This is a genomic window from Pandoraea sp. LA3 (assembly GCF_022696215.1).
GTDB classification, from domain to species: Bacteria; Pseudomonadota; Gammaproteobacteria; order Burkholderiales; family Burkholderiaceae; genus Pandoraea; species Pandoraea capi.
Genome location: NZ_PTPY01000041.1, coordinates 284,375 through 399,717 on the forward strand (window position 1 = coordinate 284,375; position 115,343 = coordinate 399,717).

At 64.1% G+C, this 115,343-nt stretch carries 85 protein-coding genes and 1 pseudogene; 40 read left to right on the top strand and 46 right to left on the bottom strand.

Going from position 1 to position 115,343, the window contains the following annotated elements; genetic code table 11:
* Positions 1–53: 53 nt before the first annotated feature.
* Both C5N93_RS27825 and C5N93_RS27830 read right to left on the bottom strand, forming a co-directional pair.
* On the bottom strand, positions 54–1,043 hold the full coding sequence (locus tag C5N93_RS27825; RefSeq protein WP_242561816.1) for a 4,5-dihydroxyphthalate decarboxylase: 990 nt from the start codon (positions 1,041–1,043) through the stop codon (positions 54–56).
* A 27-nt stretch (positions 1,044–1,070) separates the two neighbouring features.
* Entirely contained in the window at positions 1,071–2,435 is a 1,365-nt protein-coding gene (locus tag C5N93_RS27830) for an MFS transporter (protein WP_150722183.1), read from the bottom strand.
* A gap of 224 nt (positions 2,436–2,659) precedes the next feature.
* Here C5N93_RS27830 and C5N93_RS27835 point away from each other — a divergent pair, with 224 nt between their 5' ends.
* The 6 genes from C5N93_RS27835 (at position 2,660) to C5N93_RS27860 (ending at position 20,167) form a co-directional block, all read left to right on the top strand.
* A complete protein-coding gene (locus C5N93_RS27835) occupies positions 2,660–3,985 on the top strand; it encodes a citrate synthase (RefSeq protein WP_242561817.1) in 1,326 nt (441 codons plus the stop codon).
* 180 nt (positions 3,986–4,165) lie between these two features.
* Positions 4,166–4,996 carry a secretin and TonB N-terminal domain-containing protein gene (locus C5N93_RS27840; protein WP_242561818.1) on the top strand — a complete coding sequence of 277 codons (831 nt, stop codon included), beginning with the start codon at positions 4,166–4,168 and terminating at the stop codon, positions 4,994–4,996.
* Positions 4,986–5,534, top strand: coding sequence for an RNA polymerase sigma factor (locus C5N93_RS27845; RefSeq protein ID WP_242561819.1), 549 nt, complete (start codon positions 4,986–4,988; stop codon positions 5,532–5,534). Before C5N93_RS27840 ends, C5N93_RS27845 begins: the two co-directional genes overlap by 11 nt.
* A gap of 245 nt (positions 5,535–5,779) precedes the next feature.
* Positions 5,780–6,820 (top strand): FecR domain-containing protein, encoded by a 1,041-nt coding sequence (locus C5N93_RS27850; protein ID WP_242561820.1) that lies wholly within the window; start codon positions 5,780–5,782, stop codon positions 6,818–6,820.
* Positions 6,821–6,973: 153 nt separating this feature from the next.
* Entirely contained in the window at positions 6,974–19,345 is a 12,372-nt protein-coding gene (locus C5N93_RS27855) for a filamentous haemagglutinin family protein (RefSeq protein WP_242561821.1), read from the top strand.
* Between the two features lie 183 nt (positions 19,346–19,528).
* Complete coding sequence (locus C5N93_RS27860; RefSeq protein WP_242561822.1) at positions 19,529–20,167, top strand: RNA polymerase sigma factor; 639 nt, start codon at positions 19,529–19,531, stop codon at positions 20,165–20,167.
* Between the two features lie 92 nt (positions 20,168–20,259).
* Here the strand turns inward: C5N93_RS27860 and C5N93_RS27865 are convergent, their stop codons facing one another.
* On the bottom strand, positions 20,260–20,895 hold the full coding sequence (locus tag C5N93_RS27865; RefSeq protein WP_069343630.1) for a trimeric intracellular cation channel family protein: 636 nt from the start codon (positions 20,893–20,895) through the stop codon (positions 20,260–20,262).
* A 320-nt stretch (positions 20,896–21,215) separates the two neighbouring features.
* Here C5N93_RS27865 and macA point away from each other — a divergent pair, with 320 nt between their 5' ends.
* The 4 genes from macA to C5N93_RS27885 all read left to right on the top strand — a co-directional run bounded on the left by macA (position 21,216) and on the right by C5N93_RS27885 (position 27,062).
* Positions 21,216–22,418: a macrolide transporter subunit MacA gene (macA, locus tag C5N93_RS27870; RefSeq protein WP_242561823.1), complete on the top strand. Its 1,203-nt coding sequence runs from the start codon at positions 21,216–21,218 to the stop codon at positions 22,416–22,418.
* A 24-nt stretch (positions 22,419–22,442) separates the two neighbouring features.
* Complete coding sequence (locus C5N93_RS27875) at positions 22,443–24,539, top strand: MacB family efflux pump subunit (protein ID WP_242561824.1); 2,097 nt, start codon at positions 22,443–22,445, stop codon at positions 24,537–24,539.
* A 20-nt stretch (positions 24,540–24,559) separates the two neighbouring features.
* On the top strand, positions 24,560–26,050 hold the full coding sequence (locus C5N93_RS27880; RefSeq protein ID WP_242561825.1) for an efflux transporter outer membrane subunit: 1,491 nt from the start codon (positions 24,560–24,562) through the stop codon (positions 26,048–26,050).
* Positions 26,051–26,207: 157 nt separating this feature from the next.
* Complete coding sequence (locus C5N93_RS27885; RefSeq protein WP_242561826.1) at positions 26,208–27,062, top strand: EamA family transporter; 855 nt, start codon at positions 26,208–26,210, stop codon at positions 27,060–27,062.
* 9 nt (positions 27,063–27,071) lie between these two features.
* Here the strand turns inward: C5N93_RS27885 and C5N93_RS27890 are convergent, their stop codons facing one another.
* From C5N93_RS27890 to C5N93_RS27910, 5 genes are read right to left on the bottom strand one after another with little or no spacing between them, the layout of a single operon-like run.
* Positions 27,072–27,575 carry an Lrp/AsnC family transcriptional regulator gene (locus C5N93_RS27890; protein WP_242561827.1) on the bottom strand — a complete coding sequence of 168 codons (504 nt, stop codon included), beginning with the start codon at positions 27,573–27,575 and terminating at the stop codon, positions 27,072–27,074.
* A 56-nt stretch (positions 27,576–27,631) separates the two neighbouring features.
* Positions 27,632–28,363 (bottom strand): ABC transporter permease subunit, encoded by a 732-nt coding sequence (locus tag C5N93_RS27895; protein WP_069343625.1) that lies wholly within the window; start codon positions 28,361–28,363, stop codon positions 27,632–27,634.
* A 20-nt stretch (positions 28,364–28,383) separates the two neighbouring features.
* On the bottom strand, positions 28,384–29,148 hold the full coding sequence (locus tag C5N93_RS27900; RefSeq protein ID WP_242561828.1) for an ABC transporter permease: 765 nt from the start codon (positions 29,146–29,148) through the stop codon (positions 28,384–28,386).
* A gap of 22 nt (positions 29,149–29,170) precedes the next feature.
* Positions 29,171–30,049, bottom strand: a complete 879-nt coding sequence (locus C5N93_RS27905) for an ABC transporter ATP-binding protein (RefSeq protein ID WP_242561829.1) — start codon at positions 30,047–30,049, stop codon at positions 29,171–29,173.
* Positions 30,046–31,053, bottom strand: a complete 1,008-nt coding sequence (locus tag C5N93_RS27910) for an ABC transporter substrate-binding protein (protein WP_240493633.1) — start codon at positions 31,051–31,053, stop codon at positions 30,046–30,048. Before C5N93_RS27910 ends, C5N93_RS27905 begins: the two co-directional genes overlap by 4 nt.
* 437 nt (positions 31,054–31,490) lie before the next feature.
* Between C5N93_RS27910 and C5N93_RS27915 the strand changes: the two genes are divergently transcribed.
* Complete coding sequence (locus C5N93_RS27915) at positions 31,491–31,946, top strand: MarR family winged helix-turn-helix transcriptional regulator (protein ID WP_069343622.1); 456 nt, start codon at positions 31,491–31,493, stop codon at positions 31,944–31,946.
* 90 nt (positions 31,947–32,036) lie between these two features.
* Here the strand turns inward: C5N93_RS27915 and C5N93_RS27920 are convergent, their stop codons facing one another.
* From C5N93_RS27920 to C5N93_RS27940, 5 genes are all read right to left on the bottom strand, one after another.
* Positions 32,037–34,325: a molybdopterin cofactor-binding domain-containing protein gene (locus C5N93_RS27920; RefSeq protein ID WP_242561830.1), complete on the bottom strand. Its 2,289-nt coding sequence runs from the start codon at positions 34,323–34,325 to the stop codon at positions 32,037–32,039.
* Positions 34,326–34,500: 175 nt separating this feature from the next.
* Positions 34,501–35,154, bottom strand: coding sequence for an isochorismatase family protein (locus tag C5N93_RS27925; RefSeq protein WP_242561831.1), 654 nt, complete (start codon positions 35,152–35,154; stop codon positions 34,501–34,503).
* A gap of 55 nt (positions 35,155–35,209) precedes the next feature.
* Positions 35,210–36,244: a 2,5-dihydroxypyridine 5,6-dioxygenase gene (locus C5N93_RS27930; RefSeq protein WP_242561832.1), complete on the bottom strand. Its 1,035-nt coding sequence runs from the start codon at positions 36,242–36,244 to the stop codon at positions 35,210–35,212.
* Between the two features lie 70 nt (positions 36,245–36,314).
* Positions 36,315–37,157, bottom strand: a complete 843-nt coding sequence (locus C5N93_RS27935) for an alpha/beta hydrolase (RefSeq protein WP_242561833.1) — start codon at positions 37,155–37,157, stop codon at positions 36,315–36,317.
* Between the two features lie 52 nt (positions 37,158–37,209).
* Positions 37,210–37,962 carry an Asp/Glu racemase gene (locus C5N93_RS27940; protein WP_242561834.1) on the bottom strand — a complete coding sequence of 251 codons (753 nt, stop codon included), beginning with the start codon at positions 37,960–37,962 and terminating at the stop codon, positions 37,210–37,212.
* Positions 37,963–38,288: 326 nt separating this feature from the next.
* On the opposite strand from C5N93_RS27940, the gene C5N93_RS27945 reads away from it, so the two are divergent.
* The 4 genes from C5N93_RS27945 (at position 38,289) to C5N93_RS27960 (ending at position 43,529) form a co-directional block, all read left to right on the top strand.
* Complete coding sequence (locus C5N93_RS27945) at positions 38,289–39,458, top strand: FAD-dependent monooxygenase (protein WP_069343616.1); 1,170 nt, start codon at positions 38,289–38,291, stop codon at positions 39,456–39,458.
* A gap of 87 nt (positions 39,459–39,545) precedes the next feature.
* The gene (locus C5N93_RS27950; RefSeq protein ID WP_242561835.1) at positions 39,546–40,049 is read left to right on the top strand and encodes a (2Fe-2S)-binding protein; all 504 of its coding nucleotides are present in this window, start codon (positions 39,546–39,548) and stop codon (positions 40,047–40,049) included.
* The gene (locus C5N93_RS27955) at positions 40,033–42,504 is read left to right on the top strand and encodes a c-type cytochrome (protein WP_242561836.1); all 2,472 of its coding nucleotides are present in this window, start codon (positions 40,033–40,035) and stop codon (positions 42,502–42,504) included. The genes C5N93_RS27950 and C5N93_RS27955 overlap by 17 nt, the downstream gene beginning before the upstream one ends.
* A gap of 26 nt (positions 42,505–42,530) precedes the next feature.
* Complete coding sequence (locus C5N93_RS27960; RefSeq protein ID WP_242561837.1) at positions 42,531–43,529, top strand: XdhC family protein; 999 nt, start codon at positions 42,531–42,533, stop codon at positions 43,527–43,529.
* A gap of 78 nt (positions 43,530–43,607) precedes the next feature.
* Here the strand turns inward: C5N93_RS27960 and C5N93_RS27965 are convergent, their stop codons facing one another.
* Complete coding sequence (locus C5N93_RS27965; RefSeq protein WP_242561838.1) at positions 43,608–44,924, bottom strand: MFS transporter; 1,317 nt, start codon at positions 44,922–44,924, stop codon at positions 43,608–43,610.
* Positions 44,925–45,230: 306 nt separating this feature from the next.
* Here C5N93_RS27965 and nadC point away from each other — a divergent pair, with 306 nt between their 5' ends.
* Together nadC and phnN are read left to right on the top strand one after the other, a co-directional pair.
* A complete protein-coding gene (nadC, locus tag C5N93_RS27970) occupies positions 45,231–46,064 on the top strand; it encodes a carboxylating nicotinate-nucleotide diphosphorylase (RefSeq protein WP_242561839.1) in 834 nt (277 codons plus the stop codon).
* 45 nt (positions 46,065–46,109) lie between these two features.
* Positions 46,110–47,888 (top strand): phosphonate metabolism protein/1,5-bisphosphokinase (PRPP-forming) PhnN, encoded by a 1,779-nt coding sequence (phnN, locus tag C5N93_RS27975; RefSeq protein ID WP_242561840.1) that lies wholly within the window; start codon positions 46,110–46,112, stop codon positions 47,886–47,888.
* A 113-nt stretch (positions 47,889–48,001) separates the two neighbouring features.
* On the opposite strand, the gene C5N93_RS27980 is transcribed toward phnN, so the two are convergent.
* From C5N93_RS27980 to C5N93_RS28000, 5 genes are all read right to left on the bottom strand, one after another.
* Positions 48,002–49,105, bottom strand: coding sequence for a protein kinase (locus C5N93_RS27980; RefSeq protein WP_242561841.1), 1,104 nt, complete (start codon positions 49,103–49,105; stop codon positions 48,002–48,004).
* Between the two features lie 6 nt (positions 49,106–49,111).
* Positions 49,112–49,603, bottom strand: a complete 492-nt coding sequence (locus C5N93_RS27985) for a hypothetical protein (RefSeq protein WP_242561842.1) — start codon at positions 49,601–49,603, stop codon at positions 49,112–49,114.
* A 208-nt stretch (positions 49,604–49,811) separates the two neighbouring features.
* Complete coding sequence (locus C5N93_RS27990) at positions 49,812–51,449, bottom strand: DUF2130 domain-containing protein (RefSeq protein ID WP_242561843.1); 1,638 nt, start codon at positions 51,447–51,449, stop codon at positions 49,812–49,814.
* A 146-nt stretch (positions 51,450–51,595) separates the two neighbouring features.
* The gene (locus C5N93_RS27995; protein WP_277990497.1) at positions 51,596–53,191 is read right to left on the bottom strand and encodes an ATP-binding protein; all 1,596 of its coding nucleotides are present in this window, start codon (positions 53,189–53,191) and stop codon (positions 51,596–51,598) included.
* Between the two features lie 36 nt (positions 53,192–53,227).
* Positions 53,228–53,830, bottom strand: a complete 603-nt coding sequence (locus C5N93_RS28000; protein ID WP_242561845.1) for a response regulator transcription factor — start codon at positions 53,828–53,830, stop codon at positions 53,228–53,230.
* Between the two features lie 932 nt (positions 53,831–54,762).
* Here C5N93_RS28000 and C5N93_RS28005 point away from each other — a divergent pair.
* From C5N93_RS28005 to C5N93_RS28030, 6 genes are all read left to right on the top strand, one after another.
* Complete coding sequence (locus C5N93_RS28005) at positions 54,763–58,128, top strand: autotransporter outer membrane beta-barrel domain-containing protein (RefSeq protein WP_242561846.1); 3,366 nt, start codon at positions 54,763–54,765, stop codon at positions 58,126–58,128.
* 320 nt (positions 58,129–58,448) lie between these two features.
* Positions 58,449–59,429, top strand: coding sequence for a ubiquinol oxidase subunit II (gene cyoA / locus C5N93_RS28010; RefSeq protein ID WP_301232539.1), 981 nt, complete (start codon positions 58,449–58,451; stop codon positions 59,427–59,429).
* Positions 59,430–59,432: 3 nt separating this feature from the next.
* On the top strand, positions 59,433–61,439 hold the full coding sequence (gene cyoB / locus C5N93_RS28015; RefSeq protein ID WP_242561848.1) for a cytochrome o ubiquinol oxidase subunit I: 2,007 nt from the start codon (positions 59,433–59,435) through the stop codon (positions 61,437–61,439).
* Positions 61,439–62,074: a cytochrome o ubiquinol oxidase subunit III gene (gene cyoC, locus C5N93_RS28020; protein WP_242561849.1), complete on the top strand. Its 636-nt coding sequence runs from the start codon at positions 61,439–61,441 to the stop codon at positions 62,072–62,074. The genes cyoB and cyoC overlap by 1 nt, the downstream gene beginning before the upstream one ends.
* Positions 62,071–62,442 (top strand): cytochrome o ubiquinol oxidase subunit IV, encoded by a 372-nt coding sequence (gene cyoD, locus C5N93_RS28025; RefSeq protein ID WP_069343599.1) that lies wholly within the window; start codon positions 62,071–62,073, stop codon positions 62,440–62,442. Before cyoC ends, cyoD begins: the two co-directional genes overlap by 4 nt.
* A gap of 2 nt (positions 62,443–62,444) precedes the next feature.
* Complete coding sequence (locus C5N93_RS28030) at positions 62,445–63,410, top strand: LysR substrate-binding domain-containing protein (RefSeq protein ID WP_242561850.1); 966 nt, start codon at positions 62,445–62,447, stop codon at positions 63,408–63,410.
* 658 nt (positions 63,411–64,068) lie between these two features.
* Here the strand turns inward: C5N93_RS28030 and C5N93_RS28035 are convergent.
* From C5N93_RS28035 to hpnC, 3 genes are all read right to left on the bottom strand, one after another.
* Positions 64,069–65,370 carry a nitronate monooxygenase family protein gene (locus C5N93_RS28035; RefSeq protein ID WP_242561851.1) on the bottom strand — a complete coding sequence of 434 codons (1,302 nt, stop codon included), beginning with the start codon at positions 65,368–65,370 and terminating at the stop codon, positions 64,069–64,071.
* A gap of 120 nt (positions 65,371–65,490) precedes the next feature.
* On the bottom strand, positions 65,491–66,441 hold the full coding sequence (locus C5N93_RS28040) for a DMT family transporter (RefSeq protein WP_242561852.1): 951 nt from the start codon (positions 66,439–66,441) through the stop codon (positions 65,491–65,493).
* A gap of 189 nt (positions 66,442–66,630) precedes the next feature.
* Positions 66,631–67,485, bottom strand: coding sequence for a squalene synthase HpnC (hpnC, locus tag C5N93_RS28045; RefSeq protein WP_242561891.1), 855 nt, complete (start codon positions 67,483–67,485; stop codon positions 66,631–66,633).
* 259 nt (positions 67,486–67,744) lie between these two features.
* Here hpnC and hpnD point away from each other — a divergent pair, with 259 nt between their 5' ends.
* The 6 genes from hpnD (at position 67,745) to C5N93_RS28075 (ending at position 75,806) form a co-directional block, all read left to right on the top strand.
* Positions 67,745–68,593, top strand: coding sequence for a presqualene diphosphate synthase HpnD (gene hpnD / locus C5N93_RS28050; RefSeq protein ID WP_083254095.1), 849 nt, complete (start codon positions 67,745–67,747; stop codon positions 68,591–68,593).
* Entirely contained in the window at positions 68,593–69,846 is a 1,254-nt protein-coding gene (gene hpnE / locus C5N93_RS28055; protein WP_242561853.1) for a hydroxysqualene dehydroxylase HpnE, read from the top strand. Before hpnD ends, hpnE begins: the two co-directional genes overlap by 1 nt.
* Before the next feature lie 247 nt (positions 69,847–70,093).
* Positions 70,094–72,058 carry a squalene--hopene cyclase gene (shc, locus tag C5N93_RS28060; RefSeq protein ID WP_242561892.1) on the top strand — a complete coding sequence of 655 codons (1,965 nt, stop codon included), beginning with the start codon at positions 70,094–70,096 and terminating at the stop codon, positions 72,056–72,058.
* Between the two features lie 131 nt (positions 72,059–72,189).
* A complete protein-coding gene (locus tag C5N93_RS28065; protein WP_242561854.1) occupies positions 72,190–72,885 on the top strand; it encodes a phosphorylase in 696 nt (231 codons plus the stop codon).
* Positions 72,886–73,036: 151 nt separating this feature from the next.
* Positions 73,037–74,164 carry a ricin-type beta-trefoil lectin domain protein gene (locus C5N93_RS28070; protein ID WP_242561855.1) on the top strand — a complete coding sequence of 376 codons (1,128 nt, stop codon included), beginning with the start codon at positions 73,037–73,039 and terminating at the stop codon, positions 74,162–74,164.
* A 382-nt stretch (positions 74,165–74,546) separates the two neighbouring features.
* Positions 74,547–75,806: a hypothetical protein gene (locus tag C5N93_RS28075; RefSeq protein ID WP_242561856.1), complete on the top strand. Its 1,260-nt coding sequence runs from the start codon at positions 74,547–74,549 to the stop codon at positions 75,804–75,806.
* Positions 75,807–75,853: 47 nt separating this feature from the next.
* Here the strand turns inward: C5N93_RS28075 and C5N93_RS28080 are convergent, their stop codons facing one another.
* The 5 genes from C5N93_RS28080 to C5N93_RS28100 form a co-directional block, all read right to left on the bottom strand.
* Positions 75,854–77,056, bottom strand: a complete 1,203-nt coding sequence (locus tag C5N93_RS28080; protein ID WP_242561857.1) for a glycosyltransferase — start codon at positions 77,054–77,056, stop codon at positions 75,854–75,856.
* Entirely contained in the window at positions 77,053–78,048 is a 996-nt protein-coding gene (gene hpnA / locus C5N93_RS28085) for a hopanoid-associated sugar epimerase (protein ID WP_242561858.1), read from the bottom strand. The genes C5N93_RS28080 and hpnA overlap by 4 nt, the downstream gene beginning before the upstream one ends.
* Positions 78,049–79,170, bottom strand: a complete 1,122-nt coding sequence (hpnH, locus tag C5N93_RS28090; RefSeq protein WP_242561859.1) for an adenosyl-hopene transferase HpnH — start codon at positions 79,168–79,170, stop codon at positions 78,049–78,051.
* A 23-nt stretch (positions 79,171–79,193) separates the two neighbouring features.
* On the bottom strand, positions 79,194–80,153 hold the full coding sequence (ispH, locus tag C5N93_RS28095) for a 4-hydroxy-3-methylbut-2-enyl diphosphate reductase (RefSeq protein WP_069343590.1): 960 nt from the start codon (positions 80,151–80,153) through the stop codon (positions 79,194–79,196).
* 358 nt (positions 80,154–80,511) lie between these two features.
* The gene (locus C5N93_RS28100) at positions 80,512–81,153 is read right to left on the bottom strand and encodes an ABC transporter substrate-binding protein (RefSeq protein WP_242561860.1); all 642 of its coding nucleotides are present in this window, start codon (positions 81,151–81,153) and stop codon (positions 80,512–80,514) included.
* A 253-nt stretch (positions 81,154–81,406) separates the two neighbouring features.
* On the opposite strand from C5N93_RS28100, the gene C5N93_RS28105 reads away from it, so the two are divergent.
* Positions 81,407–84,052 carry an MMPL family transporter gene (locus C5N93_RS28105; RefSeq protein ID WP_242561861.1) on the top strand — a complete coding sequence of 882 codons (2,646 nt, stop codon included), beginning with the start codon at positions 81,407–81,409 and terminating at the stop codon, positions 84,050–84,052.
* 80 nt (positions 84,053–84,132) lie between these two features.
* On the opposite strand, the gene dxs is transcribed toward C5N93_RS28105, so the two are convergent.
* From dxs to C5N93_RS28515, 8 genes and pseudogenes are all read right to left on the bottom strand, one after another.
* Entirely contained in the window at positions 84,133–86,037 is a 1,905-nt protein-coding gene (gene dxs / locus C5N93_RS28110; RefSeq protein WP_242561862.1) for a 1-deoxy-D-xylulose-5-phosphate synthase, read from the bottom strand.
* A gap of 31 nt (positions 86,038–86,068) precedes the next feature.
* The gene (locus C5N93_RS28115; protein WP_242561863.1) at positions 86,069–87,142 is read right to left on the bottom strand and encodes a 2-aminoethylphosphonate aminotransferase; all 1,074 of its coding nucleotides are present in this window, start codon (positions 87,140–87,142) and stop codon (positions 86,069–86,071) included.
* Between the two features lie 82 nt (positions 87,143–87,224).
* Positions 87,225–88,412 carry a phosphonopyruvate decarboxylase gene (gene aepY, locus C5N93_RS28120; protein WP_069343585.1) on the bottom strand — a complete coding sequence of 396 codons (1,188 nt, stop codon included), beginning with the start codon at positions 88,410–88,412 and terminating at the stop codon, positions 87,225–87,227.
* Positions 88,405–90,108 (bottom strand): phosphoenolpyruvate mutase, encoded by a 1,704-nt coding sequence (aepX, locus tag C5N93_RS28125; RefSeq protein ID WP_242561864.1) that lies wholly within the window; start codon positions 90,106–90,108, stop codon positions 88,405–88,407. Before aepX ends, aepY begins: the two co-directional genes overlap by 8 nt.
* Positions 90,105–90,869 carry a phosphocholine cytidylyltransferase family protein gene (locus C5N93_RS28130; protein WP_069343583.1) on the bottom strand — a complete coding sequence of 255 codons (765 nt, stop codon included), beginning with the start codon at positions 90,867–90,869 and terminating at the stop codon, positions 90,105–90,107. Before C5N93_RS28130 ends, aepX begins: the two co-directional genes overlap by 4 nt.
* A 15-nt stretch (positions 90,870–90,884) precedes the next feature.
* Positions 90,885–91,907: a flippase-like domain-containing protein gene (locus C5N93_RS28135; protein ID WP_069343582.1), complete on the bottom strand. Its 1,023-nt coding sequence runs from the start codon at positions 91,905–91,907 to the stop codon at positions 90,885–90,887.
* A complete protein-coding gene (locus C5N93_RS28140) occupies positions 91,908–92,612 on the bottom strand; it encodes a 2OG-Fe(II) oxygenase (RefSeq protein ID WP_150722319.1) in 705 nt (234 codons plus the stop codon). It abuts the gene before it with no gap.
* Positions 92,613–92,834: 222 nt separating this feature from the next.
* A pseudogene (locus tag C5N93_RS28515) lies at positions 92,835–93,443 on the bottom strand (CDP-alcohol phosphatidyltransferase family protein); the annotation flags it as partial.
* Between the two features lie 401 nt (positions 93,444–93,844).
* Between C5N93_RS28515 and C5N93_RS28150 the strand changes: the two are divergent.
* Complete coding sequence (locus C5N93_RS28150; protein ID WP_150722147.1) at positions 93,845–94,600, top strand: SDR family oxidoreductase; 756 nt, start codon at positions 93,845–93,847, stop codon at positions 94,598–94,600.
* A gap of 111 nt (positions 94,601–94,711) precedes the next feature.
* On the opposite strand, the gene C5N93_RS28155 is transcribed toward C5N93_RS28150, so the two are convergent.
* From C5N93_RS28155 to C5N93_RS28170, 4 genes are all read right to left on the bottom strand, one after another.
* On the bottom strand, positions 94,712–95,059 hold the full coding sequence (locus C5N93_RS28155; RefSeq protein WP_039409540.1) for a hypothetical protein: 348 nt from the start codon (positions 95,057–95,059) through the stop codon (positions 94,712–94,714).
* Between the two features lie 176 nt (positions 95,060–95,235).
* Positions 95,236–95,586 carry a cupin domain-containing protein gene (locus C5N93_RS28160; RefSeq protein ID WP_242561865.1) on the bottom strand — a complete coding sequence of 117 codons (351 nt, stop codon included), beginning with the start codon at positions 95,584–95,586 and terminating at the stop codon, positions 95,236–95,238.
* Positions 95,587–95,646: 60 nt separating this feature from the next.
* Complete coding sequence (locus tag C5N93_RS28165; RefSeq protein ID WP_242561866.1) at positions 95,647–96,486, bottom strand: siderophore-interacting protein; 840 nt, start codon at positions 96,484–96,486, stop codon at positions 95,647–95,649.
* A complete protein-coding gene (locus C5N93_RS28170; RefSeq protein ID WP_242561867.1) occupies positions 96,486–96,914 on the bottom strand; it encodes a PadR family transcriptional regulator in 429 nt (142 codons plus the stop codon). Before C5N93_RS28170 ends, C5N93_RS28165 begins: the two co-directional genes overlap by 1 nt.
* Between C5N93_RS28170 and C5N93_RS28175 the strand changes: the two genes are divergently transcribed.
* A complete protein-coding gene (locus tag C5N93_RS28175) occupies positions 96,903–97,133 on the top strand; it encodes a hypothetical protein (protein ID WP_242561868.1) in 231 nt (76 codons plus the stop codon). The two genes, C5N93_RS28170 and C5N93_RS28175, sit on opposite strands and share 12 nt — an antisense overlap.
* A gap of 314 nt (positions 97,134–97,447) precedes the next feature.
* On the opposite strand, the gene C5N93_RS28180 is transcribed toward C5N93_RS28175, so the two are convergent.
* The 3 genes from C5N93_RS28180 to C5N93_RS28190 all read right to left on the bottom strand — a co-directional run bounded on the left by C5N93_RS28180 (position 97,448) and on the right by C5N93_RS28190 (position 100,748).
* The gene (locus C5N93_RS28180) at positions 97,448–98,245 is read right to left on the bottom strand and encodes a transporter substrate-binding domain-containing protein (protein WP_242561893.1); all 798 of its coding nucleotides are present in this window, start codon (positions 98,243–98,245) and stop codon (positions 97,448–97,450) included.
* Between the two features lie 544 nt (positions 98,246–98,789).
* Positions 98,790–99,245, bottom strand: coding sequence for an HU family DNA-binding protein (locus C5N93_RS28185; protein WP_069343577.1), 456 nt, complete (start codon positions 99,243–99,245; stop codon positions 98,790–98,792).
* 381 nt (positions 99,246–99,626) lie between these two features.
* Complete coding sequence (locus C5N93_RS28190) at positions 99,627–100,748, bottom strand: hypothetical protein (protein WP_242561869.1); 1,122 nt, start codon at positions 100,746–100,748, stop codon at positions 99,627–99,629.
* 404 nt (positions 100,749–101,152) lie between these two features.
* Here C5N93_RS28190 and C5N93_RS28195 point away from each other — a divergent pair, with 404 nt between their 5' ends.
* Complete coding sequence (locus C5N93_RS28195; RefSeq protein WP_242561870.1) at positions 101,153–102,436, top strand: sugar MFS transporter; 1,284 nt, start codon at positions 101,153–101,155, stop codon at positions 102,434–102,436.
* Here C5N93_RS28195 and pagP read toward each other — a convergent pair.
* A complete protein-coding gene (gene pagP / locus C5N93_RS28200; RefSeq protein ID WP_174981216.1) occupies positions 102,412–103,065 on the bottom strand; it encodes a lipid IV(A) palmitoyltransferase PagP in 654 nt (217 codons plus the stop codon). The two genes, C5N93_RS28195 and pagP, sit on opposite strands and share 25 nt — an antisense overlap.
* 790 nt (positions 103,066–103,855) lie before the next feature.
* Between pagP and C5N93_RS28205 the strand changes: the two genes are divergently transcribed.
* Positions 103,856–104,800: an acetaldehyde dehydrogenase (acetylating) gene (locus C5N93_RS28205; RefSeq protein WP_039403844.1), complete on the top strand. Its 945-nt coding sequence runs from the start codon at positions 103,856–103,858 to the stop codon at positions 104,798–104,800.
* A 34-nt stretch (positions 104,801–104,834) separates the two neighbouring features.
* Entirely contained in the window at positions 104,835–105,854 is a 1,020-nt protein-coding gene (gene dmpG, locus C5N93_RS28210; protein ID WP_069343574.1) for a 4-hydroxy-2-oxovalerate aldolase, read from the top strand.
* Between the two features lie 191 nt (positions 105,855–106,045).
* Here the strand turns inward: dmpG and C5N93_RS28215 are convergent, their stop codons facing one another.
* Both C5N93_RS28215 and C5N93_RS28220 read right to left on the bottom strand, forming a co-directional pair.
* Positions 106,046–106,840, bottom strand: coding sequence for an IclR family transcriptional regulator (locus C5N93_RS28215; protein WP_069343573.1), 795 nt, complete (start codon positions 106,838–106,840; stop codon positions 106,046–106,048).
* Positions 106,840–107,793 (bottom strand): flagellar brake protein, encoded by a 954-nt coding sequence (locus C5N93_RS28220; RefSeq protein ID WP_242561871.1) that lies wholly within the window; start codon positions 107,791–107,793, stop codon positions 106,840–106,842. Before C5N93_RS28220 ends, C5N93_RS28215 begins: the two co-directional genes overlap by 1 nt.
* A 290-nt stretch (positions 107,794–108,083) precedes the next feature.
* Between C5N93_RS28220 and C5N93_RS28225 the strand changes: the two genes are divergently transcribed.
* Entirely contained in the window at positions 108,084–109,721 is a 1,638-nt protein-coding gene (locus tag C5N93_RS28225) for a hypothetical protein (RefSeq protein ID WP_242561872.1), read from the top strand.
* Positions 109,722–109,758: 37 nt separating this feature from the next.
* On the opposite strand, the gene C5N93_RS28230 is transcribed toward C5N93_RS28225, so the two are convergent.
* A complete protein-coding gene (locus C5N93_RS28230) occupies positions 109,759–110,961 on the bottom strand; it encodes an ammonium transporter (RefSeq protein ID WP_242561873.1) in 1,203 nt (400 codons plus the stop codon).
* A gap of 456 nt (positions 110,962–111,417) precedes the next feature.
* Here C5N93_RS28230 and C5N93_RS28235 point away from each other — a divergent pair, with 456 nt between their 5' ends.
* From C5N93_RS28235 to C5N93_RS28250, 4 genes are all read left to right on the top strand, one after another.
* Positions 111,418–111,717: an antibiotic biosynthesis monooxygenase family protein gene (locus tag C5N93_RS28235; RefSeq protein ID WP_069343718.1), complete on the top strand. Its 300-nt coding sequence runs from the start codon at positions 111,418–111,420 to the stop codon at positions 111,715–111,717.
* 225 nt (positions 111,718–111,942) lie between these two features.
* A complete protein-coding gene (locus C5N93_RS28240) occupies positions 111,943–112,674 on the top strand; it encodes a FadR/GntR family transcriptional regulator (protein WP_242561874.1) in 732 nt (243 codons plus the stop codon).
* Positions 112,675–112,751: 77 nt separating this feature from the next.
* Positions 112,752–114,164, top strand: coding sequence for an FAD-binding oxidoreductase (locus tag C5N93_RS28245; protein ID WP_150723551.1), 1,413 nt, complete (start codon positions 112,752–112,754; stop codon positions 114,162–114,164).
* Between the two features lie 146 nt (positions 114,165–114,310).
* On the top strand, positions 114,311–115,201 hold the full coding sequence (locus C5N93_RS28250) for an amidohydrolase family protein (protein ID WP_242561875.1): 891 nt from the start codon (positions 114,311–114,313) through the stop codon (positions 115,199–115,201).
* Positions 115,202–115,343: the final 142 nt, after the last annotated feature.

A 115,343-nucleotide genomic window follows, 5' to 3' on the forward strand; every position in this document is an offset into this window, starting at 1 on the left:
AGGTGGGGTTAGAAGTATGGAAAGTCCGGGAGCGAAGGGGGCGCCGCGCGGGATCAAACCCGCACGGCCGCCGAGACTTCGGGCGGAAACAGGTCGCCGGCCTGCATCTCGCGGTGGCACACACCCTGTTCGAAGGCGAAGCGCAGGAAGGCGTCGAGCGTGACCCGATTGGGTGCGACGCCGTACGGCCACGGATCGCCGCCGAACATTTCGCGGGCTTGTGCTGCGCGCTGGCTCATCCACGGCAACGGAAAGTGCGAACAGGTGATGTCTTCGAGTCGCGCAATGCTGGCGTCCTTCGCCTGCGTGAACGCCTTGACGAGGTTGTTCGCGATCCATCGATTCGCGGTGAAGATGTCGCGTCGCATCACGATCAGATGCATGATCGGGAAGATGCCCGTTCGCGAGAAATAGGCCCGCTCGGCGGTCTCGAAGTCGGGCAATAGCCGGACGACTTCCCGCTCGCGCCCCGGGGGCGGCGCTGGCGGACGCGCGCTGAGGATCGCGTCGATCTCGCCGTCGAGCAGCAGGGCGGTGAGCGACTTCTCGGGCGACGGGCGATAACGCACGCCCTCCGGCACGCGCACCGCGACCTTCTCCCGGCGTCCCGCCTGATTCACGCCGCCTTGCACCCACTCGACATCGGCGAGCGCCACGCCTTGATCCTGCGCCAGCCAGCCGCGCGAGTACACCGAGGCCGTCTGTGCCCACTCGGGCACGCCGATCCGCTTGCCGCGCAAGTCGGTCGGCGAGGACACGCTGCCGTCTGCGCGCACATAGAGCGACGACAAGCGAAACACGCGCGACGGAAACACGGGCAAGCCGATCAGCCGGTCGTCGCCCTGCGAGCGCAGCGACGCATATTTGGCGAGCGACATCTCCGAGAGATCCCACTCCTGAAAATGCGTCGTGCGATAGAAGATTTCTTCGACGGGCAACACGGACGGCACAAGGTCGATGCCTTGGGCCGAGACACGACCGTCGAGCAGATCGCGCACGTGGTCGTAGTCGTTGACGGCGAGCGAAAGGGTCAGTCTGTTCATGAAGCGTTCCGATGCAGACGTAAGGAGTCAATGACCGAAGGCCGGGGCCTTCGGCAGGTTTTCCGGGCGTGCGACGAGGAAGACGAGCATCGCGGCGGTGACGAGTGCTGCGCCGAGCACGAAGAACATCGTTCCCGCGCCGCCCGTTGCCTGTTGCAGCACGCCGGCGATGGCCGGGCCGCACATCGCGCCGACCCGGGCAATGCCGAGATAGAGGCCGACGCCGGTGCTGCGGATCTCCGTCGGATAGCTCACGGCGACGAGGTTGTTGAGCACGGTCTGCGTGCCGATGACGAACATGCCCGCCACCACGATGCCCACGAACGTGACCGAGCCGCCGGTGATCGTGGCGAGCACGCCGATGGCCGCCGCGCCGCACAACCACGCCAGCGACATCGCCAGACGGCGGTTGCCGATGCGGTCGGCCACCACACCGGTGAGCAGACTGCCGAACGCGGAGGCAAAGACCAGCAGCGACCCGTAGGCGAAACTCGTCGACAGGTTCTCGCCGCGCGCCAGCATGATGGTGGGCAGCCAGCCCGATAGACCATACGACGAGAAGAGCGACAACGCGCCCATCGACCACAGGCAAATCGTCTGACGGCGAAACTCACCGGAGAAGAGCGCGGCGACCGAACCGGCTTTCACGCCGGCGTCGGGGGAGGTGAACGTCGCGGTGGCGAACTCGGCCGCACGCGCGGGCCACAGCCGGGTGAGCTGCGCACGCACCGCTTCCTGATGACCGCGACTGGCGAGGAACGAGACCGACTCCGGCAGCACGAACTGAAGCGCCAGCGCCAGCACGACCGACAGCGCGCCCACGTAATACATGCTCTGCCATCCGTACTGCGGGATGAGCCATGCGGCGATGAAGCCTGACGCCGTTGCGCCACCGATCCATCCGCACGAGAAGAACACGATGGTGAAGACGTTGGCGCTGCGCTTGGGCGCGATTTCGTTGATGTAGGTGACCGCGACCGGCATGAGCAGGCCCAGCGAGATCCCCATCACGAAGCGAAGTCCGATGAAGGTGCGCAGATCGTGGGCAAACAGCCCGATGGCAAGACTCATCACCCCCGACAGCCAGATGCCGGTGAGCAAGACGCGACGGCGGCCGATGCGGTCGCTGAACGGCCCCGAGACGGCCGAGCCGGCGGCGAATCCGGCCAGTCCGCACGACAGCAGCACGCCGATCTGGCTCGGTGTCAGATGCCAGAGGCGGGTGACGTCGTGAACGATGTAAGCGGCGTTGTACAGATCGAAGCCGTCGAACAGCAGGATCAGCGCGAGCAGTGTCGCGAGCCGGTAGTGAAAGGCCCCTAACGGGGCGGATTGCAGGGCGTCGCGAACGTCGATGCGTTCGCCTGCCCGCGAGGGTAGGTCCAGGGCCATGCGTTGTCTCCGAATGGGCGACCTGTCGACGCTCGGACGAAGCCGGCTCGCAGTGTCTTTGTTGTCTTGCCATGACTTTGCTGTGCACGCGGAGACGACTTTACTGACCGAATTTTTGTTTATCAATATTGATTTTTAAAGTCAATATGAATGTGGCATGATGTGCCGCAAAGCCGTCGCAGCGAGGCGACGGCGTGCGTGGCGAGACCATTCAGAGGGAGACGATGACGCAGCAAACCGACCTGATGACGCGTGAAGACGTATTGGCGATGCTCGATATCAAGCCGGCCACGCTCTATGCCTATGTGAGCCGGGGATTGATCCGTGCGCGGCCGCATGAGGACGGCCGCAAGAGCCTTTACCTGCGTCGCGACGTCGAGCGTCTGGCGACCCGCAAGCGGGGACGGGCCCCGACCGGCGCCGTGGCGGAATCGACGATGCGCTTCGGCGACCCGGTGCTGCACTCGGCCATCACGCAGATCACGCCGCACGGTCCGCGCTATCGCAACCGGCTGGCGATTGATCTGGCGAGCGGCGGGGCGTCGTTCGAATCGGTCGTGCATTTGTTGATGACGGGGATCTGGCAGGACAGCATCGCCGATTGGCCGATGCAGGAGACGCCGCCCGACGTGCTGCGCTTTCTGTCGACCTACGACTTTGAGGTGGCGAGCGCAGACATCGGCAACCTGCTGGGCATGGTGCCGTTCGCGCTGGCCATGCACGGGCGCGGCGCGCGTGAACTGGCCGACGGCACCGCCGTGCAGGCGGCCCGCGCGATGCTGCATTGCATGGTCGGATGCGTGGGCTTTCTCGGGCCGCAGCGACGCTTCGTGGCGCGCGAGCCCGACGAGAGTGTTGCGGCGCAACTGCTGCGTGCAGCCGGCAGTGCTGTTACACCTGCGAGGCTGCGCGCCATGAACGCGGCACTCGTCGTGCTGGCGGACAACGAACTCGCCCCGGCGACGTTCTCCGCGCGCGTGGCGGCGTCCACCAACGCCGATCTGTTCGGCTGTGTGGCGGCAGCCATCGGTTCACACATCGGCTTTACCACCGGCACCAGCACCGAGAAGATCGAGACGTTGTTGCTGTGCGAGCCGTTCGATGCGCTGGACACGCGTGTTCAGCGTGTTCGCGAATATGGCGCGAGTCTGCTTGGCTTCAACCATCCGCTGTATCCGGGTGGCGACGCGCGCGCCGATCTGATGATGCAGATCGCGGGTGAGCTGATGAACGAGACGGATGACGTCGCCATCGACGATGCGCTGCGCAGGAATACCCGGCTGACGCTCGACTTTCTGGAGCGTATGCGCACCGAGGCGAACGCCCACGCCGGTCTGGCGACGGGACTGGTGGCGCTCGCACGGGCGCTGGGATTGCCCGACGGTACGTCGACCGCCATGTGGATCATCGGGCGTTCGGCGGGCTGGGTGGCCCATGTCATGGAGCAACGCACGCAGGCGTTCATGCTGCGCCCACGCGCCAAATACGGCTATGGCGGCCCGGTCGTGGCGGAAACATTCGAGTCGTTCGAAGTGCCGTCGACTCGGTAATGCCGCTCGCCATGTCGGACTTCCGGACATGGCGCTGTCAGACGGTTCGGTCTCATAACAAATTGAGGGTGTAACAAAAAATTCACATCGGACTGCTAGCCTGCGCGCAGATTTCCATTCCGCACGCGTGCGATCCGTCCCCCACCGAACCGGGTCCGCAGTGCGCCAAGTAGCGCGGACATGCTCAGAACCAAAGCGAAAAGCACGCCGCAGCCGATATTGATACTGTGCATCGCGATGATCTGCTCCTGCGCTTGCTCTGCCCGTGTCTGGGCGACGGATGTCACGCCCGGCAGCGGCGCGTCCGGCGCGAATACAGGGCAGTCAGCCTCAGTGGCATTGGCCGCATCTGCCGATGTCGGCACCGCGCCCGCACCGCTGTTGCGTTTCGACATCCCCTCCGCGCCGTTGCAGTCCGCGCTCGAAGCCTACGGCGCGTTCACCGACATCTCCCTGCTGTATGACAGTTCTCTGACGGCTGGCCGTGTCTCGGTGCCGGTGCAGGGCGAGATGTCCGCGCGCGCCGCGCTCGCGCGCCTGCTCGAAGGCAGTGGTCTCGCCGCGCGTTACACCAGCGATAAGACGGTGGCGCTCGTGCCGTTGCGGCGCGACACGTCCGATCCTGTCGACGATGCGTCCGCCGAGACAGGCGCGGGCCGTCGCTATTTCGGCCTCGTCCAGACACGCGTGCACGATGCCTTTTGCGCGCAGCCGGTGCTGGCGCAGGGCGCGCGCCGCATCGCGCTGCGCCTGTGGATCGACGCCGACGGGCAAATCGGCCCGGTCAGGCTGCTCGGAACGAGCGGCGATGAGAGCGTCGACCGGCTGGTCGTCGGCGCACTGCAAGGGGTACGCATCGGGGAACCCGTGCCGCCATCGCTCGCACAGCCGTTCACGTTCGTGATCCTGCCGAAGGCATCGGGCCGCCGCTGGGGGTGCGATGGGGGCGGTGACCCGGCAGCGGAACGTCCTTCCGGCAGGCAGCGTACCGGAGGCCGGAATGGCAGATAGGGCCGATGATGCGCAAGGCGCAGACAGGACGGAGAGTGCCGATCCCGTGCGCGTCACGCTGAGGGACTTGCTCGTCGAGCGCTACGGGCAGCTCAAGACGTTGCTCTCGCGCAAGCTTGGTTCGTCGGATCTGGCGGGCGATGCCTTGCAGGATACGTGGGTGCGTCTGGAGAGCACGCAGACCAGCGAACCGGTGCGTAACCCGGGGGCGTATCTGTATCGCATGGCCTATCACGCGGCCATCGACAAGCAGCGCGCCGAGGATCGTCGTCTAAGTGTGGGTGAGATCGAGACGATGCTCGATCTGGTGAGCCCCGATCCCGGTCCGGCACAGATCGCTGAAGCGAACTCCGATCTTCACGAACTGGCGCGCGTGCTGGAGCAGATGCCGCAGCGTCGTCGCGAGATTCTCCTGGCGGTGCGTCTGGATGGTCTTGCGCAGCGCGAAGTGGCCGAGCGCTTCGGGATTTCCTTGCGGCTGGTCGAACTGGAGTTGAAGAAGGCGCAGGAGTTTTGCGCCGCGCAAATCGAAAGATGAGGCGCGGCTTTATGACGGTCGTGCGACGTGATGAAAAATATTTTCGAAAAATCTTGCGGGATCCGGCATCGGTGAGCGTCTTCTCATCAGGACGGCCCAAAATGTTCCGGACGGATTCCGCATGGGGTCCGGATTGTCCGAGGTTTCCCGCAAGGGATGGATTGTGTTGAATGGTGTCAATAAGCACGGGCGGCATGACAGATAGCACGCTCGTTGCAAGCAGAGGATCGACAGATATACCCGACATGAAGGCAGCACCCGACAGTCCGAACCGACACGCGCCGCAGCCATCGCGGCAGGCCGTGCCCGATACGCTGGCCTTGCAGGCCGTGCAGCGCGACGCCCACGCGTGGGTGCGACGTCTCACGTCCGGCAGCGCCACCGTGGCCGACGCACAGGCGCTGCAACAGTGGTGTGACGCGAGCCCGGCGCACGCCGCGGCGTTTGCCGACGCACGACGTCTGTGGCGCGATCTCGGCCCCGCTGGCGAGATGGTGCGCTCGCGTGAGCGCGTGGAGGTCCGGCGTCCGACGCGTGTGGGGCGTCGTGTGTTCCTCGGCGGTGCGTTGGCGTCGGTGGCCGGTGTCGGTGCGGCGATGATTGCGCCAGTGGGTCTCTGGGGGGCGATGACTTCGCTGGCGCATGCCGATTACCGTACCTCGACGGGGGAGCAGCGTCAGATCGCGCTCGCGAACGACATCACCGTCAATCTCAATACGCGCACGAGTATCGCCTGGCTCAAGCCTGCCGGCACCGGCGGCCCAACGTCGCAAAGTGTTTCCCCGGGTATCGACCTGCTCGATGGCGAGATTGCCGTCGATAACCTGCGCAGCGGCGGGCCGTTCGTCGTTGCGGCAGGCGACGGGCGCGCCATCGGCACGCAAGCCAACTTCGAAGTGCGCAATCTCGACTCGCGCGTGTGCGTGACCTGTGTGTCCGGATCGGTGCGCGTCGAACTGGGCGGCAACCGCGTGCAACTGGGCGCGCATGAGCAGGTCATCTATCAGGGGCAGCGTCTGGGGCGTGCGACGAACGTCGACACCACCGTCGCGACGGCGTGGCGCTCGGGCGTGCTGGTGTTCCGCGATACGCCGTTGCCCGATGTCGTGAACGAGATCAATCGTTATCGCAGCGGGCGTGTCGTGGTGCTCGACGATCGTCTCGCACAGAAACACCTGAGCGGGCGATTCCGCATCGACCGGGTCGGCGAGATTTTCGCGCAGATGCAGGCGGTGCTGGGCGCGAATGTGACGCATCTTCCGGGCGGCATCGTCTTCGTGGGCTAGCGGACATCGGAGGCGGGGCGCGAACACGGATTCGAAGACAAATTTCGAGGACGGCTTTGCGGGTTTGCGAAGTGAGCGTCGTCATCAGAGGGAAGGCCGCTTGCATCGATGCGATAGCAACGGCCGCTAACCGATTGCCACTGCACATCCGACATGCAACCGAACCCTCTCGTCTGCGCTTCACCGCTGTCCTCAGCGCCCGCGTCGCCCACGTCACCCATGCCGCCCTCGGCTGCGCGTTCATCCGATGTCGACACAACGACCGACTCGCCACGCAAGCGTCAGCGGCGCCGGCTGGGACACGTCATCCGGACACTGCACCGCAAGCCGCTCGTTCAGGCGGCCGCACTGACGCTGCTCGCGTCGTCTGCCGCGCATGCACAGCAAGCTTTCAGCAACGCGTGGTTCGCGGCGCGCGGTGCGGCGCAGGCCACGGCCACGCAGACGGGGCGTCTGCCCAACGGCATGCCGGTGACATCGCTCATGGACCCGTCGGCGCAGCAGCAACAGGCGAACGCCCAGTTGCAGCGCTCGATTGCGAACCTGAGTTCGGCGGCGCAGAACATCGCCGCGATGCAGGCGGCGCAGGCGAATGCGCGTGCGGCTGCGGCGAACAGCGACGCCACGATCCCCGACGGCCTCACCGAAGGCGGCCTCAAGGTCGACACCAACAGCTTGACGAAAGGCTGGATCAACGCCAACGCGCCCACGCAATCCACCGCCAACGGCAAGACCAACGTCAACATCCAGCAGACGGCTGACAAGGCCATTCTGAACTGGGAGACGTTCAACGTCGGGCGTAACACGTCCGTCAATTTCGCGCAGCAGAGCGACTGGTCGGTGCTCAACCGTGTGAACGATCCGAATGCGCGTCCGAGCCAGATTCAGGGGCAGATTCACGGCGACGGGACGGTGCTGATCCTGAACCGCAACGGCGTGATTTTCGGCGGCACGAGCCAGATCGATACGCGCAATCTGGTCGTGGCGGCGGCGAAGATGACCGACGCACAGTTCCAGACCGGCGGTCTGTACGGCGCCAACGGCACGACGCCGAGTTTCACCGATGCGCTGGGCAAGGTCGAAGTGCAGGCGGGCGCGAACATCACGACGCGCACGCCGACGTCGGTGACGCAGGGCGGCGGCTACGTGCTGATGCTCGGACGCGAGGTGAGCAATGCGGGGACGATCGTCACGCCGCAAGGGCAGGTGGCGCTCTCGGCGGGCGACAGCTTCGTGATCCGCAAGGGCGTGGGCACGGACGCGAACACACCGTCGACGACGCGAGGCAACGAAATCTCGCCGCAGTTCGTCGCGCAAAGCGTGGCGGGCAAGGTGGTGAACACCGGGTTGATGATGGCGCCGGAGGGCGACATCACGATGGCGGGGCGCGACGTGCAACAGTTGGGCACAGCCGTGTCGACGACGACGGTGAACACGCGCGGCACGATTCACTTACTGAACTCGGCGAGCGACGCGCCGGGCAAGGTGACGCTGGGCAGCGGCGCGCTCACATCGATACTGATCAGCGATAACGGCGCGACGGCGCTCGACAGCCAGCGCACCGCGCTGATGCAGGACTCGGCGGCGCAGGACATCCTGCGCGCGGGCACGTCCTCCGGACTGTTCGACAACCTCTCGAAGCTCTCCGACCGTCGCGATCAGTCGCGCGTGGAGATCGTGAGCGGCGGCAACGTCGAGTTTCAGGGCAATTCGCTGACGCTCGCCACGGGCGGGCAGATCGCCGTTAGCGCCACGCAGCGCAGCTTCGTCGCCAACGGTGCGCAACTGGACGTGTCGGGCGCCGTCGGCGTGTCGCTGTCGATGGACAGCAACAACGTCAAGATCAACGTGCAGGGCAACGAGCAACGCGATGCGCCGGGCAACCGCGATAACGCTGCGCTGAACAACGCCAACGTATATGTCGACCGTCGGCGTCTGGTCTATGTCCCGGCCGGTGTCGGCGGCTATGCGAACGAGCGTTGGTATACGCCGGGCGGCCTGCTCGAAGTCGGCGGCTATCTGGCAAATCAGTCGCACGGCATTGGCGAGTGGGCGGCGCAGGGGGGCACGGTAACGCTCGGTGGCAACGAGGTCGTGACGCAGACGGGCGCGTTCATCAACCTGTCCGGCGGCACGTACAACGTGCAGACCGGATACCTCAACCAGTCGTGGTTGCGAGGCGCGGACGGTCAGATCTACAACGTCAACACGGCGCCGACGAGCGTGCTCTACACGGGCGTCTACACGGGCTTCGAAGTCACGCACCCGCGCTGGGGAACGAGTGCCACCGAGTCGTACGCCAGCCCGCTCATCGCGCCCACGCGCGTGCTTCAAAACGGCTACACCGTGGGCCGCGACGCCGGTCGGTTGACGATCTCCGCGCCGACAGCCGTGCTCGAAGGCGACGTGATCGCCAACGTCTACACCGGTCCCGTGCAGACGCAGGCGCGTCCGGCCGGTCTCACGGACGGCTACGCGCTGAGTCAGTTCTCCGTGGCGCGCGCGGGGTCGCTCACGCTGGGACAGTACACCGGGCCGGGGCGCACCGGTGCGTTTGCATCGGATGTCCTGATCGGGGCCGTGGACGACATCACGTCGGCAATGACCGTGATCGACGCGCTCGACGCGTCGCGAATCAACACCCTGTGGCTCGACAACACGCGTCTGAATCGCGAAGGCTTTGGTGAGCTGGATCTGATCTCGTCGGGAGACATCGCGGTGCGCGGCGACCTGCGTCTGGACAACGGCGGCAGGCTGAACCTCGTCGCGCCGGACGTCGACGTGAGCGCGACAATTACCGCGCCGTCGGGCACGGTGAACCTCTCCAACACCTATCTGCGCGCAGGCGACACGTACGCGATGGCGCTTGTTAAGCCCGACGGCACGGCCAGCCTGACGCTGAACACCGGCGCGAAGATCGACGTACGCGGGCTTTGGGTCAATGGCGCCGTTGACCCGGATTCGCTGTCGAAGACGGCCTACCTCAACGGCGGCAACGTCACGTTCGATTCGACGAACGATCTGAGCGTGGCCGACGGTAGCCTGATCGATGTGTCGTCGGGCGGCGCGATCCTCGCGGGCGGCAAGACGAAGGGCGGCACGGGCGGCAACGTGACACTGATCGCGGGCGATTCGGCGAGCAACGTGAACGTCAACGTCGGCACGCTGGTGCTAGACGGCAAGATCGTCGCATATGGCGTGAAGGGGGGCGGCAAGCTCACGATCTCCACGCCGGATGCCATCATGATCGGCGCGAATGCGGCACTCGCGGGCGGCGTGCTCGCAGCGGGCACGTCGGCCAATGTCGCGGTCAAGCTCTCGGAACCGTACACCGTGCCGGCCGGCACCCCGTTGCCGTTCTCGACGGTGGATGCTCACACGAAGCTGATCCTCGACGTGCCGCTGCCAGTGCCCGTCACCGTCGACACGATCCCCGACGTACCGACCGCCGCGCCGTGGGTCGTGCCGGCAGGCGTGCGCGTGCTGGCCTACAAGACGAATGGCGGTATCGGCTACGACACCTTCGACGGCGGAAGCACCTTGCCCCAGGGGCGGCGCATCTTCAACATCTTCAGCACGAACAACGTCAACAGCATTCCGGCCGGGACGATCATCCCGTCAAGCGTGTTCCCGGCGGGCTTCGCGATCCAGCCCTATCGCGTGGTGTACACGGCGGGCACGATCAGCAATACCGATGTGACGTACCCTGTCGGCGCCATCGTGCCCGCCGGCACGATCTTCTCGCGCAATGTCGCTGTGGCGCCCGTTTCGGTATTCAACGCGGGGACGTCCGGCAGCGATGCCCGGTTCTTCAGCGCAGGGTTTTCCAGCTACGACCTCAATGGCGGACAGGGCGTGCGGGTCGACAACGGTGTCGTCCTGGCCCCGACGATGCCCGTGTATCGTTTCGGCGCGAACAGTGTCGATGCACCCACGGGCAGCGATCCGTCGGCTGCCATGACGCTGGCGCTGCCGCCGTTGTTCGCCGAGAACGCGCAGACCGGCACGCTCACGCAGCGCGCCGGCGCGAGCCTCACGCTGCATTCCGTCACGAAGGACTATCAGGGCAATCCGACGGGCGGCGATGTTTCCATCGGGCAGGGCGGAGCGATCGTGGTGGACCCGGGGCAGAGCATTACGCTGGATTCGTTCGGGCAGATCACGATCGACGGGGCGCTTACTGCGCGCGGCGGCAAGATCGCACTGACGACCGAGGCGGACAACGTGCTGCCGAGTGCGCGCAACTTCGATGCCGACGGGAAGAACCTCGGCATGTCGATCTGGCTCGGGCCGACGGCCAGCCTCGATGTGTCGGGCTACGGTTACACCGCCGTCGATGCGGCGGGGCACACCTATGGCACGGTGTCCGATGGCGGCAGCATCACGTTGAATGGCGGTCCGTCGTTCGTGATCGTGCGCCCGGGGGCCGTGCTGAACGCCGACGGCGCGGCGGTGACGGTCGATACTGCGACCCTAACGGGCATATCCAGTGCATCAGGTCAGCCGTCCAATGCATCCAATGTGACCGGCCGCACGACGCTTGCGTCCAACGGCGGCGCCATCTCGCTGAGTACGACGAGCGGCTTCATGCTCGACGGCAACGTCCATGCGTTCTCCGGCGGGGCAGGGGCATTGGGCGGCGATCTGTCGCTCTCGCTCCTCACGGCGCAGTTTCAGGATCCGCAGGGCAAGATTCCATTGGGGCCGCTGGCGCCGGGCATGTTCGTCGTCACGCAGTCGCGGGGCGCGCCGGTCGCGTTGTCGGGGCCGTCGGCCGTTGCCGGGCTTTCGTTCGGGCAGGGCGCGATCAGCGCCGATCAGATCAAGGATGGGGGATTCTCGTCAGCCTCATTGCTCTCGACCGACTATCTGATCTTCAAGGGCGATGTGTCGCTCTCGCTCGACAAGCGCCTGTCGCTCATGGCCAACGCGATCACGTCGGACGTTCCCAGGGCGGGCGCGCAGACCCCGACGAGCAACACTGTCCGGCTGTCGGCCCCTTACATCAGCTTCAGTGCCACGCCCGCGATCTATCGCGATGGGTATCGCACCGGCGCGATCGGACAAGCCTCGCCGAACACCGTTCCGACCAACGCCACGTTCGAAGTCGACGCCGATCTCATCGACCTTCAGGGCCCGATCAGCTTTGGCGCGAACACGTCATATTACGACGGCACGATCTTCCAGAACGTCTTCACGCCCGCGCAAGGCTTCAAGACGACCCGGTTCGTGAGTCAGGGCGACATTCGCTTCTTGCCGACGCCCTCGTTGCAGGCAGGCACCTCGGTCATCACAGGATGGGACTTCGATTTCGAGGGGGCGCAGATCTATCCGACGACGGGCGCAGTGGCGAACATCGTCGCAGGCTCGGGCAACGTCAACTACGCTGCCACGCTCAAGCTCGGCCGCACGACGGCCGACGTGCCCGACATGCCGATGTCGGCCTTCGGCACGTTGTATCTGCTGGCACCGAACATCGAGCAGGGGGCTGTGCTGCGCGCCCCGTTCGGCAAGTTGATCTTCGGCAGCGTCAACGCCGTGCCAGGGCTGGTACCGACGGGGAAGTCCGTCGAGTTGCTGCCCGGCAGCGTGACTTCCGTATCGACGGACGGCCTCACGATGCCGTACGGCGGCACCTTCGACGGTGTCACCTACACGTATGACGGCGTGAGCATCAAACCGCTCGCGGCGGGTGGGTTTACGTCCGGCGGCACGGGGCTGGATGCGGGGATCCGTCTGCAAGGACAGACCCTCACCGTGGACGACGGCGCGGTACTCGACCTGAGCGGCGGCGGCTCGCTGACCGGCGCGGGTTTCGTGTCGGGTCGCGGCGGTTCGGTCAACGTGCTGAACACTGCGCTCGTCAATGCGAATCCGACGATGAAGCTCAGCAAACCGGGCGACAAGGTCTACGCGATCGTGCCGGGCTATGCCTCCGCCTATGCGCCGGTTGCGCCGGAGAACGGCGCGGGCGACCCGGTGGTCGGGCAGCGCATCACCATCGGCGACGGCGTGCCGGGCTTGCCCGCAGGCACCTACACGCTGCTGCCCTCGACCTATGCGTTGCTGCCGGGCGCGTATCGTGTCGAGATCGGCGGCACGGGGCAGACCCTGCCTGCCACGGCGACCGCAGCGGGCAACGGCACCTACCTGACGGCGGGGTACCTCAGCATCGCGAACACTGCCGCGCGCAGCCAGTTGCCATCGACCCTGCTGGTGACGTCAGCCGATGCCGTGCGCAAGTACTCGCAGTTCAACGAACAGAGCTACGGCGACTTCCTCACCAGTCAGGCGGCACAGACCGGCAACATCGCACCGATGCTGCCGCGCGACGGCAAGGTGCTCGACATTCAGTTCAACGTCCCGCCGATCGTGCCGACGACACCGGTCTTCACCTTCGACGGCCGTGCACTGTTTCAGGCGGCACAGGGCGGCATTGCCGGACAGGCGGCCGTGGAAAACGTCGGCGAGATCACGACCGGCACACGTACCGCAGGGTTCACGGGCGTGTCGGTCGGCGCAAACGATCTGAGCGCCATCGATGCGCCGCGACTCAGCATCAACGGCATTGCCGCGGTGACCGCGACGGCGCCGCCTCAGTTCACCTTCCGGGGTAACGGGACCGATCTTTTCGTGAGGGATGGCGTGACGCTGTCGGCCGGCGAAATCTATCTGGTCGGTCGCAACATTACGCTTGGCAACGACGTCACCCTGACGACCATCGGCAAGGGCGCGTCACCGCTGGATTCGGCCGTGACCGGCTTGCCTTACGTCGCGGGTAACTACACGGTGCTAGGTCTGTCGAACGGCGACGTCTCGTTCGCCGGCGCGCAAACGAGCAACGGCACGATCACCATCGGCGCGGGCTCGGGCCTGTTCTCGGAAGGCACGCTGGTCCTGTCGACCAATGGCGCATCGACACTCGATTCGACTGCACGCTTCGGTTCGCGCAATATCGCGCTGGCCGTGGGGGCGCTCAATGTCGGCGACGCGGCGCAAGTCGCAGCGGCGGGCAATCCCGCGGGCATGCTGTTCAATCAGGCGATGCTCTCGACGCTCATGCAAGGCGATCCGGCGAGCGGTGCGCCAGCGCTCGAGAAAATCACGCTGGGCGCGGCAGGGGCCATCAACGTCTTCGGCAGCAGTCGTCTGGACACGCGTGGCTCGGGCGTCGATGTGGTGTTGAAAGCCCCGGCCATCTACGGCCTTGGCAGCACGGACGATCACGCCACTATCGCTGCCGACCGGTTGACGTGGAATGGCGTGGCGGGCGCAACGGCGCCCGCCATCGCGACCGGTGGACCGGGCACGGGCGCCGGCGCCCTGAGCCTCGTCGCAAAGGAGATCGACCTCGGCCAGTTCTCGTCGACGGACACGTCGAGCGTGACGCGCACGATCTACGGCTTCGGCAACGTCGATCTGACAGCCAGCGACCGCATCGTGTCCGCCGGCCACAGCACGCTCTTCGTCTATCAGGCGCCAAGCACGCAAAGCGGCGCAGTGTTCGGCCAGAGCGGCACGGGCGGCAATCTCACGCTCGCGACGCCGTTGCTCACGGGCACGCAGAAATCCATCACCGGCTATGTGACGGGTGGCCAGCTCGATGTCATAGCGCCTGCCGGGACCACGCCGAGCACGGCCACGTCGAGCGTTGCCGGCGCGGAGATCGACCTGACGGGCGATAACGTGCGTATCGGCAGCACCGTGTTGCTGCCCAGCGGCAAGCTCGCGGTGAATGCGACGCACGACATCGTGCTCGCGGACGGCAGCCGTCTCGACCTGAGCGGGCAAACGTCGCGGATTCAGAATGCGATTGTCTACGGCTTCGGCGGGACGCTGGCATTGACGAGTGCGCAGGGTAACGTCACGCAATCGAGCGGATCGATCGTCGATGTCTCGGCGCAGAACAATAACGCCGGGGAGATGACGGTCGACGCCCGGAGCGGCACGGTGATGCTGGCCGGTCAGTTGCGCGGCACGGCCAACACCGGCTATCTGAGCGGCGATTTCGGTGCCGAAGCGGGGACGTTCGCCGACTTCGCCGGCATCAATGCCGCGCTGACGCAGGGCGGCTTCTTCGACTCGCGCGTGTTCGTGCAGAAGCAGGGAGACCTGACGGTGGGCGACGGCGTGAAGGCACGCAACGTCGGTATCTCGGTCGACGGCGGCAGCCTCACCGTCAACGGCACCATCGACGCTTCCGGCGCGGCCCCGGGCACGATCCGTCTGGCGGGCGCCAACGGCCTTACCCTGGGCAGCACGGCAGTGCTCGACGCGCATGGCACGCAGTTGCAGGTCGACAGTTACGGCGCGCCCATCGAAGCGAAGAATCGCGGCCATATCGAACTCACGGCGTCCGGCGGCACCATGACCCTTTCGCCGGGGGCGACGCTCGATGTCAGTACGCCAGATGGCAAGCACTATGGCGATATCGTGCTCAACGCCGTGCGCACGGCTGAAACGTCGGGCGACATCGCCATCAACGCGCCCGGCGCGCTGAACATTCGCGGTGCCAACAGCATCGCCCTGAATGGTTTTTGGACGTACAACCTCGCGCCGGGCAGCGTGATTTCGCAAGCCACGCTCGACGGCTACGATGCGGCCAGCACGGCGTTCATGAACGCGGCGGCGGGCAACGGTGCACTTGCCACGCGCACGGCGGGCCTCTCGGCCTATGGCAACGCTTATCACTTGCGTCCCGGTGTGCAGATCGCATCGACCGGCGACTTGTCGACCATCGGCGATATCGATCTCGCGAAGTACCGCTATGGTCCGGGGGCGAACCGCGACCCGAACTCGGCGGGCTACGGCGCGGGCGAGCCGATGGCGCTGGTGTTGCGTGCGGGCGGCAACCTCACGATCAAGGGCAGCCTCTCCGACGGGTTCGGACCGACGCAGGGTATCCCGGCCGTCTACTCGCCAATCGACATTGCGCACGATCCGAAGGCCGAGCTTTGGTCGCCCAACGACACGGGGCTGAACAACTCCAGCTACGTCTACACGACCGCCGTGACGCTGATGAACGACTGGACCATTCCGAACGATCAGTTCTATCAGGACATGGTGTCGATCTACGGGGTGCCGTTCGTCGACGTCGCGGGGCATCAATACGGGCCGGGAAGCACCATTCCGGCGGGCACGACCCTCGATCCGGGACCATCGCTCGGCGCGAATGGTTACCTGATCTTCGATATCGCCACGCTGCCGACGTTGGGGGCCGTCGTGGTCCCGGCAACCCCCGGGGCGCCGGGCACCTCGGCGGGGGCGCGCATGCTTGCGGCGGGCACGCTGTCGTCGTCGATCCGCCTCGTCGGCGGCGCGGATATCACCGCTGCCGACCAGCGTGCGGTGCAGACCGCGCAAGCGCTGGCAGGTCAGGGCAACGTCACGCTCAGTGATGCTGCCTACAACAATTCGCAACGCGCCACGACGTTCAGCGTACTGCGCACCGGCACCGGCAATCTGGACATTCTGGCGGGCGGCAGCTTCAGCGAAGCCACGCCTTATGGCGTCTATACGGCAGGCACGACGTCGGCGCCGATGCTTGCGGCCGACGGCAGCAATCCGTACAACCTGGCGAACACGGCGTCGGGCGGCGGCGTGCAGGTCTGGTACCCGGAGCATGGCGGCGACGTGCTGATCTCGGCGCAGCAGGACGTGACCGGCAACATCCAGATGAGCGACAACGCCACGCGTTACGTCGACAGCGACATCACGTCGAACTGGCTGTGGCGACAGGGCGGCGCAGGGCAGACCGCCGATCCGACGGCATGGGGCATCAATTTCGGGGCGATGGTGAAAACCAGCCCGTTCAGCAGCGCCCTCGGCATTGTCGGCTTCCAGGGTATCGGCACGCTCGGTGGCGGCAATCTGACCGTGATCGCCGGACGCAACGCCGGCGTGATGACGTCCAGCAACATCACGCAATCGACCGGTCTCGATCTGGCGGTGGCATCGACCGGGCGCGTGCTGGCAGACGGCACGGTCGTGCAGACCGGCGGCGGCGACCTGACCGTGAAGGTCGGCGGCATGCTCAACGGCCGGCCTTCGGTCGGCCAGTCCGATAATCCGGCAGACTACTTCGGCGCGGTGACGGCCCTGCGCGGCGATACCACCATCGACGCCGGATCGATCGGCGCGATGGCGCCCTATGGCAATGGCTTGTACTGGAAGTCCCTCGACCCGCGTGCGCAATCGTTCGACACGATCAAGGGCGTGACCTTCACGCGCGGGCCGACGGTGATTCCGGGTGACGGTACTGTGAGCATCAGTACGCGTGGTGACCTCGTGCTCGGTGGTGCAGGCGATGCGGGGATGACATTGAACACGGACGTCGAGGGCAGCTACTACACGAATGCCGCGGGCACTGTCGGGAAGGGCGGCAATACCCGTTTCACCCTCTATCGGCCGGAGACGGGCATTCGTCTGTTCACCGCCGGTGGCGACGTGGCGCCGCTCGACGGCGACGTGGGCGGCGATGTCATGACGAACGGCACGACGTATCTGCCGGGCAGCCTGAGCGTGGTGGCGGCCAACGGCGATATCCGGTTCAACACCCAGCTCGGGCCGTCCGATCCGCGTGGCAACATCGAACTGATTTCGTCACCCGTGGGGCAGCTGGAGATGCTCGCCGCGGGCACGATCTACGGGCAGGGCGCGACGGTCGCGATGTCCGGCGCCGACATGTCGAGCCTGGCCACGCCACAGCATCCGTTCTTTCAGACGTTGAATGCCTCGGGGCCCGACAGCCTGAACAGCGCACCGTCCAACGGCGCGATTCGCGAGTACGCCAACAATCCGCTGGCGTACGGCGAGGATACGGTGACATCGCTGCTGCACGCGCAGGACACGGCCTCGTCGCGCATTTATGCCGGTGTCGATATCGACGATCTCACCATCGGCAATACCATCGCCCGTGTGGTCAACGACATTTCGGCGGGATTCATCCCGACGCACAGCACCTGGTACATCGCGGCCAAGCCGTTCGATGTGATGGCCGGACGCGATATCGTCGGCGTGGGGGCGACGCCGAGCACGTTCCTGAACGTGGCGACGGGCGACATCACGTCGATACAGGCGGGGCGCGACATTTTCTATCAGTCGGCGAATGTGCTTGGACCGGGCTTGCTGCAAGTGCAGGCCGGGCGCAATCTGTATCAGGGCTACTACGGCATGCTCACGAGCGTGGGCGATCTGGTGAATCCGTCGAACACGGCCGGTGGGGCCGACATTTCAGTGCTCGCGGGCGTCGGCGCGAACGGCCCCGATTACGCGGGTTTTGCCAAGCTGTACTTCGATCCCGCCAATCAGTTGCCGACGGGATCGGCACTCACCGGCAGCGGCAAGGTCGCGCACGCCTACGGCGACGAACTGGTGAAGTGGCTCACGGATCGCTTCGGCTACACCGGCACGGCGAGCGATGCGCTCGCATACTTCCTGGCGTTGCCGTCGGCGCAGCAGGGCGTGTTCGTGCGGCAGGTGTACTTCAAGGAACTGCTGGCAGGTGGACGCGAGTACAACGACGCTGCAAGCCCGCGCTACGGCAGTTATCTGCGCGGTCGCGACGCTATCGCCACCTTGTTCCCCGCGCTCGATGCGCAGGGGCAACCCATCGATTATTCGGGGGCCATCACGATGTTCAGCAGCGTGACGGGCATGAATAACGTGGGCGGTGTGAACATCCCGATCACGAGCGACGCCGGGGTCCATACGAACTTCGGCGGCAGCATCCAGATGCTGAACCCGGGCGGCCGCACGCTGGTCGGTGTGGAAGGCGTCACCCCGGGGGCGGCGGCCGGTATCGTCACGCAGGGCGACGGCGATATCCAGTTGTACAGCCGCGACAGCATTCTGCTCGGCCTGTCGCGTGTGATGACGACCTTCGGCGGGAGCATTCAGGCGTGGTCTGCCGAAGGCGACATCAACGCCGGTCGCGGCTCGAAGACGACAGTCCTCTACACGCCGCCCCGGCGCGTGTACGACGACGTCGGCAACGTGACGCTCTCGCCGGCGGCACCGTCCAGCGGTGCCGGTATCGCCACGCTCGCGCCGTTGCCGGAAGTGCCGCCGGGCGACGTCGACCTCGTAGCTCCGCTCGGCACGATCGATGCCGGTGAAGCCGGGGTGCGTGTGTCGGGCAACGTCAACTTCGCCGCGCTGGCGGTGGTCAATGCGGCCAACGTGCAGGTGCAGGGCAAGTCGACGGGCCTGCCGGTGATCGCGGCGGTCAACGTGGGGGCGCTTACCAATGCGAGCGCGACGGCGGCGCAGGCGGCATCGGCCGCGCAGGACGCGATGGCCCGCGAGCGCGTGGCGCAGCGTCAGAATGCGCCGTCGATCTTCTCCGTGCGCATGTTGAGCGCGGGGGATGCGAACGGCGGGACATCCGATCAGAAGGGCGCTGCCATTACGTCGCCCGTGAAGATGAGCTACGACCCCGGCAGTGCATTCCAACTGGTTGGGAATGGCGAGTTGACCGACGCCCAGAAGATGCAGCTCACGCGGGAGGAAAAGGCACATCTGTGACAGCCGCCGACGCGTTACAAAAAATAGTCTGCGGATTTGCCCTTCGATATCCGTCTTGTCATTGAGGCTTGCAGAAATGACAGAAGCGTTCATGGGTATCGGGGGGCACACAATGTTCGCGCAGGGGCAATACGGGGAAGCGGGACGGGTTGGGGTGGTTGGGGGTGGAAGCGGGGCGCCGACATGGATCTGAGCAATGTCAGTGTCGAGGCCGCAGTTCGCAACGCTCAGGCGCAGGAAGCCGGTACGGGCACTGCCACCCAGGTGCTGCGCGAGTGTCTGGAGGCAAACTACGACCGGCTGTTGCGGCGTCTGTCGCGCAGCATCGGTTGTCCGGATACGGCCAGCGACAGCCTGCACGACGCGTGGGTACGGCTCGGCAGCGCCACGCTGCCCGATGCCGTGCACCGGGGCGAAACGTATGTGTTCCGTATGGCCTACAACCTGGCGGTAGATCAGATGCGCGCCCGCCGGATGTGGGCGTCGCTGGCCGATGAAGCGGAGGTGTTCGACGTGCTGCCGGATCGCGGCCCGGGGCCGGAAGCGGTGGCGGGGGCGCGCTCAGAGCTGGCTGCACTCTCGAAAGCGCTCGACGAGATGCCTGGTCATCATCGTCGTGTGCTCGTCGAGCTGCGCATCGACGATCTCACGCGCGAAGAAGTCGCAGCGCGTCATGGTTTGTCGCTACGCAAGGTCGACACATTGCTGCGACAGACGCTCGACTACTGCGCCATGCAGACGGGGCGGGAGGCGAGCGGCGGCATCGGCGAGGCGCGGCGTGCGGTGAGGGTGGGCGACGCACCGGCCACGTGCAAGACCTGAGTCGCCGCCGGTCGCGCGTCGTTTCGCCTGCGTCGCGCCATCTCCTTGTTTCGCTTCCCCTCGCATCGGCGCTAATTCGCCGGCAGCATGCCTCAGTGCAACGGTTCCGAGGGGGCTTCGTCCTCGAACGTACGGAAGCGCCAGCCGAACCACACCGCCAGCATGCGGATCACGAAGCCGCCGACGAAGCCTACACCCGTCGCGACACCGTTCGGCACACCGAAATGCAGCATCGCGACATACATCGCGCCGGCAATGCACGCCACGCTTGCATACATCTCACGGCGCAGCACCAGCGGCACCTGACCACATAGCAGGTCGCGCAGCATGCCGCCGCCAATGCCGGTGAGCACCCCCGCGAGGACCACGATGACCGGGCTCGTGCTCACGGTCATGCCGATATCACATCCCAGAATCGTGAAAGCCGCCAGCCCGATGGCGTCGACCGTGATGAAGGTCATGCGCAGCCGGTGAATGTGGCGCGCCACGATCGACGCGAGCGTCGCCGCCCCCAGCGTGAGCAGCAAATACTCGGGATGCGCGATCCACACGAGCGGGTGACGGCCGAACAGCACGTCGCGGATCGTGCCGCCGCCGAGCGCCGTCACCATGCCAACGAAGGCGAGTCCGAAGCGGTCCATGCCGCGCTGCATCCCCATGATGGCCCCCGACATCGCTTCCGTCACGATGGCGATCAGGTACAGGGCGTAGAAGATTTCTGTTTTCATGATGTCCCTTGCAAAGGCCGGGCGACTATATCACTTCATGCGTTTTTTCCCAGTTTTTCAGGGTTTGCAGGCCGTTTCACTGTGATTTGTACAGGTTTTCAGGCGCATGGCCCGGTGCGACACTGCTGGCAACGAAACGACAGATGGGCAGACACGGCCCCAAGGCTGTCCAAACCCCTTAAACTCTCAACCTTTTGTGTGCCTGAGCGTGTCGGACGGCGTACGGTCGGCAAAACGACCGGCCAGCCAGTCTTACCGCCGCTTTCACCGCACCCGTACTGCCCTTTTTGACGTGCCTTTTTGATCGCCAACTTCGTTCCATGATCCAGTTCATTCGCCGCCGGCCCTATCTGGTCACCAGCCTCGTTGTGCTAATCGTTCTCGTGGTGCTCGGTCTGCGCAGTCTTGCGACGCCGAAGCCGCCGCAGTACATCAGCGCCAAGGTCGAGCGCAGCGACCTCGAAAATACCGTCCTTGCCACCGGCACGCTTCAGGCGTTCCAGCAGGTCGACGTCGGCGCGCAGGTCAGCGGCCAGTTGAAGTCGCTCAAGGTCAAACTCGGCGACAAGGTGAAGAAGGGGCAGTGGCTCGCCGAGATCGATCCGGTGCTCGCGCAGAACGGTTTGCGTCAGGCCGAAGCCGACGAGCAGAATCTCCAGGCGCAGAAGCGCTCGACGACGGCCCAGTTGAAGCAGGCCGAGCTGGCCTTTGCCCGGCAGCGTCAGATGTTGCCCGACGACGCCACTTCCCGTCAGGACTTCGAATCGGCACAGGCCGCGCTCGACACGCAGCGCGCCACGCTCGCCGGACTCGATGCCCAGATCCGCAAGGCGAGCGTCGCCATCGAGTCGGCACGTGCGAACGTCGGGTACACGCGTATCGTGGCGCCCATCGACGGCCAGGTGGTCGCCATCGTCACGCAGGAAGGTCAGACGGTGATCGCGCAGCAGCAGGCGCCGGTGATTCTGAAGCTCGCCGATATGGACACCATTACCGTGAAGGCGCAGGTCTCGGAGGCGGACGTCATTCGCATCTCCCCGGGCCAGACCGCCTACTTCACGATCCTCGGCGATCCGGACAAGCGTTATTACGGCAAGCTGCGCGCCATCGAACCTGCGCCGCAGAACTTCCTCGACACGCAGAGCACGCTGGGCGGCGGTGCCACGCGCAACAACACGGCCGTCTTCTACAACGCGCTGTTCGACGTGCCGAACACCGATCATCGCCTGCGTATTTCGATGACGGCGCAGGTCAACGTGTTGCTCGGCACGGCGAAGCAGGCGCTGAGCGTGCCGGTGGCGGCGCTGGGCAAGAAGGTCGGCCCCGATCGCTACGAGGTGCGCGTGCTGGACAAGGACGCCAAGGATGGGCACGCCGTGACGCGTCAGATCGTCACGGGGCTGAATAACAACGTGCGTGTCGAAGTGCGTGAAGGTCTCTCGGCAGACGACCGGGTCGTGATCGGCGAGGCGGGCGATGGCGCGTCGACGCCGGCCGACACGTCGTCGGGCGCCGCTCAATAAAGGAAGCCGAGGATGTCGAGCGTCATGACTCAAGCCTCCGAAACGTCTCGAAACGCGGCTGATGTCTTGGGGGCCGGCGCGCACCCGATGCTGTCGCTCACGGGCATCACCCGGCGCTTCCCGTCGGGCGAGCGCGACGTTGTCGTGCTGCGCGATGTGAACCTCACCATCGAAGCGGGCGAGATCGTGGCAATCATGGGCGCGTCGGGCTCGGGCAAGTCGACGCTGATGAACATTCTCGGGTGTCTCGATCATCCGAGCGAAGGCAGCTACCGCGTGGCCGGGCGCGAGACGCGCGATCTGGACGCCGACGCGCTGGCGCAACTGCGTCGCGAGCACTTCGGGTTCATCTTCCAGCGCTATCACCTGCTGCCGCACCTCGACGCGGCGTCGAACGTGGAAATGCCGTCCGTCTACACGGGCACGCCACATGCCGCGCGTCGGTCGCGCTCGGTCATGCTGCTCGAACGGCTCGGGCTTGCGGACCGCACCGAGCATCGGCCCAGCCAGTTGTCGGGCGGTCAGCAGCAGCGCGTGAGTATCGCGCGCGCGCTGATGAACGGCGGTGAAGTCATTCTGGCGGACGAACCGACGGGCGCGCTCGACACGCGCAGCGGCCGTGAAGTCATCCGCATTCTCAAGGAACTGAACGCGCTGGGGCACACGGTCATCATCGTGACCCACGATGAGAAGGTGGCCGCGCACGCCCGCCGCATCATCGAGATTCGCGACGGCGAGATCGTGGCGGACCGCGAGAATACGCCGGTGGAGGTCGAACCGGACGCGCCTGCGCACGCCACGCCGCCCGACCAGTCGCTCGAGGAGGTGGCAAAGGCCGAGGCCTCGGCGGCATCGGCAACCGATCCGGCGTCGGTGAATGCCAGCCATGGCGGCGCGATTGCGCCGCGCCGCTGGACGGGCGGTGTCGGGCGCTTCGCCGAGGCGTTCCGCATGGCGTGGATCGCGTTGATTTCGCACCGCCTGCGCACCTTCCTGACGATGCTCGGCATCATTATTGGTATCACGTCGGTCGTCTCCATCGTGGCGATCGGGGAGGGCGCGAAGCGCTACATGCTGGCCGAGATCGGCAGTATCGGCACCAACACCATCAACATCTATCCGGGCAAGGATTGGGGGGATAACCGCGCCACGGCGATTCAGACGCTCGTGCCCGAAGACGTGCAGGCGCTCTCGGAGCAGGTCTACGTGGACAGCGCGACGCCCGAGACGGCGCGCAGTCTGCTGCTGCGTTACCGCAACGTCGACGCGAGCGCGATGGTCACGGGCGTGGGCGAGCACTTCTTTCAGGTGCGCGGTCTGAAGATCGGGCAGGGCATTGCGTTCGGCCCGGACGAGGTGCGACGTCAGGCGCAGGTGGCGGTGATCGATCAGAACACGCGTCGCAAGCTCTTTGGCTCGAATCCGAACCCGCTGGGCGAAGTGATCTTCGTGGGCAATCTGCCGTGCGTGGTGATCGGCGTGACGGTCGAGAAGAAGAGCGCGTTCGGCGACACCAAGAGCCTGAACATCTGGGTGCCTTACACGACGGCGGCCGGGCGGCTGTTCGGGCAGCGCAACGTGGACAGCATCACCGTGCGGGTGCGCGACGGTCAACCGAGCAAGGTGGCCGAGAAGAGCCTCGAGACGCTCATGACGCAGCGCCACGGCCGCAAGGACTTCTTTACGTACAACATGGACAGCGTGGTGAAGACGGTCGAAAAGACCAGCCAGTCGCTCACGCTGCTGCTGTCGCTGATCGCCGTGATTTCGCTCGTCGTGGGCGGGATCGGCGTGATGAACATCATGATCGTGTCGGTGACCGAGCGCACGCGGGAGATTGGGATTCGCATGGCGGTCGGCGCACGTCAGAGCGACATCATGCAGCAGTTCCTCGTGGAAGCGGTGATGGTGTGTCTGATCGGCGGCGCGATCGGGATTGCCTTGTCCTTCGGGGCGAGCTTCCTGTTCTCGCTGTTCGTCGAGAAATGGAAGATGGTGTTTTCGATGGGGTCGGTCGTCACGGCATTCCTGTGCTCGACGCTCATCGGCGTGGTGTTCGGCTTCATGCCTGCGCGCAATGCGGCGCGGCTGGACCCGGTCGAAGCGCTTGCCCGCGATTGAGGTATTGCCAGATGACCCGAATGATTGCTCATACTCGTCCGACTCGCCCGCTGTCCGATTCGTCGACGGCGTCGCTTGCGTCGCCCTCCCCGGTGTTGTCCCTCAGCCGCTCGGTGCTCGCGCTGGCGAGCGTGGCGGCGCTGCTCGTGGGGTGCGCCGGTGTGCGTCACGACCCGCTTCCCGCCGTGCAGGTGCCTGCGCAATGGGCGGCAGCGCCGGGGGCAGGAGCCGGCACCGTGGCCACAGCAGGCACGGCGGCCGTCATCGCCCCCGACTTCTGGCGTGCATTCGGCGATCCGGTGCTGGACAAGCTCATCACCGACGTGCTCGCCGTCAACAACGATCTGGCGGTGGCGGGGATTCGCGTCTACCGGGCGCAGTTGCAGGCCGGTTTGGCGGACACGAACCTGACGCCGTCGGTGACGGTCAACGGCAACGGCACGGTGTCGCGCACGCTCGATACGCATGCGATGGGGCGCAAGAGTACCTTGCAGGCCACGGCGTCGTACGAACTGGACCTGTGGGGCAAGCTGGCGGCGCAACGCGACGCCGCGCGCTGGGAGTATGAAGCGACCGATGCCGACCGCGAGGCCGCTCGCCTGTCGCTCATCGGCACCACGGCGCAGCTCTACTGGACGATCGGCTTCCTGAATCAGCAGATCGCCAACTCGGAAAGCAACATCGCCTACACCGAGCGCATTCTCGCGCTGGTACGTTCGCGCTATGCGGCGGGCGCGGTATCGGGGCTGGATGTGGCGCAGACGGAAGGGAGTCTGGCGGATCAGCGCGCCGCCCTGACATTGTTGGTGCAGCAGCGCACGGAGAGCCGCAATGCGGTGGCGATCCTGTTCGATCGTCCGCCTGAGCAGGCGGCGCCGGAGCCGTCGACGCTGCCGATGCAGGCGCTGCCAGCGGTCCCGGCGGGGCTGCCTGCCGGGTTGCTCGGCCGCCGGCCGGACCTGCGCGCGGCGGAGTTGCGCCTGCGCGGCACGCTCGCCAACGTCGACATCACCCGCACGAGTTTCTACCCGACGTTCACGCTGACCGGGCAACTGGGCACGACGAGCACGTCCCTTGAGCGCGTGTTGCAGAACCCTGTCGGCTCGCTGGGTCTGGGGCTGGCGTTGCCGTTCATTCAGTGGAACACCATGCAGTTGCAGATCAAGGTGTCCCAAACGCAGTACGAGGAAGCGGTGGTGAATTTCCGCAAGAGCCTCTACACCGCGCTGAGCGAAGTCGAGAATGCGCTGTCTGCACGAGATCAGATCACCAGGGAAAGCGAGCAGCGCGCCTTGTCGGTCACGCAGGCGCAACGTGCCGAGACGCTGTTGCGCTTGCGCTATCGAGCAGGGGCGATCGACGTGCAGCCGTGGCTCCAACAACTCCAGTTGCTGCGCACTGCGCAGACCGCCGATGCGCAGACGCGCCTGAACCGTCTGAACAATCGCATGGCCCTCTACAAGGCGCTGGGCGGGGCAGGGAACGCGTCGGATGTGAGCCCGCCGGCGTAATCACCACGCCATTACGCGTCGTCACGAGGCGGCGCGAGCATTTTCCTCGTCCGGCATGAAAGATCGATCAGAATACTCATGAGGCGATTGCTTACGAGGAGATTCATCACGAGAGAAAAATACAATGGCTTCTCTCTCTTTCGTGCAATGAAATTCGATGTCGAGCAATCGGAATACAGCGTTCGCGGCCGCCTTCGCCGGGATGGTATCGGTGCAATCGGGGGCGGCGTTTGCGAAATCGCTGTTCCCGCTGGTGGGCAGTGAAGGCGTTGCCGCGCTACGGCTTGGCATTTCCTCGCTCATCCTCATCGCGGTATTCCGGCCGTGGCATCTGAATCTTCGGCAACTCGGCATTTCCTGGCGGACGATGCTTGCCTACGGCATCACGCTCGCGTTGATGAATCTGCTCATCTACCGCGCCTTCGCCTACATTCCCGTGAGCATCGCAATCTCCATCGAAGTGATGGGGCCGTTGCTCGCCGCCCTGGTGAGCTCGCGCAAGAAGACCGACCTCGTCTGGATTGCCCTCGCAGCGCTCGGCATGGTGTGGCTCGCGATAGGGGATGTGCATGGCGAAATCGATATCCGGGGTGTGCTGTTCGCATTGGCGGCAGCGCTGTTTTGGGGCATCTATGTGATCGTCGGCCGTGAAGCGTCGGGCGGCGGCGGGCGAACGGTGGCCGTTGGCATGGCGATTGCCGCATTGGTTGCGGTGCCGCTGGGCGTGTCCCAGGCGGGCGGGGCATTGCTGGCCCCACATGTCCTGTTCGTCGGGTTTGGCGTGGCGGTGTTGTCGAGCATGTTGCCGTTCCTGCTCGACATCTATGCGATGCGTCGTTTGCCCGCGCGGGTGTTCGGGGTGCTGCTGAGCGGGTCACCGGCCGTCAGTGCGATTGCCGGATGGCTCGTGTTGCACGAGACGCTGACGATCACGCAATGCGTGGGCATCGGCTGTGTGATGGCGGCGTGTGCGGGATGCGCGTTGTTTTCCCGGCAGCAGGTGGACGGCTGATCGTCCCCGTTACGGCAGATCGAAGAGGGGGATCTTCAGGCCGGTTTTCACCTGATCGAGCACGATCAGCGTTCGATAGGTGAGGATGTCCGGGTTATCGGCGAAGTGTTGCCGGATGAGTTGTTCGAAGTGCTGCAAATCCCGGGAAATCATGATGATGATGAACGACACGCCGCCGTTCACGAAGTAGCACTGCTGAATCTCTTCGACGTTCCGGAAATACAGCTTCGCCCGATCCATCACGACGCTTCGATCCTCAACCAGTCGTGACTCGATGACGGCGGTGACCGGATTGCCGACGAGTTGCGGGTTCAGGACCGCAACGTTGCTCCGGATGACCCCCTTGCTCTCCAGTCGACTGATGCGACGTTGCACCGACGGTGTCGACAGGCCAACCTGTTCCGCGATTGCCCCATGCGACAGGTGGTTATCCGTTTGCAGCAGATCGAGGATGTTCAGATCGAAGCGGTCGAGCCCGCGATCGGGGCCATTCTTGTCGACTTTGTTTCTCATGGGTGGGGAGGGCGGCATGGATTCCGCATTATGCCGCCTCCGTCACCGTTGCACATTTACCGATGCGTGAGCCGCTTGTCCGCCGCCATCAGCAGACCGTTACAGGTCAGGGCGAAGATGGTGAGGAACAGCGCCACCGACATGATCGTGCCGATGTCGCCGAGGTTCATTGCATTGGTCAGCAGGTAGCCGAGTCCCTTTTGCGAGGCGAACATCTCGCCGATCAGCACGCCCAGCAGCGTGAGCGAAAAGCCCAGCCGCATTCCGGCGACGATCTCGGGAAAGATGGCGGGCAGCACGACACGCCATACGGTCTCCCGGAACGGCATGCGCATGGTCTGCGCCGCGCGCAGATACACGGGCTTCATCTGACGGATCGCGTTCATCGTGAACACGAGAATCGGGATGAGGCCGTGCATCACGCCGAACGCCACCTTGGCCGAGAGTCCCAGCCCGAAGACCAGCAGCACCAGCGGGTACAGCGTGACCTTCGGCAGCGAGTACAGATTGACCAGCAGCGGCTCGGCCACCGTGCCGGCCATGCGGTTGATGCCCAGCAGCACACCCAGCGCAATCCCGCCCGCGACGGCGATCACCAGCGCGTAGATCAGCGCGCGGCCGGTCTCGGCCACGTTATCCCAGAACGACGCCGTGCCGAGCATCTGCCACAACTCCGCGACCGTCTGCGCCGGTGAGCTTAGCGATGCGCCACCCACGGCGAGATGCAAGGCCTCCCAGAGCAGCACCACGACCAGCACGACGCAGGTAGGTCCGATCAGATTTTTCATGCGAATTCTCCGTTGCCCGCTCAGCGCTGACGCCGCGCCTGAAAGCGCGCATCGAGCCGGTTGAGCACCACGTTGATCAGCGTGACGGTGACGAGCACCATCAGCATCAGCGCGTACATGTCGTCGTTCTGGAAGTTGTTGTAGGCGTATCCGATCGCGTATCCGATGCCCGATCCCGACAGAATGAATTCCGACGCGATCACCCCGATAAACGCATACGCCACCGACAATTTCACGCCACTGAACAGATACGGCAGCGCCGCAGGCAGCTTCACGCGCAGCGCCGACTGCCAGGGCGACAGACGCATCACCCTGGCGGTCTTCGACAGCGAGCGCGGAATGCGATCGAGTCCGGTGAGCGTGGCCGTGATCATGGTCACCACCGCGAGCATCACGGCAATCGCGATGATCGGCAGCGATCCCACGCCGAACAGCACGATGAACACGGGATAGAAGATGAACGTCGGCACGGCGTAGTAGCTCACGATCATCGGCTCAAGCGCGCGCCGCACGCTGGGCATCGCATGAATCGCAAGCCCCAGCACGAAGCCCAGCACCACTGCCGTCACCGATGCCGCGACGATATTGATCAAGCTCGTCGTAATATCGTGGGCGAATCGGCCGTCGCGCAGTACTTCGATGGCATGACCGGCCATCGCGCTCGGCGCAATCATGACTTCGGTCGGGATCACACCGACGCGGCACAGAAACTCGATGAGCAGCACGAAGCCGATCACCACGCCGCCGCGCCACAGGGTTTCCCGCTTGATGATTCGTTGCGTCATCACGACTCCTCTGGCCATGAAGTCAGTGCGCGGCGCCGTCGGCGCCCATGACCTTGAGCGACTCGATACGCAGCTTCTCCCACAGGCGCGACGTAATCTCCCCGAAGCGCGGTGTGGACACCACCTGACTGTCGCGATCGCGCGACCAGCCCGTCTCCACGATATCGATGAACAGGCCGGGGCGCGACGACATCACGCCCACGCGATCGGACAGCATGGCCGCTTCGTCGAGTGCGTGCGTGATCAGCAGCACGGTGGCCGACGTTTCACGCCACAGGCGCAGCAATTCGTCGCCCATGAGCAGACGGGTCTGCTGATCGAGTGCGCCGAACGGTTCGTCGAGCAGAATCAGCCGTGGCTGGATCACCAGCGTGCGCGCAATGCACACGCGCTGACGCATGCCGCCCGAGAGTTGCGCCGGGTACGCCTTGGCGAAGTCGCGCAGCCCCATGAACCCCATGGCGTATTCCACGCGACGGTTGATCTCGGCGCCATCGACGCCCGCCGCGCGCAGGCCGAACGCGATGTTGTCGCGCACGTTGAGCCAGGGAAACGAAGCGTCCTCCTGGAACACCACGCCCACGCCGTCCGGCACGCCCTTGACCGGCTTGCCTTCGAACATCACCGTGCCGCTGCTGGGTTTGGCGAGTCCGGCGAGCGCGTCGAGCAACGTCGACTTGCCGCAACCCGACGGCCCGACGACCGAGAAGAATTCGCCCTTGAGCAGCGTCAGATCGATGGGGCCGAGCGCATGAAACAGCTCGCGCTCGCCGGGCTTGTTGAAGTAGCGCATCACGCCCGTGAGTACCGCATGGGCCTCCGGTTGCGAGACGGGCGTGGGCGCGCGTGCTGCCACGGCCTCGACGATATGGAGCTTGGAATTCGCTTGCATCAGGTTCATAGCTTCCCCTTGGCTTTCAGATCGGCCGGCAGGAAGCTCGTGTCGACGAGTTTCGACCAGTCCACGTTGTCCTTGATTTCCCCGACGAGCTTGAGCCCGTCGACCATGCGATCGAGCTCCTCGCGATCGAACTCGCCCGTGCTCCACATGCGCGAGCGCTCCATGTTGTCGACGGCCTCCTTGGCGACCGCCGGCGAGAGCTTGAAGCTGGTTTCGATGATTTTCGCTGCGCCGGCCGGGTCCGCATACGTCGCGTCGACACCGGCGCGACGCCCGGCAATGATCGCACGCAGCACATCGGGATGCGCCTTGGCGAATTCGCGCGTGGTGATGCCCACTGACGTGGTCATCGGGCGCAGCACGTCGCCGGCACGATAGACCACACGGTACTTGTCCTTGCGCACGATCGACAGCGGCTCGATCGCCACGGCGCCGGCGACGGCGCCCTGCTCAAGCATCGTCATGCCGTTGACGTAGCCGCCCGATGCCACACGCGTCACCTTGGCGGGATCGATGCCCTTGTCGCGCAACACCATCATGAACAGCATTTCCGACACGCTCTTGGGCGAGGTGATTGCCACCTTCTTGCCGACGAGATCCTCCACGGACTTCACATTGCTGTTAGGCATGGTCACCATCGACGCTTCTGCCACGCTGCGCGTGCCCGTATTGACGATGACGATATCCATGCCCTGACGCGCTGCGGCGAGTGCTGCCGATACCGCGACTTCACCGTACGGCGTCTTGCTGGCGAGGATGTTGCGCACGGTCGTGCCGCCACCACCCGAGCTAAGAATGCCCGTAATGTCGATGCCGGCCTTCTTGAACAAGCCCTTGTCGATCGCCACGGCATACGGCAGCCCGTACAGGCTGTTGCCCCACTGCGTCACCGAGATCTCCTCGGCGTGAACTGCGCGTACCGCGGGCACCAGCATGGCCGCAGCGCCCAACGTCAGGCAAGCGCGCTTGAACAGATTCGTCATCATCAGCTCCGGGTCCAACATGCAAAAGGTTTGTCGGATTCTGCGCGCACCCCGCTCGCGCAAAATACATTGTAGACACTCAAATAATCATTGCAACGCAATGTTCGTGCCACAGCCTAGGGGTTTGCACTCAGCTGCACTGCATCATGCAAAAGGCCGCAGAAATAAAGGGGTTTTTCGATGCGTCACCTGCATTTTCGTGCACGCATCGTCACATCATGATCGTGCAATTTCCAATGAAAAAATTAATGTGTACGTTATAAATTTCAGTATGCGACGTATGCTGGTGCAGGCACTCCCGGCTTTGGTGCTTCGTCACCCGGCATGCACTCGCCTGAAGCACCCCGATTTACAGTGACGTCACGCGTTTGATGCAGCACAAACTACGGAATATCAGCACTTTGGTCGTCACACTTTCAGGGTGTACACTTCATCACTTTCCATTCGGGCATCGCTTCATGACGTCGCGCAAAGACTCCTACGACTTCCACGATCAGATCGGCCACCTGCTGCGCCGCGCCTACCAGCGCCACGTCGCCATCTTTCAGGACGCCATTCCCGATTCGGACCTGACCGCCGCGCAATTCGTCGCGCTGTGCACCGTCAAGGAAAAGCAGTCGTGCTCGCTCAACGATATCGTCAAGACCACGGCCATCGATCAGGCCACCATTCGCGGCGTGGTCGAGCGTCTCAAGGCGCGACACCTCATTGAAGTCACGACCGACCCGAGCGACGGTCGCAAGCTGCTCGTGCGCGCCACCCCCGAAGGCCTCACCCTCATCAATCACACGGTGCCGTTCGCCAAGGAAGTGACCGAGCGCACCTACGGCGCGCTCAACACGGCCGAGCGCGTGGCGCTGGTGTTCCTGCTGCGCAAGATGATGGATAGCGAGACCACCGAGAAAGACGCGTAAGGCCGGCATACCCGTGCCGCAGAGGTCAGGTATCTGCCTCGATATCGTTCGTCGGCACGCTCACGCCTTCATGTGCATGCCGTTAAACCTTCACAGGGAAGGCGCCAGACTCGGTTGCGCCGGCATCAGCCGGCCCGTACTCGCCAACGCGGCGCGCACGGTTTCGGGCGTGAAAGGCGGCGCGACGATGCGTACACCTACCGCATCGTAAATCGCATTGGCCAAAGCTGCTGGCCCCGGCACCGAGGCGGACTCTCCGGCCCCCATCGGCGGCTCGCCCTGACGCGGCATGAGTACGACGTCCAGCGCAGGCAGTTCCGGGAAGGTCAGAATCGGATAGCTGCCCCATTCGCGGCTCGACACCTTGCCGTCCACGAAGCGCACGCGCTCCTTGAGCGAGCGGCTGAGCACCTGCACGACGTTGCCGTGCAACTGATGACGCACCCCGTCGGGGTTGACCATCGTGCCCGTATCCTGGCCGACTGTCACGCGCTCCACCGTCACCTCGCCGGTCACGCGATCGACGACGACATCGACAATCCACGCCGACCATGCGGCCCCGAAGCCGGGAAAGCGACTGTGCACATAGCGCGCGTAGGCCACACCGCGTCCACGCGCCTGACGCGGCGCGGTGTCCCAGCGAGAGGTGTCGTGTGACCGGGGCGTCCAGCCCGCGCGTGCGGCGACCGCTTCGAGCAGTTCGATGGCGCGTTCGTCCTTGAGATGGCGCAGTTTGAATTGCAGCGGGTCGACGCCTGTGGCCGCCGCCATTTCATCGGCAAAGGCATCGTGGGCAAACGAGTTGGGCAACGCCGACACGCCACGGAACCATGAGGCGCGCACCAGCGGCGCCATATCGTCGCAAACGAAGCGGCGGTTCGGGCTCTCGTAAGGCGATACCGCCGTGCGGTCGCCCATTTCGAAGACGCCGCCCGTCGGGGGTGTCACACCGGTCAGCAGCGAGGCGAGGAGGGGCGCATCGTTGGACGGGTAGCGAGAGGCGAAGTCGTAGGCCAGCAACTCGCCGTCGCGTGTTGCCGCACCGCGAACCGTCACGACCTGGCCCGTGCCTTTCGGCTCCCAGAGATGTTCGTCGGCGCGCGACAGTTGCACGCGTACCGGCGCGCCCACGGCGCGTGAGAGCAGCAGCGCATCGCCGCAGACGTCGTCCGCGCAATTGCGGCCGTAACAGCCCGACGCCTCCATGCGCACGATGTCGATCTGCGATTCGTCGCGGGCGATCAACTGCGACAGGTCGTAGCGCAGCGAGACCGGGTTTTGTGTGCCGGACCAGACGGTGATTCGTCCGTCGTCCTCCGCGCGGTAGTCGGCCACTGCGCACGACGGGCCGATCGAGCCGTGCATCTGATAGGGCCAGACGTAAGTGCGTTCGAGCGTGACCACGTCATCGCGCGCGAAGACCGACGCCACGTCGCCTTCGTCGAGCAGTGCGCGACGCGTGGCAGGTGCGGTGGAGATTGCCGTCGCCGGGTGGTCCATGGCGGGCAGCGAGGGCAGGGGTTTCCATGTCACGCGAAGCTCGCGCGCCGCCCGAATGGCCTGCTCCTCACGTTGCGCGACAACCCCGATGAAGTCGCCGATCACGACGACCGCTTTGACCCCCGGCAAATGCATGACGGACGACTCGTCGACGCGCAGCAGCGACGCCCCGACGAATGCGCCCGAATCGATGCCGCTGTAGGGCGGACGCACAACACGGCCGTGCAGCATGCCCGGCACGCGTACGTCGTGCACAAAGGTCAGTTCTCCGGTCGCCTTGGCCGGAAGATCGACGCGGCGCGACGATTTGCCGACCACGCGATAGGTGGCAGGGTCCTTGACCGGGGTTGCAAGATCCAGCACGAGCGCAATGCGTTCGCCGCGTACAAGTTCGGCAAAAGTGGCGCTGCATGCCACGCCGCCAGCGGTTTCACCGAACACTCGTGCGCCATCGCAAGACAGTTGCTGCGCGGGAATGCCGAATCGACGGCTGGCCAGCCCGATCAGTGCATGACGCGCCTGCGCCGCCGCGCATCGCAGCGGTACGGCGGAAATCTGAATGGTGGCGCTCGCGATGGTCGGGCCCTGATTGGGCGTTGCGTCGGTATGGCCGAGCTGCATCGACACCTGAGCGGCTTCGACATCGAGCTCTTCGGCCACGATCTGTGCGAGCGACGTGCGGATGCCGGTGCCCAGATCGACATGACCGTTGAACGCGAGAATCCGTCCGTCGTCGAGCACGGCGACGAACACTTCGGCGACTTCGGGCACGAAGCTCGAATGGCTGCCCGGCTGACCGGGGGCGGGCTTGATGGGTTTGACGGGCTGGCGGATGACTGTCAGGCAGCCGTCGCGCGCCAGTAATTCGGTGCGATTCACAAGCAGATTCCTGTGGTTCGGCAAGTGCCGTCGCACCATGCCATTCGTCACGGTAGGGGGCCAATATTGGCCCGTCAATCACCCTGCGGTCGTTCTTCCCAACTTGCCAGCCGTTCCCGTCCCCGGCCACCGCCTCACGCGCCCGCGATCCCGGGCGCGCGGCGGGTTTCGTGCGTCAGCGAATGCGCTTGTCGGCGGCCTGGATGGCTTCGATGGCTTCTTCCAGCGGCATCACCGCCGCATACTTCTGCTGCATGTCGAACAGGTTGGCCTCGTGCGGCGCGATGGCGCGATCGCCCACGCAGTCGGACAGCACCAGCGGCCGGAAGCCGTGCGACATGGCGTCGACCACGCTCGCGCGCACGCAGCCGCTGGTCACCGCACCCGCGACGAGCAGCGTCTGCACGGCGCGCTGCGAGAGCCACGGTGCGAGCTGCGTGCCGAAAAATGCCGACGGCACGACCTTGCGCACGACCAGTTCACCCGGCGCGGGCGTCAGCTCCGGCACGATGGCGCTGTTCGGATGATCTTCGGTCAGGGTTGCCATGCCCGGCACCTTGAGCGAAAACACGTTGTCGTCGCTGCCGTCGTCGGCATACACGATACGGCTGTGCGCCACCGGCCATCCGTTGCGACGCGCGAGCGCCAGCGCATCGACCGTGCGTGCGATGGCCTGCGGAATGTTGCCGCCGCCGAAGGTCTTCGGGTCGGCAAAACCGACCACCAGATCGATGATCAGCAAGCCGATATTGCCCTGGACCGGCAGCGGCGTGCCGAAGCCCTGGCGTTGATAGACATGGGCTTCGGCGTGTTGCGAGGTATCACTCATGACGTCTTGTCTCTGGGTTGGATGCGCGGCGCGATGCCGCACGGATCATTCGCTTTCACTCGTTCACGACCCGGCCGTCCTGCACGACGACGGCGTTGTCGAGCGACACCGTGCAGTGGCGCAGGGGGATGTCGATGTGGCACGTCGTGGTGCGGCTGCCGCCGCCTTCGTTGTTCGGGCCGAGCGAGAACAGGAAGTTGCCTTCGAACGCGCGCGCATCCATGCCGATCGTCGCTTCGCGGTCGTACAACCCGAGCGTCGACCAGCGCGCCCTCGGTTGCAACCCCCAGCCGATGTGCGAGATGGCATAGCCCTCGGGGTCGCGGAACGTCTCCATGTAGTCGCGCAGCAGCGCGGCGTCCACCCCGCCTTCGATGCGCGTGGCATATCCCTTTTCCACGGTCAGCACGATCGGCTCCGTGACATAGCGCTTTTGCGGCAGCAGAATGTCGCCGCGATCGATCACGATGGTGCCGTGCGCCGTGTGATCGTTCGGATACGAGAGGGCGAAACCGCTCGGCCAGTGATCCCAGCGTCCCGGCTCGTCGACGAAGCCGTACTCGGCCGTCGGGCCGAATTCGCCCATCGGGCAGACCAGCGACGTACCGGCAGCCGACGTCACGCGCATCTCGCGCGCTGCGCTCAGTTTTTCGGCGGCGGCCAGCACGCGGGCCTTGTCCGCCAGCGTCGGCACCATGCGTGCCAGTACTTCCGGCGGCTCAACGGCGAGCAGGATCTTCGTGCCGCCCTTGAGAATGTCGTGCTGTTCCGGCGAGAACAGCAGCGTCATCAGATCAAGCACCAGGTCGCTGTGCTTGAGTGCGGCAATGGCGGCGCGGTTGCCGGTCAGCGGCGTGGTGCCGAGATAGGCCAGCGAGTCGCGGCTGAACGCCTTTTCGCCGTTTACGGGCGGCAGGTCGAGCCGGTTGACGATCGCGCCCATGGACTGCGTGGCGATCAGCGCGCACGACAGCGTTTGCGGATGTGTCGACGAACTCGTGAGAATCGTGACGGTCTGCCCGGGCGTCAGCTTCGAGAGCGTGAGCACTTCCTTCCAGGCTTCGATCAATTGGTAATCGCTGATGGCCATCGTATGACTCCTTGTTGACCTCTTGGTACGGCGCCTTCGTTGGGTTCTCGTGACGGTCGTGGCGTGATCGTCAGACGGCGACCGGCCCGCCGAGCGGTGCGCCGAGGAAGTCACCGAACGCCGCATAGAAACCCGCGGCGTTGTCCCACGGAATCATGTGGCCGGCGTTCGGCACACGCACATGCTGCATGGCCGGCGTGGCGCGCTGCAATTCCGCAACGTCCTCGTCGCGCACCACGTCGCCGTTCTGCGCCGTGATGAGCAGCGACGGCACCCGCAACTGTGCGGCGTCGGCGTGGAAATCGTCGTGATGGAAACCTTCGTAGGACGCCAGCACGGCGCGCTCGTCGCAGGTGTGCAGCCATTCGGCGCGCAGCGTGCGCTCCTCTTCCGTCCATGTCGGACAGAAGGCGCGCATGCCCTCGGCATCGGTGCCCGCACGTGCGAGTGCCATCGAATCCACATACCAGGGCAGTTTGCCCGGATACTCGCGGCGACCCGGACCGGAGACCGGCGGGTCGACCAGCACTACCGACGCCAGACCGTGCGGCTCGCGCAGGGCGGCGCGTGCGGCGATGCGCGCACCCATCGAATGGCCCACGAGTATCACGCGCGTCAGCCCCAGGGCGGCAACGAGCGCGGCTACGTCATCTGCTTGAGCGTCGAGGCTGTAGTCGAGGTCGGCCGAAGCGCTCGACAGGCCGCGCCCGCGAACGTCGAGCACGTAGGTGTCGAACTCACGGCCGAACACCTCGCCGACGAAGCCCCATGTGATGGCCGGACTCGTGATGCCGGGGATGAGCACGATGGCCGGGCGCGATGCGCGCGCACCGTGTGCGCCGCCATAGCGCAGGTAATGCTGGCGAATGCCGTTGGCGGCCACATTGGCGCCGTACTGGAACGTGGAAGGCATGAGACAGGCTCCGCGAAAGTCGTGATGTCGGGGCGGGAGAAGAGGCGGCGTGTCAGTACGCACCGGAGAGCAGCGCCCCGGCACCCGGAACGATCGGCTCCAGATCCAGTTCGCGCAACATGGCATAGGTCGTGGCGATTGCCGCCGTAATCACGGGCTTGCCCGTCATGGCTTCGACCTTCGACACCGCCGGCAGCGATGGCATCTGCACGCACGCGGAAAGCACAATGGCGTCGGCATCGTCGTAGGGCAGCGTCTTGACGATGTCCGGCAGACGGCTCGGATCGTGACGGCCGACGTCGAGGTTGTCGGGAATTTCGAGTGCGCGATACGCGATCACTTCAAAGCCTTCGTTACGGATGTAATCGACGACCAGTTCGGTGAGCGGCACCATGTACGGCGCCACCACGACGATGCGCTTCGCACCGATCACGCGCAGCGCATCGACCAGCGCACCGGCGCTCGTGAGCACCGGGGCCGCGCCGCCATTCTCGACGGTCTTCTCCGTCAAACGCTTCTGCGACACGCGGTGATAGCCGCGACCCATGGCCATGATCGCCACGAGGCAGGCGTAGCCGAGCACGTCCACACGTGCATCGCTCAGCTCCAGCGCGCAGCGATCCGATTCGGCGTCCATGGCCGCGAGCTCTTCCTTGACCACTTTCTTCATCCGCATGCGGCTCGAATGGAACGTGAAGCGCTCGGGCCGGATCGTCTCGCGCAGCCGCAGCATCGCGGGAATTTCGGTTTCCATGGTGGTGTTGGAACTCGGCACGATCTGGCCGATGCGGAATTGCTTGGTCATGACGGCATTCTCCCGAAGGGTTGGGCGACCCGGCTGGTGCACGGTAGCAATACCGTGCACACACCATAAATGGTCAAGGTGCGAGAAACTCTAGCGCACACATTATATTTTCGCAACACAAGACAAAATCCCCGATGGCGCCCATGAGGCCGCATGGATCAAGGGGTGTACGTGAATTGATCGATCCTTATCGGGGCAAACCCTGACGTGACATTTTTCTTCTTGCGATCAAAATTTATCGTGTGTACGCTTTGATTCATCGAACTCAACCAGCCCGGATGTTCCCCCGATTCACGGCTAAGCCGGGCGCACGATCAGGAGCTTTCATGAGCAAACCACGCATCGCCGTTATCGGCGCAGGCCTGGGCGGCACGGCGGCCGCCGGTCTGCTGGAGCGCAGCGGCTACGACGTTGCGCTGTATGAGCAGGCCCCGGCCTTCTCGCGTCTGGGCGCCGGCATTCACCTGGGGCCGAACGTGATGAAGATCATGCGTCGCCTGGGTATCGAAGATGCGCTCAACGTCATGGGCTCGCACCCCGACTACTGGTACAGCCGTGACTGGAAGACGGCCGAGGCGATGTCGCAGATTCCGCTGGGCGAGTTCGCATTGAAAACCTACGGTGCGACCTATCTGACGGTGCATCGCGGCGACTTTCACGAGTTGATGACGCGCGCCGTCTCGCCGGGCACCATCCGCTTCGGCAAGTGCCTGCAATCGGTGGAGGACACCGGTCGTGAAGTGCGCATGACCTTTACCGACGGCACCGTCGAGACGGCCGATATCCTGATCGGCGCCGATGGCGTGAACTCGAAGGTTCGCGAGCATCTGCTGGGCGCGGAGCCGCCGCGCTACACGGGGTATGTCGCGCATCGCGCCGTGTTCCCGGCATCGCTGCTGGGCAACAAGCCTTACGACATGTGCGTGAAGTGGTGGTCGGAAGATCGCCACATGATGGTCTACTACGTGACCGAGAAGAAGGACGAGTACTACTACGTGACCGGGGTGCCGCAGAAGGAATGGCCGGCTGGCGTGTCCATGCTGCCGAGCAGCCGCGAGGAGATGCTCGAAGCGTTCGCTGGCTACCACGCCGACGTGCAGCATCTGATCGAGGTCTCGCCGACGATCACCAAGTGGCCGCTGCTCGAACGCGATCCGTTGCCGCTGTGGAGCCGTGGCCGTCTGGTCATGCTGGGCGATGCCTGCCACCCGATGAAGCCGCACATGGCGCAAGGCGCAGCGATGGCCATCGAAGACGCCGCCATGCTCACGCGCTGCCTGAACGAAGTGGGCGTCACCGATTACGGCAATGCCTTCGCGCTTTACGAGGCGAACCGTGCGGCGCGCGCCTCCGAGGTGCAGCGCGTGTCCCACAACAATACCTGGCTGCGCACCAATGAGGACCCGGCCTGGGTGTTCGGTTACGATGTGTTCGAGATCCCCCTCGTCCCCGCTTCCTCGCGCACGGTTGCGCCGCCGCTGAGCGCCGTCGCCTGACTTGCAGGCACAGGACTTGCATGAACCTGCGGGGTGAGGCGTCCGGTACGGGCGGCGTCACCCCGATTTTTCGTCTGCGAGTAATCCATGGCCGTATCGAATACCGTCGCAGGACCAGTCACGCTGTGCGTGAACGGCGAGCGCCACAGCGTGGCGGATGCGACACCGGACACGCCGCTGCTCTACGTGCTGCGTAACGATCTTGCGCTCAACGGCCCGAAGTATGGCTGCGGGCTTGGTCAATGCGGCGCGTGCACGGTACTCGTGGACGGTCAGCCCGCGCGCTCATGCGTGGTACCGGTCAGCATCGCTCGCGAACGCGAGGTCACCACGCTCGAAGGGCTGGGCCGGATCGATGATCTGCATCCGATCCAGCGCGCTTTCATCGACGAGCAGGCGGCGCAGTGCGGGTATTGCCTGAACGGCATGATCATGAGCGCCAAGGCGTTGCTCGACCGCAATCCCACACCCGACGACAGCGAGATTCACGCCGCATTGCGCTTCAATCTGTGCCGCTGCGGGACACACTACGAAATCGTCAAAGCCGTGCATCGCGCGGCGCAATACCTGCAACATGACACGGATCGATAGCGTCGATGGCGTCCCTCGTGACGATAGCGACGCGCACCGCGTCGTGCCCGCCGGCAAGGCCGATGCACTTCCCGCCACCGGGAGTGCCTTCGGATCGCAGACGCCGGATGGCGGGCCGCATGCGACCTACGGCTGGCCGACGCTTGACGGCGATGCCGTCGCCCGGCTCGATGTGACGGCGCGCACGCGCGCCGACGGCACACTGCGCACCTGGGACTACCGGGCAGAGGTATCCAGCGATGCCGCCCCCGGCGACGCTGCGCCTCCCATGATGGCATCGCAGGACACTGCACTGCCGCCACCGCAGCTTTATCGTCACGACGTCAGCGCCATGCAGGTGAGCGACGTCGGCCATCGAATTCCGCCGCAAGCGCACACGTTTGCGCGTGAATCGTTCATCGACGAAGCGGCAACGGACGCCGGGTACGACCCGGTCAGCTACCGCCTGCACCATCTCGATCCCCGGCAAGACGCCGGTGCACGTGAGGTCATCTGCATGGTGGCGCAGCGCGCCGCGTGGGGACTGCCGGAGCGCGCCGATGCGCCGGCCGTACCGGATGGCTGGCGCCGCGGCCGGGGTTTCGCTTTCGATGGTGGCGCCTCTGACGTGACGGACGGCGCGACGGACGGCGCGCCGGACGCCTGGTCGGCGTGGATCGTCGATCTGGACGTCAACCCGCAATCGGGGGACATCGCGATTCGCCGCGTGGTCGCCGGTGCCGCGACGGGTGAGCCCGACGCCGCCCCTCACGTAAGCGGTCTGCCCGCGTGGCAGATCACCGACGCGATGCAGCGCGCGTTGGGCATGGCATGGCACGCCGAAGCGGCGCACGACGAAACCGGTACCGATAACCCCAACGACAATCAGGCAGCCGTTGCGCTCGCGCTGCAACGCGCGCTGACGCAGGCCAGCGAGATGCCGGATGGCGCCCATGCGCCTCACGAGCTCTCGGAGGCCGACGCTCGCCGTCTGGCGAATGCGTCGGCGTCGGCTGCCGCAGCCATCGCCAATGCCTTGTTCGACGCGACCGGCGTGCGCCTGCGTCGGCCGCCGTTCGATCCGGCCAGCCTGCGTCAGGCGTTTCGCGATCCGGTCGCAGCAGAGATTGCCGGGGTGGCAAATGCCCCCGCCGACCGGCGTCGCCCGGCACGCTGGCGTCGCTGGCTCGCGGGCGGCGGCATCGGCGGACTGATCGGCGGGCTGGTCGGACTCGCGTGCGCCATGCTGCCCGGACCGGCGGAAATTGCCCCCATCTCGGCGGCAGACAACACGTTGTGGTCCGCCGCGACGCTGGAGCGCGGACGACAGGTCGCTCTGGCGGGCGATTGCGCCGTCTGCCATACGACCCGGGGCGGCGCGACCAATGCCGGTGGCCTCGCGCTGGAAACACCGTTCGGCACCGTCTACTCGACCAACCTCACGCCCGACCCCGAGACCGGTATCGGTCGCTGGTCGTATGCCGCCTTCGCGCGCGCCATGCGTGAGGGCATCTCCCGAGACGGCTCGCATCTGTACCCCGCATTTCCGTACACGTCGTTTGCCAAAATGAGCGAGCCGGACATGCTCGCGCTCTACGGGTATCTGATGTCGCAACCGGCCGTCTCGAATACGCCGCCGAAAACCGAACTCCCGTTCCCGCTCAATCAACGACGTCTGGTTGCCGGGTGGAACTGGATGTATCACGACACCGCCGAATATCGTCCCGATCCCGCGCAGTCGACGCTGTGGAATCGCGGTCGTTACCTTGTCGACGGCGCGGGGCATTGCGGGGCCTGCCATACGCCGCGCAACATGCTCGGCGCGGAGCGCGACAAGCTGTATCTGCGCGGCGGCGAAGCTGAGGGCTGGCGCGCGCCGCCGCTCGTCGGTACCCCCGACACGCCGGTGCCGTGGACCGAAGCGGCGCTCTTCGATTACTTGCGCACCGGCTTCTCGCCGGAGCATGGGGTCGCCGCGGGTCCGATGGCGCCTGTGGTATCCGGACTTGCCGCGTTGCCCGAATCCGACGTGCGCGCCATCGCGCATTACATCTCGTCGCTGTCGCCGCAACCCGACACGGCCAAGGTGGCCGATCTCGTGCGTAATCGCGCTGCGGGTGTGGACATTGCGACCACGCTCGGACTCGAGAACGGTCGTCGCGCTTTCGAGGCGGCCTGCGCCGTTTGCCATACAGATTCGGGCGGCGTGGGGCACTTTGGCGTGCGACCGCTGATGGGACTCAATACGAGCGTCAGTCAGGCCAGCCCCGACAACCTCATGCATGTGCTGATGAACGGCATCGATCAGCCCGCGACGGAAGGCCTCGGCTACATGCCCGGGTTCCGCGACGCGTTCGACGATCGCCAGATGGCCGAGCTTGCCGCCTACATCCGCACGCGCTACGCCCCCGACCAGCCCGCATGGGAAAACCTGGGCGGCGCCGCTGCCCGTGCGCGCGCCGCACACCATCCCTGAGCGTTCGCTCGATCCACGGAGCCCCCATGCACAGCGTCGATCGCGAAGTTCTCGAAACCGCCTCACGCTGGCTCTCGCAACAGCGTGCGGTGCATCTCTACACCGTGGTCGCTACGTGGGGATCGTCGCCGCGCCCGCCCGGCGCGATGTTGGCCATGCGCGATGACGGGCGACTCGTCGGCTCGGTGTCGGGCGGTTGCATCGAGGACGATCTGATCGACCGCTTGCTGCGCGACGGTGCGCCCTCGGCGTTGCCGGAGCGCATCGAATATGGCGTCAGCGCCGACGAAGCGCACCGTTTCGGCCTGCCTTGCGGCGGCACGATGCGACTGGTGCGCGAGACGTTGTCGAGCGCCAGCCTGTTGCCCGCGCTGATCGAGGCGATGTGCAACGGCCGGGCGATGCGCCGCACGCTCGACATGGCCACGGGCCACGTCACGCTCACCCCGCTCGACGAGCATCTCGACGGAGACGCCTGCACGTTCGATGGCGCGCGTCTCATCACCACACATGGACCGACCTGGCGGTTGTTGCTGATCGGCGCAGGGCAGCTCACGCAGTACGTCGCCAACATCGCCCTCACGCTCGATTACGCCGTCACGGTTTGCGATCCGCGCGAGGAGTATCGGGACGGCTGGCATACGCCCGGCACGACGCTGGTACGCACGATGCCCGACGATACCGTCGTCGGCATGCGTCCCGATGCGCGCATGGCGGTCGTGGCGCTCACGCACGATCCCAAGCTCGACGATCTCGCGCTGATGGAGGCGTTGATGTCGCCGGCGTTCTACGTCGGTGCGATTGGTTCGCGTCGCAACAATGAGAAGCGTCGCGAGCGGCTGGCCTTGTTCGGGGTGACGTCGGAGGCGCTTGCGCGATTGCACGGCCCTGTCGGGTTGTATCTGGGCGGGCGGACGCCGCCGGAGATTGCCGTGTCGATTGCGGCGGATCTGACGGCTCGTCGACATCGTCTTCCTGTGACGTCGCTCATGGACGTGGAAGCCGGTAAAACGCTCGTCGGCTAAAGCGTCTTGCCTCAGCCGACGAGGCTGTACGAATCATGTGAGCCATCCGATTCGCACAGCCCTCACTTCAAGCCATCCTCAACGATTCACGACGTGCTTCGGGTACGCCAATGCCAGCGCGCAACCGATCAGCATGCACGCGGCAAACCCGTAAATACCCGCCGATTGCGAGTGGAAGGTGTCACGCAGCCAGCCGATGAAATAGGTGCTCAGGAAGCCGCCCAGGTTGGCCAGCGAGCAGGCGAACGCGATGCCTGCTGCCGCAGCCGCCCCTTTCAGGAAGGTCGACGGTACCGCCCACACTACCGGCATGGCAGCCGCCGCGCCCAGATTGATCAGCGAGAACAGCAGGACCGTCATTGCCGTGCCGTGTGAGCCGCTGGCAAAGATGAACATGGCGACTGCCGAGAGCAGGAAGGGCAGCACGATGTGCCAGCGGCGTTCGCGCAGTCGATCCGAGCGGGCGCCCCAGACCAGCACGCCGATAACGGCCAGCGCGTTGGGAATCGCCATCAGCCAGCCGATCGTGTACGGGTCCTTGACGCCGGTGTCTTTCAGAATCGTCGGCAGCCAGAAGCTCACGCCATACAGGCCGAGCAGCACGCACAGGTCGATCAGTCCCAGCATCCACACCTTCACGTCGGAGAACGCGGCGCCGAGATTGTGGCGCTTGTGTACCCCGGCGTCCTTGTCGAGGTTGGCGACGAGCACGGCTTTTTCCTGCGGCGTGAGCCAGCGCGCCGACGCGATGTCGTTCGGCAGATAGATGAAGATCGCAATGCCCAGCACGACAGACGGAACGGCCTCGATCACGAACAGCCATTGCCAGCCGCCGAAGCCGTGAGCGCCGTCGAACATCTGCATGATCCAGCCCGACAGCGGACTGCCGATCATGCTCGAGAGCGGCAGGCCGACCATGAATAGCGCGATGATGCGTGCGCGTCGCTCATCCGGATACCAGCGCGTGAGATACAGCAGCACGCCCGGCAGAAACCCGGCTTCGGCCACGCCCAGCAGGAAGCGCAGCACATAGAACTGCGTGGGTGTCGAGACGAAGGCGGTCGCGCCCGAGATCAGGCCCCACGTGACCATGATGCGGGCGATCCAGAGCTTCGCGCCGACCTTTTGCAGAATCAGGTTGCTGGGCACCTCGAACAGAATGTAACCAGCGAAGAACAAACCGGCGCCCAGCCCGTAGACGGTATCGCTGAACTGCAATGCACTGAGCATTTGCAGTTTGGCCAGCCCGACGTTGATGCGATCGAGATACGCCGCGAAATAACAAAGACAGAAGAAGGTGATGAGACGCACCGTGACCTTGCGGTAGACCGCGTCGGTGTCGGCGCTCGACGTGGCCACAGCTTCAACCACATTTGGCGTTGAGATATAAGACATGGCGATTCCCGATGACTGTAAGGGATGGGTGAATCGTCCGCCCGGCGAGAATTCGGGCGTGTGCGCTCGGCACTGACGGATGTATAGCACGAACAAAAAGTGTATGCGCTACAAAAATAAGAGGTCTGCCGATGATCTGATATCGTCAATTACCGCTCTCGCCAATGCCAGAAAGGCCGTCAATTAACGGCCAATCAAAGACATAGGGTTTTTCTCTACCGACAAGGGGAATTGTTTTCCTTGAAGGCGTTATTTTAAGTGTGTACGCTACGAATAACCCTTCCGAGTCCTGACTGAGGAACCGCCATGTACGACCGTTTTGCTGTTGACCGACTGATCGACCTGTGGCTCACCGAAGACATTGGTTATTGCGACCTTACGGCGCAGACCATGATCGACGAATCTGCCGCCGGCGCTTTTGTCATGAACGCCCGTGAACCGGTGATCGTTGCCGGCATTCAAGTGGCTGCGCGAATTTTCGAGCGTTACGATCCGACGCTCAAGATCGATGTGAAAGTGCGTGACGGTGAGCATGCCCCGAAGGGTGCGATCCTGCTGCACGTGTCCGGTAACGCCCGCAGCATTCTCACGGCGGAGCGCACTGCACTGAACATCGTGCAGCGCATGAGCGGTATCGCCAACGAGACGGCGCGTTATGTCGCCGCCATCGAAGGCACGCGCGCCCGACTGCTCGACAGCCGCAAGACGACGCCGGGACTGCGCATGCTGGAAAAGCACGCCGTGAGCTGTGGCGGCGGGCTGAACCACCGCCTGGGGCTGGATAACGGCGTGATGATCAAGGACAACCACATTGCTGTGGCCGGCAGCATCAAGGCCGCAGTGTCGCGTGCGCGCAAACTCGTGCCGATGCTGACCAAGGTGGAAGTGGAATGCGACCGCCTCGATCAGGTGAGCGAGGCGCTTGAGACCGACGTGGACGTGATCATGCTGGACAACATGTCGGTCGAAGACATGAAGACGGCTGTCGCCATGATCAACGGCAAATGCAAGGTGGAAGCGTCGGGTGGGATTCGTCTGGATACGATTCGCCCGATTGCCGAGACGGGCGTCGACTACATTTCGACGAGCAAGATCATGCAGTCGGCCCCGGCCGTCGATATCGGCCTGGACGAAGCCTGATCCGGGCATCGACATCTACCGACACTCGACACGCCGACGCCGACCATGACGCGCCCCGGGATTTTCTTCTTCGTGGTCGGCCCCAGTGGGGCCGGCAAGGACACGCTGATCGACGGGGCGCAGGCGCGCTTCGCCGACAGCGGCCGGTACGTGTTTGCGACACGTACGATTACCCGTCCGGGCGACGCCCCGGGTGAGGCGCACATCGGCGTGACCGAAGCTGAGTTCGCCGCTCGCGATGCGCAGGGCGCGTTTCTCGTCACATGGCAGGCGCATGGGCTGCATTACGGGCTCGATGCCACGCTGCGTGACGATCTTGCGCAGGGCCGTCACGTGGTGGCCAATGGGTCCCGGGCGATTCTGCCCAAACTCATTGGCCGGGTACCGCGTCTGATCGTCATCGAAGTCAGTGCACCGGCCGAGGTGCTTGCTATGCGCATCGCCGGGCGCGGGCGCGAAACGCCTGAACAGATCGTCGCGCGACTGGCTCGCACCGTCACGGCCTATCCGGCAGAAGTGCCGCTCGTGCGCGTATCGAACGACAGCACTAGTGACATCGGCATCGCGCGTTTCGTCGAAGCGTTGGAGACGTGTGCGGCGCCCCCGGAGAGTCTGGGGTTGGCGGAAGCCAAGCGTGCCGGTGCAACGCTTGACGAGGCGTCGTGGACGTTACTCCTCGACGACCTGATGCATGAGCGCTATGCGCCGGAAGAGGGCGAAGCGCTGCTACGGTTATTGATCGAAGGGCTGGACGACAACGAGATCGTTGCGCTGACGCGTGCCCGCACTCGATGGATGCCGCGCATCGATTGGGGACGTCCGATCGTCGTCGACAAGCATTCGATGGGCGGCGTGCCGGGCAGTCGCATCACGCTGATCGTGGTGCCGCTGGTCGTGGCTTACGGGTTGTGCATGCCGAAGACGTCGTCGCGTGCGATCACGTCGGCGGCGGGAACGGCCGACGCGATGGAGGCGGCGACGCGTGTCGATCTCGACGCCGCCGAAATGCGCGCAGCAGTGGCGCAGGCCGGGGGCTGCATCGTCTGGAACGGACGTCTCAATCACTCTCGCGTCGACGACGTGACGAACGCGATGGTGCGACCGCTCCGGCTGGATACGCGCAGATGGTCTGTCGCATCGATACTTTCCAAGAAGTTCTGTGCCGGCGCCACGCACGTGGTGGTGGATCTGCCGTGGGGGCCGCAGGCCAAGATGGCGGATGAAGCGCAGGCGCGCGAACTTGGCGCGCTGTTCGAGCGGGTCGGGGCAGCGTTGGGCATGACCGTGCAGGCATTCGCCACCGATGGCCGTGCGCCGATCGGTCGAGGCATCGGGCCGGCGCTGGAGCTGCGAGATGTGTTGCAGGTACTGGACAATGACGCCGCTGCGCCAGCCGATCTGCGGGAGAAAGCACTGACGTTCGCGTCGCGGATTCTGTCGTGGGATCCGGCGCTTGGCGGCGATGTCGTCAAGGCGCGGGTTATCGCCGAAGCATTGCTGACGGATGGCTCGGCGCGTCGCGCGTTCGAACGCGTCGTCGACGCACAGGGGCGCAAACCTTATGCGACGCCTTCCACGGAATTCGTAAACGTCGTGGCAACGTCAGACGGTGTCGTCGCGGCTATCGACGGCTGGGAGATTTCCGGCATCGCCCGCGACGCCGGTGCACCCGAGGATCTGGGGGCGGGTGTGGATCTGCTTTGCGCTGTTGGAGAGCGGGTGAAAGTCGGTGATGTGCTCATGCGCGTGCATGGTGGTGATCCGCAACGTCTGGCAGCGGCTGCGGCTCGTGCTGCGGTGGCGAGTGGGGTGTTGGTGGGGTGAGGTTGGTTTAATCCTCAAGTCCTGCCGCGTTGAAAATCTGTTCGGCGCAAGCTCTTTGGCGGCCTCAAGACATTGTGGATAGCTCAGTTCCAAGGTGGCAACTTGCGGTGGTATCAGTCGAGGTCGAATTCGCGGCGGTACTTCCAGCCACCTTTCGGCGTGAAAGGTTCCCCGTTGGCGAGATAGCTCATGTACCTTTTCAGGTCCGGCCCGTTGAGATTCAGTCTCTCATATAGGATGTCGAACAGCGCATGTCCGACCATACTAAGCGGCGCACGCCCCGCAGGTTCCTCCTTGCACATCCATTCGAACAGGCGCGGAATAATGCCGCCGCCGGGGAGTTGTAAGCTGGCTAGTTCGGACGCGCGGCTCGCAACGATTTGCTTCAACGTGCCATCGTAGATTTGCCGGACGTACTCGCCGATGCTTTTCAGGGCATTGAAGTCTTTGCCGGTCAACATCCTATAGAGCAAGACTGCCATTCCCCATGCTTCGTAGGTTCCGCCGAAGTGCTGATTCCCGACCCAGGGTTTGAAAATCTCGGGAGGCAGGCTGCTGAAGGCACCTCCGATGGTGCGTGGTCCAAGGGTGAGCATTGTGAAGTGGTGCTCAGGTTCGTCGTCGTAATTGCCACTGATGACCGGCAGAGCTTCCCCCCAATCCAATATCTTGACGCCGGGGTCAATCTTCCTAGGATTGTCGATATATTCGGGGCCTATCCGCACAGTGCTTTCCGGAAGAAGCATGACATTGCCAGGGTGAAAATCCCGGTGCAAATAGGGCAACGTGGCGATCGATAGCGCTCGGGTGATTCGCGCGAAGACCGCTAGTTTGTCGTTCATGCTGTATGGCGCACTTCGGCCAAGCCAGTCGCTCAGTAATTCGCCATCGACCCACTCCGTGATGATCGCGGACGATTCGATATCCGGAAACTCCTCAGTGGTCAGGAGTTTCGGAACCAGATTGGCGTCAAAAAGCGATATGTTCTTCAGCGCATCGCGCTCCATTGCGAACTTCGCTCTATTGAGTTCTCCTCGAGACCCAATCAGGTATTTGATGAAAACCTGCTTCCGAGTCTGTTGATCGATCCCTTTGAACGTGGCGCCACCATACGTCTGGCCAATAGGCTCAATCGCGCGGTATCTTTCATGGATCAGATCGATTCCCAGGCGTTGCACAATCGTCAGCAGAGGCTTGATGGGAGAAAGGGATGACATGCGGTGCTAGGTACCAGTAACGAGGGTCGCCTCGACGGCGGTGCAGACTAACATTATTTCGTTGTGAGACAGGAGCGCTTCTTCAAGTTCATCGCATTGAAAACTAAGTCGATCCAGCAATGCCTCGACGGATTCAGTGCGGCCCGAATACTCGAATTCGTTGTAGAGGTCGGCACACTCCGGACTCCAGCAGAAGCAAAACCTATCCTTGGGCTTGAGCTGCCGAATTTGCCCCCGGTCTCCCGCATAGCTCTGGGCCGTCGTTATGTCTCCCGTCGCAAAAAGCGAGCTTTCACGAAAGCGCATCCCGAATCTCTTGAAGAACCAGTCGTCCATTCTTGATTGAACATCCAGCGGCATGTTCTGTGGGAGACGGTTAGACGGCGATTGAATGTCGATGACCTGATTGTTCGATGGCCTGGAAAACCCACGGAATAGCGGCAGTCCGCCGCTGACTTCACCCCACGAGTCGCCCGGATACCAGATAAGTTTTTGCATCTTTGATATTTATCAGTAAATCACGCCACTTTGATTTCCACACTGTCGTCATCCATGGCGCGAATTACAGTACGCGGAGATATACAATCGTCAGTGGCATTCCGAGGGCTCTCAAGTCGCGATGGCGGGAAGCTTGGAGTGCCGCATTACGGACCTGCCCTGCGCTCAAGTTACCGCAGTTGGAACGCTTCCTGCCTTTGACATCAGGTCAATTTGAGTCCGAGGGATCTTCACCCTTCAGTTCCGCAAACTTAGCCGCCATGGTCGGGTTCCCGCGAGTCAGTTTCTTGACGGTGAGGTCTTCGGCCTTGTCGTTCGCCAGCCGCAGGTTATTGGCCGACTTGTAGAGCGCGTCCTTGGTCTTTTCCAGATCCTTGATGGCTTCGTCGATGCGCTTGACGGCTTCTTCGAAACCGTCGGAGGCCAGACGCCAGTTGCGGCCAAACGAGGTCTTGAAGTCGTCCAACTGGCTCTCGAAGCGAGTGATATCCAGATTCTGTGCTTTCACCAGGGCCAACTCGGACTTGTAGCGCAGTGAGTTCATGGCCGCGTTGCGCAACAGCGTAATCATCGGGATGAAGAACTGCGGCCGCACCACGTACATCTTCGGGTAGCGGTGCGAGACATCGACGATGCCGCTGTTATAAAGCTCGCTGTCAGGCTCCAGCAGCGAAACCAACACCGCGTATTCACAGCCTTTCTCCGAACGGTCCTTGTCCAGCTCTTTGAAGAAGTCTTCGTTCCTTTTCTTCGTGGCCGTCTGGTCGTTCTCGTTTTTCATCTCGAACATGATCGAGACGATTTCCGTTTGCGCGTCGTCGCTCTCCCGGAAGATGAAGTCGCCTTTGCTGCCACCGCTGGCGTCGTTGTCCTTCTCGAAATAGGCACGCGGAAAAGCACTGGCGCGGATGCGATTGAATTCGATTTCGCAATGCTGTTCCAGCGTCTCGCCGACCATTTTCGTCGAGAGTTTTGCCTTCATGTCGCGCAGACGCTCAATGGCTTCGTCCCGGTCCTTTAGCTGGGTTTCGTACTTGTCCTTGAGCGATTTTTCGGCCAGTTCCTTTTCCAGTGCTGCGCGGTCCAGATTGTTTCTGAGCGCGTCCCGCTCTTGCTGCACTTTGCCCACGGCCTCGGTAATCGCCAATTGGTGGCTGACTGACGTCGCATCCAACTGCGATTTCAATGTTTGTAATGCAAGTTCTTTGCTGGTGACGGCTTTTTGCAGCTCGGTGTCCAATCGGGCCTGAGCCAGCTCGGCCTGAGATTTTTGTTCGGCCTGGGCCTGATGCAACTGCTGCGCAAGCTCGTCACGCTGCTTTTGCACATCGTTGACGGCGGTCGTCACCGCCAGTTGGCGTGCCATGACTTCGCCGTCCAATTGGGCCTTGAGCCTCTGGATTTCGACATCCTTGGCCGCAGCGGCTTTCTCCAGCTCGACCTGTAACCGCGCGGCTGCCAGCTGTTCGGCGCTTTGCTGTTCGCTTTGCGCCTGCGTCAACTGGTGGAGCAGCCCATCACGTTCCTTTTCCAGTCCGCTCAGGGCCTCGGTCACGGCCAGCCGGCTGGCCATGGCGGCCGCTTCCAACTGGTTCTTGAGGTCCTGGATTTCGGCATCCTTGTTGGCGGCGTTGCTCGTCATTTCACCGGCCAGCCTGGCTTGTTCCAGCGCCACGGCATTCTGCTTTTCCTGCTCGGCCAGCCGCAGCCGCTCGTGCAACTGCTTCTCCAGCTCTTCGCGCTGCTTATCGAATTCGCTGTCGCGGACCTGCTTTTGAATATCGGCGTAGCCAGCTTCGTCGATCTTGAACGCTTTTTTGCAATGAGGACAAATGATTTCGTGCATGGAGTGTTCCGAAGCGCAGATGCGCAGCGTTAGGCTGCTTTTGTAAATAACGTGGATGCTTTGCTATTGGGGACTCGCTGGGTCCCCTGATGCCCTTGAGCAAAGCCTCGTATGAATCCTTGTCGGGTCATCGTGACCCTGAATCCTCAACCCGCCGCCGCCTCCTCAACTACGGGCTGCTTCGGCAACGTAATCGTAAACGTCGTCCCGACGCCGACCTGACTGGTGACGTCGATCGTTCCTTTATGGAATTCGATGGCGGCGTACACCACGGCCAGTCCTACGCCGGAACCGTCTTCCAGCACGGCGTTACTGCGTGAGCGGAACGACATCTGGAAGATCTCCTTGAGTTCCTCCTCCGGAATGCCCGTGCCGTTGTCTCGCAGCACCACCTCGAACGCTTCGCCCTTATCCGACACGCTCATGTCGATGGCAGGCTGCGCCATCGTGTACTTCGTCGCGTTGCTCACCAGATTGATGAACGCGTGGAACAGCACATTGCTGTCGCCGATCATGCGGCTGTCCATCCCCTGCGGGGCCTGCACCGTGATCGTCGCATTCGGGAACATGTCGGCGCCCACGCCTCGCACGTCCTCCAGCAAGGCCACGAGCGAGAGTTCGGCGCGTTTGCCAAACTTCGGGTCGTCCAGCGATGCACTCTGCGCTGCGTCCAGCCAGTTCTGAATCAGATTGTTCAGCTTGGCTACCGCTTCGCGAATCTTCGTGTAACGCGGACGGGAATCCGTCTCCTCGTTGCGCGGGCTGAGCAACCGCTGCGCATGACCGTCGATCACACTCAGCAGCGTGCGGAACTCGTGCGTCGCCATCGAGCGGAACGTCTTCTGGAAGTTGTTCAGCCGCTCCTCATTCGCCAGCGCGCGCTGCAAGATCGTGTTCTTCGCCGTCGCAAGCTTCTGATTGCGCACCAACGACGCCGTACTGTCCTGAATCTTTGACAACGTGCGAGACAACGTCCCGATTTCGTCGCCGCGCGACAGCCACGGCAGCCGCAGCTTGTCCTTGCCCGCCACCGCGTTCCCCGCCATCCGGATCAGATGCGTGAGCGGCCGCAGAATCACCGCATCCACATAGATCAGGCACAGCAGCGTCACGACGATCATCGCGACGATCAGTCCGTCGATCTTCAACAGATGTTTGCGAGCGTCGGTGTTCTTCGCCTCGACATCCCGGATCAGCGACTCGGTGCTGCGAAATACTAACGCGCCGAACGTGCTGTTTGCCTGCGTGTACTTGGCGCTCGATTCCCCGCGATACAGCCGGGCTGCATCGTTCAGCTTGCCGCCTTGCGCCAACTGGAACACCTGATTCGATGCCCGGCGGTACTGCGCCCATTGCGACTGGAACTTCGAGAAGGCGAGACGGAATTCGTCGTGCACCAGTACCTTTTGATAACGCTCGGACGCTGCCTTGATCTTGTCGTCGAACTCGCCCGCCGCCGTGCGGATATCCGCCAGCGCCTTGGGCGACATTGGCGCCAGGGCCTCCGACTCGACCGTGCGGAAGTCGGAAATGTAATCGTTGAGTTCTTCGAGAACGCTGAGGTTCTCGATCTGTGCGCGCTCGGCCGCAATGGCACGTTGCTGCGCGGAATCGACCTGATAGTGCACCGCGATGCCCACGGCGATCATCGCCACGAGGCACACCGCGAGCAAAAGATACATCCGCCCCCGGATGGGAAGCGATTGACCGGCCGATGAAGATGAGGAAGACGCTTTCGACATGCGTAGAAGGGGAGAGGGCCCGGCGCGACGACGCGCTCAGAGCTGAATGATGTTGAGCAGGGCGGCGCGAACCACGGCTTCCGTGCGCGTGGCGACGTTCAGCTTTTCGCGGGCGTTATCGATATGGAAGTCGACCGTGCGTTTCCCCAATTCGAGAATCATCGCGATCTCGGCCGACGTCTTGCCCTTGGCCGACCATTGCAACACTTCCACTTCTCGCCGGGTGAGCCCGAACGGCAGCGGCGTGCCCTCCGGGGCCTCTTCATGCTCGGTGTATTTGCGGATCACCGTGTCGAGCACGTCGAAATCCACCGGCTTGAGCATGTACTCGTCGGCGCCGGTGCTGTGCCCGCGCATGATGGATTCCTTGTCGGCATTGCCCGTCAGGAAGATGAAGGGAATCTTGCGCTCGCCCTGAATGATGCTCCGGGCGCTTTCCAGAAACTCGAAGCCGGTCATGCCCGGCACGTTCACGTCGCACACGATGATGTCCGGCATGAACGCCGCAAGCGTTGCCAATGCCGCCGAGAAATCGTGCGCCACTTTCACGACATAGCCCCGATCCGTCAGATCCTCGCGAATCAGGTCTGCCGAATCGTGGTCGTCCTCAATGCAAAAGACTTTGGTGGGAGATGACATCCCGCTGGCCCCGGTTTTTTTAATGGAATGCCGAAATCGTACTAAAAAAATCACCGGACGACGAATTTCGGTCAATAACACCTGCGCAACATAAAGAAAAGGACCGCTGGGCGGTCCTTATCGGGGAGGTGTCGGCATGCATCGTTCAGCACTGAAAGGGCAGCAGATGACCGAACTGGTGATAAAGCTCGGAAATGCCGTAAGTGAGGGCGCGAACCATGGTGAGTCTCCTTGTGTCGGTGGGTGGAACGTGAGGGTGTCAGGTCAGGAGAAGCGCGGCAGCACTTCAAGGGCAATGTTGAGCGCAATACGTGCCAGCGATTCCAGGTGGTCAATCATGATCCTTTCTCCTTTTGTGTCCGCGATGTCCGGCTCAGTAGCCGAAGACGTGACCGACGTGGATGGCGCACTGCATGCCGGTCTCGATGCAGGTGTCGTTGTAGAAGAGGCTGTCGACGAGGTTGAGGATGAGGCTCATGGTCGTGTTCTCCGGTATGGGGTGAAGGGGGAGGCGCTGCGATCAGCCGAAGATCGGGGCGATGGTGCCGATCAGGCCGAGGACCGAGGCGAAGCCGTAGGTGATGAGTGCGGGCATGGTGTTTCTCCTTGAGTCGATATTGAGTCAGTTGATTCAGCTAAGTCGGTTTGGCGGCTGGCGCTGCGTGCTTGCTTCGTTGTCGTTTCGCTGCGTTAGCCGTTGAGTGAAGTATCGTCATCACCCCCCGCCGGCGAAACTGTGATTAATACAGGCGAGACCGATTTCGCCGCTGTTGAGGACTTCGAAAAGAAAAAAGTGCTTATGCCACAAGGGTTTGGAGGTGGTTGTCGCCGAACCCCCGTATAAATCGCAGTGACGTCGTACAGGGCGCTCCGTACCATTCGCATCGCATTACAAAGCCTTACAAAAGCGATAAATGGATACGGAGTACTGAATGAGGACGATTCGGATGACCAGCGTCGCGTTTGCGGCGCTTTGCACCATGACGTCGGCCGCGCAGGCCTACACGACTATCGATATTGAAGACCGCTACGGCACGCCTTTCATCCAGGCGCGGCTGTTTTCCCCGACGGACGGGGCTTTTGCCGACAACGGCGTCGAGAACCAGTTTTCGACGGGTACGCTCTCGCCGCTGGAAATTCAGCAGATTCGCGGCGCATTGAACTATTGGGCCGAAGTCATTAAGGTGACGCCGGGCAGTTCGCCAGCCATCATCAACGTCGGCATGAGCACGGAGAAGGGCGCGCATGCCTTCAGTCCCTACCTGTTCGAGGCGAACGACCCAACCGCGACAGGCGACCAAAATCCCACGCTCGTGCAGGCGGTGTTGCAGAACAGCCCGCAGGTGCGCGCCACCTATCACGGCGCTCACGGTGAAATCACCCTGGGGGACATGGACTTTTCGTCGGCCCCGTACGCGGCCTCACAGATCCCGTTGAACGCACAGGCCGATATGCCGGCTGTGATGTTGCATGAGGTGGCCCACGCATTGGGCGTTGCCGCCAACGTGCATGAAACGACGGTGTCCTCCACCCTGCATACGAACCAGTTCGCGACGGTGCTCGACGCCTGGTCGGCGCATCTCTACGACGACAATGGCCGTCAGGCGCAGCCGGGGCAGAATATTCTGACGCCCGAAAATGTGGGCACTGTGGACCCCACGGCGTTCGACGCGCGCAAAGACACCGCGTATTTCGCAGGCGATCACGTCAGGGAAGTGCTCGACGGCGCCATGAAGGGCATTCCGGTGCGGGCGATGGCCGAGGGTGATTTGTATGATTCGCCGATCTTCTCGCACATCGAGCTCAAGAACAGCCTGATGAGCCACCAGTCGTATCGGAACTACACGGCGTTCATGGAGGCCGAACTGGCGGCGCTGCAAGACATCGGCTACGACATTGACCGCCGCAATTTCTTCGGCCGCTCGATCTATAACGACGGCCTCACCGTCGTGAACGACAACCCGTTCTTCGGGCGCAATGCTGACGGCACCGCCTACGTGCCGAATACTTACAACACGGCGACGCTGGGTCTCGGCCTGCACATTTACGGCAGCAACAACACGGTGTCGCAGCGTGCCGACCTGCTGAGCGCGGGAGCGGGCGGCGCAGGCATTCGGGTCGATGGCGTCGGGAACAACGTCACCGTGCTGCCGGGAACGCGCGTCTATGCCGACGGCAGCAACGGACGCGGCGTGATGTTCACCTATGGCAAGAACCATACGTTCGTGCAGCGCGGCGACGTGCAGGCTCTCGGCGAGAACGGCATTGCGGCCAGCTTCGATTTTGGTCACAACGCTCTGGGAGACAGCGGGGACTATCGGGGCTCGTACATCTTTACGAAGCTCGATAGCAACGGTCTCCCGCTGCCACTCCTCGACGAACTCGACGGCCCGCTCGTGACGCGCGCCGACATCACCGGCCGACTCGCAGGCAAGTACGCCTCGCTGTACATGTCCGAGAACGGCTACGTCGGGCAGATCAACATCATGCGCGGGGCGGCGCTTTACGGCGACATCATTTCGAAGTATGCCCAGCGCGATACCAGCGGTGAATTGCGCCTGACCCAACTGAGCTTCGGGTTGACGCCCGACGCGAATGGCGTCGCCACGAGTCAGGCCGATCCCACGTTCAATCTGCGCTTCGACGGCAACATCGTCGGCAGTAACCTCGCGCTGACGATGGCAGGCGGCACGACGCAGATCAACGGCGATCACACGGTGCATGACGTGGCCGTGAACCACGGCGCCACGCTCACCGGCAACAGCCGCTATGTGCTCGACCCGGCTGGCGCCTTCATCAACGCGGGCACGGTCGCACCGTCGCTGGCAGGCGGGTTCATCAGCATCGGCGGCGACTACACGCAGACAAGCACCGGCCGTCTCGTTTCGTCGATGGCAGCAGACGGCACCTTCAGCAAGCTGCTGGTCAGTGGCACCGCAACGCTCGACGGCACGCTGGCGATCGCGCCGCAACGCGGTTGGTACGCCAGCGGCATGACCGTCTCGTCGGATCAGTGGCTGAACGCGTCGAGCATCAACGGCGCGTTCGCCAACGTGACGACATTGCTGTCGTCGCCTACGCTACTGGCCACGGCGTCGTCGCTCGGCAGCAATACGTACCGTGTGCAGGTGGCGCGTACGGTCAACGCCTATTCGCAGTACGGCACCGACGGCAACAGCCGCCGTGTCGGGGCGGTGCTCGATCGCATCGCCGGTAGTGCGGGGGGCGATCTGCAACCGCTTGTCGCAGCGCTCGACTTTTCGGCGCCTGACGGTAGCGGCATCGCCAGGGCGTTGCCGCAACTCACGCCGGTCGCCTACGGCGCGATGTTCACGGGCGGGCTGCTGCGGGAGCGTCAGATCACCGATATGGTGGCTGCCGCCGTGGGCGCCGATGGCACGAAGGGCACCGGCATGGCCGGAGCGGGCGCGCTCACGGGCAATTGGCGCGGATTCGCGATGACCTTCGGCAGCGGCTACTGGCGTGGCCGCGACGGCGACATGGCCGGGGCGAGCGGCAACACCTACGGTGTCGTGTTCGGCGCGGAGAAGGTGGCGGGCGAAGGCCGTGACTGGACGCTCGGCGCGCATGGCGCTATCAGCGGCCAGTCGACGCGTCTGGACGGGCAGACGCCCGGCTCCGGCAAGACCACAGCACTGGACCTCGGCGTGCATGCCCGCTACGCGCCTGACACACTTTCCGGCCCCCACGCATTCGCGTTGGCTCGCATCGGTGTCGAAGACGGCCGTATGGACCGCAGCATCGCCGTGAACGGCTACTCCGCTTCACCGCGCGGCACGTGGACTGGGGCGTCGGCGTCCGCCAGCATCGGCGGCGGATGGCGCTGGCAGTTGAACAGCACCACCAGCGCAGGCCCGGTGGCTGCGCTCGACTACACGGCGTTGTATCGTCCGAGCCTCACGGAAGACGGTACCGACGGCGCGCGTCTGCATCTCGACAGCAAGACGTTCAACTCGCTGCGCACGCGCGTGGGCGGCGAGGTGCGCTTCGATCTGCCGATGGTCTCGGGCAATGCGCTCACGGCCAATCTTCAGGCGACGTGGAACCACGAACTGACAAGCGGGGCGATCAATCAGAGTGCGACGTTCGCGGGTTATCCAGGGGCCGCGTTCACGACGCGTAGTGAGGTCGTCGGGCGCGACAGCCTTGGCCTGCAAGCCGGCGTGTCGTACCGGATGGCCAAGCGGATCGTGTTCGGGGCAGCCCTGTCGAGCAACTTCTACAAAGCGGGAGATGCCGACATCGCGGGGTCCGTGTCGGCAACATGGCGATTCTGATGTAGGTATATGAGGTGATGCCGTAATCTTCACCGCAAATGCAGTCGAAATGACGCCCGGAAGCCAGATTTCCGGGCGTTTTTTATTTCTGAATCCTTTACGGACGGGAGCGGGCGCTGAGCGCGACGTCGGTTCCCAAGTGCGTCATTATGTCGCGATGTATGGAATATGCGCATGCGTAGCATTCGTAACGCAAATGTTATATACATACATAGAGGATTAAGATGTCCATGCATAACGTCTCGCCTACCCGCAGAGGAAGGGCAGACACGACAGCCGGCACACGTTGGCACACGTGGTGCGCGCGCCTTGCCGCGGCAGTGGCGATGGTGCCCATGAGCGGTTGCACGCTGGAGTTGCTGGATCCGAAAGGCAGCGTCGGCGAACAGGAAAAGCACCTCATCCTGATCGCGCTGGGTGTGATGTTGCTTGTCGTGATCCCGGTGATCGTACTCACGCTGGTGTTCTTCTGGCGCTACCGCGAGACCAATACCGCTGCCACGTACTCACCGAAGTGGTCGCACTCCACCAGGATTGAAGTCGTCGTGTGGACGATTCCCGTCATTATTGTGGTGGCGCTCGCCGTCATGATCTGGGAGACGACGCACAAGCTCGATCCGTATCAGCCGATCGAGCCGGTGGCCAGTAAAAAAGCCCCCATCCGTGTGGAAGTCGTCGCGCTGAACTGGAAGTGGCTGTTCATCTATCCGGACTATCACGTCGCGACCGTCAACAAGCTTGTGTTGCCGGTGGATACGCCCGTGGAATTCAAGATCACGGCCGAATCGCTGATGAACGCGTTCTTCATTCCGCAACTGGGCAGCATGGTCTACGCCATGTCCGGCATGCAGACGAAGCTGCACCTGATCGCGAACGAGACCGGCACGTATGCGGGCATGTCCTCGGCCTATAGCGGCCCTGGCTTCTCCGACATGCATTTCAAGGCGCACGTGACCTCGCAGGGCGACTTCGACAAGTGGGTGAAGGAGGCGCAGGCCGTGCCCGACACGCTCGACGCACCGACCTACGTCAAGCTCGAACAACCGGGCACCGCCGCGCCGGTCGGCATCTACGCCAACGTGATGCCGGGCCTGTTCGACGCCATCGTCGGCAAATACATGGGACCGATGGACGCCAGCTCGCAAGGCATGCGTGTCTCGGGCAACCGTGCCATCGACGACATCATTGCCGCCGCCAATTGCCGCGTGGACGGCCAACTGGACAGCCGCGCGCTCCTCGCGCAGCGTCCCGAGCGCGACGCCGGGGTGCAACCCGCCGCCCAGCGCGCGCTCACGGAGTAAGTCATGTTCGGAAAACTCGATCTCGACGCCATTCCCTGGCACGAACCCATCATCATGGGCACGCTCGCTGTCGTGCTCCTCGGTGGGGCGGCGCTGCTCGGCGCCATCACCTACTTCCGCAAGTGGGGCTATCTCTGGAAAGAGTGGATCACTTCGGTCGACCACAAGCGCATCGGTGTCATGTACATCGTGCTGGCGCTCGTCATGATGCTGCGCGGCTTTGCCGACGCCATCATGATGCGCACGCAGCAGGCCATTGCCGCCGGTGGTGAAGCCGGCTATCTGCCGCCGCATCACTACGACCAGATCTTTACGGCGCACGGCGTCATCATGATCTTCTTCGTGGCCACGCCGCTCGTGCTGGGCCTGATGAACGTGATCGTGCCCTTGCAGATCGGTGCGCGCGACGTGGCGTTCCCGTTCGTCAACTCGCTGTCGTTCTGGCTCTCGGCGATGGGCGCGGTACTCGTCATGATGTCCATGTTCGTCGGTGATTTCGCCGCCACGGGCTGGGTTGCGTATCCGCCGCTCTCCGAACTGGGATACAGCCCGACCGTCGGGGTGGATTACTACATCTGGTCGTTGCAGATATCGGGGCTCGGTACCACGCTCACGGGCATCAACTTCATCGTCACGATCCTGCGCATGCGTGCGCCGGGCATGAACCTGATGAAGATGCCGGTGTTCACGTGGACGGCGCTCATCACCAACATCCTGATCGTCGCGGTGTTCCCGGTGCTCACGGCCACGCTCGCGCTGCTCACCGCCGACCGCTACCTCGGCATGCACTTCTTCACGAACGAGCTGGGCGGCAACGCCATGATGTACGTGAACCTGATCTGGATCTGGGGCCACCCGGAGGTGTACATCCTGATCCTGCCGGCGTTCGGGGCGTTCTCGGAGATCATTGCGACCTTCTCGCGCAAACCGCTGTTCGGTTACAAGTCGATGGTCTACGCCACATCGTCGATCGGCATTCTGTCGTTCTTCGTCTGGCTGCACCACTTCTTCACGATGGGCTCCGGCGCGAACGTCAATGCCTTCTTCGGCATCATGACGACGATCATTTCGATTCCGACCGGAGTGAAGCTGTTCAACTGGCTGTTCACGATGTATCAGGGTCGTATCCGCTATCACTCGGCCACGCTCTGGACCATCGGCTTCATGGTGACGTTCGCCATCGGCGGTATGACGGGCGTGCTGCTCGCGGTGCCGGGCGCGGACTTCGTGCTGCACAACTCGCTGTTCCTCGTGGCCCACTTCCACAACGTGATCATCGGCGGTGTGGTGTTCGGTTGCCTCGCGGGCATTACGTTCTGGTTCCCGAAGGTGTTCGGCTTCACGCTCAACGAGCGCTGGGGCAAGATCTCGTTCGCGTGCTGGCTGATCGGCTTCTACCTCGCCTTCATGCCGCTGTACGTGCTCGGCTTCAAGGGCATGACGCGCCGCATGAACCACTACGTTCAGCCTGACTGGCAGCCGTACCTGATCGTTGCGATGGTCGGCGCGGCCCTGATCGGTCTGGGCATTCTGGCCTTCGGCGTGCAGCTCTTCGTGAGCATTCGCGACCGCAACGCCAACCGCGATCTGACCGGCGATCCGTGGGATGCGCGCAGCCTGGAATGGGCGACGTCTTCGCCTGCACCGTTCTATAACTTCGCCCATGTGCCGCGTATCGACTCGCTCGAACAGCATTGGGACGACAAGGAACGCGGCCTTGCGTACGTGCAACCGACGCACTACGAAGACATCCATATGCCGCGTAACACCGGCACGGGCTTCATTGTCTCGGCCTTCAGCTTCGTGATGTGCTTCGCACTGATCTGGCACATCTGGTGGCTGGCCGGGGCGAGCCTGATCGCGACGATTGCCACGTTCCTGTGGCGCACCTACGACCGCGACGTCGATTACTACGTGCCGGCGGCAGAAGTGGAGCGTATCGAAAACGCCCGCTTTGCCGACCTGCGTGTCGCGCTTCCTGCGCGTCAATCTCTGCAAAAGGCCGCCTGATGTCCTCGGCATCTCTTCATCCCCACCACGCTCCCGGCGCTTCGGCCGGGGGCCATGACCACGCTCACGGTCACCACGACGCCGGCGCGACCACCACGCTCGGCTTCTGGATCTACCTGATGAGCGACTGCCTCATCTTCTGCGTGCTGTTCGCGACGTTCGGCGTGCTGGCGGCAAACACGGCCGGCGGGCCGACCGGCCGCGAGCTGTTCGAGCTGCCGTTCGTGCTCGGCGAGACGATGCTGCTGCTGCTCTCGAGCTTCACCTTCGGGCTGGCGTCGCTGTCGATGCGCCCGGGCAACGAGGGTGTCGTGCAGCGCTGGCTGTGGATTACGTTCGCGCTCGGTGCGGCGTTCGTCTCCATGGAAGTCTATGAGTTCTCGGCGCTGCTGCACGAAGGCGCGGGCCCGGGGCGCAGCGCGTTCCTGTCGGCGTTCTTCACGCTCGTGGGTACTCACGGGCTGCACGTCACGTGCGGCTTGCTGTGGCTCGCGGTGATGATTCACCAGATCGGCCGCTTCGGCTTCGATCCGGTGGTGCGCCGTCGTCTGCAATGCCTGAGCCTGTTCTGGCACTTTCTGGATCTCGTCTGGATCTGTGTTTTCACCTTCGTCTATCTGCGGGAGTTCGTATGACGAGCGCTCAAGTTCACGATCACGGCGCTTACGCTTCGCAGAGTCATCTGCGCGATTACGTCGTCGGATTCTTCCTGTCGCTGGTGCTCACGTTCGCGTCGTTCGGCGCGGTGATGCTGAAGCTGGTGCCGGCGGGCTGGGGGCTGGCGACGATCGTCGTGCTGTGTGTCGCGCAACTCGTCGTGCAACTGGTGTACTTCCTGCACATCGGGGCGAAGCGCAGCCAGCGTCAGAACTCGGCGATCTTCCTGTGTACGGCCGGGTTGATCGCGATCATCGTCGCGGGTTCGTTGTGGGTGATGCATAACGCCAACAACAACATGATGCCGACGCACATGTCCATCGATCGGGCCAAGCTGCGCGACTGATCATGGACCGCCTGAAATGCATGGAGGTGTTCGTGCAGGTCGTGCGCGCGGGGAGCCTGTCTGCCGGTGCGGCGGCCTGCGGCATGTCGCCGGTTACGGCGACGCGTCACGTGCAGGCGCTCGAAGCCCGGCTCGGCCAGCCGTTGTTGCGTCGCAGCGGGCGGTGCCAGGTGCCGACCGAGCTGGGTGAGCGCTACTTCACCGAGTGCGCCGAAGTGCTTGCGCGTATCGAGACCGCCGATGCCTTGGGGGATGGCGGGCTGGCGGGCGCATCGATGACATCGGCGATGGCGGCGATGGCGCGGCCCGTCGGTCAGCTTCGTGTGAGCGCGCCCACGACCGTTGGCTCGCATCTGCTCATGCCGATCTTCGCCGAGTACTTGCAGACGCATCCGGACGTCGCGCTCGATCTCGCGCTCAAGGACCGCGCCGTCGATCTGGAGGAAGAGGGAATTCACGCGGCTTTTCAGGCGGGCGGCAGCCCGGAGCCGGGATTGATCGCGCACACGCTGCGCGGTGTGACGCGCGTGGCGTGCGCGTCGCCCGGCTATCTCGCGCGGCGCGGCATCCCGCGCCAGCCCGCCGATCTCGCCGGACACGATTGCCTCGGCTTTCGCTACGACGATCTGCTCGGGCGCTGGACGTTCGATCCTGCGGGTGGTCATGTGGGAATGACGGGCGTAGCAGGCCCAACGCGCGACGCACGTCTGACCGCGCACAATCCGCTCGCACAACTTCAGGCGGCGGTGCACGGCATGGGCATCGCGCTGCTGCCGGAGTATCTGCTGGCGCCGGAAGTCGAGGCGGGACGTCTGGTGCGCGTGCTCGAAGCGCAGGCGCAACTGAGTGAGCCGATGCATCTCGTGCATCTGGCCGGGCGCTATGTGTCGTCCAAGCTCGACGACTTCGTGCGTTTTGTGGTGGCGAAGCTGGGGCCGGATGCCTGTGCCGTGCCGACGTCCGGCTGATGGCGGTTGATAGCGCTTGAGCGTGGATGCGCGCAGTCGATGACGTTTTGATGACGGCCCAATGCCAACGGTGCAACGGCGCGGCGTCGTCAGTCGGCAACTTCGGCTAAGATGCTGCCATCGACATCCGGGCCGATGCGATATCTCCAAGAGCGGGCCGCCGAGCCCGCCACTTCTCTGATGCGGCAATCATGCGACATGGCATAGCATGGCGACGCAGGTTCGCCTGCGTTAGCGCGGGCGCGGCACTCGTCTGCGCGACGGTCTGCGCGGCACAGCCCCCGCAGTACAAGAACGACGCCGAATTGATGGGCGCGGCCATCGCCTCGCCGGAAGGCGTGGGGCAGGTGCTCGACCGGCTTGTGCAGAAATGCGGGCTGTATGGGGAGGCGACCAAGGCGCACGGCAATGCCGTGTTGCGGGCCTGGCAAGCCAGACATCGCGACTATCTTGCCGAAGGGCAGCGCGTGCGTGCCGAACTCGGGGCCGTCTACACCGATCCCGAGGCGAAGCGGCGCTTCGACGACCTGCTTGCCAACCAGTTTCCGAGGCTCGTCGAGCGTCAGTTCGTTGTCTACGCGAACACCATCGACGACCAGCCGACGCAGGCCGCCAAAGCCGATCTGTGCGACGGCTATTTCAATGCCGTCGAGGAGCGTCAGTTCGATCTCACCGTGAACGATCCGGCACTGGCCGCGTTCTTCGACAAGCGCATCGCCGAGCGTGCTTCGGCGGCGACACCCCCCGCCGTGCTGCCCGCCACGCCTGATACTCCTGACGCGCCTGCACCTGCCAGTTCGGCCGGCAATGCGCCGGTGAGCAAGTAACGCATCAGGTCTGCCACGGGACGAATGCGCTCGCCGAACGGCAGCGGATCACGTCCACGGAAGAAGAGCCCGCGCGCGACGTCGCCCCGGACGGCTTGCGCGAGCTTGAGGTCGATGCAGAACTGCCCGATGCGCGCCACGCCATCGCGCAACCCGCATGCCTGCAAGCAATCGAATCCCTCGAGACACTGACGCACCTTGGCCTTGGCCTGTAACGCGGTCTCGCGCGAGAGGTACTTCTTCAGCCACGGCGTGAGCACCGCCCGCGCCGGAAGACCGGCCACGCTGGTGAACTCCGCGATGTCCTCTGGCCGCGCGCTGGCGAGCACTTCCTTGAAGGCCGGGTGCGCGTCGGATTCTTCGGTGACGGCGAACGCCGTCCCCAGCTGCACGCCCGCCGCGCCCTTGTCGAGCCACTGCCGCACCTGCTCGTGCCGATGGATGCCGCCCGCGACGATCAGCGGCACACGCGTCCATTCGATGCCCAGCGACGCGTAAATCTCGCGGCATTCGTCGAGCACGCGGTCGAAGGAAAAGCGCGCATCGCCCAGTTCTTCGATGCGCGATGCACCGAGATGGCCGCCCGCATGCCCGGGGTGTTCGATGACGATGGCGTCGGGCAGCCGTCCCTTTTTCATCCATTTGCGCAATATGAGACTCACGCCGCGCGAGTCGGAAAGAATGGGAATGAGGGCGACGTGCGGATGCGACGCGGTGAGCTCCGGCAGATCGAGCGGGAGTCCCGCGCCCATGACGATGGCGTCCGCACCGCTCTCGCACGCCTGACGCACCAGCGACGCATGCGCGCTCACGGCTTTCATGACATTGACCGCAATGAGGCCGTTGCCCCCGGAAATCGACTTGGCCGCCCGGACTTCGCGGTCGAGCGCAATCAGATTGACGGCTTCGATGGCGGCCTTGATGTCGGCGGCGCTGTGGCTGCCGTGCATGCAATCGATACGGGCGAGCAGGTCCGGATGATGATGACGCAGGTCGATGCTCGCGATCGTGCCCATGCCGTTGTGCTTCGCCACCGTACCGGCCAGTCGGTGCGCGGAGATGCCGATTCCCATGCCGCCTTGCACCACCGGCACCAGCCGGCGGCCGGCCAGCGTCAACCATTGCTCGTTCATGTCAGTTCCGTTCGTCGAGAGTTGCCCGCGTGCATGCCTGCGGCATGTGGGCAGGGCAGTTCCGGCAGTCTGGCATTCGCGCGGCGAACGGTTCTTGCGATGGGTCAAGCGCAGTGGCGCTCAGGACGATGGGTCGGTGCGGCATGGCGTCGCAGGGCGGGGCACCGTGCCGAGCGCGATGCCGCCGACGATCAGCGCCAGCGCAAGCCAGACGTCGAGCCCGAGCGACTCGCGCAGGATCAGCGCCGACGCCAGCGTGCCGATCACCGGCACGCCGAGCAGGCCGAGCGACGTCACCCCGGCCGGTAGTCGACGCGTGACGACGCCCGCGAGCCAGTAAGCGATGCCGCCACCGACCACGCCGCCATACGTCAGCAGGCCAGAGAAAGCTGCCCAGCCGGTGACGCGCGGCGCACCATCGACGATGAACGCCATGGAGCACAGGCTCACACTCGCGAGCAACAGTTGCCACGGACTGAGTTCGAACGGGCCGTTGACCCAGCGATGGGCCCGCATGTGGACGATGGCGATGGCCCAGACGAAGGCCGACAGCAACACGAGCGCATTGCCGAAGACGGCGTGGCGGTCGTGCCAGTCGAAGGCCAGCGGGTTGAACATCACGGCAAGCCCGAGCAGCCCGCAGCCCAGTCCGATCAGCCGCCTCGACGTGAGCGCTTCGCCCAGCCACAGACGCGCGGCAGGCATCACCCAGAGCGGGGTGGTGTAGGCGAGAACGGCGGAGCGCCCGGCACTGACGTATTGCAGGCTGAGCGCGACGAGCAGCGAGAACACCGTCATATGCAGCACGCCGACGCTCAGGATGACCGGAAGGTCGCCACGTCTGGGCCACACCAGACGCCGGGTCATGGCGCCGATGACGAACAGCGTGGCCATGCCGACGACCGAGCGAAGCGCTGCACTCCACCACGGTGACACATGCGCGAGCAAGGCCTTGCTGACCGGCCAGTTCACGCCCCAGGTCACGACGACGATGGCGAACAGCACGCCCGCATGCGAGCGCACGGACGAACGGTTCGGAGCGAGACGTTGCAGGCTGGCAGGCAGATTCACGTGCCCGGACTCCGCGAGGGGATGGAGGAAAGCGCCGCGCAGATGAGGCGGTGCGCACTGTCCCATCACGGTAAGGCAGGCGTGGACGGTAGAGAAGCGCCAGAAGTGAGGTAAACGGTGGTGCCACGGTGGCGCGGCACGCGGGGCACTGAGTCGTGCAAGGCGGCGCACGACTCAGGGGGGGGGGCGTCAGGCCTTCGGCGGCGTGCCGCGGAGTTTCATGCACAGGCCACGCAGGAACACGCGAATGCCGTCGGACTTGCCGAGTTGGGGGCGATGGCGGAAGACGTCGTAATCGGCGGCTTCGATCATGTCGAGAATGCGCAGCCCGCCGTGTACCACACAGCACAGCTCCAGCCCGAAGCGGCCCGGCACGCGGTTGGCGAGCGGGGCGCCGCGCAGCATCATCTTGCGGGCGGAATCGACCTCGTAGCGCATCAGGGCGCGCCAGTTGTCGTCGTACTTCTGCGCGCCGATGTCGGCGTCGGTCACGCCGAAGCGCGCCATGTCGTCCTGCGGCAGATACACCCGTGCCTTGCGCCAGTCGACTTCGACGTCCTGCCAGAAATTGATCAGTTGCAGGGCCGAGCAGATGTCGTCCGAGCAGGCGATGTTCTCGGGGGTGTCGAGCTTGAACAGCCTGAGCATGATGCGACCGACCGGATCGGCGGAGCGGCGGGTGTAGTCGCGTAACTCGGCGAAGGTGCCGTAGCGCTTGGTCTCGATGTCCTGATCGAAGGCCGAGAGCAGGTCCGAGAACGGCTGCACCGACAACTGGTGCTCGGCGATCACGCGGGCGAGCGCGGCGAACAGGGGCTTGTCGGGCGAGGTCGGCGTGCCGGCGGCGATCTTGTCGAGTTCGGCCTGATAGGCGGCCAGCCCGGCGTGGCGCTCAGCGTTGGTGGCGTCGCCCTCGTCGGCGATGTCGTCGGCGGTGCGGGCGAAGTTGTAGATCACGCCGACCGGCGCGCGCATCTCGCGCGGCAGCAGGACGCTGGCGACCGGAAAGTTCTCGTAGTGCTCGATCTTGGCTTCGGAAGTCATCAGGCTGGTGAGGCAAATGAGGGCAATGCCGCCCGGATTCGGGGTGTCGGAAACGCATCCGGCCTGAAACCGACCGTCGCGGGTCGGCATCGGCCGGTTGACCGAGGTCGGAGGGCGGCGCGCAATGCCCCGAGATTCTATGTCATCACCCCTCATCCTGTCGGGAAAGTCGTGCCAATCCCCGGTATACTTCACCCTTTGCCGGATTTTTCCGGCGTTTTGCAGTGTCACCCTGTTCCCCTGTAGGACGAGGAGCCTCGTGAGCGTCGCCGAACCGATCGAAATTTCGCCAGAGCAAAGCAGTGCACGCGTGGCGTCGGGCAGCAGTTTCTATGCTGCCATGCGCATTCTGCCGCCCGCGCAACGCGAAGGCATGTTCGAGATTTATGCCTTTTGCCGCGCCGTGGACGATATCGCCGACGACGGCGACGACACGTCGGCGAATCGCATGGCGCGTCTGGCCGTGTGGCGACGTGATCTGGCCGATCTGTACGAAGGCCGCCCAACGCCGTCGCTCGCGAATCTGGCGCGTGCCGTCAAGCAATTCGGCCTCAAGCACGAAGACTTTCTGGCTGTCATCGACGGCATGGAAATGGACGCCTGCGGCCCCATCGTCGCCCCCGATCTCCCAACGCTCGATCTTTACTGCGACCGTGTCGCGAGTGCCGTCGGCCGTCTGTCGGTCAAGGTGTTCGGCATGCCTGAGCAGGATGGCATCGATCTGTCGTACCACCTCGGCCGCGCGCTCCAGTTGACGAACATTCTGCGCGATATCGACGAGGATGCCGGCATCGGACGCGTCTATCTGCCGCGTGAGACGCTGGCGGACGCCGGTATCGTGGGCGCGACGCCGGAGACGGTCGTCGCCGCGAAACTCGACCGTGCCTGTGCGCCGCTCGTCGCGCAGGCGCGTGAGCACTACGCCCGGGCGCGCGCGATCATGGCGCGGCATCCGCGTCGCGTGGTGATCGCCCCGGCGGTGATGGCGCGCGCCTACGGTGCGATTCTCGACAAACTCATTGCGCGCGGCTTTGCCGTGCCCCGCGAGCGTGTGCGTGTTCCGCGCTGGCGTCTGATTCTGATGCTGCTGCGGCAGATGGCTTTCTGATGGCGGGCACGGTTCACGTCATCGGCGCCGGTCTCGCAGGGCTGGCCGCCGCGGTCAGGCTCGCCACGCGTGGTGTGCCCGTGGTGCTGCACGAAGCGGCGCCGCAGGCCGGTGGCCGCTGCCGCTCGTATTTCGACCGTCAGTTGAATGCCGTGATCGATAACGGCAACCATCTGGTGCTCTCGGGCAACTCGACGATGCGTGAGTTCACGCGCACCATCGGGTCCGAACATACGCTCACCGGTCCCGGTCGCGCCGAGTTCGCCTTCGTCGACCTCGACAGCGACGAGCGCTGGACGGTGCGTTTGTCGGAAGGCCGTGTGCCGTGGTGGATTTTCGACAAGGGCGCTCGCGTGCCCGGCACGAAGTGGTCGGATTACCTGTCGCTGGCACCGCTGTTGCGCGCCGGGCCGGACGCCACGATGACCGACGCCATGAATTGCCCGCCCGCGCTGTACAAGCGGCTGATTCATCCGCTGTTCCTCGCCGTGCTCAACGCCGACCCGGCGGAAGGTTCGGCGCAGATGGCCGGTGCGGTGATTCGCGAGACGCTGGTGCCCGGCGGCAAGGCCTGTCATCCGTTGATCGCGAGCGAAGGACTGGATGTCACATTCGTGACGCCCGCGCTGGCCTATCTGGAAGCCAAGGGCGCGCGCGTCATGATGCAGCACCGCGTGCGGGCGCTGCACTACGCCGCCGATGGCAGCCGTGTCGAATCGATCGATTTCGGCGATGGCCCGGAAGCATTGGCCGCCGACGATACGGTCGTGCTCGCGGTGCCGCCGAACGTGGCCGCGTCGCTGGTGCCCGATCTGACGACGCCGGACGAATACCGTGCCATCGTCAATGCGCATTACCAGGTGCCGCCGCCGCCGGGTTGCCCGCCGATGATCGGCGTGGTGAACGGTGTGAGCGACTGGATCTTCTCGTTCGACGGGCGGTTGTCGGTGACCATCAGCGGCGCGGATCATCTGCTCGACGAGTCGCGGGAATCGCTCGCATTGCGCATCTGGGAAGAGGTCGCCAAGGCCTGCAAGATTCCGTCCACACCGATGCCGGTGTGGCAACTGGTGCGTGAGAAGCGCGCCACGTTCGCGGCGACGCCGGCGCAGGACAAGCGCCGGCCCGGTGCGAAGACCCGCTGGCGCAACCTCGTGCTCGCCGGCGACTGGACGGCCACCGGGCTGCCCGCCACGATCGAAGGCGCGTTGCGCAGCGGCAATCGTGCCGCCGACATGTTGCTCCGGGCCTGACCCGGGCGAGTGTCGCCGCGCTCGCCGGTCATCGTGCCGGCGCCGCCCACAGCAGGAACGTTTCATCGGCGCATCATCTTTACCGATGTGTAAAGCGCGCCACTTTATCGTCTTTACGCCTTGAACAGGCAAGAACGCCATGGATACGATACGCGATGCTTCCGACAAGGAAGCGCGACGCACGGCCACTGCCACGGCCGTGGACCTCAAACTGCATACCGAACTCGCCCAGAAGGTGAGCACGGCGATGGCGACGCAGACGCTGGAAACCGGCATCGACCGTTCGATTACCGCGCTGCTCGACCTGCAACAGGACGACGGTCACTGGCTCTTCGAACTGGAAGCCGACGCGACGATTCCGGCCGAGTACGTGCTGCTTCGTCACCATCTGGGCGAGAAGGTCGACGCCGAACTTGAGGCGAAGATTGCCGCGTACCTGCGTCGCATTCAGGGCGAGCACGGCGGCTGGCCGCTGTTCTACAACGGCAAGTTCGACATGAGCGCGAGCGTGAAGGCGTACTTCGCGCTCAAGATGATCGGCGATGCCGTCGACGCACCGCACATGGTGCGCGCCCGCGAGGCCATCCTCTCGCGCGGCGGTGCGCAGAATTCGAACGTCTTCACGCGCATTCTGCTGGCGTTGTACGGCGTGCTGGAGTGGAAGGCGGTGCCGATGATGCCTGTCGAGATCATGCTGCTGCCGCAGTGGTTCCCGTTCCATCTCTCGAAGGTGTCGTACTGGGCGCGTACGGTGATCGTGCCGTTGCTCGTGTTGCAGGCCAAGCGTCCGCTCGCGCGCAATCCGAAGGGCGTGCAGATCGATGAGCTGTTCATCGGCAGCCCGAAGGATGTCGGTCCCCCGAAGCGCGCGCCGCATCAGAGCCGTTTCTGGTTCACGTTCTTCTCCGGCGTCGATCATGTGCTGCGTGCGCTCGATCCGTTCTTCCCGAAGAAGCTGCGTGAGAAGTCGGTCAAGCGTGCGGTGGCGTTCGTGGAAGAGCGTCTGAACGGGGAGGACGGTCTCGGCGCCATTTATCCGGCAATGGCCAACGCGGTCATGATGTTCGACGTGCTCGGCTATCCGGAAGATCATCCGAGTCGTGCGATTGCCCGCAAATCGGTCGAGAAGCTGGTGACGCCGGCCGATCATGAGACGTACGTGCAGCCGTGCCTGTCGCCGGTGTGGGACACCGCGCTGTCCGCGCACGCGCTGCTCGAAACCGGGGACAAGCGCGCCATCGAACTGGCGGGCAAGGGGCTGGACTGGCTCGTCCCGTTGCAGATTCTCGATGTGCGCGGCGACTGGATTTCGCGTCGTCCGAATGTGCGTCCGGGGGGCTGGGCCTTCCAGTTCGCCAATCCGCACTATCCGGACGTGGACGACACCGCCGTGGTGGCGATGGCCATGGACCGCTACGAGAAGCTCGCCGGAAAGTTCGAGAACGACAAGATCGATGCGAGCACGCGCCCGATGCGATACGCCATCGATCGCGGCACCGAATGGGTCATCGGCATGCAGAGCAGCAATGGCGGCTGGGGCGCGTTCGAGCCCGAAAACACGCATCTGTACCTGAACAATATTCCGTTCTCGGATCACGGCGCGTTGCTCGATCCGCCGACGGTCGACGTTTCTGCACGCTGCCTGTCGATGCTCGCGCAACTGCCGCAGTCGCCGGAGCGCCGTGCCTCGGCCGCGCTGGCGCTGAAGTACATCCTCGACGATCAGGAAGCCGACGGTAGCTGGTACGGCCGCTGGGGGATGAATTTCGTGTACGGCACGTGGTCGGCCATGTGCGGTTTGGCGGGGGCAGGCATTGCGCCGGAGCACCCGGCGATGGCGAAGGCCGCCCAGTGGCTCCTCTCGATCCAGAACGCCGACGGCGGCTGGGGCGAAGACGGCGACAGCTACAAGCTCGAATACAAGGGCTATGAAGCGGCCGCGAGCACCTCGTCGCAAACGGCGTGGGCATTGCTCGGTCTGATGGCCGCGGGCAAGGCCGAGCATCCTGCGGTCAAGCGCGGCATCGACTATCTGCTGAACACGCAGAACGAGGAAGGCTTGTGGGACGAGGAGCTGTACACGGCGACGGGCTTCCCGCGCGTGTTCTATCTGCGTTATCACGGCTATCGAAAGTTCTTCCCGCTGTGGGCGCTCGCACGCTACCGTAACCTCACGGTGCGCAACGATTGCCCGGTGCCATGCGGCATGTAAGATCGACGCACGTCGCCTGAATCGGGAATTCTTCGCCCCGGCATCGCGCGCTTTGGGTTTCGCGTCGATGGCCGGGGCGAGTCGTTTGTCGTCGTTGTTGCCACTCTCGTTGTCATTGCTGAAGGAAGCGTATGAGCCAGCCCATCGTCGTCGTGACCGGTATGCCGTTCGAAGCCCGCATCGCCCGGGGCGACGGGGTGCGTGTCGTCTGTGCGCAGAACAGCACGCTGGCAGGCGAACTCGAAGCGACGATTGCGCGTGAGGGCGCCCGGGGGCTTGTGAGCTTCGGTACGGCCGGTGGGTTGATTCCCGGTGTGACGGCCGGGCAGTGGGTCATTGCGCACAAGGTGCTCGACATGCCGCAGCAGGCACGCGAGTACGTGACGTCCATTGCGTGGGCCGACGCATTGCATCGTGCCATCCCGCGAGCCCTGCGCGCCGATATGGCCGGCGTGACGGCCCCGGTGGTGAGTGCCGCCGACAAGGCCGCGTTGTTCCGCGAGAGCGGTGCTGTGGCGGCCGACATGGAGTCGCATATCGTGGCGCGTGTGGCGCAGGCGCATGGGTTGCCATTCGTCGTGGCGCGCGTGGTGATCGATCCTGCCGAGCGGTCGCTGCCCCCGGCGGCGCTCGCCGGGATGCGCAGCGACGGCTCCACCGACATCCTTGGGGTGCTGCGCTCGCTGGCGGGCAATCCGCTCCAACTGCCCGCGCTGCTACGCGTGGGGCAGGACGCCGGACGCGCCAAAAAGGCGATGACGCATGGCCGTCAGATCGTCGTGTTGCGCCTCGGCGAAGGGTTTGGGGCGGCAATGGCCGGGATTTGATCCTTTGACGCGCTTGACCTGACAACGTTGACAGGTGGCAGCGAACGACTTTTGCCCTAGGGTTAGCAGCGTGACCGGTGCGACCTCGTGTGAACGAGGCGGCACATCGCGTCGTTGATGTCCCATCGAACCTGGGCGAAAGGAGCACGTCATGACCGCACTTCGAAGAATGCTTCATGCGGCTGCATTAGGCCTGGCGCTATGCCTGGCATTGCTTCACGGGCCGGCTCATGCGGTCGTTGCAGGTGGCATGGCGATCGTGTATCGAACGTTTCCGGTCGTTTCCGGGGGATATCACGATATGGAGTTCACCATCACCGTGACGAAAGAGCCCGGATACAACGGAAGGACCTATTGGGCGCATCAATGGAGTTTCACGGGAACACAGGATCCCGGATATGTCGGACTCCAGAGTGTATCCGGTTACGACAAGATATTGAATTTCTCGATCTGGAATGCGACCGGATGGAGAGACTCGACGGGGGCGAATTGCGGCTACTTCTCCCACGAAGGTCATGGTGTGCAGTGCTGGATCAATTACGCATGGAAGGAGGGCGTGACGTATAAGGTCAGGGTCGCCAAGGACGGGGCTGATGGATGGCGCGCGACGATCATCGATACTCAGACCAATGCACAAGTCGCCGTGGCCACGATCGTTGTGCCGACCTCTTACGGCGGACTATCGCAACTGGTTGAATGGGTCGAGAATTTTTCGCAGGGGCAGAACGAACTGCCGAGTTGCGCGGCTGTTCCGACGGCGATTGCGGTCTACGGCGTTCCCACGGCGAATGGCGGCACGGTGAGACCCTCCAGTACCCGCACCAATACCTACGGCAATTGCATGTCGGTTGCCAAATCGTTCTGTTCGACAGAGGCAATTTGTACACTGAGTGCCAATCCGTCGGCGCCTTTTCAGGAAAAGCAGTTGAGAAACACCTTCTCGGGGTATTGCCTGGACTTGTTGAGCGGTGGTGCGGCTGCCGGGTTGTATCACTGCTCGCCCAACGCGAATCAGATCTTCAGTCATGATGCGCAATATCGTCTGCATCGCGTGAGTCAGCCAGCGCAGTGCCTGGGGGTGGATGGCAACGATCGTGTCGTCGCGCAGGCGTGTTCGGACAGCGCTAGGCAACAGTGGTTGAAGGTGCCGCGAACCAGCACATATTTCAATGCGGGTACGGCTAAGTGTCTCGATCCACTTGAAAACGCCGCGCTTGAGGCGCCTCTGAGAGCTTTCACGTGCCTCGGCACTGGGTTGCAGCAATGGACTGCGCCGTGAGAAGCGCAGCATCACGCTCAGCACTGACTCAGGCATGAATCGCGGCACGCGTCACGCGTAAAGTGGGATGTGCGCAGGAAAACCTTGGGGAATCCCCCCAGTTTGTGTCGCGTATCTCCCCGCTTGGACCAATCTCCCGCCCTGTCTGACATGGCTTCGGTGTGAGCGATTCGTGGCGCTCCGGCGTCAGGAGCCAATCCTGAAAGTGACCCCCCGGTCGGTCGGAAAGGATGACGGGGCATCCCCATGTTGCTTACGCACGCCACATGCTTGCGGGAATCGATGGGGATTGCGACACCGTCGTCGCCGGTGAGTGGGTAGTCGGCTGCGCGTGCTGGCCACGACCGACGTCGACGTTCCGACCCATTCTGGTGGAGATTCCATGATTGGTAGCATCTCGAACCCTGGCGCTCTGACGCCTGCCTCGACCGTGGCGAATGACGTGCCGACAACGCGGCATAATGCGGCGGAATCGGCGATGACGTGTCCGACGCACGACACATTGCTGGCTTTGCGGCCGAAGTACCTCCATGCCACGCTGCAAACATGCACCTATATCTCGACGACGTTGCGTGATCTGCCGGATCCCGCTGCGTCGCAAGTTCCGGGTGACGCTATCGGCGCGTTGATTGACAGGCTTTACTCGCAGACGCCAAAACCATCCGGTGTATCGGGACGTTCGATCTACTTCGTGCTGTGCTTGTTTGCCTACGAAGAAAGTCTCGAAAATATCGACGTCGAGACGCGGGAGACGATCAGACAGTTCGTCGAACGTATCAACGACACATACACGACACGCATGGAATTCTTGTCGCCTGCTGCTGCCTACAAGTTATGGTGCGATCAAGAAGCCGATGAAGCCATTGAAGCCGCTCGGGTCTGGCAACTGGCCAGTGACGAAGTCTTCGGCAGCGACGTCGAGAGTGCCTTTGCCGAGGGGCCCGAATTTTCGGAGCCACCGGCCGCCCAGACGTTGTTCGATCGTATTCGCGACTTGGCGCGAGAGATTGCCGAGGTCGCCTACCGGTGGCGTTTTGCCGGGGTCGGGGTGGCGTGGACATGGAGCGTTGCCACGAGCCGATGGCGCGCCGCATGTCCTGAACGTCTCGGCCTACCGTATATCGTGTCGAGTCCTGCCGACGAGGCGCGATCCGCGCGAGCCATGCCGGCCGTGCCGCAACTGAAGCCTTCCACGCCATTGCAGACGGCCCTGGTGGCGCTGAGCCTGAGCGCACCCGTCTCGCGTCCCGGCGATGCGCCTGGCATGTGCCCGCTGATCGATCCGAATCTGGCGTACGCGTTGGCATTGTCGCGTCTGGAAGCCGCCATGCCGCCAATGCCTGCAATGTCGTCCGCCGGTCTGGGTCATCACCGGTTCTATCGCGAGGCGTTGGACGAACCGAGAGCATTGCGGCGGCGTCCAGAGACGAGTGAGGCGCAGATCAGAGAGAGGCTGCCCGAGTCACGGCGTCGGCATGCCCTGCAACGCGCGTCCGACGAGGCACGCGCAGCACATCGTGCACGCGCCCTGCCGTCGTCGCAAGGCGAGGCGCCGGACGCGGCCTCTAATGATCGGACTTCCGATCGCCGGGCGGCCGCGGTGGCGCTTCACCGTCGAATCACGCAGCGTTTGGGCGAGTGAGGCGGAACGATCGAGACCGAGGCGTCCTGCTTTTACCCTGAAGGGATTCAGTTCGACGACGACTGCTGGCCGCGCGCCTGCGCGCGGCCTTTCCACATGCCGCCACGGCCGCGCCAGTGTTGCAGCGCCGAGTCGAACGTGAAGACCGTGTAGAGCGCAGCCACCAAGGGCAGCAGCGGCCCGAAGCTCGATGGCTGGCGGTAGAAGCGCAGCATCGGCAGATACGAGGTCGTCATGGCGATCCACGCGAAGAGGCCCAGCCATTGACCAATGCCCGAGCCGAAAATCGTCATGACAGGCGGCACGATGAACGTGAGCAGCAGTGACACGATCGTGCCCGCCAGCAGCACCGGCGAGTACTGCAACTGCGCGTAAGCCGTGCGCGAGACCATCTTGCGAATCTCGCCGAGATTGTCGTACGGACGCACGCTCACCGCACGCTCCGTCAATCCCAGCCAGATCGAACCCTGCTTCTTGAGCAGGCGTCCCATGGCGCAGTCGTCGATGATTTCGTCGCGAATGGCTTCGATACCGCCGCCCGCTTCGAGCGACGCGCGATGAATCAGCATGCATCCGCCGGCAGCGGCGGCCATCTTCTTCTTCGGATCGTTTACCCACGAGAACGGGTAGAGCATCTGGAAGAACAGCACGAAGGCCGGGATCAGCGTGCGCTCGAACCACGCCGTGCAGCGCAGCTTCGCCATGAGCGAGACGAGCACGCGGTTGTCGCCGGTCGCGCGCGTGACGAGACGGCGCACGTTCTCGGGCGTGTGGGCGATGTCGGCGTCGGTGTGAAGCAGGTACGTCGGCGCGATGCCGTCGTCGTTCGTCGCGGGGTCGCTGGCGAACGCCACACCCTGACGAACGGCCCACATCTTGCCGGTCCAGCCGCCGGGCAGGGGCTGGCCGCTGAGCACGTCCACGCGGCGCGTAAGACCGTCGGCCGCTGCACGCGCAGCCGCTTCGCGGGCGAGATCGGCGGTGCCGTCGCTGCTCTGGTCGTCGACGACGACGATGCGAAGACGGCCGGCGTAATCCTGACGGCACAGCGATTCGACCACCTGACCGATCGATTCAGCCTCGTTACGCGCAGGAATGACGACGGCCACGGCAGGCCATTCGGCCGGTGCGGGCAGACGGTCTTCGTCGAGATCGTCGCGCTCACGCGCACGCCAGAAGCCGCCTTGCGAGCTCAGCAGATAAATCCAGATAGCGAGCGACAGGGCGGCGATCCAGGCCAAAACAGTCATGAGAGATATCCGGCAGAACCAAACCAGGCGAGCGCGTCGCGCAGGCCTTCGGGGTAAGCGCGGGCGGTGTAGCCCAACTCGCGCCTGGCCTTCTCGGAGGAGAAGAACATGTGATAACGCGACATCTTCAGGCCGTCCACCGTCACGAACGGCTCCTTGCCGGTGAAGCGCGCCACGCCTTGTGCCGCCATTGCCAGCGGGTAGAGCGGCCAGCGCGGCAGCGCGATCTTCGGGGCCTTGCGTCCGACCATGCCGGCGATGCTCGCGAGCATGTCGCGCAACAGCACGTCGTCGCCACCGAGGATGTAACGCTCGCCGATGCGCCCGCGTTCGAGCGCCAGCAAATGGCCTTCCGCGCAGTCGTCGACGTGCACGAGATTCAGGCCCGTATCGACGAACGCCGGAATCTTGCCTTGAGCGGCCTCGACGATGATGCGTCCGGTCGGCGTGGGCTTGATGTCGCGCGGGCCGATGGGCGTGGAAGGATTGACGATGACGGCGGGCAAGCCTTCGTTGGCGATCATGCGCTCGACCAGACGCTCGGCCGCGACCTTGCTGCGTTTGTACACGCCAATGGTCGTCGCTTCGTCGTTCGGGGAGGTTTCGTCGACGGGGCCGACGGCGTCGTGCACGCGCAGCGTGGCAACGCTGCTGGTGTACACCACACGCCCGACGCCAGCACGCAGCGCCGCTTCCATCACGGTGCGCGTGCCGTCGATATTGGCCCGCATGATGTCGTTGGGATCTTTCGCCCAGAGGCGGTAGTCGGCGGCGACGTGGAGCAGGGCGTCCACGCCGGTCAGCGCGCGCTGCATGGAGGCGGCGTCGCGCATGTCGCCTTCCACGACTTCGACAGGCAGGTCGGCGAGGTTCGCGCGGGGGCTGGTGCCACGCACCAGCAGGCGAACCTCATGACCGCGCGCGAGCGCCGTACGTGCTACCGCAGAACCGACGAACCCGGAGGCGCCGGTGACCAGCACTCGCGACGGCATTTACGCCTTGGCCCGGCGCAATTCGTCGAGCTTGATCTCGACGTGCTTGGAGAACACGAACTCAGCCGGACGCTGCTTGGCGAACGAGATGTCTTCGGCCATCGCGCCTTCGGTACGCACGCCCTTGAGCGCCACACCGAGCGCACGCAGCGGGTGCGAGATCGTCTCGTTCACGGCCGTGGCTTCGAAGCCGCTGTGCACCATGCAGTCGGCGCACTTCTCGTAGTTACCCACACCGTACTTGTCCCAGTCGGTGGTGTTCATCAGTTCCGTGTACGTCTTGGCATAGCCTTCGCCGAGCAGGTAGCACGGACGCTGCCAGCCGAACACCGTACGCGTCGGGTTGCCCCACGGCGTGCAGTGATACGAACGGTTGCCGGCGAGGAAGTCCAGGAACAGGCTCGACTGGCTGAACGTCCAGTCCTTGCCGCCGTTGCCGCGCTTGAGAATGTCGCGGAACAGTTGCTTGGTCTTCGAACGGTTCAGGAAGTGCTGCTGATCCGGGGCGCGCTCGTAGGCGTAGCCCGGCGAGACGGTGATGCCGTCGAGGCCCAGGTCCTTCGTCGAATCGAAGAACTTGGCGACCTTTTCGGGATCGGCATTGTTGAACAGCGTGCAGTTGATGTTCACACGGAAGCCGCGCGACTTTGCCAGCTTGATGGCAGCCACGGCGCGGTCGTACACACCTTCCTGCGACACGGCGGCGTCGTGCATTTCACGGTCGCCGTCGAGGTGGATCGACCACACGAAGAACGGGCTCGGCTCGTAATCGTCGATCTTCTTTTCGAGCAGCAGGGCGTTCGTGCACAGATAGACGAACTTCTTGCGCTCGATGATGCCCTTGACGATCTGCGGCATTTCCTTGTGCAGCAGCGGCTCGCCGCCGGCGATCGAGACGACCGGTGCGCCGCATTCATCCACGGCATCCAGCGAGTCCTTGAGCGACACGCGCTGGTTCAGGATGGGATCCGGATAGTCGATCTTGCCGCAGCCCGAGCAGGCCAGGTTGCAGCGGAACAGCGGTTCGAGCATCAGCACCAGCGGATAACGCTTGTTGCCCTTGAAGCGTTGCTTCATCAGATAGGCGCCAACATACGCCTGTTGCAGGAAGGGGATGGCCAAGTTCGGCTCCTGTTCGTATAGCGTTAGCCAGCGACCGCGTGGCGTGCGGCGGCCGGCTCGTCTTTGGTCAATTCCGACGGCAAGCGGAACTGGATGGTTTCCTCGATGCCGTCCATGAGAGTCACTTCGACCGTGTCGATGCGACGCAGCGCGTCGATCACGTCTTCGACCATGCGCTCGGGCGCGGACGCCCCTGCGGTGATGCCGATGCGGGCTTTGCCGCGCACCCATTCCGGATTTACCTCGGAGCCATCGGCCACGAGATAGCTCGGCAGCCCCATTTCGGAGCCGATTTCGCGCAGGCGGTTCGAGTTCGAGCTATTCGTCGCCCCGACCACGAGCAGCACGTCCACACGCTCGCACAGCTCGCGCACGGCGGTCTGGCGATTCTGCGTGGCGTAGCAGATGTCTTTGGTATTCGGGCCGACGATATTGGTAAAGCGACGTTGCAGCGCAGCAATGATACCGCGAGTCTCGTCTACCGACAGCGTGGTCTGCGTGACATAGGAGACCGGCGTGTCGATGGCGAGCGGCAGGGCGTCGACATCGGCTTCGGTCTGCACGAGGTGCACCGGGCCGTCGATCTGGCCCATCGTGCCCTCGACTTCCGGATGACCGGCGTGACCGATCAGGATCACTTCGCGTCCGGCGGACACGTAGTTCTTGCCCTGAATGTGCACCTTGGTAACGAGCGGGCACGTGGCGTTGAGCACCTTGAGGCCGCGAATCTCGGCTTCCTGCTCGACGACGCGTGCGACGCCATGCGCGCTGAAAATGGTGACAGCGCCCGCAGGGGCTTCGGACAACTCGGCAATAAAGCGTGCGCCCTTCGCCTTGAGCGAATCGACCACGTGTTTGTTGTGGACGATCTCATGACGAACGTAGACAGGAGCGCCGTATTTTTCCAGCGCACGTTCTACGATCTCGATGGCACGTATGACACCCGCACAAAACCCGCGGGGTTGGGCAAGTAGGACTTGCATTCAGCTCTCCGGCTCAGGTCGGCCGGGATGGCGGTTTCTATCGGGTGTTCATGGCTCGCCACCTCCTGATCGGTGTGACGTCATGACGCACGCAAGGCCCTTTTCGATGGCAAATCGCGTGCACCCGTGGGGGGACCGCCGTCCGGTCGTTTGACAAGCAGCGATTGTAACCGCCGCCGCCAAATTATGCTGACGACCCCCTGTGGGAAAACGTCGGCAGGTGTTGCGTAAATGTTGACGAACCGGCGTCTATCTGGTTGGGATCTGCGCCGATTCGGATGCGATCCCGGTCGAACGTCGCTGAATGCCGGCCGGATCGGCCCGGCGGGCGGTGATCCGGAGCGCTAAATTATTGATTTTACTTGCCGAAACGATCGTTCTTCTCGTGCAGGTATGAAATCAGGCTATCGATGCCGCCCTGAGCGATGCGTGCCTTGAATTGCGGCTGGTACAACTGGATCAGCCAGGCGTTGGCCACGTTCTCGCCCATCATGTTGATGTCGTAGATCTTCCAGCCCTTGTCGGTCTTCGCCAGACGGTAGGCCACCGACAGATTGTCGCCGGGGCCGCTGACGGTCGCGCCGACCACGACATCGCTGCTGTTCGCGGTGAGTTTGGCCGGATCGAACTTGAAGGAGATGTCGCTGCCGCGCACCTGCGAGAGCTGCAATGCGAAGGTGTTCACGAGCAGTTGCTGGAATTCTTCGAAAACTCGTTTCTGCTGATCCGGCGTTGCGGCGTCGAATACCTTCGTGCCCACGGCGTAGCGCGTGGTGCGCAGGAAGTCGGCGTAGGGCAGGAAGTCGCGGGCGACGACCTTGGCCGTGGCGTTGACGTCGCCCGTTTTGGCGGACGCATCGGCCTTCACGCCCTTGACGACCGTCTCCACGGCCGTTTTCACCATGTCGTTCGGATTGGCGCTCGCCTGCGCCCAGGCGCTCGATGCGCCACCGATGCCGCTCAATGCGACGGCGGCAACCGTCACCAGAAATTTGTTCATGCCAGCTTGTCTGAGTCAGTGGAATTCGGAGTAGGCCGTAGTGTAGTGCACGTGATGCTCATGCGGCCCCTGTATACTGCTGCGATTTTGTAAATTCACCGTTTCGTCGCATTCCATGGGCTGATCGACGGGCATTGTCCCCGATTGGTTCCACATTTGTGCCGATGTTTAACCTTTCGTTACGCATGGGCCGATTGACGGGAAGGGCGCTGTGCCCGACGGTGAGACGTCTATTTTCTTCCGGAACCGCTACATGCTGACTTCGCTCGTCGTGCGCATCGTCCGTTTTTCGGCGAAGCACGCGTACCCGGTCATCTTCGCTTCGCTGCTACTCGTCGTGGCGAGTTGTGTGTATGTCGCCAAGCACTTTGCGATCAACACCGACATCTCCAGCCTGATCGATCTGAATACCGCTGCCGCCGAACGTGGTCGCGAAATCGACCGTGCCTTCCCGCAGAAGACTGACCTGACGCTGGCCGTTGTGCAGGCGCCTGCCGCCGAGTTTGCCGACAAGGCCGCAGCCGAACTCGCGAAGAAGCTGGAAACGGAAACTGATGTGTTCCGCACGGTGAGCCGTCCCGGCGCGGGGGAATTCTTCGCGCACAACGCACTGTTGTTCGCCTCGACCGACGACGTGAAGTCGCTCACCGGCAAGCTCGAAGACGCCAAGCCGCTGCTCAACCGTCTGGCTCAGGATCCGAGCCTGGCCGGGTTGTCGAACCTGCTGTCGGTGACGTTGCAGACGCCGCTGCTCACCGGGCAGGTGAAGCTCTCGGACATGACGCATCTGCTCGGTAACGCGGCCGATGCTTCCGAAGCCGTGCTTGCCAACGATCCGTCGCGACCGGCGGCGATGTCGTGGCGCGCACTCGTGGCCCCCGACACCGTGGCGCGCAGCTACGTGCAGGTGCAGCCCGTGCTGGACTACGCCGCCCTCGAAGCGGGCGCCAACGCTGCCACGCGGATTCGCGAAGCCGTCGCCGACCTGAAGCTGGCCGAGCGTTACGGGGCGACGGTGCGTCTCACGGGACCCCGTCCGCTGTCGGACGAGGAGTTCGCCTCGGTGCGTCAGGACGCCGGGCCGAACGCCGTCATCACGCTGCTGGCCGTGCTCGTGGTGCTCTGGCTGGCCGTGCGCTCGGGCAAGATGATTCTCGCAGTGTTTATCACGCTGCTCGCGGGGCTGGCCGTCACCTTCGCGCTGGGCCTGATGATGGTCGGCGCGCTCAACATGATTTCCGTGGCGTTCGCGGTGCTGTTCGTCGGCATCGGCGTGGACTTCGGCATCCAGTTCGGCGTGCGCTATCGAGAGGAGCGCCATCGTCTGGAACATGACGACGGCGTGGGCGGCGACGAACTGCTGCGCGGCGCACTTGCGCGTGCAGGCAAGGCGATCGCCATGCCGCTGTCGCTGGCCGCTGCCGCCACCGCAGCGAGCTTCTTCTCGTTCCTGCCGACGGACTATCGCGGCGTGTCGGAGCTGGGCCTGATCGCGGGCGTGGGCATTCTGTGCGTGGCGTTCCCGTCCGCCATTACGTTGCTCCCGGCGCTCATCAGCGTGTTCAAACCCAAAGGCGAGGCGAGCCCGCCGGGGTTCCGCAGCCTCGGTCCGGTCGACGACTTCACCGAAAAGCATCGCAAGCCGTTGCTCTACGGCACGCTGGCGCTGGTGATCGCCGGGTTGCCGTTGCTCGCGCATCTGCATTTCGACTTCAACCCGCTGCATCTGAAGGACCCGCACACGGAGTCGATGGCGACGCTCATCGACCTGTCGAACTCGCCGGAGGCGGGCGTCAACGACGTGCAGTTGCTCGCGCCCGATCTGGCCGCCGCCGATGCCGAAGCCGCCAAACTGCGCGCGGTGCCGGAAGTGGGGCGTGTCGTGACGCTCACGACGTTCCTGCCGGCGGATCAACCCGCCAAGCTGGCGATGATCGCGGCATCGGCGAAGTCGTTGCTGCCGGTGCTCACGCAAACGCCGCTCGCGAGCGTGCCGGATGCGACGCGCGTGTCGGCGCTCAAGACGGCGGCAGGCCAGTTGGAAGACGCCGCGCTGGACTATCCCGGCGAAGGAGCCAAGGAAGCACAACGGCTGGCGGCCGCATTACGCAAGCTCGCCGCAGCGGATCCGGCTACCCGCGACCGTGCCGATCATGCGATTGCCGATCCGCTGAAGCTCGCGCTCGGCCAGTTGCGCGACGCGCTGCAACCGCAGCCGGTCACGCGTGAATCGTTGCCGCAGGACATCGCCTCGCAATGGGTGGCCGCCGACGGACGCGCGCTCGTGAACATCTCCCCGCGTGTAGAGAAGGGTGCCGATCCGAGCGACGACGTGATGCTGCGCAAGTTCACCGAAGCGGTGCTGCGCACGACGCCGGACGCCGTAGGGGGCCCGATCTCGATCCTTCGTTCGGCCAATACGATCATCCGCGCGTTCATCGAGGCGGGCGTGTGGGCGCTGCTGTCGATCACCGTGCTGCTGTGGCTGGCGTTGCGCAGTTTCGGCGACGTGCTGCGTACGCTCGTGCCGCTGCTGGTGTCGGCGGCGGTCACGCTCGAAGTCACGGTGCTGATCGGTTTGCCGCTGAACTTCGCGAACATCATTGCGTTGCCGCTGCTGCTGGGGGTGGGTGTTGCGTTCAAGATTTACTACGTGATCGCGTGGCGGCACGGGCAGTATCGTCTGCTGGCGTCCGGGCTGACGCAGGCGATCGTGCTGTCTGCCGCGACGACCGGCATCGCATTCGGCAGCCTGTGGCTGTCGCACCACCCGGGCACGTCGAGCATGGGCAAGCTGCTGGCGCTCTCGCTGGTCTGCACGTTGATCGGCGCGGTGTTCTTCCAGCCGGTGCTCATGGGCAAGCCGCGCGATGGCGCGGCGCCGCCGCCGAAGTCCTGATGTCCTGATTCTCCTGCGCAATGAAGAACGGCACCGAAAGGTGCCGTTTTGCTGTGTCGTGAGGCCCGGTGCTGCGGTGATTACACGGCCTCGATCTTGCCGCCGAGACGCTCGGCCATTGCCCGCCGGATCGATTCGGCAATGCCTTTGGCATCGAGACCGACGGACGCAAGCTGCTGCGCCGGCGTGCCCTGATCGATGTACGTGTCGGGCAGCCCCAGTTGCAGTACCGGAACCAGCACGCCATGCGCATTCAATGCTTCGATGCACGCTGTGCCTGCACCGCCCATCACAGCGCCCTCTTCGAGCGTGACGACGAGATCATGCGTGCGTGCCATGTCGAGCACGGTCGCTTCATCGAGCGGCTTCACGAAGCGCATGTTGACCACGCTGGCATCGAATTCGTCTGCGACCTGCTCCGCCAATGCGACCATCGAACCGAACGCCAGAATCGCGACCCGGTGACCTGCCTGGGCGGCGCTCTGGCGACGCGTTTGCGCGCGACCCACGGGCAGCGTCGACAGACCGGCTTCGGTCTTCACGCCTGGCCCCGTTCCACGCGGATAACGCACGGCGCTCGGACCCTCGATGCCAAGCGCCGTCTGCAACAACTGGCGGCACTCGTTCTCGTCGGCCGGGGCCATGACCACCATGTTCGGAATGCATCGCAGATACGCGATGTCGTATGCGCCCGCGTGCGTCGCTCCGTCCGCGCCAACCAGACCGCCGCGATCGATGGCGAACAGGACCGGCAGGTTCTGCAAGGCCACGTCATGAATCAACTGGTCATAGCCGCGTTGCAGGAACGTCGAGTAGATCGCGACGACAGGCCTGAGACCTTCCGTCGCCAGTCCGCCCGCGAAGGTCACCGCATGCTGCTCGGCAATGCCCACGTCGTAATACCGTTCGGGAAAGCGCTTCTCGAACTCCACCAGACCGGAGCCTTCGCGCATGGCCGGTGTAATGCCGACGACACGCGGGTCGGCGGCGGCGGCGTCGCACAGCCATTCGCCGAACACCTGCGTGTAGGTCTTGGCGGAGACGGTACCCGGCGCGGCCGGACGGATGCCTTCGCTCGGATTGAATTTGCCCGGGCCGTGATACAGCACCGGATCGGCCTCGGCCAGCTTGTAGCCACGTCCCTTGCGTGTGACGACATGCAGGAACTGCGGGCCCTTGAGCGCCTTGATGTTCTCGAGCGCCGGAATCAGCGCGTCGAGATCGTGGCCGTCGATCGGTCCGAGGTAGTTGAAGCCGAACTCCTCGAACATCGTGCCCGTCGGCGAGACGATGGCCTTGGCGTGCTCTTCGAGCTTGTGCGCAAGCTCGCGCATCGGCGCGGGTGCGTTGCGCAGCAGGTTGCGTACGCTTTCCTTGCCCGCCGAGTAGAACTGGCCGGACATCAGACGCGTGAGGTACTGATTGAGCGCGCCGACCGGCGGCGAGATCGACATGTCGTTGTCGTTGAGCACGACAAGGAACGGCAGGTCGTCGTAGACGCCGGCATTGTTCAAGGCCTCGAACGCTTCACCGGCCGTCATGGCGCCGTCGCCGATCACGGCAATCGCGTGACGCTTCTCACCCTTGACCTTGCTCGCCAGCGCCATGCCCAACGCCGCCGAGATCGACGTGCTCGAATGCGCCGTGCCGAACGTGTCGTACGGCGACTCGTCGCGCTTCGGAAAGCCCGACAGGCCTTGCCACTGACGTAGCGTCGGCATGGCCTCGCGCCGCCCCGTGAGGATCTTGTGCGGGTAGGTCTGGTGACCCACGTCCCACACGATCCGGTCGTTCGGCGTATCGAAGACGTAATGCAGGGCGATCGTCAGCTCGACGGTGCCCAGATTCGACGATAGATGCCCGCCGGTGCGCGAGACGTTCTCGAGCACGCTGGCGCGCAGTTCGTCGGCTACACGTCGCAGTTCGGCGCGCGAAAGGGCGCGCAATTCGGTCGGGGAGTGGATGCTGGCTAGCAAATCGGTCATGGCTAAACGTCCTGAGCGCCCGTCTGCGCGCTTACTTCACCAGCTTGGCGAAGGAAGCCAGCAGGCGATCGATGTCGGCCGTCGTGAGGTTGCCCATCGTGGAAATGCGGAACAGTTCTTTCGACAGACCGCCCTGACCGGCGTAGATCACGAAGCCGTCGGCTTTCAGCCAGTCGTGCAGACGCGGATAATCGACCCCTGCCGGAAGTTTGTACGCACGCAGCACGACCGACGACTCGTTCGGCGGCAGCACGCTGTCGATACCCAGCGCGGCCAGTCCGGCGCGGGCCTGCTCGGCGAGTGCGCCATAGTGCGCGTGACGCTTTTCCCAGCCACCGGCGTCGGCCAGTTCGCGCAGCGCCTCGACCAGCGCGTAGTAAGCCTGTACGGACGGCGTGAACGGCGTGTTGCGTTCGGCCTGAAGCTTGGCCAGACGCGAGATGTCGAGGTAATACGTGCGGCTGAAGGCCTTGGCGAGCGCATCCTTGCGCACCAGCACGAACGACACGCCCGGCACGCCGTGCACGCACTTGTTGGCGGTCGCGGCCACGGCCACGATGCCCGAATCGTTGAAATCGATGGCTTCGGCGGCGAAGCTGCTCACACCGTCGACCAGCAGATCGATGCCGCGCTCACGGCAAACGCGCGCGATACCCGTCAGATCGTTCAGACGGCCGGTCGTCGTTTCGTGGTGGATGATGGCGACGTTCGTGTACGGACGATCGCCTGCCGCGTCGAGCTTGGCCACGATTTGCGCCAGATCCGGCGCCTGCATCCATTCGAAATGGATGACGTCGTGTTCGATGCGGTACTGCTTGGCGATCTGCGAGATGCGCTCGCCGTACACGCCGTTCTCGACGATCAGCAGTCGACCGTTTTCCGGCACGAGACCGGCCGTCATGCTCTCGACGGCAGCCGTGCCCGAGCCGGTCATCAGCACCGGCGTCCACACGGCAGGATCGAGGCCGTAGACGGCCGTCAGACGCTCGCGGGCTTCGTCCTGCAAGTCGAAGAATTCGGGCTCGCGATGGCACAGATCGGGTTGCAGCAGGCTTTTGCGAACGCGCTCGGTCAGGGTCACGGGGCCCGGATTCAGTAACAGCATGGCGAAGCTTCCTCGTCAGTTTTCAGCAGTTAAGCAGCATTTATGCGGCATTCATGCGGTGGTTAAGCCGCCATTCAGACGCTCAGGCCGAAGCCTGTGCGCGTTGTGCAATGTGATCCATCAGACGCGACTTGACGGCTTCCGGCGTGACCTTCGGTCGCGGCAGGCCGTCCGGCGTACCGGGGCGCGTAGTCAGGCATGCGAAGCGCGGACCGTCGTTCAGGCTGGCGGTGCGGCCGTCGAACAGTTGCTCGATGACGTCCAGCGTATCGCCTTCGAGCGCTAGCGCATAGCCGCTGGCCGCCGCCACGCCGGCAAACGACACCGTCGGCGACACCGTTGCCTGCGCGCCGGTCGAGTCATGCGATGCGTTGTCGAGCAGCAGATGCACGAGGTTCGACGGACCGTAAGCGCCCAGCGTGGCGAAGGCGCCCATGCGCATGAGCGCTGCGCCGTCGCCGTCGAGGGCGACCACGCGCAGGTCGGGGCGTGCCAGCGCAAGACCCAGCGCCAGCGTCGTCACGCAACCCATCGAACCGACCATGTAGAGCTGATTGGCGCGATCGTCGAGGGCATACAGTTCACGGCCGCAGAAGCCGGTCGAGGCCAGCACCACGGTGCCTTCGAGCGGTGTGTGGGCGATCACGCGGGCGAGGGCGTCGCGGCGCGTCGGCATGTCGGACGGGGCCACGCCGCGCACGACGGACACCGGTGCCGGTTGTGCCGGACGTGCCGGGCGCTCGGCCGGTTGCAGCGGGAACGATGCCACGCTGCCCTTTTGCATCACGAGTGCGTAGGGGCGGCCGGTCTCGTCCATGTGACGCACCGCGCGCTCCAGCGCCGGACCGATCGCTTCCGGCTCCGTCGGGAACAACTCCCAGGGCACTTCCATCAGGTCGAGCATGGCCGGCGTGATCGGCCCCATGAGGGCGTGTTGCGGCTCGTCGGTAATGCCCGGCTGGCCGCGCCACGTCACGATCAGCAACTGCGGCAGACGGAACGTCCACGTGAGCGACGTGAGCGGGCTCACGGCGTTGCCGAGGCCCGAGTTCTGCATCATCGTGACGGCACGCGCGCCACGGCCTTCACCGAGTGTCGCGCCTGCCGCGATGGCGACGGCGTCGCCTTCGTTGGCCGCCGACAGGTAATGCAGCGTCGGATCTTGCAGCACGTAGTTGATGAACGGCGTGAGGAACGAACACGGCACGCCGGTGTACCACGTGAAGCCGTGCTTGCGCGCGGCTTCGACGAACTGTCCTGCCTCAATCACCTTGCGTCTCCGGAGCGCCGCCGTTGAACGGCGTCTGGCCATGGGCGAAGTCGGCCGCGCGGCGGAATTCTTCCATGTCGTTCACACCGCGCCAGTGGCCGTGCACGTATTGCACTTCGATCCTGGCGCCATCGGCGGCCAGGGCGTTGATCAGCTCCGGCATGCCGAGCTGGTCGAAGTCGGCGCGCGTCTGCAATGCCGCGAACACGCGTTGCAGTTGCGCACGGCCGTTCTCGCCGCGCACGCCCAGCAGACCGATCCAGCGGCCGTTCGGCGCGCGTCCGGCGTCCGAGGCGTTGCCGCTGATCTTTTCGAGCAGCACCTGCTGGCCGAACAGACCACGGTCGTCGCTTCCCGAGCAGTACGCGAAGTCGCGCACGCTGGCGTTGGCGGCATTGGCTGCGGCGGTCGAGTCGACCACGACGGTGAAGTCGGCGTCGCTCTCGACCAGATCGCGCACGATGTAGCTGCGGAACAGCAGATCGCCGTACGAGATGACCGTGTCCTGCGTGAAGGCGTTGGTCACGCGCGCGAGCGAAGCCAGCTCACCGGTTTCGGCGTGGCGCTCGTTGATCGCCAGCGTGATGCCAGCGGTGTCGATGGCGTCGGCACGATAGCCGCCCACGACGGTAATGTCGTTCACGTTCTGCTTCTTGAAGCCGTCGACCAGCCAGCGCAGCAGCGGCTTGCCGGCGACCGGCAGCATGACCTTCGGACGATCGGTCGTCACACTTTCCAGATTCTTGCCACGGCTCGCGGCCAGCACGATGGCCGAGCGCGGTGCGTTGGCGGCGGACAGATAACGATCTTCGGCCTGCGTGTATTCGTCGGCATCCTGCAAACGGAAGATCTCGTCGACGGTCGCGACGCGGTCTTCGACGTTGATGAGCGTTTCGTTGCGATAGATATCGGCCGCGACCGATTGCATGGCCGAGGTGGCCGCGCGCATCAGGTGGTTCGCCCAGATCACGAGGCTGATGCCAGCCTCGCGGAACACGTCGGTCGGCGTGCTGTAGTACTTCGTCGGCACGATCACCAGCGGGCAGCGATTGCCCCACTCGCGGGCGAACTGCACGATTTCGTCGGCGCGCTTGAGCTTGCTGTGGATCAGGATGGCGTCGGCGCCGGCCTGACGATAGGCCTCGGCTCGGCGCAGGGCTTCTTCCATGCCCCAGCCGGCGATCAGCGCTTCGACACGGGCGACGATGGAGAAATCGTCGTCGGCCTGCGAATCCTTACCGGCCTTGATCTTGCCGCAGAACTCGTCGATATCGGCCAGCGGCTGACGCTCGCCGCCGATGAAGCTGTTGGTCTTCGGGAAGACCTTGTCTTCGATACACACGCCAGCGATGCCACGTTGCTCCAGCTTGCGCACGAGACGTCGCATGTTGTTGAAGTTGCCGTAGCCGGTGTCGCCGTCGAGCAGGATCGGCAGATCGCTCGCGTCGGCCATGAATTCGAGGTTGTCGACGACCTGCGTCCAGCTCGCTTCGTTGTTGTCGCGAACGCCGAACTGCGCCGAAATGGTCAGGCCGGACGCCCAGATGCCCTTGAAACCGGCTTCGCGCACGATACGTGCGGAGATGCCGTTATGGGCTTCCATCAGGAATTCGAGCTGGTTGCTGCGCAGCATGGCGCGCAGTTGTGCCGCGCGCGTGGCGGTCGGCGGGAGGGTGAATGCGTCGGGAGCGTTCATTCGGACACCATCGTGAGCGGTTCAAGTTGCGGCAGCACCTCATCAGCGGCGCGCTTCACATCTTCAGGGTAGTCGATTTCGATCCACGGGAAACCCGTGACATCGGCGGTTTCAAACTGTGCGCCGCGCTCGAGCAGCAAGTCGCGCACGGCTTCTTCGTGGGGCATCTTGGCGCGGCCAGATTCGACGTAATCGCGGGTGATTTCCGCCAGACGCGTGGCCGTCGCTTCGTTGAAACGGAAAAAGCCGACGGATTCGCCCACGGTGTCGTATTCCAGACCGACCATGACTTGCTTGCGCAGCTCGACCGGCACGCCGTCGCGCAGGCACAGCTTGACCGGCTCGTCGCCCACTTCGAAATCGCGGTCGATCAGCAGGCGGTTGGCCGTCTCACCGGCAACCAGCGCGTTGAAAATGCGCTGGTCGTAGAGCACGTCGGCATCCATCACGAGCACGTCGCCACCGGCGGTCATCGCTTCGGCCGTGACATGCAGTGTGAGCACGCTGCCCAGATTGAATTCCGGGTTGAGATAAATCTTGGGGCGCGGCGTCCAGTTCAGACGGTCGAGTTCCTCGCTCACCTGTTCGTGATGGAAGCCGAGCGCGAGCACGACGTCCGTGATGCCGGCAGCCGCCAGCATACGGAGGTGGCGCTCCAGCAGCGACATACCGTCGAACTTCAGCAGGCACTTGGGCGACTGCTGGTTTTCCGGCTGGAGCAAACGCAGGCCCATGCCTGCTGCGAGAATGATGGCCCGCATGGTCGATATCCTTCTTTAGAGCGGTGCAGTATCCGTGGCGGTCGGCATCGACACGCTTTGTTGCGCGGCGCGTTGGCGGCGCCAGCCACGTTCGGAGAAATGCAGATAGACGAGGCCCGGCACGCCGAGCAGCAGCTCGCGCGTACGTTTGGCCAGCGACAGGGCCAGCGCGGCGTCGGCCGGCAGACCAACGAGCGGGGCGAGCAGCAGGTAACCGCCTTCCTGCACGCCGAGCGAACCCGGCACGAAGAACGCAGCGCCGCGGATCGCCTGACCGAGGCTTTCGAGCAGCAGGGCGTCGACCCAGCTCACCGGGTGCCCGATGAATTGCAGAATCAGCCAGACTTCTGCCGTGCCGACGATCCAGCCCACCAGACTGAACAGGAAGCTGGCGAGGACCTGGCGACGATGGCCGTACATGCGCTGCACGATTTCGTCGACGGCATCGGCGCGGTCGAGCAGCGACGACCAGTCGCGCTTGGACGACATCTTCGAGAGCATGCGGAATGCCCAGCCGAAGATGCCGCGACGTTGCGCGACGTAAAACGCATAGAGCAGGGCGGAGACGAGCGCGGTCGCGAGCAGCATCGGCAACCACAGGCTATCGCCCGTGCGGTGCGATGCCCCGATACCGAACACGGCGAGCCCCAGCAGCGCGAAAACGATCTGTGCGACCGCCTGGAGCGTGGTGCTCACGGTGATGGCGGCGGCGGCTTCACGACCGGCCATGCCGCGCTGCTTCATCTGACGCACCATCGCGATCGGGCCGCCGATCTGACCGGCCGGCAGCAGGCTGTTGACCGATTCGCCGACCCAGCGGGTGAGCGTGGCGCGGCCCAGCGTGCACGACTTCGATACGAGCACCTGAATGGCGGCAGCGTCGAGCACCAGCGGCACGAGGTGGAAGGCCGCGATGGGCAGCAACCCCCAGCCGGCAACCGCCAGCGTAGACATCACCGATCCCGTGCCCTGCCAGATCAGCAGGGCGACGAAAAGGGCGAAACCGAGGGTGAGTGAAACGATAGCGGTCCGGTTCATTTAGCGTTTCGTCCGTCCAAAAATCTGACGAAACACTTGCCGGAAACCGAAATAGGCAATGGCGTCCTTCATGTTCGAGATGAATCGCTGCCAGGTGCCCATGCGCGGGTCGGTCACGTACTCGAACGTGAGCGAGATTCGCTCCTCGTTATCGCCGAGCGGCGTGATCCGGTGATGCAGTTTGTCCCCGTCGAAGAACACCAGCGCGCCCGGCGGATACGCCACGGCGCCATCGACTTGCGCCACGCCGGGATTGCGCGTGTGCAGCCGATATTCGAGCTTGCAGCTCGACTGGTCCACTACGCCGAGCAGCAGCGTGTAGCGGCGGCCCTTGTAGTAGGAAGTGTCATAGTGCCAGCCAATGTGATCGCCCGGACGCGTGTAGTAATACAGCGCGTACGCGTGCGGGTCGTCCTGCGGCGATGGCAGCAATTTCTCCCCGGCCAGACGCTCCAGAAAGCGCATCAGGGCGGGCGAACGATACAACTCGGCGACGAACGGGGCCAGCTCGTCGAGCGTATGACGGCTCACGCTGCCCCCCTGCTTGTGGCCGGGAAGGTAGTTGCGGTTCACGTTCGGCGTGACCGCGCGCGCGGCGGCGATCAGTTGCTCAGTGACCGACTGCGGCAGGAACTTCTCCATATAGATGAAGGCGTCCTGCGACTTGAATTCGCGGGTCACCCCGTCGAAGTCGATGGCGTCCATCGCGCGCTCGATCTCCGCGTCTGCGGCGAATGCGGCGGGCGCCATCGGCGCGACTGCCTCCGGCTGGGTCGTTTGGCCCGCATCGGCGGCAACCTTGGCGTCGGCCTTCGACGGCAGCGGACGACGCATGACGCGCACATAATCCGCCATCACCAGCAGCGCGAAAAGCGGCGCCCCGATGGCCGCGGCGATCAGGAAACCGCGCGTGCCGTCGAACAGCGTGACGAGCGGCATCAGGTACAGCACGTCTTCCGTCTCGAATCCGCCCACGGACGCCTGCTTCGTGCCCGATTTGCCGACGCGCTCTTCGATGCGCATGCGCAGGAAGAAGATCAGTGCCACGGCGACACCGGCGATCCAGCCGAGCGTCGAGGCCGACAGCGGCACCGGCAGCGGAAATTTGCCGGGCGCGGCCGCTGCCACGCCCATGCCGATACCGCCGAACAGCAGCACCGTCACGAAAGCGTCGGAGGCCAGATCGTAGAAGTGGCCGATACGGCTGGTCTTGCCGCTGATGCGGGCCAACTCGCCGTCCGTGTGGTCAATGAAGTTCGAGAGCACGAGCAGGATGGCGCCAAGGTTGGCCATCGCATAGCTGCCTTGTGCGAACGCCCACGTACAGACCAGTCCGACGATCAGACGAACGGTCGTGAGGTGATTCGGCGTGACCGGCGTGTTGACGAGGGGCGTGACCAGCCAGCGTGCCAGGCGCGCGTCATATTGACGCGGGCGCGGGGGCACAGGACGTGCGGTGTTGCTTGTGGCCGACGCAGCAGTTGGCGCCGAAATGATTTTCGGTATCGTTTCCATGAGGGGGGAATATATACCCATAAGGCGGTAATGTGCAGTGCACTTAAAACACCTGTGTTTACCGCGACAACCTTGGTGATTCAGGGCATTGACGCGCAATAAATCCCTGCGCTGCACTGCGAGCTGACCGTTCCTGGGGTCTTCGCCAGATGCCTTATTAATAGGCTAGGTGATAAGCGTTCCGAGTTCGCGATTATATTCCGCAATAGTCCATTTCGCTCCGGCGGCGCCCGGTGTCGTTTTGACGCACCGTCGAAGGGCCTTTCGTCCGTTCATCCCGCGTTTTCACGGTTTTCACCGGCGTTTGCCCGATCCACGCGAAAAAGCGACTTTTGTTCGGTATAGCGAGGTTCGGGGGATACGCGGATAATGGCGGTCCCCTCAGTCTATTTTTGCGGCGTTGTCCGACCGCGACTCTCCCCATGTCCCAAACGATTGCGATTCTTACCGGCGCTTCCCGTGGCCTCGGCGCGGCGCTCGCCCGTGGTTTGCTCACCCCTGGCACCCGACTTGTAACGCTCGCACGTCGCACGGACGACGAACTCGCCGCGCTTGCCAGCGCGCAGGGCGTCTCGCTTGAACAGATCGCCGTCGATCTCGCCGATACCGACGCCGCCGCGCAGACCGCCGAGCGTATCTTCGCCGCGCTGCCGCGCGATGCCGGCCGCTATCTGCTGATCAATAACGCAGGCACCGTCAATCCGGTCGCCAACACCGCTGCGCTGACCGAACCGGCGGCCATTGGCGCTGCGTTCGCGCTGAACGTCACGTCCGTCATGCTGCTCACGGCGCGTTTCCTCGCCGCCACGCAAGGCCTCGCCGCCAAGCGTCAGATCGTCAACATCTCGTCGGGTGCCGGTCGTAACCCGAACGCCGGCTGGGCGGTCTACTGTTCGACCAAGGCGGCGCTGGATATGTATACGCGTGTGGTCAATGCGGAGCATCGCGAGCATGGCGTGCAGGCGATCTCGCTGGCCCCGGGCGTGGTGGACACCGGCATGCAGGAGACGATTCGCAGCAGCAGCGTGGAAAGCTTCCCGGCGCTGGCACGTTTTCAGGAGATGAAGGCGAGCGGCAAGCTGTCGACGCCCGAAGACGTCGCCCGACGCATTCTGGCGCTCACCGAGCGCGACGATTTCGGTCAGACCGAGATCGACGACATCCGTAACTACGCCTGAAACGCGTAATAAAACACCGGTCAGCGTCGCCGCTGGCCGGTGTGTCGTCATGACGCGGCATCGCGATGGGAGGACAGCGAGCGTTCCCCGGCGCCTGCGTCATCGATCGGCCTATTGCTCCGTACTCGTGATAAAGACGCTGCCGTTGCGCTCCGGTGCATACAGGATCAGCGTGGGTGCGTGAATGTCGAAAGCGCGCTCGCAGGCTTCGGCGAAGGAATCGAATTGCACGGCCCAGGCGCCGTTGCGCACATAGCAGTGCGTGATGGTGTCGGTGCGCCGGTCGAATTCCTGACCGAGAAACACACCCTGTGTGTAGCACCAGACGACGAACCCGTGAAAGTCCGCCTGCTCCGGTGCGCGAAACACACGCCAGCGAGCATCGTCCCGTCCGGCCTGACGCGCCGTCGCGCCCGCTGCCCAACGTTCGAAACCGTCGTGTCGTTTGCGTTGCTCCATGTCGTCGTACCCCCTATGGGTGAACCGCCCTCCGGGTGCCGAAATTCGACATCCCCGGGCGCGTTTTCATAGTCGGAATTTGTTCCCGGCATTTCTATCAGGCAATTCCGAAAGACGGCAGGGAATTTCTCCAAAGGGACAACGAACGGGGCGAAAAGCGGGACGCCGCGCGCCGGTCAGTCGTAGTGAATCGCGAGCCAGACGGTCGTCTCGCCCTGGGCAGTCCACTCGACCCGGTGACGGCGACCGGCCTCGATAGCGATGGTATCGCCGGGCTGCAACACGAGCGTCTGTCCCGGCGCATCGTCGAAGGCGAGGCCTGCGCTGCCCGTGAGCAAGACGACCCACTCGTGCTGCGGCTGGTCGTACCAAAAACCCTCGGGCGATGCCTGTCCGGTCGAGACGATGCGCTCGACGCGCATCCCCGGGCGTGCGATCAGCGTGTCGAATTGCTCGGCCGCCGCCGGATCGGGGCGCGAGGGCAGGCCGTCGAACAGGTTGTTGTCGGGCAGCAGTGGCTTATTCATACGTAGCAAGCGCTCTTTCTTCAGCGGGGGATAGAAAGCATACACGTGCTGCCCCCGGGCTCAGTCGTCCAGATTTTCGTGAACGGCAGCGTCGCCGCGACGCCAGTAAGCCGCCGCCTTGACCCATTTCGGATTCAGCCCGCGATCCTCGACGAGGTGACGTCGCACGGCTTTCGCCACGCTGGCCTCGGCCGCCACCCATGCGTGCAGGTCGCCGGAGGGCAAGGTCGCGACCTGAAGGGCGTCGATCAATGCGGTGCTCTGGCCCGCCGGTGCGCCTTCGCGGTAAATCCATTCGACCACGACATCGGCTTCGCTCGAAAAGCGCAGGCGGTCCGCCGGGCTATCGACTTCCGCAAATACGAAAACGAGTGCGCCGGCCGGCAGCTCGGCCAGACGTCGCGAGATCGCGGGCAGCGCCGTATCGTCGCCGATGAGCACATAACCGTCATAGTTCATGGGAATGACGAACGAGCCGCGCGGGCCGCCGACACCAAGCTTGTCGCCCGGTCTGGCCGAGCGTGCCCATTGCGTTGCGGGGCCGGACTCGTGCATCGCAAAGTCGATCACGAGCGTTTTCGAGTCGGCGTCGTATTGACGCGGCGTGTAGTCGCGCATCAGGCGCGGTGCGTCGCCCGGCGCCGGTTTCGAGAGTCCTTCCGGGCCCATCTGCGGCACGGCCAGTTCGCCGGTCTCGGGATTCGGGAAGAAGAGTTTGACGTGATCGTCGAAGCCGGGGCTGGTGAAGCCCGCGAGATCGTCGCCGCCGAGAGTCACGCGCAGCATGTTCGGCGTGAGGGTTTCGATGTTGCGCACTTCGAGCAGGCGAAAGCGCAGTTCGTGACGCACGCGCTGCGGCGTGCGATCGGGGGTGACGTGCGGTGCAGCGTTGTCTTGCATCAGAGTCGCTCCAGTTGTTGTGCGGCCGCGTCGAGAATCGCGGCGAACGCGTTGGCTTGTTCGGTCGTGAGCGGCTCAGCGCCCAGACGCAAATGCACGGCGTATTTGAAGTTATGCAGCGCGCGCATGACTTGCGGCGGCATGTCCTCCGAGCGCTCGCGGCGTGTCGCGAGTCGGGCCAGCAATTCCGTTACCGAGTCCTCGTTCTCGGCCAGATACTCGCGGCCGGTGTCGGTGATCTCGTAAGACTTGCGCTGGCTGTCGCCGGTGTTCTCCTGCACACGGATGTAGCCCATTTCCTCAAGCAGGGTGAGCGTCGGGTAGACGACGCCAGCACTCGGGCTATACGTTCCGTTCACGCTTTCTTCGATGGCTTTGATGAGTTCGTAGCCGTGACGCGGTTGTTGTGCGATCAGATGCAGCAGCACGAGGCGCAAGCCGCCGTGACTGAACAGGCGACCGCCGCCACGACCACCCCGGCCGCCGCGTTCGCCGCGCTCACCACGACCTTCGTCGCCGCGCCCGAAACGCCCCTCACCATAGCCTTCGCCACCGCCGCGCCGTCCATGACGCCCACCGCGTCGTTCGTCGCCAAAATCCATTTTGTCCAGGTCCAACGGGCCTCGGCCCATGAAATCGCCACGTGATCCACGCATGATGCGACTCCTTATCGATGTAGTTAAGACGTGTTTACGATATATCTAAATTGCATCGAAAGCAAAACTATTTTTTCGATGACCTTGAGGTCAGTAGGGGAAATGACGGTAAAACGGGGCGTGCAGGGGTGTTCGACGTGACGGGAGGTATATCGAATTCGTCAAAAACTATATCGAAATGACGATTTCGATACGATCTCGATATCCGGTGAGCGGATGGGGAATGGGTGTGCGCCGCCGGATGGGTGTCCGGCGACGGCATGGTGTGGCAGCGATGAAGGGCAGCTGGGACGCCGGCAGGCTATTTATGGCAACTGCGGCAAGTCCGTCTGAAGCCACTTTCGGTAGAGCTTGTTCAACTCGCCATTCGTCGTGTTGCGTGTGACGAAGTCGTTCACGCTTGCCAGCAACTCCGGCTGGTTGGGGCGCATGGCGATCCCCATCGCCTGTTGCAGCAGATTGAACTTCGGTTCGAACTGGCCGGGCGCACGCGTATTGATCACGTTGGCGACCGTCACCGAACAACCGATGGCATCGACCTGACCGGAGAGCAGCGCCTGCATGGCGGCGGCGTCATCGTCGAAGCGGCGAATCTCGGTGCCTTCCGGTGCTGTCTTGGTGACGGCGGTGTCCTGCGTGCTCGCGCGTGCCACGCTCACACGCAGTCCTTTCAGATCCGCAGCCGATTTGATTGGCGTGCCTTTTTTGCCGAGTAGCAGGATCGTCGCCGCCGCATAGGGCTTCGAGAACTGCACTTGTTTGGCGCGCTCGGGGGTGATGGCGAGCGAGGCGACCAGAACATCCACCTTGCCGGAGAGCAGATACGGAATGCGGTTCGGTCCCGTGACCGGCACGATGTTGACCTTCACGCCGAGGTCTTTGGCCAGCAACTTCGCGACGTCGGCATCGTAGCCGTCGGGCTGCGCCTGCGCGTTTGTGGTGCCATACGGCGGGAAGTCGATCAGCATGCCAACGTTGATCGTGCCTTTCTTCTTGATGTCGGCAACGGTCTGCGCGTGTGCGGGCGTGGCGAACAACGAGACGGTGCCGGTGAGCAGACTGCCGAGTGTGCCGCCCAGCGAGCCGACGAAACTGGCGGGCATGGCCGTGACGCCGAGCGTGGCGAGGAAGTTGCGACGTGACAGGGTAGCGGCGTGGCGCGTTGATTCCGGCAATGCGCGATGTGCGTTCGGATGCACTGGCGACGTCTCGCCCTGCGACGGGTGACGCGAGAACTTGCGGGTCATGCGGATCTCCTGAGTTCGCGAAGACGTCGCCAGTGGCGAGCATGTCGTGTGCGCTCGTGCCCGTTCCTATGACGCGGGGTGACGGATGGCGACGGGGGTGTCCCGAGCGATGGTAGCGGCCGGTTCGGCAGGCGTCCACTCCGCAAAAACCCCAGAGAAAACCCTGATGACGATGTGGATGACGGGGCGCGTCGAGGTTGTTGAGGATGACGAAATCAGTCGTCGCGATCCGTCTTCGCATCAGCACGCGAGACGATTGCAGGGAGACAAGCCGCAACCGAAGATGAAAATTCCGGACGAAAAAAAACGGTGCCGAAACATCGGCACCGTCTTCAGGAACTGCTGTCAGCGTCTGACCGTTCGCGCTGCGGTGAAGCTCACCGCGGCACGAGGGCAAGATTTACTGGGCGGCGTCCTTGACCTTCTTCAGCGGGCGAACCTTCACGCGCACCGAAGCCGGCTTGGCCGGGAACCAACGCTCTTCACCCGTGAACGGGTCCTTGCCGAAACGCTTCGCCTTGGCAGCGATTTGTTGCGACGTGACCTTGAACAGGCCGTGCAGCGTGAATTCGCCTGCGCCCTTCTTGTGCAGAGCGCTGACGATCGTGGTTTCGAGAGCGGCGAGCACAGCCTTGACGTCCTTGACGGCGACAGCCGAGGTTTCGGCGATGTGTGCTGCGAGCTGGGTCTTGTTGAGTGCTTCCTTGATCGGCGAAACCTTAGCGGCTGCCTTCGGAGCCGCCTTCGGGGCTGCCTTCGGTGCTGCTGCCTTTTTCGCTACCGGAGCCTTCTTTGCTGCCGGAGCCTTCTTCGCCACAGGGGCCTTCTTTGCTGCTGCTTTCTTTGCCGTTGCCATATCGATCCAATCGATGAGAATAAGAAAGTGCCGTCGGAGAACGGCCACCCGAATGTTACGTCTTGCTGCGCCGACGATTCTACCTAAGAAATCGCTTTATGCGAGTAGTGCGCGCATTATGTTGCGCGCTTGCCGCACAAGGCTGAGCGGCGTTCGCGGTGCATTTCGATCGGGTTTCGATTCGTTACGTTCGCACTGTCGTGAGGACCTGCCGTGCAAGGGCGTGTGTCACTCGATGCATTCGACGATCCGGACTCGGGTTTTCGCGCACATTCCGACGCACCTTTCGACGCATTTTTCGACGCGAATTTTTATGGGATTTTTGTGCGATGCCGACGATCCCGCACGCTGTCGCACGAGACCGTCATCGCCTGAAAACCCTCAGAAACGCTGCATTTCGCAGGTTTCGCAGCGACCGTCGCCGTTACACCAGGCGTCGGTGAGGGTCGTGCCGTCGGCACCGAAAGTGATGTCGTGTTTCGCACCGTAGCTGCCTGCGAGTTGCAGACGATCGCCCGCAAGCGTGCCCTGCACCGTGGTGTGAACATTGGGTTCGACGTCGTCGACGCTGCCCGTGACCTGCGAGCCATTGAGGGCGAGTGCCATCAGACGCGTCATCGGTTTGCCGAACAGTCCCCACCACGGCGGTGCATTCGTGCACAGGCCGCGCCAGCGTCCCGACGGATTCACCAGACGCAACGGCGCAGGCGCGCTGGTTTGAACCAGGCTTTGCGCGTTGGGCGGAATCGGCGGCGTGACGATCGTCGTGCCGGCAGGGGCGGGCGCATTGATGGCGGCGACGTCGCGCGCGACTTCAGGTGCGTTGGCGTTCGCCGTGCTCGTGGCGTTTACGGCATTGAGCCCTGCCGTGTCGCCGATGGTGCTCGGGAGTGGCGTATCGGGTGTCGCTGTCGCGGCGATGCTCGCATTTTGCGCGGCGGCGGCCGGCGGCGCGTAGGTGGATACGGCCGGTGTCGGCGCGGGCGGTGCCGTCGGCAAGGCGGGCGCGGGCGCCACGCTGAAGGTGCCGGGCGCGCCATCGACACGCACCATGTCGGCGCTCAGACCGTCGTTAGGCACGGGCGCTGCCGCCGCGGCGCACACGTGACACGACATGTGCGAGAGGCTGTTGCGGGTGAGCGGGCGCGTGCCGTACAGGCGCTGACTGCCTTGTGCGCCGTCACGCAGAATCGTGACGTAAGGCGTGTCGTCGAGCTGGTAATCGACCTTGGCGCACGACGGTGCGTCGGTCTGCAACGTGACGTCGGCGGAAAATACGCCGTTGAGCGCGCGCGTGGGCAACACCGACACCGACGCCGAACAGTCCGCGATGATCTGCGCGCAGTTGCATGCGGCGGCCGGCGCGCGGGACGTACCCGAAGCTCCCGAAGTCCCGCCTGATTGTGCGTATGCCGAGCCGGCCATACCGGCAACACCGGCCACGCCGAGCATGCCGGCGACGAGCCAACCTGTCGCTTTTCCCAAAGATTTGAAACTCCGCATGATGATTCCCCGAATGTTGCGGCATGTCCTATGCTGCGGATGGTCGATCAAAAGACGTCGGCTGACAAGCGTCGAAAGCGGCGAAAAACAAGGGATAACGGGCCCTTTTCGAGCGATGCGGATGCCACGGTGAACATCGGGGCGTCACGCAAAATTCGGATTCCTCTCGTATCCCGGTATCAATAGTGCGGTCTACACTGCATGAACTTGCCCCCTTCATTGAGCTTTCAACGCGCGTCTGCCGTTGTCCACTGGAGCCATGCATGCCCGTCGACCGCACGCCTGATCCTGCTGCTTCACCGGATGCCTCACCGGCTTCCCCGCCTGCCTCACCCTCTGCTGCTACTGCGACCTCTGGGGCCAGTCGCGCCGCCGGTTGTTCCGTGGTGTCCATGACTTCCCCTATGCCTTCCGCGAATCGCGTACTCGCGATGCTCGCGACGCTTTTCTTCGCAATGGGGCTCATTACGTCGCTGAACGACATTCTGGTGCCTCACTTCAAGGCCGCCTTCGATCTCACGTATCGCGACGCGGCACTCATTCAGTCGAGTTTCTTCGCCGCCTATTTCGTGGTGTCCTACCCCGCCGGGCAATACACCGCGCGTGTCGGCTACCGGCGGGCGCTGGCCAGCTCGCTTTGGCTGGCCGGGCTCGGCTGCGCATTGTTCTTTCCGGCGGCGGCGCTCGTCTCCTATCCCTGTTTTCTCGCAGCGCTCTTCGTGCTCGCGAGCGGCATCACCTTGTTGCAGGTCGCGGTGAATGCCTATGTCGAGACGCTCGGCTCCCGAGGCGAGGCGGCAAGCCGTCTCACGCTGGTGCAGGCGTTCAACTCGCTGGGCACCACGGTCGGGCCGCCGCTTGCGGCACTCTGGATACTCGCGCCGCAGGTCGGTGCCGCCACTTCGGCGAACGCTCACGCCGTCGACTCTGTGCGTGCGCCCTACGGCGGGCTCGCCGCGATACTCGTACTCGGCGGGCTCGTCCTGTGGCGTCTCACGTTGCCGGAACAGCGCGACAACGATGCGTCGCCGCCGGGCGTGCTCGGCAACGTACGCGAGCTGTTGGCCCACCGTCCATTGCGTTACGGCATCGTGGCGCTATTTCTTTATGTCGGCGCGGAAGTCAGTATCGGAAGTTTTCTGATCGTCTATCTGACGCAGACGGATACGGGGATCGTCGATCACGCCCATGCGAGCCGGTATCTGGCGTTCTACTGGGGCGGGGCGATGGTCGGACGTTTCGTCGGCGCGTGGTTGCTGCGCAAGGTATCGCCGGGGTGGATGCTGGGGCTGTGCGCGCTCTACAACCTGACGCTGATTCTTGTGTCGATGGCGTTGTCGGCGTCGTTCGCCATGTGGTTGCTGCTGGCGTGCGGTCTGGGCAACGCGATCATGTTCCCCACGATTTTTTCGTTGTCGGTCGGCGGGCTCGGGGCGCGTGTGAGCGAGGGCGGCGGACTGATCTGCATGGCGATCGTGGGCGGTGCGGTGCTGCCTTATCTGCAAGGCGCGCTGGCGGATGGCGGCGGGATCGTGCTGTCTTTCCTCGTTCCTGCGCTGGCTTATTGCTATATCGCCGGGTTCGGGGCGTGGTGCACGCGCACCATGCCCGAATCAGGCCCGCCGGCTGCGAGCGAGGCCAAAGACGCGCCGGCGTCGCCCGATCAGCCCGGCTTGCCGAACGTGTAGCGGCCGAAGATGAACAGCACGTTGCCGTTGCCCTTGCCGCCGGGGACATAGGCCGTGGCCACTGCTGCACGTCCGAAGCCGACTTCGGCGAGCGGCAGCGCGGCGGGGAAGGGCACGCCGCCGAGCGTGTCGGAGCGCGACATCAGAAACACGGTGTAGCCGAGGCCGAAACGCACGGGGCCCGCATTCGCCACGTTCCATATCCGTCCGTAACCGGCCATCGGCGACCAGTCGTTATGTGAGTCCTTGAATGCCATCGCGTACAGCATGCGCGAGCCGTTCTTGCCGTCGGACAGCACGCGTCCGTAGCCGAGACCCCACGGATTCTCATTGAACTGGTCGATCTTCTCGCGGGTGTACGCAAAGCGAAGGTGATGCGTGTGCAAGGGGACGTAGAGATCACTGGCGCCTTCGGTCGCGATCTCGCGAAACTCGTCGGCGATGGCGCCCGTCCAGGTAGCGATGACGCCGGGCGAGTCGTCTGCGCGTGCCGCGAGCGGCGACAACAATGTCAGCGCGAGTGTCGTTGCGACCAACGGGGTGAGGCGGGAAGTCCGGGAGAGTAGGGCAAGCGATGCGACGGAAATCGATGGCGCGAGCCGCCCGGTGAGTTGGGGGTTCGTTGTCATGGTTGAGTGAAGCTTGTTGCGAAAATAGCGTCGCGCTTGCGCGTCGACACGGTACGCGCGGTACATTGAACGAGCGATTGCCCGTGTGCCCGGCGGGCGAGCACCGAAGCTCGGCATCGGCAGCGTTCAATGTCTATCGTCGCGTGTGGACTAGACCGTGTGCCCTGTATGAAGTTCTGATAGCTGCGCTTTTGCGTCATTTCCCAGCGCTGTTCAATCATTGCGCTGAAACTGACTGAACCTGCTGCGCGACAAACAAGTCCTTTTGCGTCAACGACATACCTCGGATATCGACGCGTTATTCACCGGGTTGTGAACATTTTCTGTGGATAACGCGGGGTCGCGCTGCCGTGCCCGTGCATTCGATCACTCGCTGCTAGCTCGCCGATGGCTGCCGTGCACCGGCAGGCCAACATGCCTACGCTTTGGCGCAGCAAATGCGCGCGACATTTTTTCTCCTTCCGATCAAGCACTTGGGATAGCTGTCCGCGAGTTGTCCACTGGCTTGCAAACAGATTCTGTGGATAACGAAGCGACTCGCCAACCCGCGTCCCGCCTCGATTTGCAGCACCTGGCCCAACTTTCGCGCGCGAGAAATCTTCCCTGTCGGATCAGTCACTTGCGATGCTTTTCCGCAAGTTATCAACGGGCTTGTGAACAAAAAATGTGGATAAGCTCGCCATTTTCAAAATCTCAATATATGGGATTAATGTTTACATATTGACATTTAAGTTGTCGCGGAATTACGATGCGGCTCATACCGGTGGACGGACACGTTCAGGAGACGACAGTGACGGAACGACGCAAACAGAAAGTAGCGATCATTGGCTCGGGCAACATCGGCACCGACCTGATGATCAAGGTGATGCGCAACAGCGAGCATCTGGAAATGGGCGCGATGGTCGGGATCGACCCGGCCTCTGACGGTCTGGCACGTGCCGAGCGTCTGGGCGTGCCGGTGACGGCAGGCGGCATCGATGGCCTGCTGGCCATGCCCGGCTTCGAGGACATTCGCATCGCCTTCGACGCGACGTCGGCGAAAGCGCACGCGCATCACAACGAGTTGCTGCAAGCGCGCGGTGTGCAGGTCATCGACCTGACGCCGGCGGCGATCGGCCCCTACGTGATTCCGTCGATCAACCTCGACGCGCATCTCGACGCCCGCAACATCAACATGGTGACGTGCGGCGGTCAGGCGACGATTCCGATGGTCGCGGCGATCTCGCAAGTCGCGAAGGTGCACTACGCGGAGATCGTGGCGTCGATTTCGAGCAAGTCGGCAGGCCCGGGCACGCGTGCCAACATCGACGAGTTCACGGAAACGACGTCGAAGGCCATCGAGGTGCTGGGTGGGGCGTCGCGCGGCAAGGCGATCATCGTGCTCAATCCGGCCGAACCGCCGCTCATCATGCGCGACACCGTGTTCGTGCTCTCCGAGCCGGGCGATCAGGCTGCCATCGAAGCGAGCATTCAGGCGATGGTCGACAAGGTGCACGCCTATGTGCCGGGCTATCGCCTCAAGCAGAAGGTGCAGTTCGAGCTGTTCGACGCATCGCGTCCGCTCAATGTGCCGGGACTGGGCAAGCTCACGGGTCTGAAGACCTCCGTATTCCTCGAAGTGGAAGGCGCCGCGCACTATCTGCCGGCCTATGCGGGCAACCTCGACATCATGACCAGCGCCGCGCTGGCCTGTGCCGATCGCATCGCCGCCACCCGCCTGGCGCTCGCGGCCTGAACGTCGCACGCGCTAACAGGAGACACACACCATCATGACGCAGAAAAAGCTCTATATCTCCGACGTGACGCTGCGCGACGGCAGCCACGCGATTCGTCACCAATACAGCATCGCTAACGTAAAGGCGATTGCGGCGGCGCTCGACAAGGCGAAGGTCGATTCCATCGAAGTGGCGCACGGCGACGGCCTCGCCGGATCCAGTTTCAACTACGGCTTCGGCGCGCACACCGATCTCGAATGGATCGCCGCCGTGGCCGAAACCGTGACGCACGCCAAGGTCGCCACCTTGCTGCTGCCGGGCGTGGGCACCGTGCATGACCTGCGCGAAGCCTACGACGCAGGCGCGCGCGTGGTCCGTATCGCCACGCACTGCACTGAAGCCGACGTGTCGCGTCAGCACATTGCCTATGCCCGCGAACTCGGCATGGACACGGTGGGCTTCCTGATGATGAGCCACATGACCACGCCGCAGCACCTGGCCGAGCAGGCCAAGCTGATGGAGTCGTACGGCGCACAGTGCATCTATGTGGTGGACTCGGGCGGCGCACTGGGCATGACCGATGTGCGGGACCGTTTCCGCGCGTTCAAGGACGTGCTCAATCCCGAAACGCTCACCGGCATGCACGCGCACCACAACCTGAGTCTCGGCGTGGCGAACTCCATCGTCGCGGTGGAAGAAGGCTGCGATCGCATCGATGCCAGTCTGGCGGGCATGGGCGCAGGCGCGGGCAATGCACCGCTGGAAGTGTTCATCGCGGCGGCGTCGCGTCTGGGCTGGAACCACGGCTGCGATCTGTACACGTTGATGGATGCGGCCGACGACATCGTGCGTCCGTTGCAGGATCGCGCCGTGCGTGTGGATCGCGAGACACTGGCGCTGGGGTATGCGGGCGTGTATTCGAGCTTCCTGCGCCACGCGGAAGCGGCGGCGGCGCGTTACGACCTGAAGACCGTCGACATTCTGGTGGAGCTGGGCCAGCGTCGCATGGTGGGCGGTCAGGAAGACATGATCGTCGACGTCGCGCTCGACCTGCTCAAGCGTCGTGCTGCCTGAGTGGCAGTACGAGCGGGCGACGAAGCAAGACAAAGACAGATCGATGGAATAGGGTGACGCGCCGTTCCGGCGTCTCCCGGTACCGTTTAGGTACCCCATGTTTTACCCAGGCTTACCCACGTAGTCTTGGCATCTCGGTGCCGATGCCGGCCCCTCGTCAGACGGGCCGGTTTTTTTATGGGCGCGGGCTTTCAGGCGTGAACGTGACCCGACCAGCCGAGCTGACGGCTGATCTGCGCGGCGGCATTTTTCACGCTCGGCACGAGTTCCTGCATCCGCTCGCGGCTCATGTACTTGGTCGTACTCGACACGCTGATGGCGGCGACGATGCGTTGACTGGCGTCATAGACCGGCGCGGCCACGCAGCGGATCTGCGGGGTGTCGTCTTCCAGATCGAACGCATAGCCGTGACGCGCGTAGTCGTGCATGCGTGCGAGCCACGCCGCCGTATCCACGGGGTGTGACGGCACCTGCGTCTGGTAGTGCTCAAGCTGCGCGCGCCATTGCGCTTCGTCCTGATCGAGCAGCAGTGCCTTGCCGACGCCCGTCACGCAGATCGGTTTGCGTCCCCCGATACGAGAGCTGATCTCCACGGCGCGTTGTCCGGGCAATTTGTCGAGGTACATGACCTCCCAACCGTCGGCAACGGCTAGATGCACCGTATCCTGCGTTTCGCCAGCGAGCGTTTCCAGCGTCGGACGCGCCACACGCGGCAAGTCGATCTGGCGATACGCCAGAAATCCCAACTCTATGAGCTTGTTGCCGAGCCGATAGCCGCGACGCGGTTCGAAGCGCAGGTAACCGGCGTGCACCAGTGCCGACGCAATCCGGTGTGTGGTCGACAGCGTGATGCCGGTGTGCGCCGAGAGCGCGGGCACGGTGTCGACTCCGGCGGCGACGGCCTCCACGATGTCGAGGCCACGGAACAGCGTCTGGCTGGCGAGAGTGCGCGGACGCTCGGCCTCGGGAGCCTTCGTCTTGGCCATCAGGCGCCTCCGAGCGCGAGCAGACGCTCGTACACGTAGCACTTGAGCGCGACGTAATGCGACGGTTCCAGGGCGGGCAGTTCGATGCCGTGCAGATGGCCGTCGTCGCCTTGTTGCACGCCACGAATCGTGCCGGTGGCTTCGATGGGCATGTCGATGTCGCCCACGCGCACGCGGAACGCCAGTTTCACGCTGTCACCTTGGGCGCCGAGTGCCGCATCGGCGAGCAGCGACACACCTTCGGCGCTGACGTCCTGCAACAACGCCAGATGTTGGGTGTCGGCGACGCCGACCGAGGCGACCAGTTTGGCGGGCACGCGTTGCGAGCGGCGCAACACCTTGCGGCGGATCTGCGCGGGTGCCGAGAGCACGATGTAATCGAACGGCAGCCGTTCCACGCGCTCGACCGTGCAGACGAAGTGATAGATGTCTTCGCCCGAAAACGTCCACAGTTCGAGCCGTTCGCTCGCTTGCAGGGTCGGTGGGGCAGCGCGACCGGTCGGTGCGGTCACGAACAGCATCTGATTCGGCGAATGGCCGATCACGCGCGTGCGTACACGTTGCGATCCTGCGCCGGGCGGCAATTGAATTTGCAGCCAGTCGCCGGGACGCAGATTGAGGTCGGTGAGTGCGTACTGGGGCGGTGTGGCCCCCGTCGCCGCAGGGGCCGTGTTGTCAGTGGGGACTTGCGTCGCCGTCCCGGCATCGGTGTCGGCGACCGTTGCGTCGTCCGCGCCGAGGTCCGCTACCCGGTGCGGGGCGAACGAGGTGAACAGCCAGTCGCGTCCGGCCTGTGTCGGCACGATATCGCCGGCGGCGAGCAGCGGCTCGCCGTTGCGGTCGACGATGGCCCACGGCAGCGCTTCGCCGAGCGGGATCTCGTCGGGCGTCAGCGGCACGAGGGGCAGGCCCGAAGGCAGCGCAGCAGACGCTTGAGCAGGTGTGTTGGTCATAGGGCGAAAGTCTACCGCGACGCATTGGCACTTGGCGAGAGGGGACGCGTCTCCTCTCGCCCGGAATGCGCAGGAGTCGCGCACAAGTTGCGTAAGTGGGTACTCGCTGGGGTGACACGCATTCGCCTCGTCCTGCGCGTGGTGGCGCCGTCGTGTCGGGGCTTGCGCGCGTGCCCGCCCGACAAGGCGCCGCGCGTTCGATGTCGTCTGCCTATAGTCGACGGTTTTGGTCGGCGGCGTTGGACGATGGTTTGCCGACGCGCCCGACGACGTTCTTGCAGGAGGATGCGATGTGGGACCAACAGTGTGCAGGCGCGAGCGGCTGGGGGCCGGACTGGGGCATGCGGCAGCGGCCGGAAGTGGGGATCGAGCTGGCGGGCATGCGCGAGGACGCGGCGTACCAACGTGCCGAGCGCGCGGACTTCGGTACCCGGCTTACGCGCGCATCGAATGCTGCGTTGAACACGGCACGACATGCACGGATGGACGGCGTGCCGGTGGCGACGCATCGCGTTGATCCGGCGTTGGCGCGCGCGTTCGCCAAGGCCTGGGCGGGCTTGTGGGCGACGACCGGACCCTGTCAGCATTTCTATCGCAAAGAGTTCGAACTCGCGCATGCGCGGGATGGGCGTCTGGCGCAGACCGGACAGCGTGTGGCCGCGATGTTGGCGCCCACTCACGGCGTCGCGTCGACGCCGTCCCCCGAAGTGGCGGCCGAACGTGTCGGGGCCGAGATCGCGTCCTGGCTGGAGACGATCGCTGCTACCGGGCACCGGGGATGGCACTTCCGGGCTGCGCGCGACGCCATGTCGCTCGTCGGCAATCTGTCGCTGCTCGCGATCATTGCGGCGTGTTTCCATCAGCGGCAGGGGCAGGCTCAGCAAGCGCAGGACACGACCGGCGAGCCGTCGCTTCATGGGGCAAGCGACATGGCGGCGGCGAATACGCCGTTCGGCATCCCGTGGGCGGACTGGACGTTGCTGGCGTTCGAAGGTGTGAAGGGAGTACTAACTCAGTCGTTGGGTTCGCCGACGCTGATCCGTCATCATGCCGTGGACGAGGTGCTCAAGCGTATGGAGGCGGGGTGCCGTCTGCTCGAAGCGTGTGTGGTGTTGCCGTCTCCTGCGGCGACCACGTCGTGGCGCAACACGCTCGGCAAGTTGACCCATTCCCGCGACGTCGCAACGCTGTTCACGTTCGCCAATACGGCAATCCCGCCGGCGCGGCTGGGGTTGTGGATGCCGTCGTGGTTCACTGGCCCGTCGCCCATGACAGACGGATACCGGGGCATCTTGCGCGTGGCGGGTCTGATGCTCGACTCGTGTCGCGCGGTCACGAGCCTGCTCGGCACGTGGGCGCGCAACGAAGCGTTCACGCATGACGCCAAACGTCTCACGCAGCGCTGGGAAACGCTCCACGCCAGGCTGGCGCACGTTTCGCCGGACGACGTCGCGACGATGCTCGATCGCGTCGCACGCGTGACGCAGCTCGCCCGCCATTGCGACACGCCGCTGCTGGCGAAGCTGGCATCGCACACAACGCTGCGCGAGTGCTTACTCACCTCGCGCCATCCTTTGTCGGCCAGTCAGATCAAGGCCGCGTGCAGCGAGTTCGACGTGCCGTGTCATGCCTCCTGTGTCGACGGTCTGAACTACCTCAGTCTGCATCCCGCCGAGAGTCCCTGGGGGCAGCGCTGGACCGGCGACGCATGGGAGAGCGGCAGCGCGACTCCGGTGCGTGCGACCTATCGTCTGCTGCTGCTCTATCAACACTGGAGCGCGGCGCTGCTCGAACGCGTTGTGGGCGCGTCGGGCTGCGCCGGTGGGCAAGAGGCGCCGTCCAACAAACCATCGGATACCAAATCATCTGACGAACAGTCGACGCAGCGCGACGCGACTTACGTCGATATCCAGTCGACGTGGCTGTGAGCGCGCGCCGATTCGGTCACGCGACCTTCGCGATGCCTCACCAGTTCGTCTCGCGCTCGGGCGTTGCGGTGATCTTGTGGATCGAGAGATCGGCGCCGTAGTACTCCTGCTCGTCGTCGAGCCGCAATCCGCTCACGCGTTTGATGACGCCGTACACGACATAGCCCCCGGCAAAGGCGATCGCCACGCCCATCAGCGTGCCGACGACCTGCGCGATGAAGCTCACACCGCCTAGACCACCGAGCCATGTCTGGCCGAAGAGGCCTGCGGCCAGACCGCCCCAGATGCCGCATACGCCGTGAAGCGGCCAGACGCCGAGCACGTCGTCGATGCGCAGACGGTTCTGAGTCACCGTGAAGAGCCACACGAAAAGACCGCCCGCCACAGCGCCGACGACCAGCGCGCCCAGCGGATGCATGACGTCCGAGCCGGCACACACGGCGACGAGCCCCGCGAGCGGGCCGTTGTGGATGAAGCCGGGGTCGTCGCGGCCGACCCACATCGCGACGAGCGTGCCGCCGACCATCGCCATCAGCGAGTTCACCGCCACCAGACCGGAAATTCCGCCCACGCGCTGCGCGCTCATGACGTTGAAGCCGAACCAGCCGACGATCAGAATCCACGCGCCGAGCGCGAGGAACGGGATCGACGACGGCGGATGTGCTGCCACCTGACCCTGCCCGTTATAGCGTCCGCGACGCGCCCCGAGATGCAGCACCGCTGCCAGCCCGATCCATCCGCCGACTGCGTGCACGACCACCGAACCCGCGAAGTCGTGGAACGGAGCGCCAAGCGTTCGTGTGAGCCAGTCCTGAATGCCGAGGTGACCGTTCCAGGCAATGCCCTCGAAGAACGGGTAGATCACCCCGACGAGGAAGAACGTGGCCACCGATTGCGGGTGGAACTTGGCGCGCTCGGCGATGCCGCCCGAGACGATGGCCGGGATCGCGGCGGCGAACGTCAGCAGGAAGAAGAACTTGATCAGCGCGTAACCGTTGTGCTCGGACAGCACGGTGGCGCTCGACCAGAAATCGACGCCGTACGCGAGCGGATAACCGATGAAGAAGTACGCGAGACCCGAAACGGCGAAGTCAGTCAGGATCTTGACCAGCGCATTGACCTGATTCTTCTTGCGGACGGTGCCGAGCTCTAGAAACGCAAAGCCGGCGTGCATGGCGAGAACCAGGATCGCGCCGAGCAGCAGGAACAGCACGTCGCCGGGTGTATTGGAATTGGGCATGAATGTGCTCTTTTGGTGCAAACGTGAGGAGAAATGAAGATATGCAAGAGCGATGCCAGATTTATTTATCACTTTGATTTACATGAGGGTTTTGTCTGATGATTCGATGCCGTGGGAGATTTGGTGCACGTTCATGGTGCTCTCATGCGCTGCAATGATCGATCGTCGTGCACGCACGGTTGCCTGACCGATGGCGGGCGCCGTGAAAGCGTCGGTAGGGGATGGGCGATGGCGCACGCGATGCGTGTCACGAACGCGCGGTATAGAATCGAGCGTTCTCGCGGCAACGGGGCGCTACTCCGGTCCGTTGCCGACGATTCCGCGACGACGCCGAACCCCGGCGGGCCAACACGCGGCGCAAGCGAGCAAACAGCGAACGCAGAAAACAATGGCGATGTTGCATCGGATCGCAACATCGACAACCGCACGACCACGGACAAATCTCAGAGGAAAACCATGATCTTTGAAATCGCCCAGATCGAAGTGAAGCCCGGCAAGGAAGCCGAGTTCGAACAAGGTGTCGCCAAGGCTGCGCCGCTGTTCAAGGGCTCGAAGGGCTGCCACGGCATGCGTCTGCTCAAGTCCATCGAGCAACCGACGCACTACAGCCTCGTCGTGACCTGGGAAACGCTGGAAGACCACACGGTGCACTTCCGCAACTCGGAAGCTTTCGCCCAATGGCGCGCACTGGTGAGCGAGTGCTTCGCATCGCCGCCGAACGTCGGCCACGTGACGGAAGCGCTGATCGGCTTCTGAGTCCCGTTGCGATCGACGTCGATCGCGTACGAATGCGGACGTCGAGCTAAGGCATTCCGGGCACCGAAGGCGGCGACGGAGCGAGTCTCCGTCGCCGCTTTTGCTTTGCTGGAAAAAGTGAGGGGGCGCGACGCCCGACAGATGAGATCAGGGTTAACGCGATATCTCTCAAGAAAAGTTTTCAGATAACATGCAAACCTGAAAAGTATCGGACGATCTGAACGCATGGCTGCCAAACCCAGGACCCTGACCGAGCAGGTTGCACAGCAGTTGCTGGACGCCATCCGGCAGGGCGTGTATCCCGTCGGCACCAAACTGCCGACCGGCAAGCAGCTTTCCGAGACGTACGGGGTGAGTCCCGCCGTGATTCGTGAGGTGACGGAACGGCTGCGCGCGCAAGGGTTGATCGACAGCCGTCAGGGCGCGGGCGTGACCGTGAAGGCGCGCACGCCGCAGAGCGGGTTTCAGGTGCCGGTCGGACAAAATGCCGCCGACCTCGCCAGCGTCTACGAGCTCCGTCTCGATCTGGAAAGTACCGCCGCAGCGCTCGCCGCCGTGCGTCACACCGACGACGACATTCGGGAGCTTGAAAGCATTCTCGGGAAGCTGGAGACGAACCTCTATCACGCGGAAAACGGCGTGGAGTTCGACACCGCCTTCCACGTCGCCATCGCACGCGCTACGCACAACCGCTATTACTCCGATCTGCTGCAATACCTGAACCTGCAAATCCGTCAGGTCGTGCAGGCGGCGCGCACGAATACGCTGCGCCACGAAGGGCTCGCCGCGCAGGTGCATCAGGAACACCTGGCAGTCTTCAACGCCATCAAGGCGCGCGATCCGCTGCTCGCCAAAGCGGCGTCGCTCTCGCATTTGTTGCGGGCATCTGCGCGGCTTGGGCTGACGCTGCCCGGGCGCGACATCATCACCGGCGCCATTGCGCCGATCCAGCCGTGAACCTGCGTGAATCCTGCCTGAGCGTGTGTGCTTCCTCAGACGCCATCCCCACACCGTAACCCCCGACGCGTGAACCTATGACCATCACCGCTTTCGCTCAACGCCTGATCGACGCCATCGGCGCCGACAGCGTGCTCACTTCCTCCGACGACATCGCGCCGTGGCTCGCCGACTGGCGCGGCATGTATCGCGGCCATGCGCAGGCCGTCGTACGTCCGCGTACGACGCAGGACGTCGCCAACGTGCTCGCCCTGTGCCAGAGCACTGCCACGCCGGTCGTGCCGCGCGGTGGCAACACCGGGCTGTGCGGTGGCGCCACGCCCGACAAGTCCGAGCAGAACGTGGTGCTGAGCCTCGATCGCATGAACGCCGTGCGCAGTCTCGACACCATTGCCAACACATTGGTCGCCGAAGCCGGTTGCATTCTCGAAGACCTGCAACGTACCGCGCGCGAGGCTAACCGGCTGCTGCCGCTCAGCCTCGCGGCCGAAGGTTCGTGCCAGCTCGGCGGCAATCTTGCGACGAACGCCGGCGGCGTGAACGTCGTGCGCTACGGCATGACGCGCGAGTTGGTGCTCGGTGTCGAAGCCGTGCTGCCGAATGGCGAGATCCTTCATGGTCTGCGCACGCTGCGCAAGGACAACACCGGATACGACCTCAAACAACTGCTGATCGGCTCCGAGGGCACGCTGGGCGTGATCACGGCGGCGGCGCTGCGTCTGTATGCACCCACGCCGGTGCGTCAGGTGGTGATCGCGGCGGTCACGTCGCCCCGTCAGGCGCTGGAGCTCTATGAGTTGCTGTTCGCCGAATGCGGGCCGCGCATGCAGGCGTTCGAGTTCTTTACCGGCGAGTGCGTCGATCTCGTCATGGCCCACGTGCCTGGGGTGCGTGCCCCGTTCGGCGAGCGTCATGCCGGTTACGTGCTGGTCGAGCTTGCCGACACGGCCGACGAGCAGGCACTGAACGCTTTGCTCGAACGTGTGATCGAGACGGCCATCGAGCGCGATCTGTGCGCAGACGCCGTGGTGTCGTCCACGCTCGGTCAGGTCGAGGAAATGTGGAAGCTGCGCGAGGAAATCTCCGAGGCACAGCGCGCCGACGGGCCGCATCTGAAGCACGATGTGTCGCTGCCGATCGAATGCATCCCCGAATTCATGACGAGCGCGGAAGCGCGCGTGCGTCGCGTGTGCCCGCAGGTGCGTCCGTTCATCTTCGGCCATTTCGGCGACGGCAACCTGCACTACAACCTCTCGCGTCCGGCGGGCGAGCCGGCCGACTTCATGGCGAAGCACGGTGAGGCGATCACGGCCGAAGTGCTGGACGAAGTCGCCCGCTTTGGTGGCAGCATCAGCGCCGAGCACGGCATCGGGCAGCTCAAGCGTGACTACTTCGCGAAGTACAAGTCGCCGCTGGAATTGCGTCTGATGCGCGAGATCAAGGCTGTGTTCGATCCCGCTGGCATCATGAATCCCGGCAAGCTGCTGTAACGCTTCATTCTCGGGCGGACGCCGGCACGTTGGTGCTCAGGCGGCTGTCCCGGGTCGACGGTTTCGCTTTGACCTTTGCCTGACGTTTTTACCCGGCGTGAGCCCGACGTTGTCACGGTCGCCCTCGCGCCTCCTGAGGAGTCGACATGACCGTAACTTCCGCCGCCGCAGCGCCGCTGTGCCTTGGGCCGCTGCCGGAGATCGATCCACCCACGTTCGAGGTGCCGCGCGGCGCCGTCGACACGCATGCGCATGTGGTGGCCGCGAGCGATGCGTATCCGATGGTGCCAGAGCGCAGCTACACGCCGCCACCGGCGCCTGAAGACAAGTACCTCGCCATGCTCGATGCCACGGGCATGACCTATGGCGTACTGGTGCAGATCAGCGTCTACGGTACCGACAACCGCTACATGCTCGAGACGCTGCGCCGTCACCCGGATCGCCTGCGCGGCATCGCCGTGGTGTCGCCGGATGTGACCGATGCCGAACTCGAAGCCATGCACGCAGCAGGGGTTCGCGGTCTGCGCATCAACGTGCTGTTCGGCGGTGGTATCGGTTTCGCGGCGATGGAGACGCTGGCGCATCGCATCAAGGACCTGGGCTGGCACATGCAATTCCTGATGGATGTGAATGCGCTGCCCGAGCTCATGCCGCGCATGACGTCGCTGCCGGTGCCGGGGATCGTCGATCACATGGGGCATACGCCCGTCGCGCAAGGACTGGGCTCGCCGGGCTTTTCGGCGCTGCGCTCGCTCGTGCGCGATCACGGATACTGGGTCAAGCTCTCGGGCGCGTACCGTATCAGCGAGCGTTTCCCGACGTTCGACGATGTGACGCCGTTCGCGCAGGCATTGATCGAGGATGCGCCGGACCGCATGGTCTGGGGGAGCGACTGGCCGCACGTGTCGCTCACGCGCATGCCGAACACCGGCGCGCTGCGCAATCTGCTGCCGCAGTGGGCGCCGGACGTCGGCACGCGGCGTCGTATTCTCGTAGACAACCCGGCCCGCTTGTACGGTTTCCCGAAGACCGACTGAGGCCGAACTGGCGTACACGGCTTTGCAGGCCGCTGCCCAACCACTTTGCCACCCGACGTTCTAGGCGGCGCGGAGGGTGCGGGAAGGGCGGTTTACCGATATCGGGCGCATGTCGCGCTCTCGCTGTTCCCGAGGTTCAAGA

Coding starts and splice junctions, on each gene's coding strand:
- C5N93_RS27825 (WP_242561816.1), bottom strand. CDS start 1,043: ATGAACAGACTGACCCTTTCGCTCGCCGTCAACGACTACGACCACGTG.
- C5N93_RS27830 (WP_150722183.1), bottom strand. CDS start 2,435: ATGGCCCTGGACCTACCCTCGCGGGCAGGCGAACGCATCGACGTTCGC.
- C5N93_RS27835 (WP_242561817.1), top strand. CDS start 2,660: ATGACGCAGCAAACCGACCTGATGACGCGTGAAGACGTATTGGCGATG.
- C5N93_RS27840 (WP_242561818.1), top strand. CDS start 4,166: ATGCTCAGAACCAAAGCGAAAAGCACGCCGCAGCCGATATTGATACTG.
- C5N93_RS27845 (WP_242561819.1), top strand. CDS start 4,986: ATGGCAGATAGGGCCGATGATGCGCAAGGCGCAGACAGGACGGAGAGT.
- C5N93_RS27850 (WP_242561820.1), top strand. CDS start 5,780: ATGAAGGCAGCACCCGACAGTCCGAACCGACACGCGCCGCAGCCATCG.
- C5N93_RS27855 (WP_242561821.1), top strand. CDS start 6,974: ATGCAACCGAACCCTCTCGTCTGCGCTTCACCGCTGTCCTCAGCGCCC.
- C5N93_RS27860 (WP_242561822.1), top strand. CDS start 19,529: ATGGATCTGAGCAATGTCAGTGTCGAGGCCGCAGTTCGCAACGCTCAG.
- C5N93_RS27865 (WP_069343630.1), bottom strand. CDS start 20,895: ATGAAAACAGAAATCTTCTACGCCCTGTACCTGATCGCCATCGTGACG.
- macA (WP_242561823.1), top strand. CDS start 21,216: ATGATCCAGTTCATTCGCCGCCGGCCCTATCTGGTCACCAGCCTCGTT.
- C5N93_RS27875 (WP_242561824.1), top strand. CDS start 22,443: ATGACTCAAGCCTCCGAAACGTCTCGAAACGCGGCTGATGTCTTGGGG.
- C5N93_RS27880 (WP_242561825.1), top strand. CDS start 24,560: ATGATTGCTCATACTCGTCCGACTCGCCCGCTGTCCGATTCGTCGACG.
- C5N93_RS27885 (WP_242561826.1), top strand. CDS start 26,208: ATGTCGAGCAATCGGAATACAGCGTTCGCGGCCGCCTTCGCCGGGATG.
- C5N93_RS27890 (WP_242561827.1), bottom strand. CDS start 27,575: ATGAGAAACAAAGTCGACAAGAATGGCCCCGATCGCGGGCTCGACCGC.
- C5N93_RS27895 (WP_069343625.1), bottom strand. CDS start 28,363: ATGAAAAATCTGATCGGACCTACCTGCGTCGTGCTGGTCGTGGTGCTG.
- C5N93_RS27900 (WP_242561828.1), bottom strand. CDS start 29,148: ATGACGCAACGAATCATCAAGCGGGAAACCCTGTGGCGCGGCGGCGTG.
- C5N93_RS27905 (WP_242561829.1), bottom strand. CDS start 30,049: ATGAACCTGATGCAAGCGAATTCCAAGCTCCATATCGTCGAGGCCGTG.
- C5N93_RS27910 (WP_240493633.1), bottom strand. CDS start 31,053: ATGTTGGACCCGGAGCTGATGATGACGAATCTGTTCAAGCGCGCTTGC.
- C5N93_RS27915 (WP_069343622.1), top strand. CDS start 31,491: ATGACGTCGCGCAAAGACTCCTACGACTTCCACGATCAGATCGGCCAC.
- C5N93_RS27925 (WP_242561831.1), bottom strand. CDS start 35,154: ATGAGTGATACCTCGCAACACGCCGAAGCCCATGTCTATCAACGCCAG.
- C5N93_RS27930 (WP_242561832.1), bottom strand. CDS start 36,244: ATGGCCATCAGCGATTACCAATTGATCGAAGCCTGGAAGGAAGTGCTC.
- C5N93_RS27935 (WP_242561833.1), bottom strand. CDS start 37,157: ATGCCTTCCACGTTCCAGTACGGCGCCAATGTGGCCGCCAACGGCATT.
- C5N93_RS27940 (WP_242561834.1), bottom strand. CDS start 37,962: ATGACCAAGCAATTCCGCATCGGCCAGATCGTGCCGAGTTCCAACACC.
- C5N93_RS27945 (WP_069343616.1), top strand. CDS start 38,289: ATGAGCAAACCACGCATCGCCGTTATCGGCGCAGGCCTGGGCGGCACG.
- C5N93_RS27950 (WP_242561835.1), top strand. CDS start 39,546: ATGGCCGTATCGAATACCGTCGCAGGACCAGTCACGCTGTGCGTGAAC.
- C5N93_RS27955 (WP_242561836.1), top strand. CDS start 40,033: ATGACACGGATCGATAGCGTCGATGGCGTCCCTCGTGACGATAGCGAC.
- C5N93_RS27960 (WP_242561837.1), top strand. CDS start 42,531: ATGCACAGCGTCGATCGCGAAGTTCTCGAAACCGCCTCACGCTGGCTC.
- C5N93_RS27965 (WP_242561838.1), bottom strand. CDS start 44,924: ATGTCTTATATCTCAACGCCAAATGTGGTTGAAGCTGTGGCCACGTCG.
- nadC (WP_242561839.1), top strand. CDS start 45,231: ATGTACGACCGTTTTGCTGTTGACCGACTGATCGACCTGTGGCTCACC.
- phnN (WP_242561840.1), top strand. CDS start 46,110: ATGACGCGCCCCGGGATTTTCTTCTTCGTGGTCGGCCCCAGTGGGGCC.
- C5N93_RS27980 (WP_242561841.1), bottom strand. CDS start 49,105: ATGTCATCCCTTTCTCCCATCAAGCCTCTGCTGACGATTGTGCAACGC.
- C5N93_RS27985 (WP_242561842.1), bottom strand. CDS start 49,603: ATGCAAAAACTTATCTGGTATCCGGGCGACTCGTGGGGTGAAGTCAGC.
- C5N93_RS27990 (WP_242561843.1), bottom strand. CDS start 51,449: ATGCACGAAATCATTTGTCCTCATTGCAAAAAAGCGTTCAAGATCGAC.
- C5N93_RS27995 (WP_277990497.1), bottom strand. CDS start 53,191: ATGTCGAAAGCGTCTTCCTCATCTTCATCGGCCGGTCAATCGCTTCCC.
- C5N93_RS28000 (WP_242561845.1), bottom strand. CDS start 53,830: ATGTCATCTCCCACCAAAGTCTTTTGCATTGAGGACGACCACGATTCG.
- C5N93_RS28005 (WP_242561846.1), top strand. CDS start 54,763: ATGAGGACGATTCGGATGACCAGCGTCGCGTTTGCGGCGCTTTGCACC.
- cyoB (WP_242561848.1), top strand. CDS start 59,433: ATGTTCGGAAAACTCGATCTCGACGCCATTCCCTGGCACGAACCCATC.
- cyoC (WP_242561849.1), top strand. CDS start 61,439: ATGTCCTCGGCATCTCTTCATCCCCACCACGCTCCCGGCGCTTCGGCC.
- cyoD (WP_069343599.1), top strand. CDS start 62,071: ATGACGAGCGCTCAAGTTCACGATCACGGCGCTTACGCTTCGCAGAGT.
- C5N93_RS28030 (WP_242561850.1), top strand. CDS start 62,445: ATGGACCGCCTGAAATGCATGGAGGTGTTCGTGCAGGTCGTGCGCGCG.
- C5N93_RS28035 (WP_242561851.1), bottom strand. CDS start 65,370: ATGAACGAGCAATGGTTGACGCTGGCCGGCCGCCGGCTGGTGCCGGTG.
- hpnC (WP_242561891.1), bottom strand. CDS start 67,485: ATGACTTCCGAAGCCAAGATCGAGCACTACGAGAACTTTCCGGTCGCC.
- hpnE (WP_242561853.1), top strand. CDS start 68,593: ATGGCGGGCACGGTTCACGTCATCGGCGCCGGTCTCGCAGGGCTGGCC.
- shc (WP_242561892.1), top strand. CDS start 70,094: ATGGCGACGCAGACGCTGGAAACCGGCATCGACCGTTCGATTACCGCG.
- C5N93_RS28065 (WP_242561854.1), top strand. CDS start 72,190: ATGAGCCAGCCCATCGTCGTCGTGACCGGTATGCCGTTCGAAGCCCGC.
- C5N93_RS28070 (WP_242561855.1), top strand. CDS start 73,037: ATGACCGCACTTCGAAGAATGCTTCATGCGGCTGCATTAGGCCTGGCG.
- C5N93_RS28075 (WP_242561856.1), top strand. CDS start 74,547: ATGATTGGTAGCATCTCGAACCCTGGCGCTCTGACGCCTGCCTCGACC.
- C5N93_RS28080 (WP_242561857.1), bottom strand. CDS start 77,056: ATGACTGTTTTGGCCTGGATCGCCGCCCTGTCGCTCGCTATCTGGATT.
- hpnA (WP_242561858.1), bottom strand. CDS start 78,048: ATGCCGTCGCGAGTGCTGGTCACCGGCGCCTCCGGGTTCGTCGGTTCT.
- ispH (WP_069343590.1), bottom strand. CDS start 80,153: ATGCAAGTCCTACTTGCCCAACCCCGCGGGTTTTGTGCGGGTGTCATA.
- C5N93_RS28100 (WP_242561860.1), bottom strand. CDS start 81,153: ATGAACAAATTTCTGGTGACGGTTGCCGCCGTCGCATTGAGCGGCATC.
- C5N93_RS28105 (WP_242561861.1), top strand. CDS start 81,407: ATGCTGACTTCGCTCGTCGTGCGCATCGTCCGTTTTTCGGCGAAGCAC.
- dxs (WP_242561862.1), bottom strand. CDS start 86,037: ATGACCGATTTGCTAGCCAGCATCCACTCCCCGACCGAATTGCGCGCC.
- C5N93_RS28115 (WP_242561863.1), bottom strand. CDS start 87,142: ATGCTGTTACTGAATCCGGGCCCCGTGACCCTGACCGAGCGCGTTCGC.
- aepX (WP_242561864.1), bottom strand. CDS start 90,108: ATGAACGCTCCCGACGCATTCACCCTCCCGCCGACCGCCACGCGCGCG.
- C5N93_RS28130 (WP_069343583.1), bottom strand. CDS start 90,869: ATGCGGGCCATCATTCTCGCAGCAGGCATGGGCCTGCGTTTGCTCCAG.
- C5N93_RS28135 (WP_069343582.1), bottom strand. CDS start 91,907: ATGAACCGGACCGCTATCGTTTCACTCACCCTCGGTTTCGCCCTTTTC.
- C5N93_RS28140 (WP_150722319.1), bottom strand. CDS start 92,612: ATGGACGCCATCGACTTCGACGGGGTGACCCGCGAATTCAAGTCGCAG.
- C5N93_RS28150 (WP_150722147.1), top strand. CDS start 93,845: ATGTCCCAAACGATTGCGATTCTTACCGGCGCTTCCCGTGGCCTCGGC.
- C5N93_RS28155 (WP_039409540.1), bottom strand. CDS start 95,059: ATGGAGCAACGCAAACGACACGACGGTTTCGAACGTTGGGCAGCGGGC.
- C5N93_RS28160 (WP_242561865.1), bottom strand. CDS start 95,586: ATGAATAAGCCACTGCTGCCCGACAACAACCTGTTCGACGGCCTGCCC.
- C5N93_RS28165 (WP_242561866.1), bottom strand. CDS start 96,486: ATGCAAGACAACGCTGCACCGCACGTCACCCCCGATCGCACGCCGCAG.
- C5N93_RS28175 (WP_242561868.1), top strand. CDS start 96,903: ATGCAGCAGCACGAGGCGCAAGCCGCCGTGACTGAACAGGCGACCGCC.
- C5N93_RS28180 (WP_242561893.1), bottom strand. CDS start 98,245: ATGCCCGCCAGTTTCGTCGGCTCGCTGGGCGGCACACTCGGCAGTCTG.
- C5N93_RS28185 (WP_069343577.1), bottom strand. CDS start 99,245: ATGGCAACGGCAAAGAAAGCAGCAGCAAAGAAGGCCCCTGTGGCGAAG.
- C5N93_RS28190 (WP_242561869.1), bottom strand. CDS start 100,748: ATGCGGAGTTTCAAATCTTTGGGAAAAGCGACAGGTTGGCTCGTCGCC.
- C5N93_RS28195 (WP_242561870.1), top strand. CDS start 101,153: ATGCCTTCCGCGAATCGCGTACTCGCGATGCTCGCGACGCTTTTCTTC.
- pagP (WP_174981216.1), bottom strand. CDS start 103,065: ATGACAACGAACCCCCAACTCACCGGGCGGCTCGCGCCATCGATTTCC.
- dmpG (WP_069343574.1), top strand. CDS start 104,835: ATGACGCAGAAAAAGCTCTATATCTCCGACGTGACGCTGCGCGACGGC.
- C5N93_RS28215 (WP_069343573.1), bottom strand. CDS start 106,840: ATGGCCAAGACGAAGGCTCCCGAGGCCGAGCGTCCGCGCACTCTCGCC.
- C5N93_RS28220 (WP_242561871.1), bottom strand. CDS start 107,793: ATGACCAACACACCTGCTCAAGCGTCTGCTGCGCTGCCTTCGGGCCTG.
- C5N93_RS28225 (WP_242561872.1), top strand. CDS start 108,084: ATGTGGGACCAACAGTGTGCAGGCGCGAGCGGCTGGGGGCCGGACTGG.
- C5N93_RS28230 (WP_242561873.1), bottom strand. CDS start 110,961: ATGCCCAATTCCAATACACCCGGCGACGTGCTGTTCCTGCTGCTCGGC.
- C5N93_RS28235 (WP_069343718.1), top strand. CDS start 111,418: ATGATCTTTGAAATCGCCCAGATCGAAGTGAAGCCCGGCAAGGAAGCC.
- C5N93_RS28240 (WP_242561874.1), top strand. CDS start 111,943: ATGGCTGCCAAACCCAGGACCCTGACCGAGCAGGTTGCACAGCAGTTG.
- C5N93_RS28245 (WP_150723551.1), top strand. CDS start 112,752: ATGACCATCACCGCTTTCGCTCAACGCCTGATCGACGCCATCGGCGCC.
- C5N93_RS28250 (WP_242561875.1), top strand. CDS start 114,311: ATGACCGTAACTTCCGCCGCCGCAGCGCCGCTGTGCCTTGGGCCGCTG.